The organism is Pseudomonas sp. 43A, assembly GCF_013363935.1.
Lineage (GTDB): Bacteria > Pseudomonadota > Gammaproteobacteria > Pseudomonadales > Pseudomonadaceae > Aquipseudomonas > Aquipseudomonas crudilactis.
On the sequence record NZ_CP054880.1, the window covers coordinates 5,157,102 to 5,271,719 of the forward strand.

108 protein-coding genes, 4 tRNA genes, 1 pseudogene and 1 riboswitch (2 of these 114 running past the window's edge) are annotated in these 114,618 nt (G+C 59.0%); of the genes and pseudogenes, 38 read left to right on the plus strand and 75 right to left on the minus strand.

The window, feature by feature from the left end; translation table 11 throughout:
* Positions 1-342 carry the end of a carboxy terminal-processing peptidase gene (locus HUW52_RS22480; RefSeq protein ID WP_175554945.1) on the plus strand. It extends 1,743 nt beyond the left edge of the window, so the window shows 342 of its 2,085 coding nt (coding positions 1,744-2,085); its start codon lies beyond the left edge, outside the window; its stop codon occupies positions 340-342.
* A gap of 134 nt (positions 343-476) precedes the next feature.
* The gene (locus tag HUW52_RS22485; protein WP_175554946.1) at positions 477-2,267 is read left to right on the plus strand and encodes a bifunctional diguanylate cyclase/phosphodiesterase; all 1,791 of its coding nucleotides are present in this window, start codon (positions 477-479) and stop codon (positions 2,265-2,267) included.
* Between the two features lie 37 nt (positions 2,268-2,304).
* On the opposite strand, the gene HUW52_RS22490 is transcribed toward HUW52_RS22485, so the two are convergent.
* The 7 genes from HUW52_RS22490 to HUW52_RS22520 form a co-directional block, all read right to left on the minus strand.
* Complete coding sequence (locus tag HUW52_RS22490) at positions 2,305-2,721, minus strand: hypothetical protein (RefSeq protein ID WP_175554947.1); 417 nt, start codon at positions 2,719-2,721, stop codon at positions 2,305-2,307.
* An 8-nt stretch (positions 2,722-2,729) separates the two neighbouring features.
* On the minus strand, positions 2,730-7,490 hold the full coding sequence (locus HUW52_RS30840; RefSeq protein WP_175554948.1) for an RHS repeat-associated core domain-containing protein: 4,761 nt from the start codon (positions 7,488-7,490) through the stop codon (positions 2,730-2,732).
* Between the two features lie 239 nt (positions 7,491-7,729).
* Positions 7,730-8,137: an SEL1-like repeat protein gene (locus HUW52_RS22500; protein WP_175554949.1), complete on the minus strand. Its 408-nt coding sequence runs from the start codon at positions 8,135-8,137 to the stop codon at positions 7,730-7,732.
* Entirely contained in the window at positions 8,138-8,509 is a 372-nt protein-coding gene (locus HUW52_RS22505; RefSeq protein ID WP_003223109.1) for a hypothetical protein, read from the minus strand.
* A complete protein-coding gene (locus tag HUW52_RS22510; protein ID WP_016987827.1) occupies positions 8,506-8,847 on the minus strand; it encodes a helix-turn-helix domain-containing protein in 342 nt (113 codons plus the stop codon). The genes HUW52_RS22505 and HUW52_RS22510 overlap by 4 nt, the downstream gene beginning before the upstream one ends.
* 112 nt (positions 8,848-8,959) lie before the next feature.
* On the minus strand, positions 8,960-9,415 hold the full coding sequence (locus tag HUW52_RS22515; protein WP_016987828.1) for a YkvA family protein: 456 nt from the start codon (positions 9,413-9,415) through the stop codon (positions 8,960-8,962).
* A gap of 294 nt (positions 9,416-9,709) precedes the next feature.
* Positions 9,710-10,426 carry an FKBP-type peptidyl-prolyl cis-trans isomerase gene (locus HUW52_RS22520; protein WP_007919751.1) on the minus strand — a complete coding sequence of 239 codons (717 nt, stop codon included), beginning with the start codon at positions 10,424-10,426 and terminating at the stop codon, positions 9,710-9,712.
* 269 nt (positions 10,427-10,695) lie between these two features.
* On the opposite strand from HUW52_RS22520, the gene HUW52_RS22525 reads away from it, so the two are divergent.
* Both HUW52_RS22525 and HUW52_RS22530 read left to right on the plus strand, forming a co-directional pair.
* On the plus strand, positions 10,696-12,504 hold the full coding sequence (locus HUW52_RS22525) for a di-heme-cytochrome C peroxidase (RefSeq protein WP_175554950.1): 1,809 nt from the start codon (positions 10,696-10,698) through the stop codon (positions 12,502-12,504).
* Positions 12,501-13,664, plus strand: coding sequence for a catalase family protein (locus tag HUW52_RS22530; protein WP_175554951.1), 1,164 nt, complete (start codon positions 12,501-12,503; stop codon positions 13,662-13,664). Before HUW52_RS22525 ends, HUW52_RS22530 begins: the two co-directional genes overlap by 4 nt.
* On the opposite strand, the gene HUW52_RS22535 is transcribed toward HUW52_RS22530, so the two are convergent.
* From HUW52_RS22535 to HUW52_RS22555, 5 genes are all read right to left on the minus strand, one after another.
* Complete coding sequence (locus HUW52_RS22535; RefSeq protein ID WP_175554952.1) at positions 13,646-15,028, minus strand: hypothetical protein; 1,383 nt, start codon at positions 15,026-15,028, stop codon at positions 13,646-13,648. The two genes, HUW52_RS22530 and HUW52_RS22535, sit on opposite strands and share 19 nt — an antisense overlap.
* Before the next feature lie 205 nt (positions 15,029-15,233).
* Positions 15,234-15,310: transfer RNA gene (locus tag HUW52_RS22540), tRNA-Asp, on the minus strand.
* Positions 15,311-15,329: 19 nt separating this feature from the next.
* Positions 15,330-15,405: transfer RNA gene (locus HUW52_RS22545), tRNA-Val, on the minus strand.
* A gap of 200 nt (positions 15,406-15,605) precedes the next feature.
* Positions 15,606-15,682 (minus strand) — tRNA-Asp (locus tag HUW52_RS22550).
* A 19-nt stretch (positions 15,683-15,701) separates the two neighbouring features.
* A tRNA-Val gene (locus HUW52_RS22555) sits at positions 15,702-15,777 on the minus strand.
* A 159-nt stretch (positions 15,778-15,936) separates the two neighbouring features.
* Here HUW52_RS22555 and rdgC point away from each other — a divergent pair.
* From rdgC to sugE, 3 genes are all read left to right on the plus strand, one after another.
* Entirely contained in the window at positions 15,937-16,857 is a 921-nt protein-coding gene (gene rdgC / locus HUW52_RS22560) for a recombination-associated protein RdgC (protein ID WP_007919763.1), read from the plus strand.
* A gap of 148 nt (positions 16,858-17,005) precedes the next feature.
* Complete coding sequence (locus HUW52_RS22565; RefSeq protein WP_095119977.1) at positions 17,006-17,971, plus strand: bile acid:sodium symporter family protein; 966 nt, start codon at positions 17,006-17,008, stop codon at positions 17,969-17,971.
* Between the two features lie 119 nt (positions 17,972-18,090).
* Positions 18,091-18,405: a quaternary ammonium compound efflux SMR transporter SugE gene (gene sugE / locus HUW52_RS22570; protein WP_003223093.1), complete on the plus strand. Its 315-nt coding sequence runs from the start codon at positions 18,091-18,093 to the stop codon at positions 18,403-18,405.
* A 97-nt stretch (positions 18,406-18,502) separates the two neighbouring features.
* On the opposite strand, the gene HUW52_RS22575 is transcribed toward sugE, so the two are convergent.
* The 4 genes from HUW52_RS22575 to HUW52_RS22590 all read right to left on the minus strand — a co-directional run bounded on the left by HUW52_RS22575 (position 18,503) and on the right by HUW52_RS22590 (position 23,284).
* Positions 18,503-20,377, minus strand: coding sequence for an MFS transporter (locus HUW52_RS22575; RefSeq protein WP_175554953.1), 1,875 nt, complete (start codon positions 20,375-20,377; stop codon positions 18,503-18,505).
* A gap of 99 nt (positions 20,378-20,476) precedes the next feature.
* Positions 20,477-21,628, minus strand: a complete 1,152-nt coding sequence (locus tag HUW52_RS22580; protein ID WP_175555723.1) for a TDT family transporter — start codon at positions 21,626-21,628, stop codon at positions 20,477-20,479.
* A gap of 105 nt (positions 21,629-21,733) precedes the next feature.
* Entirely contained in the window at positions 21,734-22,045 is a 312-nt protein-coding gene (locus tag HUW52_RS22585; protein WP_175554954.1) for a cupin domain-containing protein, read from the minus strand.
* A gap of 51 nt (positions 22,046-22,096) precedes the next feature.
* Entirely contained in the window at positions 22,097-23,284 is a 1,188-nt protein-coding gene (locus tag HUW52_RS22590; protein ID WP_175554955.1) for an MFS transporter, read from the minus strand.
* 91 nt (positions 23,285-23,375) lie between these two features.
* On the opposite strand from HUW52_RS22590, the gene HUW52_RS22595 reads away from it, so the two are divergent.
* Complete coding sequence (locus HUW52_RS22595; protein WP_175554956.1) at positions 23,376-23,918, plus strand: TetR/AcrR family transcriptional regulator; 543 nt, start codon at positions 23,376-23,378, stop codon at positions 23,916-23,918.
* Positions 23,919-24,074: 156 nt separating this feature from the next.
* Positions 24,075-27,545: a PAS domain-containing hybrid sensor histidine kinase/response regulator gene (locus tag HUW52_RS22600; protein ID WP_175554957.1), complete on the plus strand. Its 3,471-nt coding sequence runs from the start codon at positions 24,075-24,077 to the stop codon at positions 27,543-27,545.
* Positions 27,546-27,633: 88 nt separating this feature from the next.
* Here HUW52_RS22600 and rmuC read toward each other — a convergent pair whose 3' ends face one another.
* Positions 27,634-28,998 (minus strand): DNA recombination protein RmuC, encoded by a 1,365-nt coding sequence (rmuC, locus tag HUW52_RS22605; RefSeq protein WP_175555724.1) that lies wholly within the window; start codon positions 28,996-28,998, stop codon positions 27,634-27,636.
* A gap of 175 nt (positions 28,999-29,173) precedes the next feature.
* Positions 29,174-29,497 carry a hypothetical protein gene (locus tag HUW52_RS22610; RefSeq protein WP_016987839.1) on the minus strand — a complete coding sequence of 108 codons (324 nt, stop codon included), beginning with the start codon at positions 29,495-29,497 and terminating at the stop codon, positions 29,174-29,176.
* 960 nt (positions 29,498-30,457) lie between these two features.
* On the opposite strand from HUW52_RS22610, the gene HUW52_RS22615 reads away from it, so the two are divergent.
* From HUW52_RS22615 to HUW52_RS22625, 3 genes are all read left to right on the plus strand, one after another.
* A complete protein-coding gene (locus tag HUW52_RS22615) occupies positions 30,458-30,682 on the plus strand; it encodes a hypothetical protein (protein WP_003214941.1) in 225 nt (74 codons plus the stop codon).
* A gap of 273 nt (positions 30,683-30,955) precedes the next feature.
* The gene (locus HUW52_RS22620; protein ID WP_016987840.1) at positions 30,956-31,438 is read left to right on the plus strand and encodes a hypothetical protein; all 483 of its coding nucleotides are present in this window, start codon (positions 30,956-30,958) and stop codon (positions 31,436-31,438) included.
* 146 nt (positions 31,439-31,584) lie between these two features.
* The gene (locus HUW52_RS22625; RefSeq protein WP_016987841.1) at positions 31,585-32,856 is read left to right on the plus strand and encodes an OmpP1/FadL family transporter; all 1,272 of its coding nucleotides are present in this window, start codon (positions 31,585-31,587) and stop codon (positions 32,854-32,856) included.
* 150 nt (positions 32,857-33,006) lie between these two features.
* On the opposite strand, the gene HUW52_RS22630 is transcribed toward HUW52_RS22625, so the two are convergent.
* From HUW52_RS22630 to cobO, 14 genes are all read right to left on the minus strand, one after another.
* Entirely contained in the window at positions 33,007-33,567 is a 561-nt protein-coding gene (locus tag HUW52_RS22630; protein ID WP_016987842.1) for a glutathione peroxidase, read from the minus strand.
* A gap of 54 nt (positions 33,568-33,621) precedes the next feature.
* Positions 33,622-33,744, minus strand: a complete 123-nt coding sequence (locus HUW52_RS30480; protein WP_016987843.1) for a hypothetical protein — start codon at positions 33,742-33,744, stop codon at positions 33,622-33,624.
* Positions 33,741-34,949 carry an MFS transporter gene (locus HUW52_RS22635; protein WP_016987844.1) on the minus strand — a complete coding sequence of 403 codons (1,209 nt, stop codon included), beginning with the start codon at positions 34,947-34,949 and terminating at the stop codon, positions 33,741-33,743. Before HUW52_RS22635 ends, HUW52_RS30480 begins: the two co-directional genes overlap by 4 nt.
* A 53-nt stretch (positions 34,950-35,002) precedes the next feature.
* Positions 35,003-35,407, minus strand: coding sequence for a MarR family winged helix-turn-helix transcriptional regulator (locus HUW52_RS22640; RefSeq protein ID WP_016987845.1), 405 nt, complete (start codon positions 35,405-35,407; stop codon positions 35,003-35,005).
* Between the two features lie 176 nt (positions 35,408-35,583).
* Complete coding sequence (locus tag HUW52_RS22645) at positions 35,584-36,315, minus strand: adenosylcobinamide-GDP ribazoletransferase (protein ID WP_175554958.1); 732 nt, start codon at positions 36,313-36,315, stop codon at positions 35,584-35,586.
* Between the two features lies 1 nt (position 36,316).
* Complete coding sequence (gene cobC, locus HUW52_RS22650; protein WP_175554959.1) at positions 36,317-36,892, minus strand: alpha-ribazole phosphatase family protein; 576 nt, start codon at positions 36,890-36,892, stop codon at positions 36,317-36,319.
* Positions 36,889-37,944, minus strand: coding sequence for a nicotinate-nucleotide--dimethylbenzimidazole phosphoribosyltransferase (gene cobT / locus HUW52_RS22655; RefSeq protein WP_016987848.1), 1,056 nt, complete (start codon positions 37,942-37,944; stop codon positions 36,889-36,891). The genes cobC and cobT overlap by 4 nt, the downstream gene beginning before the upstream one ends.
* Positions 37,941-38,462, minus strand: a complete 522-nt coding sequence (gene cobU / locus HUW52_RS22660; protein ID WP_175554960.1) for a bifunctional adenosylcobinamide kinase/adenosylcobinamide-phosphate guanylyltransferase — start codon at positions 38,460-38,462, stop codon at positions 37,941-37,943. The genes cobT and cobU overlap by 4 nt, the downstream gene beginning before the upstream one ends.
* 148 nt (positions 38,463-38,610) lie before the next feature.
* The gene (locus HUW52_RS22665) at positions 38,611-40,062 is read right to left on the minus strand and encodes a cobyric acid synthase (protein WP_175554961.1); all 1,452 of its coding nucleotides are present in this window, start codon (positions 40,060-40,062) and stop codon (positions 38,611-38,613) included.
* A complete protein-coding gene (cobD, locus tag HUW52_RS22670) occupies positions 40,059-41,051 on the minus strand; it encodes a threonine-phosphate decarboxylase CobD (protein ID WP_175554962.1) in 993 nt (330 codons plus the stop codon). The genes HUW52_RS22665 and cobD overlap by 4 nt, the downstream gene beginning before the upstream one ends.
* Positions 41,044-41,952, minus strand: coding sequence for an adenosylcobinamide-phosphate synthase CbiB (gene cbiB, locus HUW52_RS22675; protein ID WP_175554963.1), 909 nt, complete (start codon positions 41,950-41,952; stop codon positions 41,044-41,046). Before cbiB ends, cobD begins: the two co-directional genes overlap by 8 nt.
* Positions 41,949-42,599 carry a 5,6-dimethylbenzimidazole synthase gene (gene bluB / locus HUW52_RS22680; protein ID WP_016987853.1) on the minus strand — a complete coding sequence of 217 codons (651 nt, stop codon included), beginning with the start codon at positions 42,597-42,599 and terminating at the stop codon, positions 41,949-41,951. The genes cbiB and bluB overlap by 4 nt, the downstream gene beginning before the upstream one ends.
* 47 nt (positions 42,600-42,646) lie before the next feature.
* A complete protein-coding gene (locus tag HUW52_RS22685; RefSeq protein WP_175554964.1) occupies positions 42,647-43,996 on the minus strand; it encodes a cobyrinate a,c-diamide synthase in 1,350 nt (449 codons plus the stop codon).
* Complete coding sequence (cobO, locus tag HUW52_RS22690) at positions 43,993-44,604, minus strand: cob(I)yrinic acid a,c-diamide adenosyltransferase (protein WP_003223053.1); 612 nt, start codon at positions 44,602-44,604, stop codon at positions 43,993-43,995. Before cobO ends, HUW52_RS22685 begins: the two co-directional genes overlap by 4 nt.
* Before the next feature lie 80 nt (positions 44,605-44,684).
* Positions 44,685-44,916: riboswitch (cobalamin riboswitch) on the minus strand.
* A gap of 163 nt (positions 44,917-45,079) precedes the next feature.
* Here cobO and HUW52_RS22695 point away from each other — a divergent pair.
* Positions 45,080-45,664: a hypothetical protein gene (locus HUW52_RS22695; protein WP_077571724.1), complete on the plus strand. Its 585-nt coding sequence runs from the start codon at positions 45,080-45,082 to the stop codon at positions 45,662-45,664.
* A gap of 66 nt (positions 45,665-45,730) precedes the next feature.
* Complete coding sequence (locus HUW52_RS22700) at positions 45,731-47,044, plus strand: sorbosone dehydrogenase family protein (RefSeq protein ID WP_175554965.1); 1,314 nt, start codon at positions 45,731-45,733, stop codon at positions 47,042-47,044.
* Positions 47,045-47,178: 134 nt separating this feature from the next.
* Here the strand turns inward: HUW52_RS22700 and HUW52_RS22705 are convergent, their stop codons facing one another.
* The 5 genes from HUW52_RS22705 to HUW52_RS22725 form a co-directional block, all read right to left on the minus strand.
* Positions 47,179-47,715 carry a C40 family peptidase gene (locus HUW52_RS22705; protein ID WP_016987857.1) on the minus strand — a complete coding sequence of 179 codons (537 nt, stop codon included), beginning with the start codon at positions 47,713-47,715 and terminating at the stop codon, positions 47,179-47,181.
* A 218-nt stretch (positions 47,716-47,933) separates the two neighbouring features.
* Complete coding sequence (locus tag HUW52_RS22710) at positions 47,934-48,551, minus strand: C40 family peptidase (protein ID WP_007919826.1); 618 nt, start codon at positions 48,549-48,551, stop codon at positions 47,934-47,936.
* Positions 48,552-48,765: 214 nt separating this feature from the next.
* Positions 48,766-49,470 (minus strand): DnaA regulatory inactivator Hda, encoded by a 705-nt coding sequence (gene hda / locus HUW52_RS22715; protein ID WP_007919828.1) that lies wholly within the window; start codon positions 49,468-49,470, stop codon positions 48,766-48,768.
* 206 nt (positions 49,471-49,676) lie between these two features.
* Positions 49,677-50,750, minus strand: a complete 1,074-nt coding sequence (locus HUW52_RS22720; protein WP_016987858.1) for an AI-2E family transporter — start codon at positions 50,748-50,750, stop codon at positions 49,677-49,679.
* Positions 50,751-50,784: 34 nt separating this feature from the next.
* Entirely contained in the window at positions 50,785-51,843 is a 1,059-nt protein-coding gene (locus HUW52_RS22725; RefSeq protein ID WP_175554966.1) for a DUF2066 domain-containing protein, read from the minus strand.
* Between the two features lie 373 nt (positions 51,844-52,216).
* Here HUW52_RS22725 and purM point away from each other — a divergent pair, with 373 nt between their 5' ends.
* Genes purM through HUW52_RS22740 form a run of 3 tightly spaced genes read left to right on the plus strand, consistent with a single transcriptional unit; the run spans position 52,217 to position 54,647 of the window.
* Positions 52,217-53,275 carry a phosphoribosylformylglycinamidine cyclo-ligase gene (gene purM / locus HUW52_RS22730; protein ID WP_016987861.1) on the plus strand — a complete coding sequence of 353 codons (1,059 nt, stop codon included), beginning with the start codon at positions 52,217-52,219 and terminating at the stop codon, positions 53,273-53,275.
* A complete protein-coding gene (gene purN / locus HUW52_RS22735; RefSeq protein ID WP_016987862.1) occupies positions 53,275-53,925 on the plus strand; it encodes a phosphoribosylglycinamide formyltransferase in 651 nt (216 codons plus the stop codon). Before purM ends, purN begins: the two co-directional genes overlap by 1 nt.
* Positions 53,926-53,933: 8 nt before the next feature.
* On the plus strand, positions 53,934-54,647 hold the full coding sequence (locus tag HUW52_RS22740; protein ID WP_034156239.1) for a DUF3108 domain-containing protein: 714 nt from the start codon (positions 53,934-53,936) through the stop codon (positions 54,645-54,647).
* Positions 54,648-55,311: 664 nt separating this feature from the next.
* Here the strand turns inward: HUW52_RS22740 and HUW52_RS22745 are convergent.
* Together HUW52_RS22745 and HUW52_RS22750 are read right to left on the minus strand one after the other, a co-directional pair.
* Positions 55,312-56,937: a methyl-accepting chemotaxis protein gene (locus tag HUW52_RS22745; RefSeq protein WP_016986399.1), complete on the minus strand. Its 1,626-nt coding sequence runs from the start codon at positions 56,935-56,937 to the stop codon at positions 55,312-55,314.
* Between the two features lie 130 nt (positions 56,938-57,067).
* The gene (locus HUW52_RS22750) at positions 57,068-58,123 is read right to left on the minus strand and encodes an amidohydrolase family protein (protein ID WP_256667862.1); all 1,056 of its coding nucleotides are present in this window, start codon (positions 58,121-58,123) and stop codon (positions 57,068-57,070) included.
* 128 nt (positions 58,124-58,251) lie between these two features.
* Here HUW52_RS22750 and HUW52_RS22755 point away from each other — a divergent pair, with 128 nt between their 5' ends.
* Positions 58,252-58,668, plus strand: a complete 417-nt coding sequence (locus HUW52_RS22755) for an OsmC family protein (protein WP_008082948.1) — start codon at positions 58,252-58,254, stop codon at positions 58,666-58,668.
* A 61-nt stretch (positions 58,669-58,729) separates the two neighbouring features.
* Positions 58,730-59,596, plus strand: a complete 867-nt coding sequence (locus tag HUW52_RS22760) for a pirin family protein (RefSeq protein WP_175554968.1) — start codon at positions 58,730-58,732, stop codon at positions 59,594-59,596.
* Positions 59,597-59,792: 196 nt separating this feature from the next.
* Here HUW52_RS22760 and HUW52_RS22765 read toward each other — a convergent pair whose 3' ends face one another.
* From HUW52_RS22765 to HUW52_RS22780, 4 genes are all read right to left on the minus strand, one after another.
* Positions 59,793-60,521 (minus strand): dienelactone hydrolase family protein, encoded by a 729-nt coding sequence (locus HUW52_RS22765; RefSeq protein WP_175554969.1) that lies wholly within the window; start codon positions 60,519-60,521, stop codon positions 59,793-59,795.
* Positions 60,522-60,589: 68 nt separating this feature from the next.
* Complete coding sequence (htpG, locus tag HUW52_RS22770; protein ID WP_175554970.1) at positions 60,590-62,494, minus strand: molecular chaperone HtpG; 1,905 nt, start codon at positions 62,492-62,494, stop codon at positions 60,590-60,592.
* A gap of 82 nt (positions 62,495-62,576) precedes the next feature.
* A complete protein-coding gene (locus tag HUW52_RS22775) occupies positions 62,577-63,029 on the minus strand; it encodes a PaaI family thioesterase (protein WP_175554971.1) in 453 nt (150 codons plus the stop codon).
* Entirely contained in the window at positions 63,026-63,502 is a 477-nt protein-coding gene (locus HUW52_RS22780; protein ID WP_016987870.1) for a PaaI family thioesterase, read from the minus strand. Before HUW52_RS22780 ends, HUW52_RS22775 begins: the two co-directional genes overlap by 4 nt.
* A gap of 158 nt (positions 63,503-63,660) precedes the next feature.
* Here HUW52_RS22780 and HUW52_RS22785 point away from each other — a divergent pair, with 158 nt between their 5' ends.
* Positions 63,661-63,897, plus strand: a complete 237-nt coding sequence (locus tag HUW52_RS22785; protein ID WP_007919867.1) for a hypothetical protein — start codon at positions 63,661-63,663, stop codon at positions 63,895-63,897.
* A 78-nt stretch (positions 63,898-63,975) separates the two neighbouring features.
* Here HUW52_RS22785 and HUW52_RS22790 read toward each other — a convergent pair whose 3' ends face one another.
* From HUW52_RS22790 to sdhC, 12 genes are all read right to left on the minus strand, one after another.
* Positions 63,976-64,377: an MAPEG family protein gene (locus HUW52_RS22790; protein WP_007919869.1), complete on the minus strand. Its 402-nt coding sequence runs from the start codon at positions 64,375-64,377 to the stop codon at positions 63,976-63,978.
* Positions 64,377-65,114 carry a DUF599 domain-containing protein gene (locus HUW52_RS22795; protein WP_016987869.1) on the minus strand — a complete coding sequence of 246 codons (738 nt, stop codon included), beginning with the start codon at positions 65,112-65,114 and terminating at the stop codon, positions 64,377-64,379. Before HUW52_RS22795 ends, HUW52_RS22790 begins: the two co-directional genes overlap by 1 nt.
* 259 nt (positions 65,115-65,373) lie before the next feature.
* Positions 65,374-66,687 carry a branched-chain amino acid transport system II carrier protein gene (gene brnQ, locus HUW52_RS22800; RefSeq protein ID WP_016987868.1) on the minus strand — a complete coding sequence of 438 codons (1,314 nt, stop codon included), beginning with the start codon at positions 66,685-66,687 and terminating at the stop codon, positions 65,374-65,376.
* 319 nt (positions 66,688-67,006) lie between these two features.
* On the minus strand, positions 67,007-67,888 hold the full coding sequence (gene sucD / locus HUW52_RS22805) for a succinate--CoA ligase subunit alpha (protein ID WP_008082972.1): 882 nt from the start codon (positions 67,886-67,888) through the stop codon (positions 67,007-67,009).
* On the minus strand, positions 67,888-69,054 hold the full coding sequence (gene sucC / locus HUW52_RS22810) for an ADP-forming succinate--CoA ligase subunit beta (protein ID WP_007919879.1): 1,167 nt from the start codon (positions 69,052-69,054) through the stop codon (positions 67,888-67,890). The genes sucD and sucC overlap by 1 nt, the downstream gene beginning before the upstream one ends.
* Before the next feature lie 182 nt (positions 69,055-69,236).
* The gene (lpdA, locus tag HUW52_RS22815; protein WP_034156249.1) at positions 69,237-70,673 is read right to left on the minus strand and encodes a dihydrolipoyl dehydrogenase; all 1,437 of its coding nucleotides are present in this window, start codon (positions 70,671-70,673) and stop codon (positions 69,237-69,239) included.
* 97 nt (positions 70,674-70,770) lie between these two features.
* On the minus strand, positions 70,771-71,994 hold the full coding sequence (odhB, locus tag HUW52_RS22820; protein WP_103307282.1) for a 2-oxoglutarate dehydrogenase complex dihydrolipoyllysine-residue succinyltransferase: 1,224 nt from the start codon (positions 71,992-71,994) through the stop codon (positions 70,771-70,773).
* Positions 71,995-72,036: 42 nt separating this feature from the next.
* On the minus strand, positions 72,037-74,868 hold the full coding sequence (locus HUW52_RS22825) for a 2-oxoglutarate dehydrogenase E1 component (protein WP_016987865.1): 2,832 nt from the start codon (positions 74,866-74,868) through the stop codon (positions 72,037-72,039).
* Between the two features lie 251 nt (positions 74,869-75,119).
* Positions 75,120-75,824: a succinate dehydrogenase iron-sulfur subunit gene (locus HUW52_RS22830; RefSeq protein WP_008077942.1), complete on the minus strand. Its 705-nt coding sequence runs from the start codon at positions 75,822-75,824 to the stop codon at positions 75,120-75,122.
* 11 nt (positions 75,825-75,835) lie between these two features.
* The gene (gene sdhA, locus HUW52_RS22835) at positions 75,836-77,608 is read right to left on the minus strand and encodes a succinate dehydrogenase flavoprotein subunit (RefSeq protein ID WP_008077944.1); all 1,773 of its coding nucleotides are present in this window, start codon (positions 77,606-77,608) and stop codon (positions 75,836-75,838) included.
* A gap of 3 nt (positions 77,609-77,611) precedes the next feature.
* Positions 77,612-77,980 (minus strand): succinate dehydrogenase, hydrophobic membrane anchor protein, encoded by a 369-nt coding sequence (gene sdhD / locus HUW52_RS22840; RefSeq protein WP_016987864.1) that lies wholly within the window; start codon positions 77,978-77,980, stop codon positions 77,612-77,614.
* Positions 77,974-78,348 carry a succinate dehydrogenase, cytochrome b556 subunit gene (sdhC, locus tag HUW52_RS22845; RefSeq protein WP_016773673.1) on the minus strand — a complete coding sequence of 125 codons (375 nt, stop codon included), beginning with the start codon at positions 78,346-78,348 and terminating at the stop codon, positions 77,974-77,976. Before sdhC ends, sdhD begins: the two co-directional genes overlap by 7 nt.
* Positions 78,349-78,711: 363 nt before the next feature.
* Between sdhC and gltA the strand changes: the two genes are divergently transcribed.
* Positions 78,712-80,001, plus strand: coding sequence for a citrate synthase (gene gltA / locus HUW52_RS22850; RefSeq protein WP_007919904.1), 1,290 nt, complete (start codon positions 78,712-78,714; stop codon positions 79,999-80,001).
* A gap of 1,050 nt (positions 80,002-81,051) precedes the next feature.
* On the opposite strand, the gene HUW52_RS22855 is transcribed toward gltA, so the two are convergent.
* From HUW52_RS22855 to HUW52_RS22865, 3 genes are all read right to left on the minus strand, one after another.
* The gene (locus HUW52_RS22855) at positions 81,052-82,710 is read right to left on the minus strand and encodes a cation acetate symporter (protein ID WP_122600285.1); all 1,659 of its coding nucleotides are present in this window, start codon (positions 82,708-82,710) and stop codon (positions 81,052-81,054) included.
* The gene (locus HUW52_RS22860) at positions 82,707-83,018 is read right to left on the minus strand and encodes a DUF485 domain-containing protein (RefSeq protein ID WP_016987516.1); all 312 of its coding nucleotides are present in this window, start codon (positions 83,016-83,018) and stop codon (positions 82,707-82,709) included. The genes HUW52_RS22855 and HUW52_RS22860 overlap by 4 nt, the downstream gene beginning before the upstream one ends.
* Positions 83,019-83,258: 240 nt before the next feature.
* A complete protein-coding gene (locus HUW52_RS22865; RefSeq protein WP_034151546.1) occupies positions 83,259-84,110 on the minus strand; it encodes a glycine betaine ABC transporter substrate-binding protein in 852 nt (283 codons plus the stop codon).
* Between the two features lie 286 nt (positions 84,111-84,396).
* Here HUW52_RS22865 and HUW52_RS22870 point away from each other — a divergent pair, with 286 nt between their 5' ends.
* Entirely contained in the window at positions 84,397-85,992 is a 1,596-nt protein-coding gene (locus HUW52_RS22870) for a beta (1-6) glucans synthase (protein WP_175554972.1), read from the plus strand.
* A gap of 97 nt (positions 85,993-86,089) precedes the next feature.
* On the opposite strand, the gene HUW52_RS22875 is transcribed toward HUW52_RS22870, so the two are convergent.
* Complete coding sequence (locus HUW52_RS22875; protein WP_175554973.1) at positions 86,090-86,458, minus strand: hypothetical protein; 369 nt, start codon at positions 86,456-86,458, stop codon at positions 86,090-86,092.
* A gap of 224 nt (positions 86,459-86,682) precedes the next feature.
* On the opposite strand from HUW52_RS22875, the gene HUW52_RS22880 reads away from it, so the two are divergent.
* Together HUW52_RS22880 and HUW52_RS22885 are read left to right on the plus strand one after the other, a co-directional pair.
* Positions 86,683-87,981, plus strand: coding sequence for a serine protein kinase PrkA (locus HUW52_RS22880; protein ID WP_016987510.1), 1,299 nt, complete (start codon positions 86,683-86,685; stop codon positions 87,979-87,981).
* Complete coding sequence (locus tag HUW52_RS22885; protein WP_175554974.1) at positions 87,974-88,762, plus strand: VacJ family lipoprotein; 789 nt, start codon at positions 87,974-87,976, stop codon at positions 88,760-88,762. Before HUW52_RS22880 ends, HUW52_RS22885 begins: the two co-directional genes overlap by 8 nt.
* A gap of 128 nt (positions 88,763-88,890) precedes the next feature.
* Here HUW52_RS22885 and HUW52_RS22890 read toward each other — a convergent pair whose 3' ends face one another.
* The gene (locus HUW52_RS22890; RefSeq protein WP_016987508.1) at positions 88,891-89,805 is read right to left on the minus strand and encodes a DUF808 domain-containing protein; all 915 of its coding nucleotides are present in this window, start codon (positions 89,803-89,805) and stop codon (positions 88,891-88,893) included.
* Between the two features lie 135 nt (positions 89,806-89,940).
* Between HUW52_RS22890 and HUW52_RS22895 the strand changes: the two genes are divergently transcribed.
* Positions 89,941-90,549: a TetR/AcrR family transcriptional regulator gene (locus HUW52_RS22895; RefSeq protein ID WP_008083515.1), complete on the plus strand. Its 609-nt coding sequence runs from the start codon at positions 89,941-89,943 to the stop codon at positions 90,547-90,549.
* A gap of 110 nt (positions 90,550-90,659) precedes the next feature.
* Here HUW52_RS22895 and HUW52_RS22900 read toward each other — a convergent pair whose 3' ends face one another.
* Complete coding sequence (locus tag HUW52_RS22900; RefSeq protein WP_093439884.1) at positions 90,660-91,118, minus strand: transposase; 459 nt, start codon at positions 91,116-91,118, stop codon at positions 90,660-90,662.
* A 209-nt stretch (positions 91,119-91,327) separates the two neighbouring features.
* Complete coding sequence (locus tag HUW52_RS22905) at positions 91,328-91,768, minus strand: heme-binding protein (protein WP_175554975.1); 441 nt, start codon at positions 91,766-91,768, stop codon at positions 91,328-91,330.
* 268 nt (positions 91,769-92,036) lie between these two features.
* Between HUW52_RS22905 and gcl the strand changes: the two genes are divergently transcribed.
* The 8 genes from gcl to HUW52_RS22945 all read left to right on the plus strand — a co-directional run bounded on the left by gcl (position 92,037) and on the right by HUW52_RS22945 (position 101,685).
* On the plus strand, positions 92,037-93,812 hold the full coding sequence (gene gcl / locus HUW52_RS22910) for a glyoxylate carboligase (RefSeq protein ID WP_007919935.1): 1,776 nt from the start codon (positions 92,037-92,039) through the stop codon (positions 93,810-93,812).
* Between the two features lie 119 nt (positions 93,813-93,931).
* Positions 93,932-94,714, plus strand: coding sequence for a hydroxypyruvate isomerase (hyi, locus tag HUW52_RS22915; RefSeq protein ID WP_077571696.1), 783 nt, complete (start codon positions 93,932-93,934; stop codon positions 94,712-94,714).
* 160 nt (positions 94,715-94,874) lie between these two features.
* Positions 94,875-95,768: a 2-hydroxy-3-oxopropionate reductase gene (locus HUW52_RS22920; RefSeq protein WP_007919937.1), complete on the plus strand. Its 894-nt coding sequence runs from the start codon at positions 94,875-94,877 to the stop codon at positions 95,766-95,768.
* Positions 95,769-95,920: 152 nt separating this feature from the next.
* Positions 95,921-97,195 (plus strand): glycerate kinase, encoded by a 1,275-nt coding sequence (locus tag HUW52_RS22925; RefSeq protein ID WP_175554976.1) that lies wholly within the window; start codon positions 95,921-95,923, stop codon positions 97,193-97,195.
* A complete protein-coding gene (gene pyk / locus HUW52_RS22930; RefSeq protein WP_116032412.1) occupies positions 97,192-98,607 on the plus strand; it encodes a pyruvate kinase in 1,416 nt (471 codons plus the stop codon). Before HUW52_RS22925 ends, pyk begins: the two co-directional genes overlap by 4 nt.
* A gap of 214 nt (positions 98,608-98,821) precedes the next feature.
* Positions 98,822-99,736: an urea transporter gene (locus tag HUW52_RS22935; protein WP_175554977.1), complete on the plus strand. Its 915-nt coding sequence runs from the start codon at positions 98,822-98,824 to the stop codon at positions 99,734-99,736.
* Positions 99,737-99,757: 21 nt separating this feature from the next.
* The gene (locus HUW52_RS22940) at positions 99,758-100,582 is read left to right on the plus strand and encodes an ion transporter (RefSeq protein ID WP_038363916.1); all 825 of its coding nucleotides are present in this window, start codon (positions 99,758-99,760) and stop codon (positions 100,580-100,582) included.
* Between the two features lie 104 nt (positions 100,583-100,686).
* Complete coding sequence (locus tag HUW52_RS22945; protein WP_016987500.1) at positions 100,687-101,685, plus strand: sulfate ABC transporter substrate-binding protein; 999 nt, start codon at positions 100,687-100,689, stop codon at positions 101,683-101,685.
* A gap of 242 nt (positions 101,686-101,927) precedes the next feature.
* Here HUW52_RS22945 and HUW52_RS22950 read toward each other — a convergent pair whose 3' ends face one another.
* Positions 101,928-102,548, minus strand: a complete 621-nt coding sequence (locus tag HUW52_RS22950) for a DUF5666 domain-containing protein (RefSeq protein WP_175554978.1) — start codon at positions 102,546-102,548, stop codon at positions 101,928-101,930.
* 243 nt (positions 102,549-102,791) lie between these two features.
* Between HUW52_RS22950 and HUW52_RS22955 the strand changes: the two genes are divergently transcribed.
* Positions 102,792-103,979 (plus strand): MFS transporter, encoded by a 1,188-nt coding sequence (locus HUW52_RS22955; protein WP_016987498.1) that lies wholly within the window; start codon positions 102,792-102,794, stop codon positions 103,977-103,979.
* A 66-nt stretch (positions 103,980-104,045) separates the two neighbouring features.
* Here HUW52_RS22955 and HUW52_RS22960 read toward each other — a convergent pair whose 3' ends face one another.
* Positions 104,046-104,450 (minus strand): type II toxin-antitoxin system HicB family antitoxin, encoded by a 405-nt coding sequence (locus HUW52_RS22960; RefSeq protein ID WP_016987497.1) that lies wholly within the window; start codon positions 104,448-104,450, stop codon positions 104,046-104,048.
* The gene (locus tag HUW52_RS22965) at positions 104,450-104,662 is read right to left on the minus strand and encodes a type II toxin-antitoxin system HicA family toxin (protein ID WP_016987496.1); all 213 of its coding nucleotides are present in this window, start codon (positions 104,660-104,662) and stop codon (positions 104,450-104,452) included. Before HUW52_RS22965 ends, HUW52_RS22960 begins: the two co-directional genes overlap by 1 nt.
* Before the next feature lie 313 nt (positions 104,663-104,975).
* On the opposite strand from HUW52_RS22965, the pseudogene HUW52_RS30490 reads away from it, so the two are divergent.
* From HUW52_RS30490 to HUW52_RS22975, 3 genes and pseudogenes are all read left to right on the plus strand, one after another.
* Positions 104,976-105,086: pseudogene (locus HUW52_RS30490) on the plus strand (LysR family transcriptional regulator); the annotation flags it as partial.
* Between the two features lie 83 nt (positions 105,087-105,169).
* Positions 105,170-105,637 (plus strand): helix-turn-helix domain-containing protein, encoded by a 468-nt coding sequence (locus HUW52_RS22970; protein ID WP_175554979.1) that lies wholly within the window; start codon positions 105,170-105,172, stop codon positions 105,635-105,637.
* Between the two features lie 81 nt (positions 105,638-105,718).
* The gene (locus HUW52_RS22975; protein ID WP_026000781.1) at positions 105,719-106,222 is read left to right on the plus strand and encodes a PIN domain-containing protein; all 504 of its coding nucleotides are present in this window, start codon (positions 105,719-105,721) and stop codon (positions 106,220-106,222) included.
* A 56-nt stretch (positions 106,223-106,278) separates the two neighbouring features.
* Here the strand turns inward: HUW52_RS22975 and HUW52_RS22980 are convergent, their stop codons facing one another.
* The 10 genes from HUW52_RS22980 to ccmA all read right to left on the minus strand — a co-directional run bounded on the left by HUW52_RS22980 (position 106,279) and on the right by ccmA (position 113,659).
* A complete protein-coding gene (locus tag HUW52_RS22980; RefSeq protein WP_016987493.1) occupies positions 106,279-106,683 on the minus strand; it encodes a hypothetical protein in 405 nt (134 codons plus the stop codon).
* A gap of 25 nt (positions 106,684-106,708) precedes the next feature.
* Positions 106,709-107,911 (minus strand): c-type cytochrome biogenesis protein CcmI, encoded by a 1,203-nt coding sequence (ccmI, locus tag HUW52_RS22985; protein ID WP_175554980.1) that lies wholly within the window; start codon positions 107,909-107,911, stop codon positions 106,709-106,711.
* On the minus strand, positions 107,908-108,378 hold the full coding sequence (locus HUW52_RS22990; RefSeq protein ID WP_175554981.1) for a cytochrome c-type biogenesis protein: 471 nt from the start codon (positions 108,376-108,378) through the stop codon (positions 107,908-107,910). The genes ccmI and HUW52_RS22990 overlap by 4 nt, the downstream gene beginning before the upstream one ends.
* A complete protein-coding gene (locus HUW52_RS22995; RefSeq protein WP_007919961.1) occupies positions 108,375-108,911 on the minus strand; it encodes a DsbE family thiol:disulfide interchange protein in 537 nt (178 codons plus the stop codon). Before HUW52_RS22995 ends, HUW52_RS22990 begins: the two co-directional genes overlap by 4 nt.
* A complete protein-coding gene (locus HUW52_RS23000) occupies positions 108,908-110,896 on the minus strand; it encodes a heme lyase CcmF/NrfE family subunit (RefSeq protein ID WP_175554982.1) in 1,989 nt (662 codons plus the stop codon). Before HUW52_RS23000 ends, HUW52_RS22995 begins: the two co-directional genes overlap by 4 nt.
* 3 nt (positions 110,897-110,899) lie before the next feature.
* Positions 110,900-111,355, minus strand: coding sequence for a cytochrome c maturation protein CcmE (gene ccmE, locus HUW52_RS23005; protein ID WP_016987488.1), 456 nt, complete (start codon positions 111,353-111,355; stop codon positions 110,900-110,902).
* Positions 111,352-111,528, minus strand: a complete 177-nt coding sequence (gene ccmD / locus HUW52_RS23010) for a heme exporter protein CcmD (RefSeq protein ID WP_003222944.1) — start codon at positions 111,526-111,528, stop codon at positions 111,352-111,354. The genes ccmE and ccmD overlap by 4 nt, the downstream gene beginning before the upstream one ends.
* Positions 111,525-112,280 (minus strand): heme ABC transporter permease, encoded by a 756-nt coding sequence (locus HUW52_RS23015; protein WP_016987487.1) that lies wholly within the window; start codon positions 112,278-112,280, stop codon positions 111,525-111,527. The genes ccmD and HUW52_RS23015 overlap by 4 nt, the downstream gene beginning before the upstream one ends.
* A 78-nt stretch (positions 112,281-112,358) precedes the next feature.
* On the minus strand, positions 112,359-113,027 hold the full coding sequence (gene ccmB, locus HUW52_RS23020) for a heme exporter protein CcmB (protein ID WP_007919970.1): 669 nt from the start codon (positions 113,025-113,027) through the stop codon (positions 112,359-112,361).
* Positions 113,024-113,659 (minus strand): cytochrome c biogenesis heme-transporting ATPase CcmA, encoded by a 636-nt coding sequence (ccmA, locus tag HUW52_RS23025; protein ID WP_016987486.1) that lies wholly within the window; start codon positions 113,657-113,659, stop codon positions 113,024-113,026. Before ccmA ends, ccmB begins: the two co-directional genes overlap by 4 nt.
* A 197-nt stretch (positions 113,660-113,856) precedes the next feature.
* Here ccmA and HUW52_RS23030 point away from each other — a divergent pair, with 197 nt between their 5' ends.
* Positions 113,857-114,618 carry the 5' portion of a flagellar hook-length control protein FliK gene (locus HUW52_RS23030; RefSeq protein ID WP_175554983.1) on the plus strand. Its footprint extends 813 nt past the window's final position, so only the first 762 of its 1,575 coding nucleotides appear in the window; it begins with the start codon at positions 113,857-113,859; its stop codon lies beyond the right edge, outside the window.

The following is a 114,618-nucleotide window of genomic DNA, read 5'->3' on the forward strand; positions in this document are numbered from 1 at the left end:
TCTGAACATGACACCCGCACCGCCAAGGATGCCGAGTTCGTGTTCATCCGTGACAAGCTGGCCCTGGCGCAGAAACTGATGGAAGAAAAAACCGTCAGCCTCAACGAAGCCGAGCGCCGTGCCCAGCACAACGACATCGACGCCAAGCAACTGGCGATGGAAAACATCCGTCGCAAAGCCAAAGGCGAAGAGCCGCTCAAAGAGCTGAAGAAAGAAGACGAAGACGCCCTCGCGGCCGCCGACCCGGACAAGGTCAAACCAGAAGACGATGCCTACCTGAGTGAAACCGGGCGCGTCCTGCTGGATTACCTGAAGCTGAGCAATCAGGTGGCCAAGAAGTAAGGTGATGGCAATTTAGTGCTGACGATCCCCAGATCGTCATCAAACAGTCATCATTCTGTCGTGCAATAAAGGACTGGGAGCCACTCTCTTCATCGAGAGCGCTCCCAGTCCTTTTTTTATCGCCAGAGATTGCCATGACCACGACCGAACAGCTGAGTGCCTTGAGCTCGATCCTGACTCAAAGCGGTTTACACAGCCTGTTCCAACCGATCATCAGTCTCTCGGAACGGCGCATTCTCGGCTACGAAGCGCTCACGCGCGGCCCTTCCAACAGCCCTCTTCACTCGCCGATCGCACTGTTCGCCGTGGCCCGTCAGGCCGGGCGTTTGAGCGAACTGGAAATCGCCTGCCGCCAGAGCGCTTGCCGACGCTTCAACGAGCAGCAACTGCCGGGCAAACTGTTTCTCAACGTCTCGCCGGAATCCTTGCTTGAAGCCGCCCATCAACCGGGGCGCACGTTGCAGTTGCTGCAGGATTTCGGCATTCCGCCCAGTCAGGTCGTCATCGAGCTGACTGAACAAACACCGATCGATGATTTCCAGTTACTGCAAACGGCCTTGCATCACTATCGAGCCATGGGTTTTTCGATTGCACTGGATGATCTCGGTGCCGGCTACTCAAGCCTGCGTTTGTGGTCGGAACTGCGCCCGGACTACGTGAAGATCGATCGCCACTTCATCGATGGCATTCACCAGGACGCGTTGAAGCGCGAGTTCGTCGGCTCCATCCTGCAAATCGCCAAAGCCTCGCGCGCGCAAGTCATCGCCGAAGGCATCGAGTTGCCGGAAGAACTCGCGGTGCTAACTGAAATGGGCGTCGATCTGGTGCAGGGCTACCTGCTCGGCCGCCCTCAGGAACATCCGCCGCGCGATGCCCGCGCCTTGATGCCCAAACACGACAGCAGCAGCGTTGCGCTGAACGACGAAGGCAGCGACCTCAGCGCCCTGCTCAACGACCAGCCAGCCGTACATCGCGACACACCCACCGCCAACGTACTGGAAGCCTTCCGCCGCCAGGCCAACCTCAACTCACTGGCAGTACTCGACGAACAAGGCCAACCCTGCGGCATCGTCCACCGCCATTCCTTGTCGGATGCGCTGCTCAAACCGTTCGCCACCGACCTGTTCGCGCGCAAACCGATCAGCCGCCTGATGAACGACGACTTCCTCGCCGTGGAAATGAGCCAGTCGTTGCAACAGGTCAGCCGCCTGATCACCAGCCGCGCCCGCCAGCGCATCGAAGAAGACTTCATCATTACCCTCAACGGCGGGTATCTCGGCCTTGGCAGAGTGATCGACGTGCTCAAACTGATTACCGAACTGAAGATTCAACAGGCTCGTTATGCCAACCCGCTGACTCTGCTGCCCGGCAATGTGCCGATCCAGCAGTGCCTGACTCGCCTGCTGCAACAGGGACGAGAATCCGTCATTTGCTACGTCGACATCGACAGTTTCAAACCCTTTAACGATATCTACGGCTACGGACGGGGTGATGAAGTTCTGCTGTGCCTGGCGCAATGCCTCAACGAGCGGGTAGACCCCTCCCGCGACTTCGTCGGCCATATTGGCGGCGACGACTTCCTCCTCGTTCTCGGCCCGGAAGAGTGGCGTAAACGTCTTAATCAACTGCTTGATGATTTCCAGAGCCAATGCCGACGCTTCTACCGCCCCGAACACCTTGAGGCGGGTTGCTTCATCGCACCGAATCGCCAAGGGGTGCGGCAGGAGTTTCCGCTGTTGTCGCTGTCCATTGGCGTCGTGCATCTACATCCCGAAGCCTGCGCACAACTTGATGCCAGTCAGCTTGCGGAGATGGCCTCGCAGGCAAAGCATCATGCGAAGAATGTTCCGGGGTATAGCGTGCATGTGATTGATAGTCTTACCGCTCCAGACCTCCATCCATCGCAACTAGTCGGCCAACGTTGATTTCTTCAATTTCGCGAATTAGCTAGATCAATCAAAATCACCATTTTGTTTGATCTTCAAGACTCGCCCGAAGTAAATCATCCTTCCATGACTCACTTACGACTTCGTATATATGTTCAAAAAAACCACGAGCGTCTATTATTTGTGTTTCGTCCCACGCGAGCACTCTCGGATCTTCATAGTCGCTTTCAAACTCTCCAGAAAAATCAAAGCAAGCATCCTGCAAATGGCTTTCAATGAGATTGTAAATCAAATATCTATGACGATAGGTTAAATAATCAAACTCAGGAACAATGAAGTTTTTAATTATTTCTTGTCGATCATCATAATTATTTGGATCGTAGTTCCACAATGCCTGACCAAGCGTCTCTTCCCGATCATAAATCGATATTCCACTCAGAACGTTAGAGAGCCGGGGCTCATATGGCAACTTTGTAAATGGTAGCATCAACATAAGTTCACCTATCTTGGAAAGCCAGTAAATGGTCGCGTAACATCTCGCTTATCAAACTTCACTTCTGCCCCATCCAAGCTATCTATATAACGAGGATTGCTTAGATCTGTTGTATTGGGCTTGTAGCCACGGCCTGCCCCTGGCAATTTCATCCTAACAATAGGGTTTTGGTCAGCATCATATCCTGTCGGCTCAGGATTTTTTTTATGCATTCTAGATAAAGCAAAATGCAATGCTCGAAACTGCATCATCCAACTACTGAATTGAGAGCTCGGGCCCACCATCCCTCTAACGCCTTTTTTTGTTGGATGCGAGCCGTCTATTGACCTCTGCTTTAAAGCTGCATCATCAATCTCTGGCCCATGTTTTTCTACTGAGTGCATTCTGTATTTTCTGTTCCAAGCTAATACCTGACGCTTAGCTTCAGCTTCATTTTGCGGCCCATCTTTGCCAACAGCCGGAACGACAGGCAACCCTTGATTTACATTAGGCTTGTTAGCCTGAGGTGGTACTGAGCACTTCTGGTTCTTATTTTTTTTGGGTGGCGGGCAGTTGGAGCTCAACCCCAACGGATCCACCCACCCCGTCGGATTCGGCACGTACTGGTACTGATTCAATCCACCAGCCAACTTGATCGGATCCGGTGTCAGATACCGCCCCAGCCGCGGGTCGTAGTACCGGTGCCGGTTGTAATGCAGGCCGCTTTCCGCATCGAAGTACTGCCCCTGAAAGCGCAGCGGCTGGTTCAGGTAGTCGTCGCCAGCCAGGGTCAGCGCGGCGACTTTGCCGTAGGCGTCGTATTGCGCGGACCAGACGATGTCGCCGCTGTAGTCGGTGAGTTCCTGCGGGGTGCCGAGGTGGTCGAGTTGGTAGTAGAAGGGGCAGGCTTTTTTCGGGCCTTTGCCGTCGAGCAGCGCCAGCGGGCGGAAGGTGCCGGGTTCGTAGACGTAGCTGCGGTATTCGCTTTCGCTGCTTTCTGCGACGAGGTGGTCGCCTTGCCAGAAGAACTCGGTGGTCTCGCCGTTGACGGTTTTTCGGATGCGCCGGCCGAAAGCGTCGTATTGGTAAGTCGCGGTCTGGCCGTCGGGACGGGTCAGGCCGATCAGGCGGTGCTGGCTGTCGTAGCGGTATTCGGTGACGAGAGTCTGCGCGCGGCCGCGACGTTCGCGGATCAGGTTGCCGAAGGCGTCGTAGTCGTAGTGGCGGTCGCCCTGCATCAGCAGGCGGTTGCCCTTGATCTGGCTCGGGCCGGGGCGGTCCTGCATCAGCAGGTTGCCGGCCGGGTCGTGGGCGAAGCTTTCCGGCAGTTCGTCGCGTGAGTGGCGTACGCGGATGAGGCGGTCGAGCGCGTCGTAGCCGTAGGTGCGTTGGCCGTGGCGGCTGTCGGCGATGTGCGCGAGATTGCCGTTGGCGCTGTAGGCATAATCGCGGCGGTACAGCGAATCGTGCTGATGGCCTACAGCGTGGGCGAGTAATCGTCCCTGATCGTCGTAGGCATATTCGCTGTGCAGCAGCCCCTGCTGGCGTTGTTGTTCGCGGCCCGACTGGTAGACATGCCGGGTCAGCGATGCGCCATTGAGGTCGATGGCGGCCAGTGCACCGCCCTTGGCGTAGTGATAGTCGAGTTTGCTGTTGTCCGGCAGGCGCATGCGCTGGAGCTGGCCGCAGGCGTCGTAGCGGTAACGCAGGGTGCCCCAGCCCTGATGCTCGGTGATCAAGCGGTCCTGCCGGTCATACTCGAAGGCCAGGGGGTGTTGCTGACCGTCGTCGACACTGATCAGTCGGCCGAGGCGATCGTATTGATAAAAAACCTTGAGGCCGTCGGGCAGGGTTTTGACCAGAAGACGCCCGGTAGCATCGCGCTCATAAGCGGTGAGCAAACAAGAGCCGTCATCCCCGAACTCGGTCTTTTCCAGCAGATGCCCGTTGAGGTCGTAGGCGTACGCCGTGCGGCGGCCGTCAAAAGCGCTTTCCTGACGAATCAGCCCGGTCGGCGTGTAATCCAGCCGATACTTTTCCCCGGATTCGTTTTCGATCTCGGTGAGCAGCAGTTGCGCATGGTCATAGCGGTACTGCACCTGCGTGCCGTCGGGGTTGATCCGCCGCGAGACCAGGTGCAGGTCATCGTCGTATTCGTAGCGGGTGATGCGCCCCAGTTCATCGCGCTCGGCGGTGACCTGACCGTAGGCGCCGTAGCTGTAGGCGCGGGTGCTACCGGTAGGAAATGTCGTCTGAATCAGTCGGCCAACGGCGTCCCAGTGCTGACGGGTGACTGCACCGTGTTCGTCCGCGGTCGTGGTCCGCCGCCCCAGTGCGTCGTAGGAAAAGCGTCGTACGCCACCGTCCGGCAAGGTCTCTTCGGTCAACTGGCCGAGGCTATTCCAGACCAGCCGATGCCGGCTGCTGTCCGGGTAGCGGATCGACAGCAACTGACCCCGGGTGTCGTAGTAGTAATGGGTGACCTGACCATCGGGGTCGACCGCTTCGGTGACATCGCCTTCGGCATTGCGCCGATAGATCCACACCGCATCGCCGCGTGAACGCCGGTACAGGAAACCGTTGCGATACTCGTAGGACGTGGGCGCCTCATCCGGTGGAATCAGCGCGATCAGCCGTCCGACCTCGTCGTAGCGGTATTCGGTGACGGCGCCCAAAGCATCCTGCTCGGCGATCAACCGCACCGAAGAGTCATAGGCCTTGAGCTGTTCGCCACCGTCCGCCGAGACTTTACGCACCAGCCGCGCACGCTCGTCGTGGACGTACGTCTCTTCGGTGCCATCGACGTAATGCACCGCGACACTGCCGTCGTCGTTCCAGACGTAGCGCGTGTCCATCTGCGAGAACGACGCCCAGTGACGCACGCAGCGGGCAGCTTTCCCTGACCGTTCCCACTCCCAGAAGAAACTCGCCCCGCCAGCCAGTTGCCGCTGCAGGATTACGTGGGCGTCGTCGTAGTCGTAACGCTCACTGTCGCCGACCGCATTGGTCGCTTTGATCAGGTGCTGATAAGCGTCGTAGCGGTAACTGACCAGCGCTTGTTCAGTTACCCACTCCGCGTTCTGAAAAACCTGGTAATCCACACCCAGCAACTGCGCCCGGTCATAGCGCAACAGCAGCGAACGCCCGGCACCGTTGTCCAGTCGCTGCACCCGGTCAGACCGATCGCGCTGCACCGTCAGACGATTGCCATAGGCATCGCTGATCGCCGTCAGCCGTCCTGCACGAAAGTGATAAAACCGCGCCGTATCCCCGGCCAGCGCGAGGATCAGCTCCTCCGGTTCATCGCCAAGAAAAATCGCCGCCCGCGACAGACTGTTGTGAATCGCCGGTCGTTCAACGCTCGGCAACGGAAACCGTGTTCGCCGGTTTTCGTGATCGACCCAGACAACAAACTCGCCTTCAAACGCCAACCGATGCGCCAGCGAATGGCTCCAGCCAAACCCCAACCCAACATCGATTTCGGCGGCACTAGAGCGATACAACCGCGTGAACTCAAACGGCAACACGCCATCGAGCACGGCATCGCTCAGGGTCAGCAGCTCTTCGCCGGTGACCATCGACACCGGACAACCGTTGGTGCAGGTGAAGGGCACGCAATCGGCGCTGTCACCGTTGGGATTTTTCGCCTGATCCGGTGAGTCGTCGTGATGCTCGTCTTTCTTCAGCAAGGTGTTGCGCTGCGCATCCCAGCGCAACTGCATCCGGCCCTTTTTCACACCTGCCGCGATGCCTCGGGCAGCAACGGCTTTGTATTGATCGACGTATTTGATGAAGCCCTCAACGATGCCGAACATCGCCTGCACCAAACGCTTCACCGCCGACAGCAATTGCACGGCGCGATCCGCCAGACGCAGCGTCAGATAAGCGATGCCTGCACCACCACTGACGAACGTCAAGACGACGCTGATCAGCACATCGATGAGCACCTGCACCATGATCATCGATGCTGCTTCTGCGGTTTTGCCGGCGATTTCACTGGGCGGCAGCATCTCCAGCCAAAGGCTGGCAGTGCGCAGCAATAAACACAGTGCAGCTTCGTCACTGACCAGCAATTGAAGCTTTTCCATGACGCCAGGGGCTGTCGCTGCCAGCTCCATCAACTGCGTGGCGCCCTCGCCCAATCGCTCGGCGAACGCTCCGGGATCCTTGAGAATGTCCGAGAGCAAACCAATGCTGTCCCACACCCCCTCGATCGCCGCCCAACTCCCGGCGAGCATGCCGTTGCCCGCCGCCGTCGCCACCGACTGCGACCACTGCGGTTTGAAAACCTGCCACTCGCTGCGCAACCAGCCATCCAGCTCAGCGGTCAGGCCGTCATAGGCGTTGAACAGGTTCTCGACCTGACCCTCAGTGACCTCGCTGTGCACCTGCACCCGGTAGAACTTTCCCGCTGTTCCCGTGAACGAGCCCTTGCCTTGCGCGTCGAGGGTCACGGGGGTGGTTTCGCCACCATCCATGGCGATCACATCGACCACGATGTTGCCGAGCGGGATGTCGTACACCGACTCGAATTTGCTCTCGATCTCCATCACCCTGCCCTTCGGGCACTGGACGACACCTGAGAAAAATTCGTTGTCAGTGCTGCTGACGGCAGTGCTGTCGGCACCGAAGCGGATGATCCGCTCCATGCCCATCAGCGACGGAAAATCCGTCGCGTGACTGACTTTTTCCGCCGCTCGACTGGCCCAATGCTTGAGCTGCTCGCGGTAAATACTGAGGGTGGCGGGAAAGCTGTCGAGTCCTTGCTCGATGCGGGTGACGGCTTCCATCAGCGCACGCGGGTGTGCGAAGTGGACTGAATAACCGGGTCAAACATGAGCGTTCCCTCGCGCAAAAATTAGGCGCGGGAACTGTGCGGGGGATCAATCAGGAAAGAAGTCAGGCGAGTAGGCGATGACTGTAGGACTTGTCTGTAATAAATCGCTCATAGATAAACAATCGCGCAAAAACGCAAACGCGGCGTGAGGAAAACCTCACGCCGCGTTTATTTGAGCAGACACAAATGGATTTACAGTGTTGAGTCGCGAGCACTCAGCTCTTTCAATTTGAGTTCAGCCAACGGGTGCTCAGCCTTGGCAGCCATGCGCCACCAACGGGCGGCTTCGACAGGATCCGGCGGCTTGCTCGGTGTCCCGGCCAAGCTGATCACACCGACCTGATAAGCCGCTTTGCCATCACCCGCAAGTGCCGCCAACCGCAACAGGCGCACACCTTCTTCACGCGCGCCCAGGCCGACACCACGAAAGGTCAGGATGTGCCCATAGAAGCTTTGCGCACCGACATCGCCAAGGTTGGCCATGCGCGCAAACTGACCTTCAAGCCAGCGCCAGCCACGCGGTTGCCGTACGAACCACGACCAGTGAAACAGCCTGCGAGCCAGCCAATAGCTCGCCCGCGCCTTGAGCCGTAAAAACACTCAGGCCTCCGCCGATTCCGGGTACTCGTATTCAAAAACGCGGACCACTTCCGAGGCGTGCCAAGAGGCGGCGGCAACGCCATCGGACGGCCCGGAAAAACGCCCCAGACGTTCAACGCACTCAAAGAAACCGGTGCGTGGCAGGCGACTGGCACCTTGGCTGATCACCAGTGAGCTGCGCAACGGTTGCTCGGCCTTGGCATCCAGCGCGGCCAGATGCTCAAGCGCGGCGGTCAAGGTTTGCATGGCCGGTGTCGGCAATTGCAACCGCTCGAGCAAGGCGCGATAAGTCAGCAGATGGCGCTGACGGCGCGCCTGATCCAGCTCTCCGAGCAATCCGTCCCAATGTTGACGACTGATGCGTACGCTCACGATTCATCCCTCCACCCTGGCACCGTCAGTTCCCAGGCCAAACTGCGGCGAATCGCGGCGTCGGGCTGACGCTCACCACTTTCGATCATGGCCAGATAAGACGGGCTGATGCCTACCGTGCGGGCCAGCGCCTCAATGGCGATGCCCTTCCCTTCGCGCAAACTGCGTAGTTGATCCAGACCTGGAAGAATCTGGTCTGGTGTGGCCGCGAGCGGCGTGACTGCCGGACGCGACGGTGTTTCGTTGATACCTGCTGCTTTTAGTAGAGCCTGATACTGAGCCCACGGCAGAACCGCGTATTCGGGTTCGCCATCGCGTGCAATTATCTGAATATCCATGACTACCCCGTAGGACAACAACACTTAGCGAGTCGGCACTTTTCCCTAGAAGTGTAATCCTAACAGCGGCCAAGGTCGCGGGGGGTATCTATCTGTACGAGGGTGTTGAGAATCAGGTTTTTTTCGGCCCCTGAAGTTGCAGTTGTTCGGGGGTATCCGGCAGGCGTTCGACGACTGCCAGTTTTTCCGGCTGCTGACGGTTGCGCCAAAGACGAAAAGCATTGAGTTCATCGTCGAGGGTTTTCATCAGCCAGGCGAGGACGGCAATGTCGTCGAGCATGCCGAACACGGGAATGAAATCCGGAATCGCATCGACCGGACTGAGGAAGTACATCAACCCCGCCACGACCGAAATCAATGCTTTGCCACTGATGGCCCGATACTCGCCGCGCCAATAGGCCAGGCACAACGCCTGGAGTAAACGTAAGTCGTCCTTGAGTTTACCGAGACGATTGCCTTGCGCGGCGCCTTTGCTGGCAACCGCAAACAATAAGGTCGGCAAGCGGCCTCGTGCCAGCAGGCGACCGGCCAGGGGCAGGAATCGAGCGAAATTCCACGGAGCTTTCATCTATTCCTCCCGTTGAAATGTTATCCACACAAATTGTGGATAACCTTGTGAACAGAGCTGCATTTCAGCGCTGGAAGCCCCGTTTCATAAGGGCTGCGCTCAGATCGGGCGTTTTTTACTCACATAAAAAACCCCAATATTTCATTGACTTGGCTGCTCAGGGCGGCTAGCGATGGCAGTCTCATTGGCTATGACTCTCCCGACTGCCATCGGTTCGCTCTGTTTACCCTTGCCAGAGTCCAGATGCAACAACGCCCCGCATAAGCGAGGCGTTGTTGTTGAAGCCTTTACCAATTACTTGGCAGCAGCGGCTTCTTTGGCTGGATCCTTGATGGCCAGCAGTTCCAGGTCGAAGACCAGAACCGAGTTGGCCGGGATTGCCGGGCTTGGCGACTGAGCGCCGTAAGCCAGATCGCTAGGGATGTACAGTTTGTACTTCTCGCCAACGTGCATCAGTTGCAGACCTTCAACCCAACCCGGAATCACACCGCTCACCGGCAGATCGATCGGGCTGCCGCGCTCGACGGAGCTGTCGAAGACGGTGCCGTTGGTCAGCTTGCCGGTGTAGTGAACGGTCACTACGTCAGTCGGCTTAGGCTGTGGGCCATCGGCTTTCTTGACCACTTCGTACTGCAGGCCGGAAGCGGTGGTTGTTACACCAGCCTTCTTGCCGTTTTCTTCGAGGAATTTCTTGCCAGCGGCTGCCGACTCTTCGCTCATCTTGGCCATACGCTCTTCAGCACGCTTTTGCAGCGCGGCGAAGGCTTCGACCAGTTCTTCGTCTTTCAGCTTCTGTTCTTTCTTGCCAACGGCATCTTCGATGCCCTGGGCTACCGCTTTGGAGTCCAGATCATCCATGCCTTCCTGAGCCAGGCTCTTGCCCATGTTCAGGCCGATACCGTAGGAAGCTTTTTGCGCCGGGGTTTTCAGCTCTACGCTGGTCTGCGAATCACAACCCGCGAGGACCAGGCTAACCAGGGCAACCGCCGCCGCCAACCGATGCTGTTTCATGCTATTTCCTTGTTCATGCGCCGAAAGGGCAATCGAGTAAAGCCGCGAGCTTATCAGGCCGCCACGACCAATGGCTACCGGCATGAGAGCAGGAAACTTCCGATAAGTTCAGGGATTAAAACGCATTGGCGCGAAGCGACGATGAAGCTTCTGTCATCTTGTCCCGACAATCAGCGTCGTTTCTTCTTGCATCATCTGGCGTAATGGCCACTTGCCGCATAGTGCAGGCTCAGGCATAACAGCGGAACAATTCGACAAGGATGTTTATCTTGCGCCTTTTATTCCGTGTGCTGACTCTGATCGTCGTGCTGCTGGGAGTCGTCCTCGCAGTGATGCTGTACTACGTCGCCAACCCGAAATTGCCCTTCTACTCCCCCGCCGAGCAGGTGCATTACCTCGATCAGTGGAATGACGAAGACCGGCAAACCTACTATTTCACGCCTCAGGGCACGCAGGTCAAAGGCCTGCGCTATGAGTGGTTCCAGGCGTTGGAGCTGCCCTTCTCGGAGCGACGTTTCGCCTCACCCGATTACCTCGCGCGTTTCGGTTTTCTGATTGATCCGCAGCAGAAAGCCACGGCGAACAATCCGGGTAACCTCCCCGTCGGTTTTGCCCGGCACCAGAATCCCGGAAACTCCGAGCAATATCTGGACATCACTTGCGCCGCTTGCCACACCGGCGAATTGCGCTTTAACGGCCAAGCCGTGCGGATCGACGGTGGTACCGCGCAACATGTGCTGCCTTCCAGCGTTCCTACTTTGCGCGGCGGCAGTTTCGGACAGGCGTTGGTGGCAAGTCTGACCGCGATTTACTACAACCCATGGAAATTCGAACGTTTTGCCAGAACCGTGCTGGGCGACGAATACGACACGCGCCACGAGCAATTGCGCAAAGACGTCAAAACCTCTCTGAATACATTCATCAAGGTCGCCTGGAACGATACCCATCGCGGCCTCTATCCGACCGAAGAAGGTCCTGGCCGCGCCGATGCCTTTGGACGCATTGCCAATGCGACGTTTGGCGATGCGATTTCCCCCGCCAACTATCGCGTGGCCAATGCCCCGGTGGATTACCCGCAGCTGTGGGACATGTGGACATTCGATTGGGTGCAGTGGAACGGCTCGGCGCAGCAGCCGATGGCGCGCAACATCGGTGAAGCGTTAGGCGTCGGCGCCACCCTGAATTTTTTCGATGGCAACGGCCAGCCGCTGCAAGGCGAAGCACGCTATGCCTCCAGTGTGCGTGTGCGTGATCTGCACAAGATCGAAGAAACCCTGCAAAAGCTCAAGCCGCCCACCTGGCCTGAGGAGCTGCTTGGCGCCATCGACAAACCACAGGCAGTGAAGGGGCGCATGCTGTTTGCCGAGAATTGCGCCGGTTGTCACGTCCCGCGCCAGACTCAGGAAGGTCAGCGCTGGGTGCAGCATTTGCACATGCTGCCGGTCGACGTCATCGGCACCGACCCGACCGCCGCCAACAATATCGCCACCCACCGTTTCGACCTGACCGCCCTGCAATGGGATCTGAAGGAACTCGAAACCCTGGACGTCAAACTGCACCCGACGCCCAAGCAACCCCTGGATCTGAGCCAACTGTCGGTGGCCAGGGGCCTGGCTTACGTCACTGCCTTCGTCGAAGACCGCGCCTACCGCGACGCCAACGTCACACCACAGGAAAAGCCCCGGCTGGACGGCTTCGGCCTGCCAATCGGCGTGCGCGAAAAAGTCGCCTACAAGGCCCGGCCGCTAGCCGGTGTCTGGGCTACTGCGCCATTTCTGCACAACGGCTCGGTGCCGAGCCTTTATCAGTTGCTGTCGCCGCAAGATGAGCGCGCCACGACCTTTTTCAAAGGCACATTCGAATACGATCCGCGACATCTGGGTTATCGCACCGAAGCCTTTACCAATGGTTTCCTGTTCGACACGCGCATCACTGGCAACCACAACAGCGGCCATGAATTCCGCGCTGGCGAACGCGGCAACGGCGTGATTGGCCGGCTGCTGCAGCCCGAAGAACGCTGGGCGCTGCTTGAATACCTGAAAGTCCTCGGCGGCCCACTGGAGGCGCAACTGCCATGATCTCGGCCTTCAAGAAAGAACTGCCGCTGTTGGCCAGAGTCTGGTTGTGGCTTGGACGTCTGCTTGGCAAAGTCCTGCTGATAACGGTCATCATCGGCCTCCTCGGCTGGGCCACTGCCACGGCATGGTTTGCCTGGCAGCACCGCGGCCCGGTTTCGGCGCAGGAGCAGATTCCGCCCGGCGAAGCCGCGATGACTCAGGACGTGATTCAGACTGCCGTGCGCGTCGTCGATCAACATCGCGAAAGCACACGCTATCTGCGCGACGCACATGCCAAGGCCCATGGCTGCGTCAAGGCTCAGGTGCAGGTTCTACCGGAACTGGCGCAGTCGCTGCGACAGGGCGTATTCAGTGAGCCAGGCAAAACCTGGCAGGCAATGATTCGCCTGTCCAACGGCAATGCCTACCCACAGTTCGACAGCATCCGCGACGCCAGGGGCATGGCGATCAAACTGCTGGACGTTTCGGGAAAACAGTTGCTCGACAACCGCCAGGCAGTGCATGAACAGGATTTCGTGATGTTCAGCCATCCGAATTTCTTTGTCAGCGATGTCGCCGAGTATCGTCAGAATGTGGCAGCGCAGGCTGACGGCAAGAAGGTCATGGCGTTTTTCCCCGGGTGGGACCCGCGCAGCTGGCAGATCCGTCACTTGTTTATTGCCTTGGCAACATTGTCGCCGCCGCCGGACAGCCCGACGGCGACTACATACTTTTCGGTTTCGCCCTACAAGTTCGGCGACGCGAATGCAAAGTTTCGCGTAGCACCAGACCCAGACAATTGCCCCGCTTACACATTGCCCAAACAGAACCACGACCTGCCAAACTTCCTGCGCAGCGCGTTGAATCAGCAGTTGTCTGCAGATCGGGTACCGGCCTGTTTTATGCTGCAAATCCAGCGCCAGGATGCCAATAAATACATGCCGATCGAAGACACCAGCATCGAATGGCGCGAGCACGATGCGCCTTTCGAAACCGTAGCGCGAATCACGCTGCCGCCGCAGGATTTCGATAAGCCGGCGCTGAATCTGCAATGCGACAACCTGTCGTTCAATCCTTGGTTTGGCGTTGAGGCGCATCGCCCGATCGGCGGCATCAACCGGTTACGCAAAGCGGTGTACGAAGCAATTAGCGACTATCGCCATCAACGCAACAGCGAATGATCCGTATGGCGCCTGCTGGCAACAACGCTGGTCGATGCCGTAATCCTTCCGACAGTGGGCCAGGTCTTGCTCGGGAACAGAACACTGAGGATCCCGGCGTCGGCAACTTTGTCGACAAACATCGTTGGCGTGATCTCGCCAGTGATTAACTTCTGCTCAAGGCCTTGAGCCAGTTCGACAAGCAGCGCGCGGACCTTCGGCATGAGCGGCTTGGCAAAACGTAGCACCGCCCCATCGCGGGTGACGGCAAAAACACGCTGATGAGGTGCCATGATTACACGGTCCAGACTGACCTTGAGGTCCGCTGCAGAGAAGAAATTCTGCTGAAGCTCCACTTCGCTCGGAGCCAGACGTGCCGTTGGTAATGGCTGAATCGAATGGTAAATGCCATGCACACGAAATTCGCGGGGGATCAACGGATTGCCGTGCTGATCCTTGGGAAACAGTTGTGCCCGGTCGAAGCTGGCGTAAGGGCTGGAAACCGGTTCGGTCAGAATAAAAAAATCACTGACGTTATGTTTGAGAATGAAGCCGACATTGGGCTGCGCTGCTGTCGACTCAGGTGATTTGGTATGCAGATAAAGCGCAACATCCTTGGCATCCTGAAAGATCGGACCAAAGATCGGCATTGCTGAGTGTGCCGGCTGTACTTGCAGGATATCCGTCCTCCAACTGGCGTTGAGGTGGCCGCGGTGCCGCCAGAGATCACCGGTTACGACGACCGTTGTTGTTCCGGCGGCCAACGTCAGCAAGATCCACAGGCTGCTTGGAATCGAACCATATTCATACAACTCCTCGAAACGTCGAGGCTGGCCGCTACTTTTCCTGGTAAGGCGCGGCGAAAGCTCCTGCTCAAACGGCGAGTCTTTCGACGTGTATGACAGAAGCCCCCCATTACGCGCGGATAGATAACATTTCGCGAATTTTCGGTGCGTATTCATCACTTCCGACAAATCTGAAATTGCGAAGAAACGATTACGCTGAATCCATTCGGTTGTGGCCTCATCGGTACCTTGCGCTTTCACCGGACGGGCGTGAAAACTCGCCTCAAGGGTGAGGCCGCTCGGGACAATCAGCTCCCCCGCCGCGCTGACGACTACAGCGGGTATGCCAGGTTGCCTGGTGGTTGCATCGCCCTGATGATTCTTGTCGTCGGCCACCGGCGCATCTATGCGCTCTGCGCAAATGAATCGTGCATCAACGGTTTTCAGAATGAACCCGTTGAATTCGCCGTTTCGCGGGGCCTTCAACAGGCCGTGCAGGCATGCAGCGGCGTCATCGCTGGAAAGAAAGGCTGGACTGGATGACAGGAACGACAGCGCTTGGCCGTCATCGGCGGCAGAAATTTCAGCGGGATTTGGCATTGGATTGGCTCTCGTCGGGCAATTGGCTGGCTCTATGACGTAGAAGCGTCATGAAGAACATTGCTCATTGTCCGAAAGCGACGGAACCGGCAGGCACTACATAGTTATGGGTCGCGAAAAATACCCAAATCCCAGACAGCAAAAAGCCCGCACAAGGCGGGCTTTCTGTGGTGATCTGGCGTTCAGTGTTCCAGATTACCGAATATGGCGCAGCGGACGGGACTCGAACCCGCGACCCCCGGCGTGACAGGCCGGTATTCTAACCGACTGAACTACCGCTGCGCGAAACGCTTGAAACGAATGGTGGGTGATGACGGGATCGAACCGCCGACATTCTGCTTGTAAGGCAGACGCTCTCCCAGCTGAGCTAATCACCCTTCGCTTCGTTACGGGACGCATTATGCCACAAGTTTTCGTAAAGTGTTGATTTAATTGAAGTTTTTTTCAAATAAATCCGAAAACCGGTAAAGCGACACATCCCGCGGGTACAACTGTACAAACCTTGAGGCAGAAAAAAACCCGCTTTGGCGGGTTTTTCCGTGGTGACCTGGCGTTCAGTGGTCCAGGTTACCGAATATGGCGCAGCGGACGGGACTCGAACCCGCGACCCCCGGCGTGACAGGCCGGTATTCTAACCGACTGAACTACCGCTGCGCTAAACACTTGAAACGAATGGTGGGTGATGACGGGATCGAACCGCCGACATTCTGCTTGTAAGGCAGACGCTCTCCCAGCTGAGCTAATCACCCTTCGCTTCGGTGTGGCGCGCATTCTACGGAGCGACCCAACCTCTGGCAAGCACTTTTTTAAATAATTTTCTCAGGCCTTCCAAAGGCTTAGAGAAGGGTTGGCCTATGGGACGGCGAAGACAATAATGCCCCCCTTTGTATAAAGGAGAGACTCACCCCATGTGGTTCAAAAACCTGCTTATCTATCGCCTGACCCAAGACCTGCCTGTCGATGCCGAGGCGCTGGAAACTGCACTGGCCACCAAACTGGCGCGTCCATGTGCAAGCCAGGAGTTGACCACCTACGGTTTCGTCGCGCCGTTCGGCAAAGGCGAAGATGCTCCACTGGTGCACGTCAGCGGTGACTTCCTGCTGATTTCCGCGCGTAAAGAAGAACGCATTCTGCCGGGCAGCGTTGTGCGTGACGCGGTCAAGGAAAAGGTCGAAGAGATCGAAGCCGAGCAGATGCGCAAGGTCTATAAGAAGGAACGCGATCAGATCAAGGATGAAATCATCCAGGCGTTTTTGCCGCGCGCGTTTATCCGTCGCTCGTCGACCTTCGCCGCCATCGCGCCGAAACAGGGCCTGATCCTGGTCAACTCGGCCAGCCCGAAACGTGCCGAAGACCTCCTGTCGACCCTGCGTGAAGTGATCGGCACCCTGCCCGTCCGCCCGCTGACCGTAAAAATGTCGCCTACCGCGACCATGACCGAATGGGTCACCACGCAAAAAGCCGCCGACGACTTCTATGTACTGGATGAGTGCGAACTGCGCGACACCCACGAAGACGGCGGTATCGTCCGTTGCAAGCGTCAGGACCTGACCAGCGAAGAAATCCAGCTGCACCTGAGCACCGGCAAAGTCGTGACTCAACTGTCGCTGGCCTGGCAGGACAAGCTGTCGTTCATGCTCGATGACAAGATGACCGTCAAACGTCTGAAGTTCGAAGATCTGTTGCAGGATCAGGCGGAACAGGACGGCGGTGATGAAGCGTTGGGGCAACTGGATGCCAGCTTCACGCTGATGATGCTGACCTTCGGCGACTTCCTGCCGGCGCTGGTGGAAGCGTTGGGTGGGGAAGAGACTCCTCAAGGCATCTAAAGCCGTGTGATGTCCAAACTGTAGGAGTGAGCCTGCTCGCGATGAGGGACTGACATTCAACTTATGTGTTGATTGAAAGATCGCTATCGCGAGCAGGCTCACTCCTACATTTGTTTTGTGGTGTTCATTTAATAATAAGGATCAAGCCATGCGCGCACTGGCTGCACTCAGCCGCTTTGTCGGCAATACCTTCGCTTACTGGGTTCTGATTTTCGCGGTGATTGCGTTCCTGCAACCGGCGTGGTTCCTCGGCCTGAAAAGCGCGATCGTGCCGTTGCTCGGGCTGGTGATGTTCGGCATGGGCCTGACCCTCAAACTCGACGACTTCGCTGCCGTTGCCCGCCATCCATGGCGTGTGGCGCTGGGCGTGGTTGCACATTTCGTGATCATGCCCGGCGTAGCGTGGTTGCTCTGCCAGGTGTTTCACCTGCCGCCGGAAATCGCCGTCGGGGTGATCCTGGTCGGCTGCTGCCCAAGCGGCACGTCGTCCAACGTGATGACCTGGCTGGCTCGCGGCGATCTGGCGTTGTCGGTCGCGATCGCTGCCGTCACCACCCTCCTCGCCCCACTGCTGACCCCGGCGTTGATCTGGCTGCTGGCCTCGGCATGGTTGCCGGTATCGTTCATGGAGCTGTTCTGGTCAATCCTGCAAGTGGTGCTGCTGCCGATCATTCTCGGCGTAGTTGCCCAGCGGTTGCTCGGCGACAAGGTTCGTCACGCCGTAGACGTGTTGCCGCTGGTGTCGGTGGTCAGCATCGTGATCATCGTCACCGCCGTCGTGGCCGCCAGTCAGGCGAAAATCGCCGAGTCCGGCCTGTTGATCATGGCCGTGGTCATGCTGCACAACAGCTTCGGTTATTTGCTGGGCTACTTCACCGGGCGCCTGTTCAAGTTGCCGCTGGCCCAGCGCAAATCGCTGGCGCTGGAAGTGGGCATGCAGAATTCGGGATTGGGCGCGGCGTTGGCCAGTGCGCATTTTTCGCCATTGGCGGCAGTGCCGAGCGCGCTGTTCAGCGTTTGGCACAATATTTCCGGGGCACTGCTGTCGACGTACTTCCGGCGCATGAGTGAGAAGGAAGATCGCGATTCGCTGGCGCAACAAGCGGCCGACTGAGGCGCAAACTTGATCCCCGGGTTAATGCTCGTCAAACTATCGCGCAACGCGGGGACGACCCTGCGGCTCGATCGAGTCATTAATCTGGGGACGACCCCGTCAATCGATGGAGGTCTCTCATGTCCTGGATCATTCTGTTTTTCGCCGGCCTGTTCGAAGTCGGCTGGGCCGTCGGCCTGAAATACACCGACGGCTTCACCCGCCCACTCCCCACCGTTCTGACCGTTGCGGCCATGGCCATCAGCCTTGGGCTGTTGGGCCTTGCGATGAAGGAATTGCCGCTGGGCACGGCCTATGCGATCTGGACCGGTGTCGGTGCAGTGGGCACGGTGATTGCCGGGATCATCCTGTTTGGCGAGTCAATGGCATTGATCCGGCTGGCCAGCGTGGCGTTGATCATTACCGGGTTGATCGGGCTTAAGGTCAGCGCCTAGGCCTCGACCGCTATCGCGAGCAGGCTCACTCCTACAGGGGAACGCGTTTCAAATGTAGGAGTGAGCCTGCTCGCGATGAGGCCCACACAGTCACCGACTATCTAACTGCCCCGCGCAACTCCCCGACCAACCCCTGCAACTTCGCCGGCTCAGCCGCATCAACGCCCACCGGCGCACCCGCCACCAACGTCACCCGCGACCACAACCGGTGAAAAAAGCCCTTGTTCGGATCGCGACTGAAGAAACTCCCCCACAGCCCTTGCAACGCCAGCGGAATCACCGGCACTGGCGTCTCCTCCAGAATCCGCGTCAGCCCGCCCCGGAACTCGTTCATCTCGCCATCCGCCGTCAGCTTGCCTTCCGGGAAGATGCACACCAGCTCACCATCCTTCAGATATTGAGCAATCCGCGTGAAGGCCTTTTCGTAGATCTGGATGTCTTCGTTACGCCCGGCAATCGGAATTGTCCCCGCCGTGCGGAAGATAAAGTTCAGCACCGGCAAGTTGTAAATTTTGTAGTACATGACAAAGCGAATCGGCCGACGCACCGCGCCGCCAATCAGCAAAGCATCAACAAACGACACGTGATTGCACACCAACAGCGCGGCGCCCTCATCGGGGATCGCCTCGAGGTTGCGGTGCTCGACGCGGTACATGGAATGGCTGAGCAGCCAGATCATGAAACGCATGCTGAACTCGGGGACGATCTTGAAGATGTAGGCGTTGACGCCGATATTCAGCAGCGACACCACGAGGAACAGCTGCGGGATCGACAGCTTGGCCACGCTCAGCAGCACGATCGAGACGATGGCCGACACCACCATAAACAGCGCGTTGAGAATGTTGTTGGCGGCAATCACCCGCGCGCGCTCGTTTTCAGCGGTACGTGACTGGATCAAGGCATACAGCGGCACGATGTAGAAACCACCGAAGATGCCGAGGCCGAGGATGTCGATCAACACTGCCCATGTGTGCACGAAACCGAGCACTTCAATCCAGCTGTGGCCGGTGACGCTGTCGGGAATTCCGCCGGAATGCCACCACAACAGCAGACCGAACACGGTCAGACCGAACGAGCCAAACGGCACCAGACCGATCTCGACCTTGCGCCCGGACAGCTTCTCGCAAAGCATCGAACCCAGCGCGATGCCAACCGAGAACACAGTGAGAATAAGCGTTACAACAGTTTCATCGCCGTGCATCCACTCTTTTGCGTAGGCCGGAATCTGCGTCAGGTAAATCGCCCCGACAAACCAGAACCACGAGTTGCCGACGATCGAGCGCGACACCGCCGGGGTCTGGCCCAGGCCAAGTTTCAAGGTGGCCCAGGATTGGCTGAAGATGTTCCAGTTCAGGCGCATTTCCGGGGATGACGCAGCCGCGCGAGGGATGCTGCGGCTGGCCAGATAACCCAGCACGGCAATGCCGACAATGGCAGTCGAGACCAGCGGCGCGTAATGGGTCGATGACATGATGACCCCGGCACCAATCGTCCCGGCGAGAATCGCCAGAAACGTGCCCATCTCCACCAGGCCGTTACCACCCACCAGCTCATCCTCACGCAGCGCCTGCGGCAGGATCGAATATTTCACCGGTCCGAACAGCGCCGAGTGCGTGCCCATGGCGAACAGTGCCACCAGCATCAGCGACAAGTGATCAAAGAGGAAACCGACCGATCCTACGGCCATGATCGCAATTTCCGCGAGCTTGATCAGACGGATCAGCGCGTCCTTGGCGAACTTCTCCCCGAACTGCCCGGCCAATGCCGAGAACAGAAAGAACGGCAGAATAAACAGCAGCGCACACAGGTTGACCCAGATCGAGCGGTCACCCTCGATGGTCAAGCGATAGAGAATGGCGAGGATCAGCGACTGCTTGAACACGTTGTCGTTGAACGCGCCGAGCGACTGCGTGATGAAAAACGGCAAGAAGCGCCGCGTGCGCAGCAGGTTGAACTGTGAGGGGTGACTCATCTTCCGTGTTTCCCTGATGTTTAAGGTAGAGAGGCCTGGATACTGCTTATTGGATTCTCGAACCGCGATCCAGGCCACACCTTACCTAAACTTTTCAGGTTATTTCTTCAAACCTGCGATGCACGGCGAGACAAACAGCTCGCCTCGCCAGGCGCCTTGCACGGTGCGTTTGCCGACAATCAGCCACATTACCGCCAGCAACAGCACCAGCGCGGTACCGAAGACGCTGAAAAACGTCAGGTTCAGAGTGCTCGCCAGTTTCAGGGTTGCCAGCGAATACACGCCCAACGGGAAGGTGAATCCCCACCAGCCGAGGTTGAACGGAATGCCGTCACGCAAGTAACGCACGGTGATCAGCAGCGCCATCAGCATCCACCACAGACCAAAGCCCCACAGCGTAATCCCTGCAATAAGTCCAAGACCCGAAGCGATTTCGCCGATGCCCGGCAGACCGTTTGCCGCGAAGATCGCTGGCGCATCACCGCCCAGCAGCAACATGCCCAGCGCACCGGTGCCGATCGGGCCGAGGGCCAGCCAGCTCGAAGCGGCCATGTTTTCGTGGGGCAGTTTATGCAGAGCCATGCGCAGCAGCAGAATCGTCAGAATGCTGAACGCTACCGGTAGGGAAAAGGCCCAGAGCACGTAGCTCGTTGTCAGTACCACCAGTTGCGAATGGGCGTCGGTCAGGTGCGGAGCGAGCAAACCACCGCTGGCCGCTGCCACTTCTGCCGCCACTACCGGCAACAGCCAAACGGCGGTCATCTGGTCGATGCTGTGTTCCTGACGGGTAAACATCATGTACGGAATCAGCACGCCGCAAGCCAGCGACATGGCCACATCAATCCACCACAGCACTTCGGCGAGATGAATCACGCCGTCGCCCCAGCGCGGCAGACCAAACAACAGAAAGCCGTTGATGATCGTCGCCAGGCCCATCGGAATCGTGCCGAAGAACATCGATACCGTGGAGTGGCCGAAAATCCGCCGCGCCTCATCGAAGAACAAGATCCAGCGCGCAGCGTACGCAGCGGTAAACAGGGTGAACAACAGAATGTTGAACAACCACAAACCTTCAGCGAAAGCGTGCAGGCCTGGAATGGCCACCGGCAGTTGCGCCAGCGCCAACGCCAACACGCCGGTGCCCATGGTCGCGGCGAACCAGTTCGGGGTGAACTGGCGGATCACTTCGCGTGGATGCTGAAGCTGGCTGAACGGCTTGATGCCGGGTTTGGCGCTGTTGGGGCAAGTCATCATGGAGTCCTCTCCTCTGGTGAGGTTGAACCCATGGTAGAACCGAATCGAATATCTATATAACGGGTAATTTCTCTAACTGTTATCTGTTTTACCAATATGCAGTCAGACGCTGCCTTCGCTCTCGATCACCAGAATCCGCGCTGCGCCTTGTGGATGGGCGACGTGCTCGGTGCCGACGCTCGCATAGAAGATGTCGCCGACATCCAGCTGCACCTGTTTTTCTTCGCCCTGCTCGCGGTAATGCATCAGCACTTGGCCATCGAGCACCACAAACACTTCCTCGCCATCGTTGACGTGCCATTTGTACGGCTGATCCGTCCAGTGCAGGCGCGTGGTGATGCCGTTCATGTTGGCGATGTCCAGCGCGCCCCAGGCGCGCTCGGCGGTGAAGGCCTTGCTGCGAATAATCTTCATGAGTCGATCCGTGAGAAGAAGGCTGGGCAAGGCTAACCGAAAGCGCGCCGTTTATGGAACGCGGCACACTTTGGATGGCGCTGGACGCAGGCTCAGCAACAGGGCGCCGACAGCCAAGACGATCAAAATCGCCCCATAACCATCGGTGGTCGCCAGCAAACCGTAGTTGCGCGACAAGTGCCCGGCGAGCAATGCCGGCAGGCAGAACGCCAGATAACTGAGCACGTAATACGCGGCCATCAACCCGGCGCGCTCATGGGGCAAAGCCAGCGGCACGAGGCTGCGCACGGCACCGAGAAATCCCGAACCAAAGCCGCAACCGGCGACCAGCGTGCCGAGGAAAAACACCGACAGACTGGCACTGTGCACGCCCAGCAGAATCAACACCAGACCGATCGGCAGCAGGCTCGCGCCCAACTGCAATGCTCGCGCGGCAGAACGATTGCGCAGCGTGAAAATCATCAATGCACCGGTCACCGTCAGGGCAGCCACGGTTGCGCCGCCGATCAGATTGGAAGTCGAACCGGTGGCGGTGCGCACCAGCGATGGCGCGAGGGAGGCGTAGAAACCGCCGAGCGCCCAGGTTGCGGTGTTCAGCGGCAACACTCGCCACAACGTTGAACGTGCCTGCACCGGCACATGCAAAGTCGGCCGCAACGATGCCCACGCTCCGGCTTGCGGCGTAACGCTTTCCGGCAGACGCCAGACATAAATGCCCTGTAATACAAACAGTGCGAGCAGCAGCCAATAGGTCAGTTGCAACGGCGCCGGCGCAAATTCGGCCAACAAACCGCAGCCCATGCCGCCCAAGGCCATGCCGAGCAACGGCGCCACACTGTTGATCAACGGCCCCTGCTGGCGATCCGTGTCGAGCAGGGTCGCGCTTAAAACAGCGGTGGCCATGCCGGTGGCAAATCCTTGCAGAACACGCGCGCTGATCAGCCACGCCACGCTGTCGGCATAGATAAACAGCAGCATCGCCAACGCGTTGAGCAACACGGCGGTGAAGATCACCGGTTTGCGTCCCAGGTGATCGGACAGCGAGCCGACAGTTAATAGCGCCGCCAACAGGCTGAGGGCGTAGACGCCGAAAATCAGGGTCAGAACAGCTGCCGAGAAATGCAGTTGATCCTGATACAAGTGATACAGCGGCGTCGGCGCCGTGGAAGCAGCGAGAAAACTGAGTAAGGTGATCGCCAGAAACCACAGGCTGGATCGATTGGAAGCAAGGCTGATCATGGGCACACTCCGCAAAAGCTAATTTTTTGCTTTTGCGGAGTGTGCTACTGCCTCGCGCTTAAAGCAAATTCTTTGTGTTAAGGTCTGCGGCATGGCTATTAAAGAAGGTTTACGCCCCGGCGGCCGCAGTGCCCGGGTGCAAGATGCAATTCATTCGGCAGTCCGCGCGCTCCTGCAGGAGCAGGAGCGTTCGAGCGTGACCGTCCCGCAAATCGCCGCGCGCGCGGGCGTTACACCGTCGACGATTTACCGGCGCTGGGGTGATCTGGCGGCGCTGCTCGCCGACGTCGCCCTCGCCCGCATGCGCCCGGACAGCGAACCGGCGCAAACCGGCAGCTTGCGCAGCGATATCCGCGCGTGGGCCGAGCAATATCTCGATGAGATGAGTTCGGAGCCTGGGCGCAATATGATGCGCGACGTGCAGGCGAGCGCTACGCCGGGGTATTGCGTGACGATCATTGGCGCGCAGTTGCAGACGATCATCGAACGGCATCCGGATGAGGTGGCGCCGAGCGTTGATCGGTTGATCAATCTGGTGGTGGCGCCGGTGGTGTTCCGGATTCTGTTTTCGGCGGCGGCGCTGGAGGTAGATGAGCTGCATCGGCTGATCGATATTGCGCTGCGTCAGGACTGACGCCATCGCTGGCCAGTCACGGCAGAAACCACCCGCTTCCCCACCTGCGACACCCCGCCGCGCCACGACCTTGGTCGACACTGACTAACCGCCCCGCGCATGCGAGACTGTCCGCCCGGGCAGGAGTGCCGGGGAGTCTTTTGTCGGGAGTGTTGCATGTCGCTGTCCACCGGGCTGATCGCCGCCGTCGCCCTAGCCTATATGGCCATCATGTTCGCCATCGCCTTTTACGGCGACCGACGCAGCGCGCCCTTGCCGCCGCGCATGCGTGCCTGGGTGTACAGCCTGTCGCTGGCAGTTTATTGCACCAGCTGGACGTTCTTCGGCGCAGTCGGTCAAGCCGCCGAGCAATTGTGGTCATTCCTGCCGATTTACCTCGGGCCGATCCTGCTGTTAGTGGGCGCGCCATGGGTCCTGCAAAAAATGGTGATGATCAGCAAACAGGAGAACATCACCTCCATCGCTGACTTTATCGCCGCGCGCTACGGCAAATCGCAATCGCTGGCGGTGGTCGTAGCGCTGATCTGTCTGGTCGGCGTCCTGCCCTACATTGCCCTGCAACTCAAAGGCATCGTTCTCGGCGTGAATCTGTTGATCGGCGCCGGTGCCGACGCCATGGGCACCCGTGCCCAGGACACCGCGCTGATCGTGTCGCTGGTGCTGGCGCTGTTCACCATCGTCTTCGGCACGCGCAACCTCGATGCCACCGAACACCACCGGGGCATGGTGCTGGCGATTGCTTTCGAATCGCTGGTCAAACTGTTCGCTTTTCTCGCCGTCGGCGCCTTCGTCACTTATGGCCTGTATGACGGTTTCGATGATCTGTTCAACCAGGCCATGCTCGCCCCGCGTCTCGAGGAATACTGGAAAGAAACCATCAACTGGCCGTCGATGGTGGTGCAGACCGGTGTGGCGATGATGGCGATCATCTGCCTGCCCCGGCAGTTCCACGTCACGGTGGTGGAGAACATCGATCCGCAGGATCTGCGTCTGGCCAAATGGGTGTTTCCCGCCTATCTCGCCTTGGCCGCGCTGTTTGTAGTGCCGATCGCCTTGGCCGGTCAGATGCTGCTGCCCAGCGACGTACTGCCCGACTCCTTCGTGATCAGCCTGCCCTTGGCGCAGGCGCATCCGGCGCTGGCAATGCTGGCGTTTATCGGTGGCGCGTCAGCGGCAACCGGCATGGTGATTGTCGCCAGCGTGGCGCTGTCGACCATGGTCTCCAACGACATGCTGTTACCGTGGCTGCTGCGGCGCAATAACGCGGAGCGCCCATTCGAAGTATTCCGCCAATGGATGCTCTCGGTACGGCGCGTGAGCATCGTGGTGATTCTGTTGCTGGCGTACGTCAGCTATCGCTTGCTCGGTTCCACCGCCAGTCTGGCGACCATCGGCCAGATCGCCTTCGCTGCGGTGACCCAACTGGCGCCAGCGATGCTTGGCGCGCTGTACTGGAAGCAGGCCAACCGCCGCGGGGTTTTCGCCGGTTTGGCCGCGGGTACATTCCTGTGGTTCTACACGTTGATTCTGCCGATTGCCGCGCACAGTCTCGGTTGGTCGCTGAGCAGTTTTCCGGGGCTGGCGTGGCTGCACAGTAATCCGCTGAATTTGCCGATCACCCCGCTGACCCAAGGCGTGGTGCTGTCGCTGGCCGGTAACTTCACCCTGTTCGCCTGGGTTTCGGTGCTGTCGCGCACGCGCGTGTCGGAGCACTGGCAGGCCGGGCGTTTCATCGGTCAAGAGATCAGCGCACGGCCGAGTGCACGCTCGATGCTGGCGGTGCAGATTGACGATTTGCTGCAATTGGCCGCGCGTTTTGTCGGCGAGGAACGTGCGCGCCAGAGCTTCATTCGCTTCGCCTATCGCCAAGGCAAAGGCTTCAACCCGAACCAGAATGCCGACGGCGAATGGATCGCCCATACCGAGCGCTTGCTGGCCGGTGTCCTCGGCGCTTCTTCGACGCGCGCGGTGGTAAAAGCCGCCATCGAAGGTCGGGAAATGCAACTGGAGGACGTCGTCCGCATCGCCGACGAAGCCTCCGAGGTGCTGCAGTTCAACCGCGCCTTGCTGCAAGGTGCGATCGAGAACATTACCCAAGGCATCAGCGTGGTCGACCAGTCGCTGAAACTGGTGGCCTGGAACCGGCGTTATCTGGAGTTGTTCAATTACCCGGACGGTCTGATCAGCGTCGGCCGGCCGATTGCCGACATCATTCGCTACAACGCCGAGCGCGGCCTGTGCGGCCCCGGCGAAGCGGAAGTCCACGTTGCCCGCCGCTTGCACTGGATGCGCCAGGGCCGCGCGCATACGTCTGAGCGGCTGTTCCCCAACGGCCGGGTGATCGAGCTGATCGGCAACCCGATGCCGGGTGGCGGTTTCGTCATGAGTTTCACTGACATCACCGCGTTCCGCGAAGCCGAGCAGGCGCTGACCGAAGCCAACGAAGGGCTGGAGCAGCGAGTCAGCGAACGCACCCAGGAACTGTCGCAACTCAACGTCGCGCTGACCGAAGCCAAGGGCACCGCCGAGGCGGCCAACCAGTCGAAAACCCGCTTCCTCGCGGCGGTCAGCCATGACTTGATGCAACCGCTGAACGCCGCCCGCCTGTTCTCCGCCGCCCTCTCCCATCAGGATGACGGCTTGAGCAGCGAGGCGCAGACACTGGTGCAACATCTCGACAGTTCCTTGCGCTCGGCCGAGGATCTGATCAGTGATCTGCTGGATATTTCCCGCCTGGAAAACGGCAAGATCAATCCGGATCGCAAGCCGTTCGCGGTCAATGAGCTGTTCGACATTCTCGGTGCCGAGTTCAAGGCGCTGGCCCAGGAACAAGGTTTGACCTTCCGTGTACGCGGCAGTCATCTACGCATCGACAGCGACATCAAATTGCTCAGACGTATTCTGCAGAACTTCCTCACCAACGCATTTCGTTACGCCAAAGGCCCGGTGTTGCTGGGCGTGCGTCGACGTGGCGGCGAGTTGTGCCTGGAAGTGTGGGATCGCGGGCCAGGGATTCCGGAAGACAAACAGCAGGTGATTTTCGAGGAATTCAAACGCCTCGACAGCCATCAGACCCGCGCTGAAAAAGGCCTCGGACTGGGTTTGGCAATTGCCGATGGTTTGTGCCGCGTGCTCGGCCACACTTTGCGAGTGCGCTCGTGGCCCGGCCGCGGCAGCGTATTCAGCGTCAGCGTGCCGCTGGCTCGCTCACAAACCGTGCCGGCGAGCGCCGCGGTTGAATTGAATGGCAAATTGCTGAGCGGCGCACAGGTGCTGTGCATCGACAATGAAGACAGCATTCTGATCGGCATGAACAGCCTGCTGAGCCGCTGGGGCTGTCAGGTGTGGACGGCACGTAATCGTGAGGAGTGCGCGGCGTTGTTGAGCGAGGGGATGCGACCGCAAGTGGCGCTGGTTGACTATCACCTCGATCACGGGGATACCGGCACCGAGTTGATGGCGTGGTTGCGCACGCATCTGGGTGAGCCGGTGCCAGGGGTGGTGATCAGTGCTGACGGGCGACCGGAGATGGTCGCGCAGGTGCATGCGGCGGGGCTGGATTATCTGGCCAAACCGGTGAAGCCGGCGGCGTTGCGGGCGTTGTTGAGTCGGTATTTGCCGCTATAGAAGCAAAAAGATCGCAGCCTCCGGCAGCTCCTACAGGATGTACGCCGTACCAATGTAGGAGCTGCCGGAGGCTGCGATCTTTTGATCTTTATTCAGGGAGTTCGACGAGACCATCGACATCGGTCATCGCCCGCTCCAGCAAATCCGCCGGCAAACTCTTGCTTGCCCGCGCACCCAGCAACTTGAGCTGCTCACTGCGACTGACCAGGTTGCCACGCCCCTCGGTCAGCTTGTTGCGCGCTGAACTGTAGGCTTTATCCAGTTGTTGCAGACGATTGCCAACCTCGTCCAGATCCTGAATAAACAGCACGAACTTGTCGTAGAGCCAACCGGCGCGCTCGGCGATTTCCCGGGCGTTCTGGCTCTGGCGCTCCTGCTTCCAGAGGCTATCGATTACGCGCAAAGTCGCCAGCAAGGTGGTCGGGCTGACGATGACGATGTTGCGGTCGAAGGCGTCCTGAAACAGTGATGGCTCAGCCTGCAACGCCGCCGAAAATGCGGCCTCGATCGGCACGAACAGCAAAACGAAATCGAGGCTGTGCAGGCCTTCCAGACGCTTGTAGTCCTTGCCGGCCAGACCTTTGACGTGATTACGCAACGACAGCACGTGCTGCTTGATCGCGATCTGCCCAAGGGTGTCGTCGTCGGCAGCCACGTATTGCTGGTACGCGGTGAGGCTCACCTTGGAGTCCACCACCACTTGCTTGTCGCCCGGCAAGTAAATGATCACGTCAGGCTGGAAGCGCTCGCCGTCCGGACCTTTGAGGTTGACCTGCGTCTGGTACTCGCGGCCCTTCTCCAGACCGGCGTGTTCAAGCACACGTTCGAGAATCAGCTCGCCCCAGTTGCCTTGGGTTTTCTGGCCTTTGAGGGCACGGGTCAGATTGGTGGCTTCGTCGCTCAGACGCAGATTGAGCGCCTGCAAGCGCTCCAGTTCCTTGGCTAGCGAGAAACGCTCGCGGGCCTCGGCCTGATAACTTTCTTCCACGCGTTTTTCGAAGGATTGAATGCGTTCCTTGAGCGGATCGAGCAACTGGCCGAGCCGTTGCTGGCTGGTCTCGGCAAAGCGCTGCTCGCGCTCATCGAAGATCTTCCCGGCGAGTTCGGCAAACTGCGCACGCAGTTCATCGCGCGAGCCTTGCAGGTCGTTGAGGCGTTGCTGGTGGCTTTCCTGTTGCTCGCGCAGTTCAGCGTTCAGCGAAGCGGCCTGTGCGTCGAGGCGGCGCAGCTCAGCTTCTTTATTGGCGCGTTCGAGGTTCCAGGCGTGAGAAGCATCGCGGGCGTCGTCACGCTCGATCTGCAGCAGTTCGACTTCCCGGCGCAGAGCCGCTAGATCAGCCTGCTTGGCGGCATTGGCATGGCCGAGATCGGCGACTTCATCGCGGCTGGCGTCGAGCTGCGCGTTGAGTCCGTCCTGGGCCAGCTGTGCCATGGCCAGCCGCTCTTCGAGCAAGGCGACCTCGGCCTGGCCATTGCTCGCCCGGCGCTGCAGTTGCCAGGCGAGTGCCAACAATGGCAGCCCTGCCCCTGCGAGACCGAGCAACACGCTGGTCAAGTCCATAGCCATAGCGACTCCTGCCGATTCGATAAAGCCTGAAGGTTAACCAAGGTGTAAGGTCTTGGACAGCTCAGTCTTCGAGCAGACCAAGTTCCCGCTGCGCGCGACGATCACCGGCACGGGCGGCCTGGCGGAGCAGATCCTGACCGATACGCCGATCCCGTGCGTTACCGCACTCGCGGCACATCAATTGACCGAGGCGGCTTTGCGCAGCCACCACGCCATCACGCGCCGGTTGTTTGAGCAGGCGGCCAGCGAGGTGTTTGGCATTGTGGCTGGCGCTCAGGCGCGGGCTGTCGAGCAGCCATTCGGCAACGCGAACGGTAAAGCGCTTGGGCGGAGTAACACGGGGAGGTTCTGGGGTAACAGAGTCTGATACTGAGCGAAACTTCATAAAGCACTGTGGGACGAATCGGAAGGCGCGCCACTCTACTCTCTTTTTCTTACAGGTAAAGTCGAAAAACAACCCGGCACGCCCGTCCTAGAGCAAGCGCTCGGGACAATCCACAGAAGCTGTGGATAACTCAGTGGACAACCGCCCTCCAACCGTCGCAAAGCCTTATGGAATGGGGCCCGCAGTCAAACTGACGATTTTTTCACCAACAAAAAAAAGCGATGTTTTTCATTGACTTAAACTTTCGTTACAGGCAGCCATCGGGGTCAGGATTGATGTGACAGTGCCGTTACAGGTCGCGCAACTAATGTGCACAAGTACCTGTTACCGGGTTCTATCGATGCACTTTTTCCGGTCGCTTTCACCATGACTCTGGGGTTAAGCGGCTAAAACACACAGTTTTGTGATTGGCACTCCACCGACCGACGGTAGCAATCTGCACCATTTGGGCTGATTCTGCAGATTAGCGGGGCTGAAGCAGCGGTCGAATTGAGTCTTTTTCGAGTCAGGGTTTGCTTTAAGCATTTCGATCCGTTAGTATCCGCGGCGTTAGTACCAAGCTGAAAGTCAATTCCGGTCGAACACATCTCCACGGTCAGCCTTCTTTCAAGAAGCCCTACCGAAAAGCGGGAACGACCCCTCGATGGTTTCCAGGTAAACCTTGCGACGACACTGCCTTCGAATGATGCGAAGGGTGTTGCGAAGATCATTTACTCTGACCGAACCAACCTGCAAATTGATCAGGATCTTCACCCCGGGCCCAGAACCTCTGCCCTTGATGTGTTGCCTGCCCTCCTAAGTACCTACCTGCCAGCCCAAGCGCGCCAACTTAATTGCGCTTCAAACTGGCTGCTTTGTTCCAGTCGGGTTCTTCGTTCGACCAATGGTGGTCGACGTTACTGGAACGTTTTAACGTTGCACGGTTCTTATCCGTGTCATTTGTAGGAACACCTAATAACTATGTCTACTCAAATCCACACTCAGGATGCCATTCGCACCCTAACCAACGCTTTTGCACCGATGAACTGCCTGATCATGGCCGCTCGCAAAGGCTGCTTCAGTTTCACACTGGTCAACGAACACGGTATCGCCCGCCACAGCGAGCGTCTGTACCCCGATCAATACTCCAGCGCCGAACCGCTGCAGGCCGTGATCGACCGTACCCGTCAGGCACTGGTTGCCTGAAAGCCGAAAAGGCTGCAAAAGCAAAAGCCCCGCACAAAATGCGGGGCTTTTTATTGCCCGATGTTTCAGTTTTCACCCCTGGCGCCTAAGCACTATCCGATATAACGGTTATAACTCGAAGCCGGAAATATTTTAAAAACAGGCCTTTACGTCGCGAATATGACACTACACTTCAACTCAAGCGGCGTGACCCGCTTGCGGCGAGCCTGAACCGATCCACTGCTGCCAAGCCCCCTTCAGGACTCGCCATTCATAACAAGATCCGAGGGTTTTATGGGTATCGCTGCCAGCGAACTGTGCCGCTACGTGATCCGTCCTACGCTGATCTACCTGGGACGTCACAGCGCGACTGCCGAATCCCTGCTGCTGGGCATCGCCGCCAGCCAGTCAGCCCTTGGTTCCGCCCTGCATGACCGCCGCGGCCACGGGCTTTACCGCATCGCCGAGCACCGCCATCAAGCCCTGTGGGATGATTACCTGGCACTCGACCCGGAACGCGCCAGCCTGGTTCGCGGCCTCGCCAGTCAGCATGCATTCCTGACCGGCCCACATCTGGAATTGACGGTAAATCTGCGTTACGCCACCGCCATCGCCTGGCTGCTGGTCGAAGAGCAAAACCCCATCCTCCCCGATTCCAACGATTTGCTGGGAATGGCGCGTATCTGGCGCCAGACCTTTCAACCCCAAGGTCGCCTGCGCGACTTCACTTACGCCTGGCACACCTGTGTTTCAACGGTGAATCAGGTCGCCTGCTGACCGACTGGTTTCAGAAGATCGTACAACAGGTCGCGATTTTGGTCGGATTGTCCTACAAAACCGCTCTAACTCAAGGCATACGGACTATAGCGCTGAGACGAAAATGTTGGTAATTTTCGCCCCGGTGATCACCAGGAGTTCTAATAATGAAAAAAGTCATGCTCAAAACCACCCTTAGCCTCGCCGTTACCATGGCATCCACCCAGATCTTCGCAGCTGGCTTTGCCATCAACGAACACAGTATCAGCGGGATGGGCACTGGTTACGCTGGGCGATCTTCTTCTGCCGACGACGCAAGCACTGTTTATGGCAACCCTGCCGGCATGTCGCGCATCAAGCGCGAACAAGTCACCGGCGGTGTGGCATTCCTCGATGCAAAAACCGATATCAGCGATGCCAGCTCCAGCCCTAACGGCGGCAGCAACAAAGGCGACATGGTGCCCTTCACCTCCGTACCTATGGGCTTCTACGTCAAACCAATCGATGATCATTGGGCATTCGGTCTCGGCGTCTACGTGCCGTTCGGCCTGATTACCGATTACGAAAAAGGCTTTGCCGGCCGTTACTTCGGCAGCAAGTCCGAAGTACAAGTGATCACCTTCCAGCCAACCGTCAGCTACGCCTTCAACGACAAGGTGTCGATCGGTTTCGGTCCGACCATCAACCGCATTGACGGCACGCTGGAATCCAACCTGTCGATCACCCAGGCCCTGCCGGACGGCAAGGTCAAGATCAAGGGTGACGACACTGCACTGGGCTACAACGTCGGCCTGCTGGTACAAGCCACCGACACCACTCGCGTTGGTCTGACGTACCACTCGAAAGTCGACTACAAGCTCGAAGGCGACACCAAGGTCAACTACGGCGCGCTCGCCGCAGTCGGCCTGGGCGCCAACCAGAAGTACGACGCTTCGCTGAAGATCACCACGCCTGAATCGGTCGACCTCTCGGTTACCCAGGCAATCAACGATCGCTGGAACGTGTATGCCGGTACCACGTGGACCCGCTGGAGCCAGCTGGAAAAAATCACCGTCAAGAACTCCGGCGTACAGCCGCTGCTGGCCGGTCAGTTCGGCGAGATCACCGAAGACCAGAACTGGCACGACTCCTGGGCTTATGCCTTGGGTACTTCGTACCAGTTGAACAAGGAATGGGTGCTGCGTACCGGTCTGACCTTCGACCAGTCGCCAACCAACAACGTCGACCGTTCGCCACGCATTCCTACCGGCGACCGGACCATTTTCAGTATCGGTGCCGGCTGGAGCCCGACCGAAGACCTGACCATCGACGTCGCTTACTCGTACCTGAAAGAAGAGTCGGTGAAGATCCGCAACGAAAACAATCGTGGCCAGAGCTACGATGCCAAGTATGAAAACTCGGCAAATGGTTTCGGTGTCGGCGCGACCTATCGCTTCTGATGCTGTACGGCGAGGCTGACCCCTCGCCCACAAAAAAGCCCCGTTCTCTTTGCAGAGACGGGGCTTTTTATTGCCTTGAGTTTGCTTCCCGCCACGACACACTTCCAATGTGGGAGCGAGCAAGCCCACTCCCACAAAAAGCTCAGCGCATCAGGGCTTCAGTGGTTTCGAGGCGATAGCCTTCTCGATCGCAGCAATAAATTCCGGATCATCAGGCTTGGTCAGGCTGGAGAAATTGGCGATGACCTTACCCTGGCGATCGACCACATACTTGTAGAAATTCCACTTCGGCGCGCTACTTTGTGCCGCCAGCACCTGGAACATATGCGTAGCGTCGTCACCACGCACCTTCTGCGGCTCGGTCATGTTGAACGTCACGCCGTAGTTGGCGTAGCAGACCTTGGCGGTCTCGGCGCTGTCCTTGGACTCCTGCTTGAAGTCGTTGGAAGGGACGCCAAGCATTTCCAGCCCCTGCCCTTCGTAGCGTTTATGCAGCGCTTCGAGGCCTTCGAACTGCGGCGCGAAACCGCAGAAGCTGGCGGTGTTGACCACCACCAACGGTTTGTCGGCGTACTGCTTGCAAAGATCGATGGATTCCTTGGCTCGCAACTTGGGCAGCGAGCCCTGCAGCAATTCGGGACAGTCAGCCGCGTGAGCCAAACCAGTCAACGCCATCAGCAACGCGGGAACAGCACACCAGCGCATCAGCATGTCGAGCATCCTTGAGCAGTCGTCAGACTTCGACGTTACTCGCCACGCCACGTTCTAGCAAATGCTCATGCCCAGCTGCATCAGCGCCAGACCGCCCTGATGCCAGCCCCACCACACCAGCGCCAGCAATGCGGCGCCGAGTGCGCTGATGACGATACGCGGCCAGAGTCGACTCATACGGCGCTCGCAGCGGCTTGCAGGCGTGCGACCGGCCGCTCGCGCACCGGCCAGTTCAGCGCGGCCGCCAGCAGGCTCAGAAGAATCGCCACTTGCCAGATCAAGTCATAACTCCCGGTTCGGTCATACACCACTCCGCCCAGCCAGCCGCCAAGGAACGATCCCAACTGATGGAAGAGGAACACGATGCCGCCGAGCATGGACAGGTTTCGTACGCCAAACAAGGTCGCCACCGTACCGTTGGTCAACGGCACCGTCGACAGCCACAGGAACCCCATGGCCATACCGAACAGGTAGGCCGACGTGGTCGTCACCGGCAGCCACAGAAACAGCGCAATCACCACCGCCCGCAACAGGTACAACGCCGTCAGCAATCGCGGTTTGGACATGCGCCCGCCGAGCCAGCCAGCGGTGTAGGTGCCGAAGATATTGAACAGGCCGATCAACGCCAGCACCGTGGTGCCAACGCTGGCTGGCAGATGCTGATCGACCAGATACGCAGGCAGGTGCACGCCGATGAACACCACCTGAAAACCGCAGACGAAAAAGCCGAATGCCAGCAACCAGAAACCCGAATGCGAGCAGGCTTCGCGCAAGGCTTCGGACAGCGTTTGCTCATGGCCAAGCACCGGTAGCGGCTTATCCTTGAGCATGCTCACCAACGGCACGATCAGCGCCACCAGCAGGCCCAGCACCAGCAACGCGGCCGACCAGCCAAGCCAGCCGATCAGACCCAGCGTGCCCGGCAACATGGCGAACTGACCGAACGAACCGGCGGCACTGGCAATACCCATGCCCATGCTGCGTTTCTCTGGCGGCACGGCACGTCCTACGACACCGAGGATCACCGAGAACGAAGTACCGGAAAGGCCAATACCGATCAGCAGACCGGCACTCAGTGACAGCGTCACTGCCGAGTCGGACAGGCCCATGCACACCAGACCCGCCGCATAGAGAACGCCACCGACAAGTACCACTTTTGCCGCGCCGAAACGGTCAGCCAGTGCGCCAGTAAACGGTTGTGCCAGACCCCAGATCAGGTTCTGCAAGGCAATGGCGAAGGCAAACACTTCTCGCCCCCAGCCGAATTGCGCACTCATCGGTGACAGGAACAAGCCGAAACCGTGCCGCACGCCCAATGACAATGCCAAAATCAGCGCACTTCCGACCAACACCCAACCGCACGTACGCCACATCGATGTCATTGTTGTTCTCCGCTTGCGGGTATATACCCGCTTGAGTTTGGAAAAAACCGGCCTCAGGCCAGTTCATCCAGCAATCTGAGCAAGGTTTCACGCTTCTCGGCACCCAGTCGGTCAATCAACCGCTGCTGCGCCGCTTCCCAGGCCGGCAGTGCCGCTGCCAGGCGTTGCACGCCGGTCTCGGTGAGCTTGACGATGCGGTTACGCATGTCCTCGCCCTCTGCCAACGCCACCAGTCCCTCGCCTTCCAGCACGCGCAAATTGCGCCCGAGGGTGCTGCGATCCAGCCCCATGGCTTCGGCCAGTGCCGAGATGCTCGGTTGATCCAGACGCTGCAGATTGCACAGCAAAGAATACTGCGCAACGTTGATCCCGAAGCCATCGAGAGCGCCGTCGTAATGCCTGCTGACGCCACGAGCGGCGCGACGCAGGTTGGTGCACAAACACTGAGAAGGAAGCATGATGCGTGTATATACCCGCGACTGTGTTAAATCAAGTTACAGATGAGTTTACCCATAACATTTGTGGTGCCTGACAAACCGCTATCGCGAGCAGGCTCACTCCTACAGGAAAATGCATTTCAAATTGTAGGAGTGAGCCTGCTCGCGATGAGGCCGGCATGACCAGTAGAAATCCATCAGACCAAAACCAATCCAACCAACACCATCATCTCCAGCAATTCCAGTAACGCACCCGCCGTATCGCCCGTCGCCCCGCCCAACCGCCGCATCATCACCTGCCGCAACCAGACAAACACACCGACCGAAATCATCAGCGCAACGACAGCGCCAAACCCGGCGATCAACACGCAGCCCAGAGCACTCAAGCCCAGCACCCACCAACCGGCCTTGCGCGGCAAATGATCGGCCAACGCCTGCCCCAACCCGCCCGCACGCACATATGGTGTAGCCAGAAACAACCCAAGCAACGCCGCTCGCCCGAGCAACGGTACGATCACCAATGCAAGACCTTGCTGCTGCTCGATCAACGCCAACAACGCAGCAAATTTGAGCAACAACACCAACACCAGCGTCACTACCGCAATCGGCCCGCTGCGCGGGTCCTTCATGATCGTCAGCGTCCGCTCGCGATCACCAAAACCGCCGAGCCAGGCATCGGCGCTGTCGGCCAGACCATCAAGGTGCAAGGCACCGCTGAGCAACACCCACACTGTCAGCAACAGTGCCGCATGCAGCAATAACGGCGCGCCGCTCAAGGCGAGATTCAATGCCCACAGGATCACTCCGAACAGCAGGCCCACCAACGGATAAAACAGCAGTGACCGCCCCAGCTGTTCCGGCTCGGGCATCCCCGGCAAACGAATCGGCAGACTGCTGAGAAATTGCAGGGCGATCCACAGCGGCAACATGTCAGTAACCTTCCTTGAGCGAACCATCCGCCTCGACCGTCAGCGCAAACACCGCGCCGTGAGCGACTTCAACATTAAGCAGTTGTTCGCGCGGCAGCCCGCGCGCTTGCGCCAGCAACAGGCGCATCACGCCGCCGTGGCTGATCAGCAACACCCGATCACCAGCGTAGGTATTGTGCAAGCGCGCAACGGCCGCCAGTACTCGAGAAGAAAACTCGCTGACCGGTTCACCCTGCGGCGGCGTAAACGAATACGGATCGGCCCAGAACAGCCCCAGTGCTTCGGCATCAGTCTCCATCAAAGCCGCCGCGCTCTGACCTTCCCACGCGCCGAAATGCAGCTCCTGCAGATCCTTGTCCAGATGCACGGACAAACTTAGCTGCTCACCCAGTTCGGCGGCAAACCGCGCACAACGTTGCAACGGCGAACTGACGATCCGATCCCACGGCCCGCCCTCGACCACCGCCGCACGCATTTGCGTCCAGCCCTTTTCGGTCAGTGCATCGTCGAGGCTGCCACGCAGACCACCGCCCAGTTCCGTCTCACCGTGGCGCAGCAGATCCAGATGCAAGGTCATGCCGGACGATCCGCCACCGCCGCTTCGGCGAATGTCGCCATCTGCCCGTGCAGATCGCAAGCCAAGCGCAACAGAGGCACCGCCAGTGCCGCGCCACTGCCCTCGCCCAGACGTAAACCGAGTTCCAGCAACGGCTCGGCATTCAGGGTTTCCAGCACATGGCGATGGCCCGGCTCGGCACCGCGATGACCGAACAACAACCACTCGCGGCAAGCCGGATTCAAACGCACCGCAACCAGCGCCGCGACCGTGCAGATAAAGCCGTCGACCAGCACCGCAACGCCTTCTTGAGCCGCCGCCAGATACGCACCGACCAGCGCGGCGATTTCAAAACCGCCGAGATTGAATAGCGTCTGCAACGCATCGCCACGCTGCGCGGCATGCAACGCCAGCGCTCGCTCGATCACTTGCGCCTTATGACTGACACCTTCGGCATTCAGCCCGGTGCCGGGGCCGGTCAGATGCGCCACCGGGCAATCGAGCAAGGCACAGGCCAATGCGCTCGCCGCCGTGGTGTTGCCAATGCCCATTTCGCCACCGATGAACAGCTGCGCGCCCGCCGCTTTCGCCCGCAGCAGACTGTCGCGACCGCCCAGCAACGCCAGTTCGCCCTGGGCCTGAGTCATCGCCGCGCCGAGCACGAAGTTCGCCGTGCCTGCGGCGATGTTCAAGTGGCGCACACCCGGCAGGTTCAGCGCGGGATTCACCGTGCCCAGATCGACCACTTCCAGCTGCGCATCAAGCTGCCGCGCCAGCACGCTGATCGCCGCGCCGCCGCTGACGAAGTTAAGCAACATCTGCCCGGTGACTTCCTGCGGGAACGCCGAAACGCCTTCAGCGACCACGCCGTGATCACCGGCAAAAATCGCGATCCACACTTGCGAGAGCGTCGGTTTGACCTGGCCTTGCAGGCCGGCCAGTTGCACCGCGACCGATTCCAGACGCCCCAGCGAACCGGCGGGTTTGGTCAGTTGCTGCTGCCGCGCCGCCGCTTGTTCAACGACGTTGAGATCGACCGGTTTGCACGGGTTCAGCCACCAGGTTTGAGTCATAACGCAGGTCCTTTCAGAGTCAGGGGCAGGCCGGCGACGGTCAGGACAACACGCTGACAGCGCTCGGCCAGAGCTTGATGCAGCCAACCGGCTTCATCGACGTAGCGGCGAGTCAATTCGCCCAGCGGCACGACACCCATTCCGGTCTCGTTGCTGACAAAAATGATTTCACCCGGCAAGGACGCCAGGCAGTCGAGCAAGGCTTCGCGCTCGGCGGCGAGGCGTTCAGCGTCGTCGAGCATCAACAGGTTGGTCAGCCACAACGTCAGGCAATCGACCAGCAGGCAATGCTCGGCGCTGGCGGATTCGCGCAGAACGCGGGCCAGTTCCAAGGGTTCTTCAATGAGTGCCCATTCGGCAGGACGGCGAGCACGGTGATGGGCGACGCGGTCGCTCATCTCGCCATCGAGGGGTTGGCTGGTGGCAATGTAGGTCACGGCCAGGCCGCTATCGCTGGCGAGCTTTTCGGCCAGACGACTTTTGCCGGAGCGGGCGCCGCCGAGGATCAGTTGGAGCATGGGTTTATCCACAGAGTTATGTGTTGAGGCAATTGGCCTCTTCGCGAGCAAGCTCGCTCCCACAGGGTTATGGGGTGCAAACAGAATTCATGACCAACCGGGCCATTGTGGGAGCGAGCTTGCTCGCGATGAGGCCATTAAGTTCACCTCAAATCCCGCAGAGCTGACGCAACAGCTCGGTATCCAGATGCTTTTCCACCAGATCCGCCAGCCGCTCGATATCGCGCTCGCGCAAGCCGTGATAATCCACCTCCTGCACATCGCTCAATCCGGCCCAGCGCAGCAACGCGGCACTCGCCGCCGGCCCTTCGAACAGGCCATGCAGATAGGTGCCGAACACTTGTCCGTCAGCACTCTGTGCACCGTCGCAACGACCGTCATCCAGGTACACCGCCGCATTCTCCAGCGCCGGGCCGCTGGTCACGCCAGCATGAATTTCATAACCACTGACTTCAGCATTCTCAAGCGCCAACCGCCCACGCACATTGCGCAACTGCTTGTCGGCCTCAAGCATGGTTTCGAACGCCAGCAAGCCCAAACCGGCACTCGTGCCCGGCGCACCTTCAAGACCGAGCGGGTCATGCACCTGCTCACCGAGCATCTGCAGACCGCCACAAATCCCCAACACTTTGCCGCCATAACGCAGATGCCGGTTGATCGCCGAATCCCAACCATTGGCACGCAAATACGCCAGATCGCTGCACACGCTTTTCGAGCCCGGCAGAATGATCAGGTCAGCAGCAGGAATCGCCTGCCCCGGCCCGACAAATTGCAGATCGACCTGAGGATGCAAGCGCAGCGGATCGAAGTCGGTGTGGTTGCTGATGCGCGGCAATACCGGCACTACCACTTTCAAGACTTGTTCGGCCTTGTCGGTCTGGCGCTGATCGATGCCGTCCTCGGCCTCCAGATGCAGATCCATCACGTACGGCAACACGCCCACCACCGGTTTTCCGGTGCGTTGTTCCAGCCAGTCGAGGCCCGGTTGCAGCAAGGCGATGTCACCGCGAAAACGGTTGATGATGAATCCTTTGACCCGCGCCTGTTCGCTCGGCGACAGCAACTCCAGGGTGCCGACCAGATGCGCGAAAACCCCGCCACGATTGATGTCGGCAATCAGCAACACCGGGCAATCCACCGCTTCGGCAAAGCCCATGTTGGCGATGTCGCCCGCGCGCAGATTGATCTCGGCCGGCGAGCCCGCGCCTTCGACCATCACCAGCGGATAGGCGGCGCTGAGTCGCTCGTGAGAAGCCAAAACAGATTTCATCGCGATGGCTTTGTAGTCGTGGTACGCCACGGCATTCATCGACGTCACCGCGCGACCATGAATGATCACTTGCGCGCCGGTGTCGCTGTTCGGCTTGAGCAGCACCGGGTTCATATCGGTGTGCGGCTCAAGAAACGCCGCTTGCGCCTGCACCGCTTGTGCACGGCCGATCTCACCACCATCCGCCGTTACTGCACTGTTCAGCGCCATGTTCTGCGGCTTGAACGGGACGACTGCCACGCCCTGCCGGGTCGCCCAGCGGCACAGCGCCGTCACCAGTGTGCTTTTGCCGGCGTCGGAAGTGGTGCCCTGCACCATCAGCGTGGTCATGGCTTGTCCTTGGTAAACGCGATTAAAGCGTGTTCGAGACGCGCCTCTTCAGCCGCATTGGCGGGCAAGCCAAAACGCAAACTGCTGTTGTGGGTAAAGATGCGCAGGAGAATGCCGCGACGGGCCATGAAGGCGTGCAACACCTCGGCGTGTTCGGTGATCAGCCACTGGAACAGCGCGCAACCGCCCTGCGGCTTGAAGCCATAGCGTTCAAGCAGCGCTGCCAGTCGTTCGCTGGCTTCATCACTGCGAATCCGTTGCCGTGTGTGCCCTTCAGTGTCTTGCAGACACACTTGGCCAAGCACTCGGGTTGGCCCGCTCACGGCCCATGGCCCGACCTGTTCGGCGAGCAGTTTGAGCAACTTGCGCTCGGCCAGGACAAAGCCCAGACGCACCCCGGCCAGACCGAAAAACTTGCCGAACGAACGCAACACGATCAGCCCGACCTGATGCGCATGCGGTGCCAGACTCAGTTGCGGCGTGTTGTCCATGAACGCTTCATCGACCACCAGCCAGCCACCGCGTCGGGCGAGCCGCGCATGCCAGTCGAGCAACCGTGCCGGGGTCAGGCTCAGGCCGGTCGGATTGTTCGGATTGACTACCACCAGCACGTCGAGACTGTCGAGAAAGAACTCGACTTCCTGCTCCAGCACCTCGCGCACGATATAACCACTGCGCCGCCACGCTTCGGCATGTTCGGCATAACACGGCGACAACACACCAACCTTGCCGGCGCGGCGCAAACGCGGCAGCAACTGGATAGCCATCTGCGAACCGGCCACCGGCAACACCTGCGCGGCGCCGTAGTAATCACACGCGGCTTGCTCCAGACCGTCATCGGTTTCCGGCAAGCGCGCCCAGGCGCGCAGCGGGATTTCCGGGATCGGAAATGGCCATGGCGCGAGGCCGCTGGACAGGTCGAGCCAGTCCGCCTCGGCAATGCCGTAATCGTGTGCAGCCTTGCGCAGCCGGCCACCGTGCTCAAGCATAGAATTCAGCCCCCACGCAGAGAATCAGCAGCCATAACCATACGCCGCGCTGGACCAATTGCCAGCCACGGTCGATGGAATCTGCGTCAGCCGCTGCGCCCTCGCCAAGCTGAGGACGGTCGTGAAGTTCACCGTGATAAATCGCCGGACCGCCCAATTCCACGCCCAGCGCACCAGCGCCCGCCGCCATCACCGGACCGGCGTTGGGGCTGTCCCATTTCGGCGCCTGTGTGCGCCAGCATTTCAATGCGAGTCGGGTTTTGCCGAGCAGTGCGTAGGTCAACGCCACCAGACGCGCAGGAATGTAGTTGAGCACGTCGTCGATTTTCGCTGCGGCCCAACCGAAACGCTCGAAGCGTTCGTTGCGGTAGCCCCACATCGCATCGAGCGTGTTGCTCAAGCGATAGAGCACAACGCCCGGCGCACCCGCCACGACAAACCAGAACAGCGCGGCAAACACCGCGTCACTGCCGTTTTCCAGCACTGACTCAGTGGCAGCGCGAGCGACGGCAGTGCTGTCGAGTTCATCGGTCTGACGACTGACCAGATAGCCGACTCGCTTGCGCGCCTCATCCAGATCATCCGCACGTAAAGCAGCAGCCACCGGCGCGACATGCTCACCGAGGCTGCGCATGCCGAGGGCGCAATACAACGCGAGAATCTCAACGACCCAACCCACGTACGGCGCCCAGGAAAACGCCGTGGCGAGCAAGGTCAGCGGCAGCACCGCGATCACCCACGCGGTGACGCCATGGCTGCGCCAGCCCCGGCCAGCGGCGTTGAAACGTTGCTCGATGCGCCCGGCAAAATTGCCGAACGCCACCAGCGGATGCCAGCGTTTCGGTTCACCGAACAGCGCATCCAGCGCCACTGCGGCGACACTCAACAACGCCACACTCATTGACTCACTCCCCAATAATTTTCATACAGCAACTCATTGAGCGGACGCGCCTGCGCCCACCCTTCGAGTACCAGCATCGGCGCCGGATAGAATTCCTTGACCGGGCCCAGACACAAAACCGCCAGCGGCTTGGCGCCTTCAGGCAGTTTAAGCAGATCGGCCAGCGCCTGCGGTTCGAACAGCGAAACCCAGCCCATGCCCAGACCTTCGGCGCGCGAGGCCAGCCACAGATTCTGGATCGCGCAGGACAGCGAGGCCATGTCCATTTCCGGCAGCGTGCGGCGACCGAAGATGTGTTTTTCGCGATCGTCCATCAGCGCCGCGACCAGCACTTCGGCGCAATCGTGGATGCCTTCGACCTTGAGCTTCATAAACTCGTCGCTGCGCTCGCCGAGCGCTTCAGCGGTGCGGACGCGCTCTTCTTCGACGAGATTCTGGATCTGGCCGCGTAAAGTTCGGTCGCTGATGCGAATGAAGCGCCAAGGCTGCATCAGGCCGACGCTTGGCGCCTGGTGGGCGGCTTCCAAGAGTCGGCGCAACAGCTCCGGCTCGACGCTGCCACCGGTGAAGTGGCGCATGTCGCGGCGTTCGGCGATGGCTCTGTAAACCGCTTCGCGCTCGGCTTCGGAGAATGCGTTGTCGGTCATGGCCTCTTCGCGAGCAAGCTCGCTCCCACATTGGACGGGGTGCTTGCTCAAGAAACACGATCCCCTGTGGGAGCGAGCTTGCTCGCGAAGGCGGCCTCACGGTCTGGCACAAACAATGCGGCAATCGCAGTCGGATTCGACGGGAAATAGAAGTGCACATAAGAAGCCGTCATCCGCCCATCCCGATAAACCGCCTCGGCACCGCGCCCGCCATTCGGGCTCAAGCCACGGGCAATCGGCGTCAGCTCGGTGGTGGTCAGCGAATGATGATAAGTGTGCCCGCGCAACGAGCCTTCCGGCAGATCCACAGCTTGCAGCGCCAGTGCCGCCAGACGCTTTTGCATCACCGCGTCGCCCTTGAGCAACCCGACCAGTTCAGCACGCGTACCTTCAACATCGGTCAGCGAGTCGAGCAAATAAAGCATCCCGCCACATTCAGCGAGCAACGGTTTCCCCGCCGCATGATGCGCACGGATCGCCTCAACCATCGCGGTGTTTTGCGACAACGCAACGTGATGCAGTTCCGGATAACCACCGGGCAGATACAAGCTGTCCGCTTCAGGTAATTGCGTATCGCGAATCGGCGAGAAGAAACTCAGCTCGGCGCCCATCGCGCGCAACAGATCGAGACTCGCTCCATAGGTGAAGGCAAACGCCTCATCACGCGCAACGGCAATGCGCACACCCTTCAGCAGCGGCTCGACAGCGATGACGTCAGGCGCGGCGAACTCCACGGCCGGTGGCAGCGCTACCTCGCAACTGCTGGCCAGTGCGTCGGCAGCGGCGTCGAGACGCACATCCAGGTCATTCAGTTCGCTGGCCTGCACCAGACCGAGATGGCGGCTCGGCAGTTCGATGCCAGTCTCGCGGGACAACGCGCCGTACCAACGCAGACCTTCCGTGAGACTGCCTTCGAGCAATTGCGCATGGCGCAAGGTGCCGACACGATTGGCCAACACGCCGGCAAATGGCAAATCCGGTTGATACTTCGCCAGGCCCAGCGCCAGCGCACCAAAGGTCTGCGCCATCGCCGTGCCGTCGATCACACCGAGCACCGGCACACCGAAGTGCCGCGCCAGATCGGCGCTGGAAGGCGTGCCGTCGAACAGGCCCATCACGCCTTCGATCAGAATCAGATCCGCCTCATTGGCGGCTTCCCACAACAGGCGACGACTTTCCTGCTCGCCGACCATCCACATGTCCAGTTGATACACCGGCGCACCGCTGGCGCGCTCGAGAATCATCGGGTCGAGAAAGTCCGGACCGCATTTGAACACGCGCACCTTGCGCCCCTGATTGCGATGCAAACGGGCGAGCGCGGCGGTGACGGTGGTCTTGCCCTGACCGGAGGCCGGCGCGGCGATGAGGACCGCCGGGCAGTGACGTGGTTGATTCAAAGTTCGACGCCTTTCTGCGCTTTGATGCCGGCCTGGAAGGCGTGTTTGAGCATGCCCATTTCAGTCACGGTGTCGCCCATTTCGATCATTTCCGGCTTGGCCGCGCGACCGGTGACGATTACGTGCTGCATCGGCGGACGCGCCTGCAGATCGCTGAGCACCTGATCGAGATCGAGATAACCGTGCTTGAGGGCGATGTTGAGTTCGTCGAGCACCACCAGACCGATCGACGGATCGCGCAGCAGTTCGCGGGAAACGGCCCACGCGGCTTCGGCGGCGGCGATGTCGCGCTGACGATCCTGGGTTTCCCAGGTGAAACCTTCGCCCATCACGTGGAAACGCACCTGCTCTGGGAAGCGGCGGAAGAACAACTCCTCACCGGTGCTGTTACGGCCCTTGATGAACTGCACCACACCGCACTGCATGCCGTGGCCCATGGCGCGGGCGAGCATGCCGAAGGCCGAGCTGCTTTTACCTTTGCCGTTGCCGGTCAGCACCAGCACCAGGCCGCACTCATCGGGCGAGTTGGCGATGCGTTCATCGATCACGGCTTTTTTGCGCTGCATACGCGCCAGGTGGCGTTCGTCGCGCTCGGGGGAATCAGTCATGGGGGAGCTCTCCGTTGGGGCTGGATAACGGCGGGCAGGCACAAGAATAGACGGCAAAAAGCCTGGCATCGCCCACCGTGATGCCGCTGGATGGATCAGGCCGGTCTCCGGGCTCATGAGCGGCGTTTCGCCTGACTGCGCGCCTTCCCGCTTCTTTCGAGGCAGTGGCTCAAGGCGCAGTTTTCACTCATTTACCGTTGCGGGGGCAGCGCCGGGATCGTGGTGGCTCTTCGCTTGAAGACAACCCTCACCGGCTTCCCTGTTTCACTCTGTCGACACTGGTCACAGAGCACCTGAAACAAGCCGCGAAGGTTAGAGGGTTGGGGGTGGAGCGTCAATTAAAGAGGCGGTCAGCGGGCGAATAACTGCCGTCGATCAATTATCTGACGCCAATCTTGTGCCACACTGATACAAATGATATCAAAGAGCCATGCTTTTCCCGAAAAGCCCACTACAACAATAAAGGATGATGACGATGCAAGGCATGATCATCAGCAACCCGCGCCTGGAATTCCTGCGCCCGGTGCTTGAACGCTGGTTTGACTGTATCGACCGTTACAACGCCGTGCGCGGCGACAGCGACACGCCTTACTGGCATGACGAGAAAGCCAATCTCGGATTGCTCTCGGCCGCAGCCTGGATGGCTGAGCTGGTCACTTTGAATGACACTGCCACGCGCAAACAGAATGAAGAAGGCGAGCGCAATGCCCGCGCCGATCTGTTTCTCGCCGGTGCCGAAGACCGCGCCTTTATCCAGGCCACTCAGCGCTGGCCAAAGGTCACCAACCTGAATCTGACTCAAGCTCTGCTGGACATCACCAACGACGCCAAGCGCATCAGTTATGCCAGCGACCTCAAGCTCGGCTGCCTGTTTGTCGCGCCGCAAAAAGCCCAGCACAGCGCCAGCCCCGAAGAGCTGCAAGACATGGTCGACGACCTGCAAAAGGAACACACCTGCGCGGTCGCCTGGTATTTCCCCTACGCCTACCGCAAATTGCGCAGCGAAGCCGGCAACTATCACCCGGGCATTGCCGTGCTGTTCAAGGAAGCCCGCGGCTGAGCAGTTGAACCATCGGGCTTGCGCCCTCCTCTATGATTAGGAATGCATTCATAGGGAAGATCAGCAATGCGCAAGCCCCAGCTCGTTTTTGTCATCGCCTTCGCCGGAGGTCTCGCCGCCTGCGGTGAAACCTCCAGCCTGCAAGTCTCCGACGGCACCGGCCCGTCACCGAAATTACCTGAACCAAACAAGACCCTGATTCCGACGGTGAACATCGCCCCGGCGATCGGCTGGCCCGCGGGCGGCAAACCGACCGCAGCGGCCGGTACTCAGGTGGCAGCCTTCGCTGAAGGCCTCGATCATCCGCGCTGGCTCTATGTGCTACCCAATGGCGATGTGCTGGTGGCGGAAACCAACGCCCCGCCGAAGCCTGATGACAGCAGCGGCATTCGTGGCTGGGTGATGAAAAAGGTCATGGGCAAGGCTGGCGCTGGCGTACCGAGTCCGAACCGCATCACCCTGCTGCGTGACGCCGATCATGATGGCGTCGCGGAAACACGCACGGTGTTTCTGCAGAACCTCAACTCGCCGTTCGGCATGACCCTGGTCGGCAATGATCTGTACGTCGCCGATACCGATCGCCTGCTGCGCTTCAACTACGAACCCGGCGCGACCGAGATCAAATCGCAGCCAATCAAGGTAGTCGATCTGCCGGGCGGTACGCTGAATCACCACTGGACCAAAAACGTCATTGCCAGCAAGGACGGCAGCAAGCTGTACGTCACTGTCGGATCGAACAGCAACGTCGGCGAAAATGGTCTGGATAAAGAAGAAGGCCGCGCAGCGATCTGGGAAGTCGATCGGGCGACCGGCAATCACCGCATCTTCGCCTCGGGCATCCGCAACCCCAATGGCCTGGCCTGGGAACCCACCAGTGGGGCGCTGTGGACAGCCGTCAACGAGCGTGACGAGATCGGCAGTGATCTGGTGCCGGACTACATCACTTCAGTGAAGGACGGTGGTTTCTATGGCTGGCCGTTCAGTTACTACGGTCAGCATGTCGATGTCCGCGTTACGCCGCAAAACCCCGATCTGGTGGCCAAAGCCATCGCCCCGGATTACGCGATCGGGCCGCACACTGCCTCGTTGGGCCTGAGTTTTGCCGACGGCAACAAATTGCCAGCGCAGTTCAAGGAAGGCGCATTCATCGGTCAGCACGGCTCGTGGAACCGCAAGCCGCACAGTGGCTACAAGGTGATTTTCGTGCCGTTTACCGGTGGCAAGCCAAGCGGCAAACCGGTGGATGTCCTGACCGGGTTCCTCGACAAGGACGAGAATGCTTTGGGTCGGCCGGTGGGCGTGGTGATCGACCAGCAAGGTGGCTTGCTGGTAGCGGATGATGTTGGCAACAAGGTGTGGCGAGTGTCGGCCAGCAAATAGTTTTCGCCATGCACAAACAACTGTAGGAGTGAGCCTGCTCGCGATAGCGGTCGATCATTCAACATTGATGTTGAATGTGACACCGTCATCGCGAGCAGGCTCACTCCTACACATTAGATTTTGGGCAACTTGAATTACGGGTTATGCGCCAGATGCTCCGGCTGCAGCACCCGCTTGGCACTCAGATAAGCCTTCTGCCAATACGCCTTCGACAGGCTGTCCAGCTTCACCGTGCCGCCCGTGGCTGGCGCGTGCACAAAGCGCCCTTCGCCGACGTAAATCCCCGCGTGACTGACCTGCGAACCGCCATTGGTGGCGAAGAAGATCAGGTCGCCAGTCTGCAAGCCTTCCTTGCCGACGTTCGGCGCCTGCATGACGATCATTTCGCGCGTGGAACGTGGCAACGAAATCCCCGCCGCATCGCGGTAGACAAAACCGATCAGGCCACTGCAATCAAACCCCGAATCCGGCGTGTTACCGCCCCAGCGATAAGGCGTGCCGACCAGGCCAAGCGCGCGAAACAGCACGTCTTCAGCAGCCGGTGAAAAAGCTTGGGAGGGGCCGAATACGACCGGGGCGCGAACCACCGGCGCAGGTGGCGGCGTGCGACTGGCGCAGGCGCTGAGCAGCGCTATGCAGAGCATCAATGTGAGGCGGGCCGACATCGTCATAAGCAGAACATCCTGATCTGGCTGCGGCTTTTTCTGCCGATGGACAGAAAACAAAACCGCCTGCGTGAGCACGCAGGCGGTTTGCCATCAATATAGATACAGGATTCTAGCGGCTACGCGGCAAACTTCAAGTAAGACTTTAACTTCACCTTGTAAAGTCTAGGTCTACTCCGTTGCCGGGAGCCTGATTGTCGCCGCGAACGCAGCGACAACGGGGATTACTTGCGAGCGGTAACGACCGTCGGAGCGTTGGCCAATGCGCGTTTCGCTTCGATGAAAGTCTTGCTCCAGTAGCTGTCACCCAGGCTGTCGATGCGAACACCGCCGCTGCGACGACTGCTGGAGTGGATGAACTGGTTGTCACCCAGGTAGATCCCGGCGTGGCTGACACGACCGCGACGACCATTGGTGGCGAAAAACAGCAGATCGCCCGGCTCAAGGTTGCTGCGCGAGACCAGCGGAGCATCAACGTTGATCATTTCGCGGGTCGAGCGTGGCAGGTTCATGCCGGCTTCTTCGCGGAACAGGTAGCCGATAAAACCGCTGCAATCGAAGCCGGCTTCAGAGGTACCGCCAAAACGGTAACGGGTACCGATCAGGGACATGCCGCGCTCAAGGATGCTGTCGGCCAGAACAGGAAGCTGATAAGGCTTCTTGCCATTGAATTCGTTGAGTTCTTTTTCGGTGTCCAGTTCTTCCTGGTAAATAACGGAAGACTGGGCCGTGGCAGAATTTTTAACCTGTTGAGGCTGCTCTTGAACTGGAGAATGAGCAGCGCAACCGTACAACAGGGTGACGAGTGCGAGAGGCACGAGGGGTGCGAAGCGCTTTAGCATGGGCACGACCGTGGCTGATAGTTGTAAAGAAGCCGAGACTATGCCCGCTATCAACCTCATTTGCAAATTCAATCGATCTTTTTGTGACTTCTCGGTTTCTCGTTTACATCTAAGCGCTTAAGCCCATTTGAACCGATACGCGGCCTGCACACCGTGCAGGAAAGCGGATTTTGTGGCGCCTGAAATATGCCGAAACACGCTGAAAGCCGCGCCGTTACCAGCCTAGCGTTTCTTTCAGGAAGGGGATGGTCAGCTTGCGTTGAGCCTGCAACGAGGCCTGATCGAGCTGTTCAAGCAAGTCAAACAACGCACTCATGCTGCGGGTGCCGCGAGTCAAAATAAAATGCCCGACTTCATCGGTCAGGTGCAGACCGCGACGCGACGCGCGCAATTGCAAGGCGCGCAATTTGTCTTCATCGGAAAGCGGACGCATCTGGAAAATCAGCGCCAGGGTCAGGCGCGATTTCAAGTCAGCCAGTTTGACCGGCAGTTCACGCGGAGAGGTCGAGGCGGCGATCAGCAAGCGCCGACCACTGTCACGCAGACGGTTGAACAGATGAAACATCGCCTCTTCCCAGTCAGCCTTGCCGGCGATCACCTGCAAGTCATCCAGGCAAACCAGTTCGTACTGTTCAAGGTTATCGAGGATTTCGACGCCGCGATCCATCAACTCGGCCAACGGCAAGTACACCGCCGGCTCCCCCATCTGCTCGAATCGCAGACACGCCGCCTGCAACAGATGCGTACGCCCTACGCCGTGTTTGCCCCACAGGTAGATCAGGCTTTCTGTCCAGCCGGCGTCGGCTTCGCATAGACGCTCGACATAGCCGAGTGCAGCGGCATTGGCGCCTGGGTAGTAGTTGATGAAGGTGGCGTCGTCACGCAGACGCACACCTAGGGGCAGCTGAATCGGTTTCATGCTGACTGAACAGTTCTCAAGGAACCGTTAGTGGCCTCTGTGTAAAGTTTGCGAAGTTTATACCCGTGAAGCTGAGCGCACAATGCGACAGAGTCCAAGCAAAATCAAAGGTTTGCGTTAACACGCTGGTTTTATGACAGATTCTTTGGCGCCAGCGCCTGCAGGACACGGGCCAACCCGGCGATTCGCCGGGTTGGCCCGCACCATTACAACTGCGGATCGTCAACGCCACTATAGATGTCGGAATCCTTGTACAAGTCGTGCACATGGCGCACCAGCACCATGATCACCGCCGCCACCGGCAATGCCAGCAGCACACCGGTGAAACCGAACAGCTCACCGCCAGCCAGAATCGCGAAGATCACCGCCACCGGATGCAGACCGATGCGGTCGCCGACTAGCAACGGCGTCAGCACCATGCCTTCCAGCGCCTGACCGACCATGAACACCGCGACGATCCCGACCATCGGGTACAGATCGCCACCGAACTGGAACAACCCGGCAATCAGTGCCGCGCCAATACCGATCACGAAGCCCATGTACGGCACGATCGCCGCCAGACCCGCGATCAGACCGATCAACAGCCCCAGCTCCAGCCCGACAATCATCAGGCCTGCCGCGTAGATCACGCCCAGCGCCAGCATCACCAGCAACTGACCGCGAACGAATGCGCCCAACACCTCATGACATTCGCCGGCCAGCGCGACCACACGTTCTTCGCGATCACGCGGCAGCAGGCTGCGGATCTTGGCCATCATCACGTCCCAATCGCGCAGCAGGTAGAAACTCACCACCGGGATCAGCACCAGATTCGCCAGCCAGCCAATCAGCGCCAGACTCGAAGCGGTCGCCTGACTCAGCACCACACTGACAATGTCGGTGGTCTGGCCCATGTGTTCGCTGATCGCCGCTTTGACCTTGTCGAACTTCCAGAAACCGTCCGAAAGCCCCAGCTTGGCCTGTGCCCACGGCAACGCCGTGTGTTGCAACCAGTCGAGCATTTGCGGCGCCAACTCGTACAGACGCAGCAACTGCTTAGCGAGCATCGGCACCAGCACCAGCAGCAGCGCGGTGACGATCAAGGTGAACAGAGCAAACACCGCGATCACGCCCCAAGTACGCGACAAACCGAGCCGCTCCAGGCGATCCACCAGCGGATCGAACAGATAAGCCAGCAGCAGCGCCACCAGAAACGGCGTGAGGATCGGGTGCAGCAACCAGACAAATGCGCAAAGCAGGACTACCCCACCGAGCCAGAACCAACGCCGCGTATCGGCCATGTACCACTCCTGTTGCTTCTATATAAGGAAAGACTTACCAGCGAAACCGCAACGATGGTGCTGCCGGTGTCGGGGCCGGAGCCGCGACCGGGGCTGCACCTGCAACCGCGGGCTGTGGCGCTGAAACCTGCGCCGGCGCCTCGGCCGGCAGTTCCTGCAACTTCGCCAGCGACAACTGCGCACGCATCTGATCGGCACTGCCATTGACCCGATAGACGATGCGATCGCCGTCAACACTTTGCAGACGCACGCCAAACGGTTCGAGTAACCGCAACAGCGCCGCGTAATGCTCCAGATTCATACCTTGCACTTCCAGAGTCTGCTGTCCCGAAGCGCCGGGCTTGGCCACAAAACGTGGCGCCAGGCGCTCAGCCACCGCCAGCATCACCGCGTCCGCGACAGCAGCCTGATCGGCGCCCTGCACACTGCCCGCCTCTTTCTGATCGCCCAGCCACAAGTGCCACTTGGCTTGCCACTGCCCGCCTTCTTCACGGGCATGCACTGCCAGCAAAGCGTCAGCGTTGTAGCGTTCGGAGGCACCGCGCAACGGCGCCGGATCCGTGCCTTCCAGCGCCGGTGCCGTGGCTACCAGTTGCTCACTCAGGTCTGCCAACGGCAAACGCAATGGCAAGCCGCGATGCTGCGCAGCTGTACGCAACGGCGCAGCAGCGGCCTGACCGTCGCCAACCAGACTCGAACCCTCAGCCGAGTCGTTCAGCCACCAACTCAGGATCGACGGGCGACTGGCGCCCCACACCGCCAATCCGGCGCGTCGCAGCGCCTGCTCGGTGGTCGACGGATCGAAATCGACCTTCAGCACCTCCGGGGGGCCAGCATCAAAACCGAACTGACTGATGATCTGCTGCGGATCCTTGCGAATCGCCGCCAGCCCCGGGTTTTGCGCAGCTTTCGGATCGCCCGTCAAACGCAGCACCAAGGTATCCAGCGCTGCTTGGGTGGCGCGATCACGCTCCTCCGGTGCCTGGCCGTTGACCGGCTCACGCACTTGATAAAGGCCTTTGAGGTTTTCGGCGTGACTCGCCAGGCTGATCAGAGACAAACAACCCACAAACAACAATTTACAAAAACGCATGGAAAATTCCCGTCGACAGGAGCGGCTGGAACAGGCCGCGTGAATCGGTTGAGCAAGGCTGTGACAATCTGCCAGCACCAAACATTCACACGACAGCGGTAAGTTTTTGCACAGTGATAACGATAGACGGTTAATTGCCCCACCTTATACAGGCGTTCATTCGCCTCAATTGCAAAAAATTTCCGTGGATATGGCCCTGCCCGTCGGTGCGAGGATGGCCGCTGCCCCTCAAGCCTGATAAAATCGCGCGCCTTCGCAGACCGGCAACAGCCGGGCACCTCGAAACTCGCGTGAGGCCATCGCCCCGTCGATTTCGAAGTTCCCGCTGAACTCGGTCGTTACCCCTGAATCCCCTCCCCTAAAGGCCTGGATCATGAGCAAGCAACCCTCCCTGAGCTACAAGGACGCCGGTGTAGACATCGACGCCGGTGAAGCATTGGTCGAACGCATCAAGAGCGTCGCCAAGCGCACTGCGCGCCCGGAAGTCATGGGCGGCCTGGGCGGTTTCGGCGCCCTCTGCGAAATCCCGGCCGGCTACAAGCAGCCAGTGCTGGTTTCCGGCACCGACGGCGTCGGCACCAAGCTGCGTCTGGCGCTGAACCTGAACAAGCACGACAGCATCGGCATCGACCTGGTTGCCATGTGCGTGAACGACCTCGTGGTGTGCGGCGCAGAGCCACTGTTCTTCCTCGACTACTACGCCACCGGCAAACTGAACGTCGAGACCGCGACCCAAGTCGTGACCGGCATCGGCGCTGGCTGCGAACTGTCGGGTTGCTCGCTGGTTGGCGGCGAAACCGCTGAAATGCCTGGCATGTACGAAGGCGAAGACTACGACCTGGCCGGTTTCTGCGTCGGCGTCGTGGAAAAGTCGGAGATCATCGACGGCTCGAAAGTCGCCACCGGTGACGCGCTGATCGCGCTGCCATCGTCCGGCCCGCACTCCAACGGCTACTCGCTGATCCGCAAGATCATCGAAGTCTCCGGTGCCGACATCGAAAACATCCAGCTCGACGGCAAACCGCTGACCGACCTGCTGATGGCCCCGACCCGCATCTACGTGAAGCCGCTGCTCAAGCTGATCAAAGACACCGGCGCCGTCAAAGCCATGGCCCACATCACCGGTGGCGGCCTGCTCGACAACATCCCGCGCGTTCTGCCAAAAGGCGCTCAGGCGGTGGTTGACGTGGCTAGCTGGACTCGCCCGGCCGTATTCGATTGGCTGCAAGAGAAAGGCAACGTTGACGAGACCGAGATGCACCGCGTGCTGAACTGCGGCGTTGGCATGGTCATCTGCGTGGCTCAGGAGCACGTTGAAGTGGCGCTGAACACCCTGCGTGACGCCGGCGAACAGCCTTGGGTGATCGGTCAGATCGCTGCTGCCGCCGAAGGCGCAGCTCAGGTTGATCTGCAGAACCTTAAGGCTCATTAATGTCCGCAACCTGTGATGTCGTGGTGCTGTTGTCCGGCACCGGCAGTAACTTGCAGGCTCTGATCGACAGCACGCGGGCCGGCGACAACCCGGTCCGCATCGCTGCAGTGATTTCCAATCGCGCCGACGCCTACGGCCTGCAACGCGCCAGTGATGCGGGTATCGCCACCCGCTCGCTGGATCACAAGGCATTCGAAGGTCGCGAGGCCTTCGATGCTGCTCTGATCGAACTGATCGACGAATTCAATCCGAAACTCGTGGTACTGGCCGGCTTCATGCGCATTCTCAGCGCTGACTTCGTTCGCCACTACCAGGGTCGCCTGCTCAACATCCACCCGTCGCTGCTACCCAAATACAAAGGGTTACACACTCATCAGCGCGCGCTGGAGGCCGGCGACACTGAGCATGGCTGCTCCGTGCACTTCGTCACCGAGGAACTCGATGGCGGACCACTGGTCGTACAAGCAGTATTACCGGTAGAGTTGCACGACACGCCGCAGAGTCTTGCGCAGCGAGTCCACGTTCAGGAACACCTGATCTACCCGATGGCTGTTCGCTGGTTTGCCGAAGGCAGGCTGGCACTCGGTGAACACGGTGCTTTACTGGATGGCCAGTTACTCGCGGCCAGCGGCCACTTGATTCGACACTAGGAGATATTATGCGTCGCGCCCTGCTCTTCGCTTGCGCTCTGCTCGCCCTGCCCTTCGCGCAGGCAGCCGAACTTCAACCGTTCTCCGCCAGCTACACCGCCGACTGGAAGCAACTGCCCATGAGCGGCACCGCCGAGCGCAGTCTGGTCAAGGAAGCCAACGGCGTCTGGAAGCTCAGCTTCAAGGCCTCGATGATGATCGCCAGCCTGACTGAAGAAAGCACCCTGACCCTGGACAAGGACACTTTGCTGCCGCAGTCCTACCATTTTGAACGTGGTGGCCTGGGCAAAGCGAAAAAGGCTGATCTGGATTTCGACTGGAACAGCAAAATGGTCACCGGTACCGACCGTGGCGACGCGGTGAAAATCCCGCTGAACCGTGGCATGGTCGACAAGTCCACCTATCAGTTGGCACTGCAACATGACGTCGCTGCCGGCAAGAAGACCATGAGCTATCAAGTGGTCGATGACGGCGAAGTCGATACCTATGACTTCCGTGTACTGGGTTCGGAAAAAGTCGAAACCAAGGCCGGCAAGATCGATGCGATCAAGGTCGAGCGCGTGCGCGACCCGACGCAAAGCAAGCGCACCACCGTGCTGTGGTTCGCCAAGGACTGGGATTACTTGCTGGTTCGCCTGCAACAAGTCGAAACTGACGGCAAGGAGTACAACATCATGCTCCAGGACGGCACGGTCAACGGTAAAACCGTTAAAGGCAGTTGATCCGCCGCAAGAACAAAGAGCCCCGCGAAATGCGGGGCTTTTTTTGTCTGCGCTTTAGCCCGATTTTATGTGTCACCTTCACCCCTCACCCCAGCCCTCTCCCGAAGGAGAGGGAGCCGACCGAGATGTCTGGCGCTATGCATCGACCTGTAAGATCGAGTCGATTATGGATTCACCAAAGCAAGATCAGGTCGGTGTAACTCGCCAATCTCCCACGGTCAGTCCCCTTTCCCAATGGGAGAAGGAGCCGACCGAGATGTCTGGCGCCATACATCGACCTAAAAATCGAGTCGATTATGGATTCACCAAAGCAACATCAGGTCGGTGTAACTCGCCAATCTCCCACGGTCAGTCCCCTTTCCCAATGGGAGAAGGAGCCGACCGAGATGTCTGGCGCCATACATCGACCTAAAAATCGAGTCGATTATGGATTCACCAAAGCAACATCAGGTCGGTGTAACTCGCCAATCTCCCACGGTCAGTCCCCTTTCCCAATGGGAGAAGGAGCCGACCGAGATGTCTGGCGCCATACATCGACCTGAAAATCGAGTCGATTATGGATTCACCAAAGCAAGATCAGGTCGGTGTAACTCGCCAATCTCCCACGGTCAGTCCCCTCTCCCTCCGGGAGAGGGCTAGGGTGAGGGGCTTTTGAAGGCAAAACTCAAACCGAGAATTTGGCCACCATGCTGTTCAAATCCACCGCCAACCGCGACAACTCCTGACTCGCCGCACTGGTCTGATTGGCTCCCGCCGAGGTCTGCATCGCCAGATCACGAATATTCATCAGATTGCGATCCACCTCCCGAGCCACCGCTGCCTGCTCCTCCGAGGCACTGGCGATCACCAGGTTGCGCTCGTTGATCAGCGTGAACGCCGAGGCGATCTCTTCCAGTGCAGTCCCGGCCGCCTTGGCCAACTCCAGCGTCGAACGCGCCCGCACATTACTCTGCTGCATCGAACTGACCGCCGAATCGGTACCCTGCTGAATCCCACCGATCATCTGCTCGATTTCCTGGGTCGACTGCTGCGTGCGGTGAGCCAACGCCCGCACCTCATCCGCCACCACCGCAAACCCGCGCCCGGCATCACCGGCCCGCGCTGCCTCGATCGCAGCATTCAAAGCGAGCAGATTGGTCTGCTCGGCAATCGAACGAATCACATCCAGCACTTTGCTGATGCTGTAGACCTTCTGCGCCAGATCTTCCACCTGACTCGCATTGGCCGTCACATCATCGGCAAGCGATTCGATAGACAACACCGTTTGATGCACCTGCTCGCGGCCATGCTGGGCTATGCGATCGGATTCACGAGAAGCCTCGGAGGTGGCCACCGCATTGCTCGCCACCTCCTCCACCGCAGCCGTCATCTGATTGACCGCCGTGGCCGCCTGTTCGATCTCCAGGCTCTGCTGATGCAACCCGCGCGTAGCGTCTTCCGTGACGCAACTCAGCTCCTCCGACGCCGAGGCCAACTGGCTGGAGGACTCGGAGATTTGCCTAATCGTGTCGCGCAGGTTGTGTTGCATGCTCTTGAGCGCCTGCAGCAGTCGCGCCGGCTCGTCCTTGCCGCTGATGCTGATATCGCCGGTCAGATCACCACCGGCCACCACCTCGGCGACACCCAGCGATTGCGCCAGCGGCAGCACGATGCTGCGCGTCAGTAGCAGGGCCAGACCGATGGTGATCAGCGCAGTAACGCCGATCATCACCCCAACCCACACTCGCGAATTGATAAACACCAACCGCGCGGCTTCAGTGGCGAGATTGGCATTGTGTTTATTCAGCTCAACCAGTTCGCGTAAAAGCACTGCGATTTCATCGGCCAAAGGACTCATCTGCCCGTTGAGAATGGTCGCGGCCTCCTCGACCCGATTCTGTGCAGAGAGCTGCATGACCTGCGCCTGAAACTCCAGATACTGGTGCTCGGCGACCTTGAAACGGTCGAACAGCTTGCGCTCCTCGGGCAACACGATCAGCACGTCATAACGCTGCTGGGCTTCACTGAGTACATCGCGCAATTCATTAAGCTTGGCAACGTTTTGCTCGAGCGCCTGCGGATCACGATTGAGCAGCAGCCGCATGGTCAGCGCCCTCAGGCGCAGCATGTCCTGACTCATCTCACCGACCGCCATCACGCTCGGCAGCCAGTTGTTATCAACCTCGTCGGACTGCGCGCGCATGTTCGACATTTGCAATAAAGCGAACGCCCCAAGGGCAAATACCATCAGCGCCAACACGCCAAAACCGAGGCCGGCGCGCGGGGCGATATTGAGACTACGGATACTCATTGCTCTGGTTCCTTCCAAAAGCGCTGCATCAACCCTGCAGCTGGTTGCTTTAGAAGGTATCGGCCCGGCGAAAAAATGCGTAAGACCAAAATGTGATATCAAAAGGCCTTAATACTTCGAACCGAAGGCATTAACGATTCAGCGCGGTTTTGCCGGACTTGAACACCGTTCGCGGCAAGATAGCCAGGAAGTTATCTCTTGCGACCTTCTGCGCAATATTCTCCGGCAGCGCATCAAGGAAAGGCTTGAAGCTATGCATTTCCTGACCGAGCTTATTGAAACGCCCTACTACGTCGGAGCCGAGCATGAAGCGTTCCGGGTATTTTTCCACCAGCGCCAGCCACTCAGGACGCGGTTTGCCCTGCTCATCCAGCAGATACGGCGTGAGCATGCTCCAGGACAGGTCGATAAACAGGTTGGGATACGCCTCAAGCATGCGCGTCAGCGTGGGCAGCAAGAAACTCAGTTGCGTCTGATGTCGATGGATTTCAGCGCTGGTGCCGGCGTGAGCCCAAATGAATCGCGTGTGTGGGTGATTACGCAGCGGCTCTTCGATTTCCTTCAGGTACAGCGGATTTTTCTCAAGCTTGGAGGTGATGTTGGAATGCAGCATCACCGGCAGATCGTTCTCGGCGGCCAGATGATAGATCTTGGTCATGGCTTCGTTGTTGGCGCGCGGCGTATCGCCGGACGTCAGCGCCGTGAGGTCATCATGACGAGTGAACACCTCGCCAATGCCCTGCCACAGCCCCGGATACAGATCGAGCATGCGCTGGATGTGCGCGGCTGAATTCTTGTCGTTCGGGTTGAAGCCCGAGAGGAACGGATGAAAGTACGGGCGCTGCTCGGGTGACAGCTTCTGCACCGCATCGGCAACGATCACGTCGGTCGCACTGTACCAATAGGCATCGGCGTCATCGCCCGCGTAATAGCGCGGACGCTTGGGTTCGTCCTCATGCCATTTCTTCGCCACCGGAATCCCGGAAATCATCACATGCTCGACGGAACTGTCCTTCATGGCCGTCAGCAATTTCTCCATGCCCGCGCTTTCCTGGAAAAAATCCACGTAATGCAGGTGTGCATCGCTGTAGGTGTATTCGCGGGCGCTGACATTGCCGGCAAGCAGCAGAAGGCAGACAAGAATCAAACGATACAGGGACACAAGTAATCTCCAGGAAGTAGGCATAGCCTAGACCCCGCCCTGACGACAAGGGTTCATCCCGCAGGAAAGTGGAACGCGTACCGGTGGGAATGCTCTATAACTGCAAGGTCTTTTTTGATCGAACGACTTTTCCTACTGCCAGTGAGGTTCCCATGACCGTTACCGTCAATACCGTCTCCGCTGAAGGTTTCCGCCACACCGTACAGATTGATGATCACGAACTGTTTGCCGACGTGCCGAAATCGGCAGGCGGCGAAGGCTCGGCACCTGAGCCGCACGACTATTTCGATGCGGCCCTCGGCGCCTGCAAGGCACTGACCCTGAAGATGTACGCGAAGAAGAAAGACATCCCGCTGACCGGTGTCGGTGTCGACGTCAAACGCGACAACAGTGAGGAGCAGAAAGGCAAATACGTCCTGCACGTCACCCTCACTCTGAAAGGCGTGCTCACCGACGCCCAGCGCGAGGAACTGCTGCGCGTAGCCGATCGCTGCCCGATTCACAAGCTGATGACCACCAGCGAAGTGACGATCGAAACCCACGCCCCGCAAGGCTTTGATAGCCAGTAATCCTCCTGATGCCAGCGGCGGGTTATGCTTCTGGCATCACCCGCTCAGCCTGGAATGCACCATGGACACGCAACCTCTGATCATCCGCCCGCGCGCCGAGGACGTCGAAGGCCAGCCGATTCTGCGCCCGCTGCCGTCAGCCAAATGCCGCAGCGTCGGGCCTTTCGTGTTTTTCGACCACATGCTCGAGACGGTTTATCCGACGGGCAAGGGCATGAATATCCGACAGCACCCGCACATCGGTCTGTCGACCCTCACGTATTTGTTTGAAGGGCAGCTCCAGCACAAGGACAGCCTTGGCTCCGATCAGGTGGTCGGCGCTGGCGACGTCAGCTGGATGACTGCCGGCAGCGCGATTGCGCACGTTGAGCGCACGCCAGAGCCGCTGTGGGAGCAAAGCTTCACCATGCACGGTTTGCAAATCTGGCTGGCCTCGCCCAAGGAGCACGAGCAAGGTGCTGGGCATTACAGCCATCACCCTGCGGCGACCTTGCCGGTCAGCGATAACCTCGGCGTGCAGATTCGCATGATTGCCGGGTCAGGCTTTTGCCTGGAATCGCCGGTTCCGGTGCTCTCTCCTACGTTGTATGCGGAAGTGAAGATGCAAACGGCGACCACCCTGCTGATTCCGACAGAGCATGAAGAGCGAGCGGTTTATGTGCTGAGTGGGTATGCGCAACTGAACGGTGAAGCGCTTGAACCGCATGCGCTGGCGGTATTGCCGGCCGGGGAAGAGATGAGTCTGTTTGCCGAAAGTGATGTGCACGCGGTGGTGTTCGGCGGCGCGCCGTTGGACGGGCCTCGGCGGATCAACTGGAATTTTGTTGCAAGCGATCCGGCGGCGATCGATGAGGCACGGCGCAAATGGGCGGCCGGGGACTGGCCGACTGTGCCGGGGGAAGTTGAGCGGATCGAGTTGCCGCGTTAAGCCTTTACCCTCACCCCAGCCCTCTCCCGGAGGGAGAGGGAGCCGACCGAGGTGTCTGGCGTCATACATCGACCTGAAAAGTCTTGGTGATTATGGATTCACCCCGGGCACTTTCAGGTCGGCGTAATCCCTGAGCATCCCCCAATCAGTCCCCTCTCCCTCTGGGAGAGGGTTAGGGTGAGGGGCTCTTCGCTTTTCAGCCCTTGAACACTTCATCCAGCAAATCATGCATCGACTTGAACGCGCGCTTCGCCGTCTTCGCGTCGTACATCATCTTGCCCGGCACATTGGCATGCGGATCAGTAAACGAGTGCACCGCACCGCCGTAGCTCAACAACTGCCAATCCACGTTCGCCGCGTTCATCTCGTCTTCAAACGCCGGCAACTGCTCCTTCGGCACCAACGGGTCGGAAGCACCATGCAACACCAACACCGAGCCCTTGATGTTCTGCGCATCCGCCGGGTTCGGCGAATCCAGCGTACCGTGGAACGACACCGCCGCCTTCACCGGCGCCCCCGTGCGAGCCAGATCCAGCGCACAGCAACCACCAAAGCAGAAACCGAACACCGCCAGTTTCGACGTATCAACCGCCGCTTCGCCTTGCTTCTGCAGTTGATCGAACGCCGCCTGCATACGCTTGCGCAGCAACGCACGGTCATCCTTCAACGGCATCATTGCCGCGCCAGCCTGGTCAGCATTCTGCGGACGTACAGCCTGACCGTAGACGTCAGCGATCAACACCACGTAGCCCTCGGCCGCGACCGACTTGGCGATCTCTTCAGCGCCAGCGCTGACACCCATCCAGTTCGGCGCCATCAACAAACCCGGCAGCGCCCCCTTGTGCTCGGCGTCGAACGCCAGACGACCTTCATAAGGCTGGCCGTCAATCTGATAGACCACGGAACGTACAGTGACTTGGCTCATTTCTGACTCCAGATTGGTTAAACACCAGAATGAAAAAACCCGCCGAAGCGGGTTTTTCTACGACTTGGTTAAACCGACAGTTCAACCAGCAGCTTGTTCAGACGGCGCACATACGCGGCCGGATCCTTCAAGCTGTCGCCAGCAGCCAGGGCTGCCTGATCGAAGAGAATGTGCGACAGATCGCCAAAACGCTCTTCGCTCTGCTCGCCATCGAGTTTCTCGATCAGCGGGTGGCTCGGGTTGAATTCGAAGATCGGCTTGGAATCCGGAACCTTCTGCCCGCTGGCTTCGAGGATCTGGCGCATTTGCAGACCCAGGTCCTGCTCGCCGATGGCCAGAATCGCCGGCGAATCGGTCAGACGATGCGATACGCGAACTTCAGCCACGGAATCGCCCAGCGCGGTTTTCAGACGCTCAACCAGACCTTCTTTGGACTTGGCGACTTCTTCCGCGGCTTTCTTGTCCTCTTCCGAGTCCAGGTTGCCCAGATCGAGGTCACCACGTGCCACGTCGACAAAGGTCTTGCCGTCGAACTCGCTGAGGTAGCTCATCAGCCACTCGTCGATGCGGTCGGTCAGCAGCAGCACTTCGATGCCTTTCTTGCGGAAGACTTCCAGGTGCGGGCTGTTCTTGACCTGCGCGTAGGTTTCGCCGGTGAGGTAGTAGATCTTGTCCTGACCTTCCTTGGCGCGCGCCAGGTAGTCGGCCAGACCGACGATCTGCTCGCCGTCGTCGCCGTTGGTCGATGCGAACCGCAACAGACCGGCAATTTTCTCTTTGTTGGCGAAGTCTTCTGCCGGGCCTTCTTTCATGACCTGACCGAAGTTCTTCCAGAAGCCCTTGTATTGCTCAGGCTCGTTTTTCGCCAGTTTTTCCAGCATGTCGAGCACGCGCTTGGTCAGCGCGGTCTTCATCGAATCGATGATCGGGTCTTTCTGCAGGATCTCGCGCGACACGTTCAGCGACAGGTCGTTGGAGTCGACCACACCTTTGATGAAGCGCAGGTACAGCGGCAGGAACGACTCGGCCTGATCCATCACGAACACACGCTGCACGTAAAGCTTCAGGCCCTTCGGCGCTTCACGCTGGTACAGGTCGAACGGTGCGCGGGCCGGCACGTACAGCAGCGAGCTGTATTCGAGCTTGCCTTCGACTTTGTTGTGGCTCCAGGCCAGCGGGTTTTCAAAGTCGTGAGCGATGTGTTTGTAGAACTCCTGGTATTCCTCGTCCTTCACTTCAGTGCGAGGGCGAGTCCACAGGGCGCTGGCGCGGTTGACGGTTTCCCATTCAGCGGCAGGAGCCTCTTCGCCTTCGGCAGCAGCCGCTTCTTTCGGCAACTCGATCGGCAGCGCGATGTGGTCGGAGTACTTCTTGATGATGTTGCGCAGACGCCAGCCATCAGCAAACTCGTCTTCCGCGGCTTTCAGGTGCAGGACGATGCGGGTGCCGCGTTCTGGTTTTTCGATGGTGGCGACTTCGAACTCGCCCTCGCCTTTCGACGACCAGTGCACGCCTTCGCTGGCCGGAGTGCCGGCGCGGCGGGAGTACACATCAACCTGGTCGGCAACGATGAAGGCAGAGTAGAAGCCGACACCGAACTGGCCGATCAGGTGTGAATCCTTTTTCTGATCGCCCGAAAGATTCTTCATGAAATCCGCGGTGCCGGATTTGGCGATGGTCCCCAGGTGGGTGATCACATCGTCACGGTTCATGCCGATACCGTTGTCTTCGAGGGTGACGGTTTTGGCGTCCTTGTCGAAGCTCACACGGATTTTCAGATCAGCGCCACCCTCGAGCAACTCTGGCTTGGCCAGGGCTTCGAAGCGCAGCTTGTCGACAGCGTCAGAGGCGTTCGAGATCAATTCGCGAAGGAAGATTTCCTTGTTGGAATACAGCGAATGGATCATGAGGTGCAGCAGCTGCTTTACCTCGGTCTGGAAGCCCAGGGTTTCCTTTTGAGTTTCCACACTCATGGTCATCAAACTCCAATCAGATGGCAGTGGCCGCGACCCGAAATGGTCGGCGGCGGGTTGTCTTGTGAGTTTGGGGCGCTGTTCAGGATTTCAAGGGCTCATCGATTTTGAAGTGCGCACGGGCGGTGGCAATCGGTTCGCTTTCGGTGCTTTGCCAGGCGGTGATGGCGACGTTGGCGACGCGGCGGCCCTGGCGGCAGACCTGACACTTGGCCCAGGTATCGCGGAATTGCCCGGCGCGCAGGTAATCGAGGGAAAAATCGATAATCTTCGGCACACCGGGCGCACCGGTGAAAATCAACAGATGCAGGGCGGCGGCCAGTTCCATGAATCCGGCGATCACCCCGCCATGGATCGCCGGCAATAAAGGGTTACCAATGTTGTCCTTGTTCGCCGGCAGCTTGAACAGCAGTTCATCACCGACTCGCGAGCATTCAATGCCGATCAGCCCGGCGTAGGGAATCAACTGCAACAGCGGCGCGTAGTCGCCGTGAATGTGAGCCTGCTGCAACTGCTGCTTCAAGTCATCGCTCATTGCCCTTCTCCCTTGATCGCGCCGCCAAAGCCCTTAGTGCCTTTGAGGCCCTTGCCCATGCGCATGAACGTACCGACCACATGGGCGATGGGCTGCTCGGGGTCATCTTGGTAAGCGAAGCCACGGGCAAAGATCACATCGGTGGTTACGCGGTAGCACTGGGCGAATCCGTACACCGCTTTGTTCGGCTCGGCGGCGTGCATGTAATCGATGCGCAGGTCGAGGGTCGGGCAGACCTCGAACTCCGGCAGCACGCACAACGTCGACATGCCACAGGCGGTGTCCATCAACGCCGTAATCGCGCCGCCATGGATCACGCCGGTTTCCGGGTTACCGACTATTTGCGGGCTGTACGGCAAGATTACGGTGAGCCCTTCACTTGAGGCGCTATGCACCTGCAAACCCAGTACCTGACAGTGACGCAACGCCGATAAAAATCGCGTTGCACGCTCAAAAACGCTGTTCTCGGCCATTTGATAATTACTCTCGTTAGAGCCTTTTGCCAGTAGCAAGCAAAACAGCAAAAGTTCCGTGTAAAAACAAACTTATATATCTGAAAGAAATGAGGAACTTAACCTGTAGCGCCGAGTTCTTAAGGCCAGTAGTTATTTTCCATAAGGAGAAACACCCCATGCGTAAGACTTTTGCTATTGCCTTGATGTTGACCGCTTCCCTCGGTCTCGCTGCCTGCGATAAAAAATCCGAGGACAAAGCTCAAGATGCCAACCAACATGCTGAACAAGCTCAGCAAGACATGAACAAAGCTCAGGATAAAGTGAACGACGCTGCGAAAGAAAACGCCGAAGCTGCCAAAGCTCAGGCTGAATCGAACGCCGCTGCTCAAGAAGAAGCTGCCAAGAAGCAATAATTCGCTTTTTGCTGCAGAAAAAAGAAAACCCGCCAAGTGCGGGTTTTCTTTTGCCTGTCATTTAGCGCCAGGCTCTCCTTAGAGCAAGACAGTTCTAAAAGTCGGACTAATCATCAGTAACAGCGAGCACAGTACGCCAACTACCCAAACCAGGCTGCGCAGCTTGGGCTGGTCGGCCAGATAGAGCCACAAGTAGAGGATCCGCGCGATAACAAAAACGATTGCCAATGTATCGATCAGCCATCCTGCCGTTTGAGTGGTGTGCGCCATCAACACACCGACCGCAAACAACATGAACGCTTCAATCGTATTCTGATGCGCCGCCAGCGCTCGCGCGCCGTAACCGGTCAGTTGCGCTTGTTGCTGGCGCGGCAAGTGGTTGTTGTAACCGCCCTGTTCTTTCATCGCCTTGCCCACCGGCATACGCGCGATATAAATCAACAGCGCAGTGATAAACACACACCAGAACGGAATACTCATCAAGCGACCTCTTTGTTTGTTTCGGGAAGGGGGGCTTCTGTAGGGGTATAGACCATGACATCGAGAACGTCGGAATGAAACTCGCGGCGGTACAAGACCAATACCACACCGGCGCTCATCAGCATGAACAGCCACGGGCTGACGAACCACGCCAGCATGGTCATGCCGAAGTAGTAAGAGCGCAGCCCGAAGTTAAACTGGTTGGCCGCCATCGAAATCACCCGCGCCGCCCGCGCAGCGAACGCCTTGCGCTCCTGTTCGGAAACATGTCGCTCACCGATCATTGGCGCCGAGCCAACCAACACGGCCGCGAAGTTGTACTGACGCATGCACCAACTGAAGGTGAAGAAGGCATAGACGAACACCATCGCCAGACACAGCAACTTGATTTCCGACATGCCCTGCGACGCCTGCTGCACCATCGGGATGTCTGCCAGCAACGACACCGCCCGCTCGGATGCACCGAGCACGGTAAGAATACCGGCGAGGATGATCAGCGTGCTGGAAGCGAAGAAGGAGGCATTGCGTTCCAGATTGCCGATCACACTGGCATCGGCAATGCGGTTGTCGCGCAGCAGCATGCGGCGCATCCAGTCTTCACGGTACAAGTGCAGCACGCTGGCCAGGCACGCTGTATCGCGCCCCTTCCAGGAGGCATAACGGGTATAACCGCCCCAGCAGATGACAAACCAGATGGCGGCGAGCAAGTGAATCAGGTTGGCTTGGATGAACGACATGCAATTCCTTGTGAGATGCGGATGTTGTACCTGTAGGAGTGAGCCTGCTCGCGATAGCGGTGTGTCAGCCGTCATCAATGTTGCGCGATACGCCGCTTTCGCGAGCAGGCTCGCTCCCACATTGAGATTTCGGCAATCCTTCGACGTTAGCCTAGGGAAAAAGACACTGCCTGACGCACATAAAAAATGCCCCGTATCGATTGATACGGGGCATTTCTGTTTAAACGTTGAAGACCCGCTTTTGGCGGGTCAGACAACGTCAGGCAACGGCTTCGCTGCGCTTGCCCAGCAGGCGATCGCAAACCACCGCGACAACCAGGGTCATCACGCACGGCACCAGCCATGCCAGGCCCTGCTCGCTCAGCGGCAGGTGCGACAGTTGCGATGGCATCCAGCCGGCCAGACCAGCGCCTTTCAGCGCGTCGATGGTGCCGAACACGAACGACACCAGCATCACCGGGCCGAGAATCCGGCCGTGCTCATGCCAGAAGTCTTTGCAGAAGCTCAGCGCCACCAGCACGATGCACGGCGGATAGATCGCGGTCAGCACCGGGATCGAGAAAGCAATCAGCTTGGTCAGGCCCAGGTTGGACACCAGCAGCGAGAACGCCGCCAGAATGATCACCAGAGTCTTGTAGGACAGTGGCAACACACGGCTGAAGTATTCGGCACAGGCACAAGTCAGACCGACCGCCGTCACCAGACACGCCAGCGAGATCAGCACCGCGAGGAAACCGCTGCCCAGCGAACCGAAGGTGTGTTGCACATACGCATGCAATACCGCCGCGCCGTTGGTCGCGCCTGCTGCCACTTCGTGACTGCCGGAACCGAGGCGGAACAGGCTGACGTAAACCAGCGCCAGACCGACACCGGCAATCAGGCCGGCGATGATCGCGTAACGGGTGATCAGCGCCGGCGACTCGACGCCACGGGAGCGGATCGCGTTAACGATGACGATGCCGAACACCAGTGCACCCAGGGTATCCATGGTCAGGTAACCATTGATGAACCCTTGAGAGAACGGTGCCGCCACGTATTCCGGCGTGCCGTGGCCGATGTCACCCGCCGGCAAGGCGAATGCAGCGATACCCAGCACTGCCAGCGCGATGATTTTCAACGGCGCGAGGAAGCGGCCAACAGTGTCCAGCAAACGCCCTGGGTAGAGCGAGATGAAGAACACCAGCAGGAAGTACACCGAACTGTAGAGGAACAGCGCCAGCGGGCTTTCGCCGGTCAGCGGCGCCAGACCCACTTCAAACGATACGGTCGCGGTACGCGGGGTGGCGAACAACGGGCCGACCGCCAGATAGCACGCCGCCGCCAGAATGCCGCCAGCGATCTTGCCGATCGGGCTGCTCAGCGCATCCATTGCCCCACCGACCTTGGCCAGTGCAACGACGGTGATCACCGGCAGACCGACCGCAGTGATCAGGAAGCCCAGCGCGGCCATCCAGACGTGAGGTCCGGCCTGCAAGCCAACGATCGGCGGGAAAATGATGTTTCCAGCCCCAACGAACAGGGCAAATGTCATAAAGCCAAGTGCCAGGATGTCCTGACCTTTCAAAACTTTCATTAAGGTAATACCACACTACTGAATCGGAATTTAGAGGGGGATTGCCCTGTGTAATTAGGGAAATGCTGTCGATCCGTATGGGACTGACCCTTAAAGCGCGTTGCATGCCTTGTGGGCGGCAGACGCAAAAATGGCTGCTAGCCTAACGAATTTGACTTACAAACGCACTGTTAGAGGGCGAACTATCCGATACGCGACGTTTCCGTGTCGCGTTTTTGCATGTAATTGGGGGCAAGCCTATAAATCAGCGAATGCCAGAAACGACAAAGGCCACCCGAAGGTGGCCTTTGTTTGGTGAAGCGTCAGCTAAGCGCGAGGCTTACTTGACAGCCCAACCGGTCAGCTCGGCCAGGGCCTTGCCGATGTCTGCCAGCGAACGCACGGTTTTAACGCCTGCGTCTTGCAGCGCAGCGAATTTCTCGTCTGCAGTGCCTTTGCCGCCAGAGATGATTGCGCCAGCATGGCCCATGCGCTTGCCCGGAGGAGCAGTCACACCAGCGATGTAGGAAACAACCGGCTTGGTCACGTGTGCCTTGATGTAGGCAGCCGCTTCTTCTTCAGCCGAACCGCCGATCTCACCGATCATCACGATCGCTTCGGTCTTCGGGTCTTCCTGGAACAGCTTCAGGATGTCGATGAAGTTCGAACCCGGGATCGGGTCACCACCGATGCCGACGCAAGTCGACTGACCGAAACCGGCGTCAGTAGTCTGCTTCACAGCTTCGTAGGTCAGGGTGCCGGAACGCGAAACGATACCGACCTTGCCTGGCAAGTGAATGTGACCTGGCATGATGCCGATCTTGCACTCGCCCGGAGTGATAACGCCTGGGCAGTTAGGGCCGATCAGGACTACGCCCAGCTCGTCGCACTTAACTTTAGCGTCCAGCATGTCCAGGGTAGGAATGCCTTCGGTGATGCAAACGATCAGCTTGATGCCGCCGAATGCCGCTTCCAGGATCGAATCTTTGCAGAAAGGAGCCGGAACGTAGATAACGGAGGCGGTAGCGCCAGTGGCTTCTACTGCATCTTTGACGGTGTTGAACACTGGCAGACCCAGGTGCTCGGTGCCGCCTTTGCCAGGCGTTACGCCACCAACCATCTTGGTGCCGTATTCGATGGCTTGCTGGGTGTGGAAACTACCTTGCGAACCGGTAATACCCTGGCAGATAACTTTGGTGTCTTTATTGATCAGGACGCTCATTATTTGCCCTCCGCAGCTTTGACAACTTGTTGAGCAGCGTCGGTCAGGCTGGTAGCAGCGATGATGTTCAAACCGCTTTCTGCCAGTACTTTAGCGCCCAGCTCAGCGTTGTTGCCTTCAAGGCGAACAACAACCGGGATTTTCACGCCGACTTCTTTCACAGCGCCGATGATGCCTTCGGCAATCATGTCGCAGCGAACGATGCCGCCGAAGATGTTGACCAGTACTGCAGCGACGTTGGTGTCGGACAGAATGATCTTGAACGCTTCAGTTACGCGTTCTTTGGTAGCGCCACCACCTACGTCGAGGAAGTTTGCTGGCTTGCCGCCATGCAGGTTGACGATGTCCATGGTACCCATGGCCAGGCCAGCACCGTTGACCATGCAGCCGATGTTGCCTTCCAGTGCTACGTAGTTCAGTTCGAACTTGGCAGCGTGCGCTTCGCGCGGATCGTCTTGCGACGGATCGTGGAAAGTCTTCAGCTTAGGCTGACGGTACATGGCGTTGGCGTCGATGTTGATCTTGGCGTCCAGGCAGTGCAGATCGCCGTCAGCCTTGATCACCAGCGGGTTCACTTCCAGCAGAGCCAGGTCGTGATCCTTGAACAGCTTGGCCAGACCTACGAAGATCTTGGCGAACTGAGCAACCTGCTTGCCTTCCAGACCCAGCTGGAATGCCAGCTCGCGACCCTGGAATGGCTGAGCGCCAACCAGTGGATCGATAGTGGCCTTGAGAATTTTTTCTGGAGTGTCGTGAGCGATTTTCTCGATGTCCACGCCACCTTCGGTGGAAGCCATGAACACGATGCGACGGCTCGAACGGTCAACGACAGCGCCCAGGTACAGCTCTTTAGCGATATCAGTGCACGATTCAACCAGGATCTTGGTGACTGGCTGGCCATTGGCGTCAGTCTGGTAAGTCACCAGACGCTTGCCCAGCCACTGCTGTGCGAAGGCTTTGGCGTCTTCTTTGCTGCGAACCAGCTTGACGCCGCCCGCTTTACCGCGACCACCGGCGTGGACCTGGGCTTTGACAACCCACTCGCTGCCGCCGATTTTGTCGCAAGCTTCTGCTGCTGCTTCCGGGGTGTCTACTGCGTAACCAGTGGAAACTGGCAGGCCGTATTCAGCGAACAGCTGCTTACCCTGATACTCGTGAAGATTCATGCTTTTTACCGTCTTCGTTAGGTACTGCGCATTCGGCGCTGCGCTCGTTTGAGTGCCGCGCCACCTGTGACTGCTGCTTGCGTAGCTGAGCTACGCAAGACTGCGTCCAGCGGACATTCCGCGGTGAGACTTGCTCGCAAGGCTCACGACGGGCCGTTACCGCCGTGGTTTCTTATTGTCTGTTAACGCTTTTTGCGGTTGGCAATGTGGATGGCGCCGCCATTCACAGCCAGAGCAGCTTCGTGCAAGGCTTCAGACAGGGTCGGATGGGAGAAAACCATCATGCCCAGGTCTTCAGCGCTGGTGCCGAATTCCATACCGATCGCGCCCTGCTGAACCAGTTCTGCAGCGCTCGGGCCAATCACGTGCACGCCCAATACGCGGTCAGTCTTGGCATCAGCGATGACCTTGACGAAACCACCGGTATCGTTGGCGGCCATGGCACGGCCGGAAGCGGCGAACGGGAAGGTACCGACGTTAACTTCAACGCCTTCAGCTTTCAAGGCCTGCTCGGTTTTGCCAACCCACGCGATTTCCGGGTGAGTATAAATAACCGAAGGGATCAGGTCATAGTTCATCTGGGCTTTGTGGCCCTTGATGCGCTCGACAACCATGATGCCTTCTTCCGAAGCTTTGTGAGCCAGCATCATGCCGCGAACCACGTCACCGATGGCGAAAACGCCCGGTACGGTGGTCGCGCAGTGATCGTCAACGTGCACGAAACCGCGCTCGTCGAGGGTCACGCCGCTGTCGGAAGCCAGCAGATCAGTGGTCACCGGACGGCGACCAACGGCTACGATCAGCTTGTCGAAAGTGATGGTCTGTTCGCCGTTGGCATCGGTGTAGTTCACAACGACTTCGTCGCCGTTGACTTTCGAGCCGGTTACGCGAGCGCCCAGTTTGATGTCCAGACCTTGTTTGGTCAGGGTTTTCAGCGCTTCCTTGGAAACAGCGGTGTCCGCTGCCATCAGGAAAGTGTCCAGTGCTTCCAGGACAACCACTTCAGAACCCAGACGCGACCACACCGAACCCAGTTCCAGACCGATCACGCCAGCGCCGATCACGCCCAGACGCTTAGGTACGGTCTGGAATTCCAGTGCGCCAGTCGAATCGACGATGACTTTCTGATCAACCGGAGCCGGTGGAATGTCGATCGGGCGCGAACCTGGAGCCAGGATCACGTTTTCAGCTTCGATGACTTCAACCGAGCCGTCTGGCTTGGTGACTTCGACTTTCTTGCCAGCCAGCAGTTTGCCGTGGCCCTGGATCGAAGTAACGCCGTTGGCCTTGAACAGGGTAGCAACGCCGCCGGTCAGGTTCTTGACGATGCCAGCCTTGCGGCCAACCATCGCAGCGACGTCCATTTTGACTTCGCCAGTCGAGATACCGTGAACGTTGAAGCTTTCTTTCGCTTCCTTGTATTTCCAGGAGCTGTCGAGCAGTGCCTTGGAAGGAATGCAGCCCACGTTCAGGCAGGTGCCGCCCAGGGCTTGCTTGCCTTCAGCGTCGGTGTACTTCTCGATGCAGGCAGTGGTCAGACCCAACTGCGCCGCCTTGATGGCAGCCACGTAGCCACCAGGGCCAGCACCGATCACTACTACGTCAAATTTCTGCGACATTCAAAAAATCCTCTTTAGCGAAAAGCTTCAAGCCGCGCGCTCCAAGCCAAGCTGCCCTTTCCTGCAACTTGAAACCTGAAGCCCGCGACTGCTTCTATCAGATATCCAGCAACAGACGAGCCGGATCTTCCAGCAGGTTCTTGATGGTCACCAGGAAAGTCACAGCTTCTTTGCCATCGATCAGACGGTGATCGTAGGACAGTGCCAAGTACATCATCGGACGGATAACGACCTGACCGTTGATGGCCATAGGACGCTGGATGATGTTGTGCATGCCCAGAATCGCTGCCTGCGGCGGGTTGACGATCGGGGTCGACATCATCGAACCGAAGGTACCACCGTTGGTGATGGTGAAGGTACCACCGGTCATCTCGTCCATCGACAGTTTGCCGTCACGGGCTTTTTTGCCGAATGTTGCGATGCCGCCTTCGATTTCAGCCAGGCTCATCAGTTCGGCGTTACGCAGAACCGGAACAACCAGGCCACGGTCGCTGGAAACGGCAACGCCGATGTCCGCGTAGCCGTGGTAAACGATGTCGCCGCCGTCGATCGACGCGTTGACAGCCGGGAAGCGTTTCAGCGCTTCGGTAGCAGCCTTGACGAAGAACGACATGAAGCCCAGGCGTACGCCATTGTGGGACTTCTCGAACAGGTCCTTGTACTTCGAACGCAGGGCCATGACTTCAGTCATGTCGACTTCGTTGAAAGTGGTCAGCATCGCCATGTTCGACTGAGCTTCAACCAGACGCTTGGCCACGGTGGCGCGAACGCGGGTCATCGGTACGCGCTTCTCGATGCGGTCGCCAGCGGCGAATACAGGAGCGGCGGCCGAAGGAGCAGCAGCCTTGGCAGGCGCGGCAGCCGGAGCGGCTTTCTTGGCAGCAACAGCAGCAACCACGTCTTCCTTGGTCACACGACCGCCTTTGCCGGTGCCGGCAACGGAAGCGATGTTGATGCCGTTTTCTTCAGCCAGCTTGCGCGCAGCAGGAGCAGCAACAGGATCGTCTTCGCCTTCAGCAGCAGCCGGGGCAGCGGCAGCAGCGGCCGGAGCAGCAGCGGCGGCTGGAGCTGCGGCAGCAGCGCCGCCCGCTTCGATGGAGCCCAGCACTTCGTCGGACAGAACGGTGTCGCCTTCGTTCTTGACGATTGCGCCCAGCACGCCATCAGCGGTAGCCAGAACTTCCAGTACGACTTTGTCAGTTTCGATGTCGACGATCAGGTCGTCGCGCTTGACAGCGTCGCCCGGTTTTTTGTGCCAGGTGGCAACGGTGCCATCGGCAACCGATTCCGGGAAAGTGGGGGCTTTGATCTCGATAGCCATTATCTGTGGTTCCTTAAATTCGGTTTCAGGTGCGCGAAGGCGTTAAATGGTAAACGCGTCTTGCAGGAGTTTTTCCTGCTGCTCGGCGTGCATCGATGCGTAACCACAAGCAGGTGCAGCAGAAGCCTCACGGCCCGCGTACTCAAGTACGAGAGACTTGTCGAGGTTCCCGATGCTGCGACGCAAGTGGTGCTGGCTGCAGTACCAGGCGCCCTGGTTCATCGGCTCTTCCTGACACCAAACGGCATTTTTGACGTTGGTGTATGGAGCCAGGACTTCTTTCAAGTCGTCCTCAGGGAATGGGTACAGCTGCTCGATACGCACGATGGCGATATCTTCACGGCCTTCGGCACGGCGTTTTTCCAGCAGGTCGTAGTAGACCTTGCCGCTACACAGAACAACGCGCTCGACCTTTTTCGGGTCCAGTGCATCGATTTCCGGGATCACGGTCTGGAACGAACCTTCGGCCAGATCTTCCAGGGTCGAGATGGCCAGCTTGTGGCGCAGCAGCGACTTCGGCGTCAGCACGATCAGCGGCTTGCGCAGCGGACGAATTACCTGACGACGCAGCAAGTGGTAGATCTGTGCTGGCGTAGTCGGGACGGCGACCTGAATGTTGTGCTCGGCGCACAGTTGCAGGTAACGCTCAAGACGTGCCGAGCTGTGCTCAGGGCCCTGACCTTCGTAACCGTGTGGCAGCAACATGGTCAGACCGCAGAGACGGCCCCACTTGTGCTCGCCGCTGGTGATGAACTGGTCGATTACAACCTGTGCACCGTTGGCGAAGTCGCCGAACTGGGCTTCCCAGATCACCAGCGCATCCGGCGTGGTGGTCGAGTAACCGTATTCGAATGCCAGTACCGCTTCTTCCGACAGGAACGAGTCGTACAGGTCAAAACGCGGCTGACCGTCGTACAGGTGCTGCAGCGGAATGTAGGTGCCTGCGTCTTTCTGGTTGTGCAACACAGCGTGACGGTGCGAGAACGTACCGCGGCCGATGTCCTGACCAGTCATGCGGATCGGGTGACCTTCGAACGCCAGGGTCGCGTACGCCATGGTTTCGGCGTAACCCCAGTTGATCGGCAGGCCGCCGGCTTGCATTTTCTGACGGTCTTCGTAGATCTTCGCGACCTGACGCTGAACCACGAAGCCTTCCGGAATTTCCAGCAGCTTGGCGGACAGTTCTTGCAGGGTCTTCAGATCAAAGCGAGTGTCGTGACGCGCAGTCCAGGCGTGGCCCAGATACGGACGCCAGTCCACGAACAGCTCTTTGTTCGGCTCTTTGACCAGCGATTTCACTACGTGCAGACCGTTGTCCAGCGCGTTGCGGTATTCGTCGACCTTGGCCTGAACACGCTCAGCGTCCAGCACACCGCCCTGGGTCAGACGATCAGCGTACAGCTCACGAGTGGTGCGCTGTTTGGTGATCTGCTGATACATCAGAGGCTGGGTGCCGCTTGGCTCGTCGGCCTCGTTGTGGCCGCGACGACGGTAGCAGACCAGATCGATCACCACGTCACGCTTGAACTGCATGCGGTAGTCGATGGCCAACTGGGTCACGAACAACACGGCTTCCGGATCATCACCATTCACATGGAGGATCGGCGCCTGGATCATCTTGGCAACGTCGGTGGCGTACTCGGTGGAACGCGAGTCCAGCGGGTTGCTGATGGTGAAACCGACCTGGTTGTTGATCACGATGTGCACGGTACCGCCGGTCTTGAAACCGCGGGTCTGCGACATCTGGAAGGTTTCCATGACCACGCCCTGACCTGCGAATGCAGCGTCACCGTGGATGGAGATCGGCAGAACCTTCTCACCAGTCGGGTCGTTACGACGATCCTGACGGGCGCGAACCGAACCTTCGACCACCGGGGAAACGATTTCCAGGTGGGACGGGTTGAACGCCATGGCCAGGTGAACTTCACCGCCGGCGGTCATCACGTTGGACGAGAAGCCCTGGTGGTATTTAACGTCACCGGAACCCAGCTCGACCTTCTTCTTGCCTTCGAACTCGTCGAACAGCTCGCGCGGGTTCTTGCCGAAGGTGTTGACCAGCACGTTCAGACGGCCACGGTGGGCCATGCCGATGACGACTTCCTTGGTGCCGTAGGAACCGGAACGCTGGATCAGTTCGTCGAGCATCGGAATCAGGCTTTCGCCGCCTTCCAGACCGAAACGCTTGGTGCCCGGGTATTTGGTGCCCAGGTATTTTTCCAGGCCTTCACCGGCGGTCACGCGCTCAAGCAGGTGGCTCTTGATGTCGGCGGAGTACGTCGGACGACCACGCACGCTTTCCAGACGCTGCTGGAACCACTGGCGCTGCTCGGAATCGGTGATGTGCGTAAATTCAGCGCCGATGGTGCGGCAATATGTCTGCTGCAACGCTTCGTGAATTTCGCGTAGGCTCGCTTCCTCTTTGCCGATGAACAGGTCGCCGGCACGGAAGGTCGTATCAAGATCGGCATTGGTCAAGCCGTAATGATTGATCGACAGGTCTGCAGGTGCAGGACGCTGCCACAGCCCCAGCGGGTCAAGCTGGGCTGCCTGGTGGCCACGCATACGGTAGGCCTGGATCAATCGCAGCACTTCAACTTGCTTCTTCTCGTGCTCACTGCTCACGCTGCCGGCGGAAACCGGTTGAGCGCGGCGCTGGTTCTTTGCCAGCAGCACGAAATGATCGCGAATTGTCGAGTGCGAAACATCAGTGGCAGAGTTGCCGTCGGCAGGCAACTTCTGAAAGTAGGTGCGCCACTCTTCTGGCACAGCGTTAGGGTCGTGCAGGTAGAGCTCATAAAGCTCTTCCACATAGGCAGCGTTTCCACCTGAAAGGTAGGCGCTGTTCCACATGCGCTGCATCACGCTTTCTTGCATGCTTGGTCACCCTCGGTTAGGGGAACACCATCGATGTCGACACCGAGCAAACTTGCAGAAGTCCGAATGCAGCGACTAAAACAAGCCACTTAGGATCACACTGATAGTCCGGGTACCAGCCCGGATGCCCCTGCTTGTCTCATTTCTTCAAAATAAGAGCCGCAGCTTATGGCTACTGCTCTGGTTATAGCCATGACGCGGGTTGAAGCCCGCGCCACAGCCTCTACGGTGCAGCGGTTACAGCAGCTGAATCACACGCCGCTCGAAAGCAGCATGTTACGGATGTGACCGATGGCCTTAGTCGGGTTCAGGCCTTTCGGACATACGTTGACGCAGTTCATGATGCCCCGGCAGCGGAAGACGCTGAACGGGTCATCGAGCGAAGCCAGACGCTCGTTGGTCTTGGTGTCACGGCTGTCTGCGAGGAAGCGATAAGCTTGCAGCAGTGCAGCTGGACCCAGGAACTTGTCCGGATTCCACCAGAAGGACGGGCAAGAGGTCGAGCAGCAAGCGCACAGGATGCACTCGTACAGACCGTCGAGCTTTTCGCGCTCTTCCGGCGACTGCAGACGCTCGATGGCCGGAGCCGGCGTGTCGTTCTGCAGGTAAGGCTTCACCTTCTCGTATTGCTTGTAGAAGATGCTCATATCGACGACCAGGTCACGGATAACCGGCAAACCTGGCAGTGGACGAACAACCAACTTGTTACCTTTTACAACCGCAGACAGCGGCGTGATGCACGCCAGACCGTTCTTGCCGTTGATGTTCATGCCGTCGGAACCACAAACGCCTTCACGGCAAGAGCGACGATAGGAGAAACCTTCGTCCTGCTCTTTGATCAGGGCCAGTACGTCCAGCACCATCAGATCTTTACCACCGGTATCGATCTGGAATTCCTGCATGAACGGCGCGGCGTCCTGATCAGGGTTGTAACGATAAACGCTGACTTGCAACATGGCGGCCACCCTTAATAAGTCCGAATCTTAGGTTCAAAAGTCGGAACAGTCTTCGGCGAGAAGTTCACGGCACGCTTGGTGACGCGCTTGTCACCCGGGAAGTACAGGGTGTGGCACAGCCAGTTTTCGTCGTCACGGTCTTCGAAGTCTTCGCGGGCGTGAGCACCGCGCGACTCTTTGCGGACTTCAGCGGCGATGGCGGTAGCTTCAGCCACTTCCAGCAGGTTTTGCAGTTCCAGCGCTTCGATACGAGCAGTGTTGAACGCCTGCGACTTATCGTTGATTTTCACGTTGGCGATGCGGGTACGCAGGTCAGCAAGCTGAGCGATACCTTTCTGCATGTATTCGCCGGTACGGAATACACCGAAGTAGTTCTGCATGCAGTTTTGCAGTTCGCGACGCAGGGTAGCCACGTCTTCGCCATCAGTACGGCTGTTCAGCGCGTTCAAACGCGACAAGGCAGCTTCGATGTCGGCTTCGGTAGCGTCGTCGTATTCGATGCCGTCGGTCAGAGCTTTTTCCAGGTGCAGGCCGGCAGCGCGGCCGAAGACCACCAGGTCGAGCAGCGAGTTGCCGCCCAGTCGGTTGGCACCGTGAACCGATACGCAAGCCACTTCGCCCACAGCGAACAGACCAGGGATGATCTTGTCGACGCCTTCAGCGTCCTGGGTGATCGCCTGGCCATGAATATTGGTGGCAACGCCGCCCATCATATAGTGGCAAGTCGGAACAACCGGAACCGGAGCAACAACCGGGTCAACGTGTGCGAAAGTCTTCGACAGTTCGCAGATGCCTGGCAGACGGCTGTGCAGCACTTCCTCGCCCAGGTGGTCGAGTTTGAGCAGTACGTGGTCGCCATTCGGACCGCAACCGTTGCCGGCGATGATTTCTTTAACCATCGAGCGAGCAACCACGTCACGACCGGCAAGGTCTTTGGCGTTCGGAGCATAACGCTCCATGAAACGCTCGCCGTGCTTGTTGATCAGGTAACCACCTTCACCACGGCAACCTTCTGTAACCAGTACACCGGCGCCGGCGATGCCGGTCGGGTGGAACTGCCACATTTCGATGTCTTGTACCGGCACGCCAGCACGCAGAGCCATGCCGACGCCGTCACCGGTGTTGATCAGGGCGTTGGTGGTGGAAGCGTAGATACGACCTGCACCGCCGGTAGCCAGTACGGTGGCCTTGGCGCGGATGTAGGTGGTTTCGCCGGTTTCAATGCAGATCGCGATCACACCGACGAAGTCGCCTTCCTGGTTTTTCACCAGGTCGACAGCGTAGTACTCGTTCAGGAACGTGGTACCGGCTTTCAGGTTGCCCTGATAAAGGGTGTGCAGCAGCGCGTGACCGGTACGGTCGGAAGCGGCGCACGTACGGGCAGCCTGCCCGCCTTTGCCGTAGTCCTTGGACTGACCACCGAACGGACGCTGGTAGATACGGCCCTGTTCGGTACGCGAGAACGGCATGCCCATGTGGTCCAGCTCATAAACAGCAGCCGGGCCTTCCTGACACATGTATTCGATAGCGTCCTGGTCACCGATGTAGTCGGAACCCTTGACGGTATCGTACATGTGCCAGCGCCAGTCATCGTTCGGGTCAGCGGACGCGATTGCGCACGTGATGCCGCCCTGAGCCGATACAGTGTGCGAACGGGTCGGGAAAACCTTGGTGATCACGGCAGTCTTGTGACCGCCCTGTGCCAGTTGCAGCGCAGCGCGCATGCCGGCACCGCCACCACCAATAATGATGGCGTCGAAAGAAATCGTTGGAATGTTAGCCATGACTCAGATACCCCAGAGAATCTGCACACCCCAGACGAAGTAAGCGAACATCGCAACGCCGCATACTGCCTGGAAAAGGAAACGTATAGCCGTCGCGGACTTGCCGAACGCCATTGGCGTCAGGTAGTCAGTCGCGATGGTCCACATGCCGACCCAGGCGTGAGCGCCGAGAGCAACAAGGGCCAGGAGGCTGAAAATACGCATCCCGTTGTGGGCGAACAGGTCATGCCACTGGGCATACTCGAGGCCAGGGTGGGCCACGACGTATCCGATCAGAAAGATGAAGTAAGCCGCGAGAACGACCGCAGACACACGTTGCGCCATCCAGTCATAGAGGCCCGAACGCGACAGGTTCGTGACGTTAGTTACCATATCCAAACTCCTGCCAGAACGATTACCACCACGGAAACGGCGATAACGATTTTCGAGCCCAGTTTGCCGCCTTCCAGCGTCTCACCGATGCCCATGTCCATGATCAAATGGCGCACACCGGCTACCAGGTGATACAGCAGAGCGGACAGGATGCCCCAAATCACTAGCTTGGCTAGCGGACTGGTCAGACACGCTTTCACCTGACCGAAGCCTTCCTCGGAGCTCAGCGACTTGTCCAATGCATAAAGCATGATGGCAAGGCACACGAAGAGGATGACACCGGAGATACGGTGAAGAATGGACGTGTAAGCAGTGACTGGGAGTTTGATGGTCCTTAGGTCTAGGTTTACAGGTCGTTGGCTTTTCACGGCTTTTTTTTCACACTGAAGAGCCCCTAACAATCAGGGCAAAGTTGTTGGGGAGTGCACTGGTCAGGTAACCACCACCCAGGGATGCGACCCCCAATGAAAGCAAGCCCAAAAGCCCTTGGCGGTCGGTGGCCGAGTATAGACAGTTAGGCTACTAATGACAACGCAATCACCTACCCCAAATAGCTGATTGCACAAGTCGTATAAAAGGCGTAAATGGCAGTCAATTTCGAGGAAAAAGTGCGCTTAAAGCCTTCTGGAGCAAGACTTTAGGCAAATTGACATTCGAATTTATCTCACTATAGTGGTGCGGGCCCTGCGTGGGGGGTCTGTCTGATGGTTCAAGCATAAATAGGAGGCCACATGGCTGACAAAAAAGCGCAGTTGATCATCGAGGGCGCAGCCCCCGTCGAGCTGCCCATTTTAACCGGCACCGTTGGTCCCGATGTAATCGATGTTCGGGGCCTGACGGCCACGGGCCGCTTCACTTTCGACCCGGGTTTCATGTCGACCGCCTCGTGCGAATCGAAGATCACCTATATCGACGGCGACAACGGCATTCTGTTGCACCGCGGCTACCCGATCGAACAGCTGGCTGAAAAATCGGACTACCTGGAAACCTGCTACCTGCTGCTCAACGGCGAACTGCCGACCGCAGAACAGAAGGCCCAGTTCGTCAGCACCGTGAAAAACCACACCATGGTTCACGAGCAGCTGAAAACCTTCTTCAACGGTTTCCGTCGCGACGCCCATCCAATGGCCGTCATGTGCGGTGTAGTCGGCGCCCTCTCGGCCTTCTACCACGACTCCCTCGACATCAATAACCCGCAGCATCGCGAAATCTCCGCGATCCGTCTGGTTGCCAAGATGCCGACCCTGGCAGCGATGGTTTACAAGTACTCCATGGGCCAACCCATGATGTACCCGCGCAACGACCTGACGTACGCGGAAAACTTCCTGCACATGATGTTCAACACCCCGTGCGAGATCAAACCGATCAGCCCGGTGCTCGCCAAGGCCATGGACCGGATCTTCATCCTCCATGCCGACCACGAGCAGAACGCTTCGACCTCCACCGTGCGACTGGCCGGTTCTTCGGGTGCCAACCCGTTCGCCTGTATCGCCGCCGGTATCGCCGCACTGTGGGGCCCTGCCCACGGCGGCGCGAACGAAGCCGTTTTGACCATGCTTGACGAAATTGGCGATGTTTCGAACATCGACAAGTTCATCGCCAAGGCCAAGGACAAGAACGATCCGTTCAAACTGATGGGCTTCGGTCACCGCGTTTACAAGAACCGCGACCCTCGCGCGACTGTCATGAAGCAGACCTGCGACGAAGTACTGAAGGAACTGGGCATCAACAACGATCCGCAACTCGAACTGGCCATGCGCCTGGAAGAGATCGCGCTGACCGACCCGTACTTCATCGAACGCTCGCTGTACCCGAACGTCGACTTCTACTCGGGGATCATCCTCAAGGCGATCGGCATTCCGACCAGCATGTTCACGGTGATTTTCGCGCTGGCACGTACTGTTGGCTGGATCTCCCACTGGAAAGAAATGCTCTCCAGCCCGTACAAGATTGGCCGTCCGCGCCAGTTGTACACTGGTTACGAGTCGCGTGATATTTCCAAGCTGGAAGACCGCAAATAAGACCTGTCTTGCGATGAAGTCTTAGTTTTACCGGGAACGGCCTCTATTTATATAGGGGCCGTTTTTGTTTGTGTGGTCTCAGCGGCCTGTGGGCCGACTGGTTTTGGGTATTGGGTTTATATCCGTTTCTTCGGGTCCTGCCGCTGGCGGTTTCGCTCTTACAGCGACTCACTTTTCCAAACGCCGAAAAGTAAGCAAAAGGCTTTGCCCCTGGCGTACGGCACTTCGCTGAGGCTCAGTGTTCCCTCGCTACGGTGTCCATCCGGGGGCATCGCCTACGGTTTGCTTCGCTGCACCTCCTCTCGATGTATGCGGCTTCGCCGCACGGCGCTGCGCGCCTCCCCCCGGATGAACACCTACGCTCGGCCTGCCGATGGGGCAAAAGATCAAAAGCCGAAGCCAAAGCCAGATCAAGATCACAAGCCAGATCAAGAGCCCCTCACCCTAGCCCTCTCCCGGAGGGAGAGGGGACTGATTGAGGTGTTTGGGAGAGCTACGCCGACGTGCGATACCGCGTTGAACTCAGGTTTTGAAAAGCCCACAAATCGGCTCCCTCTCCCTCGGGAGAGGGCTGGGGTGAGGGGCAAATCCACCACAAATCCAAAGCCGACCACCCGCTCTTCACCACTCAATAGGCCGAGTGGCAGCTCGCCTGCTCTTGATCTTGATCCACCAGCGACGTCGGAAGGCTGAGTGGAGGGATTGATCCGGGCGTGGGAGCGCAGCGACCGTTTGGCGAAGCCAAACACAGCGAGAGGAGGTGCAGCGAAGCAAACCGTAGGCGCTGCGCCCGGATCGATCCCGCAACGAAGGAACCCCGAGCCCCAGCGAGCGGGCCGCACGTAGGAGCAAGCGTTTTTTGATTACTTTTTTTGGCGTTTGAAAAAAAGTGAGTCGCCGTCAGGGCGAAACCCTAAGCCGCCGCTACCGCAGCAACGGATATGTACACGATCCACACAAAAAACACAGCCCGCCCGATAACCGCCCACAAAAAATGCCCCGATCTCTCAACCGGGGCATTCGGCACAACATTACAAAACCATCAAACAATCAATGCGAAACCGCCCCACTCGCCCCCAACCCAGTCTGCGAACGCACAAACTGCGGGAAGAACAGCGCACGTTCTTTGTCAGCCGCCGCCGACTTGTCAGTAATCGAGAAGAACCAGATCCCCACAAAAGCAATGATCATCGAAAACAGCGCCGGATACTCGTAAGGGAAGATCGCCTTCTCATGATGCAGAATCTGCACCCAGATGGTCGGCCCAAGCACCATCAAACCAACGGCACTGACCAGCCCCAACCAGCCGCCAATCATCGCACCACGAGTGGTCAGCTTCTTCCAGTACATCGAAAGCAGCAGTACCGGGAAGTTACAGCTCGCCGCGATCGAGAACGCCAGGCCCACCATGAACGCAATGTTCTGGCTTTCGAACAGGATGCCCAAGCCAATCGCCAGCACTGCCAAGGCAATGGTGGTGATCTTCGAGACACGAATCTCGTCCTTCTCGTTCGCCTTGCCCTTCTTGATCACACTGGCATACAGGTCGTGAGAAACCGCCGAAGCACCGGCCAGCGTCAGGCCTGCCACAACCGCCAGAATGGTCGCGAACGCCACCGCCGAGATAAAGCCGAGGAAGATACTGCCACCGACCGCGTTGGCCAGGTGCACCGCCGCCATGTTGTTGCCGCCCAACAGCGCGCCAGCAGCATCTTTGAAGGCCGGGTTGGTGCTGACCAGCAGGATCGCGCCGAAGCCGATGATGAAGGTCAGGATGTAGAAGTAGCCGATGAAGCCAGTGGCGTAGAGCACGCTCTTACGTGCTTCTTTTGCGTCACTTACGGTGAAGAAGCGCATCAGAATGTGTGGCAGGCCAGCGGTACCGAACATCAGCGCCAGACCCAGCGAGAAGGCCGAAATCGGATCCTTGACCAGACCGCCCGGGCTCATGATCGCTTCGCCTTTGGCGTGAACCTTGATCGCCTCGGAGAACAGCGTGTTGAAGTCGAAGCCTACGTGCTTCATCACCATCAACGCCATGAACGAGGCACCGGACAGCAACAGCACGGCCTTGATGATCTGCACCCAAGTGGTCGCCAGCATGCCGCCGAACAACACGTACATGCACATCAGCACACCGACCAGAATCACCGCGACGTGGTAGTCCAGACCGAACAACAGCTGGATCAACTTGCCGGCACCGACCATTTGCGCGATCAGGTAGAACGCCACCACCACCAGCGAACCGCAGGCCGACAGCGTGCGGATCTGGGTTTGCCCGAGGCGGTAGGACGCCACGTCGGCAAAGGTGTATTTACCCAGGTTACGCAGACGCTCGGCGATCAGGAACAGGATGATCGGCCAGCCCACCAGGAAGCCGATCGAGTAGATCAGGCCATCGTAGCCGGAGGTGAACACCAGCGCGGAAATCCCCAAGAAGGACGCTGCCGACATGTAGTCACCGGCAATCGCCAGACCGTTCTGGAAACCGGTGATCTTGCCGCCGGCCGCATAGTAGTCGGCCGCCGAGTTGTTTTTCTTCGAGGCCCAGTAGGTGATGTACAACGTCGCGCCAACGAAGGCGACGAACATCAGGATCGCTGGAATGTTCAGTGGCTGTTTGGCCACTTCACCCGTCAACGCGTCAGCCGCCCAGACACTCGGCGCGAAAGCGGCAACACTCAATAAAGCCAGTAGACGCCGGATCATTGCTGAGCCTCCTTGAGAATCGCATTGTTCAGGTCGTCAAACTCGCCATTGGCGCGGCGCACGTAGATACCGGTGAGGATGAATGCCGAAAGAATCAGCCCGACACCGATCGGGATGCCCCAGGTAATGGATGATTCAGGACTGATCTTCGCGCCCAGAATATGCGGCCCGTATGCGATCAGCAGAATGAATGCGGAGTAAAGCCCGAGCATGATTGCCGAGAGAATCCAGGCGAATCGTTCCCTTTTCTGAACCAGCTCCTTGAATCGGGGACTGTTTTGAATCGAGAGGTAAATGCTGTCGTTCATTGTTTTTATCCTCGCAGCACAGATTATTGTTGGAACATAGCTAATGTATGCGGCTGCGGGAGCGGTAACAGACGACCTTAGTAGTAGAACGCCATGACACTTTTGCCAATTTCCGGTACACACAAAACAACTGTGGGAGCGAGCTTGCTCGCGAAAGCGTCGGATCAGTCGATATTTGCATCAACTGACAGATCGCATTCGCGAGCAAGCTCGCTCCCACAGGTTCAGGCGGTGAAGCGGTTATTTGGTCCAGTCAGCCACGCGATCCGGGTGCTTGGCGACCCAATCTTTCGCCGCTGCTTCAGGTTTGGCACCGTCCTGAATCGCCAGCATCACTTCGCCGATCTCGTCTTTCGACGCCCACTGGAAGTTCTTCAGGAACTTGGCCACTTCCGGTGCTTTGGTCGCCAGCTCTTTGCTGCCTATGCTGTTTACGGTTTCAGCCGCGCCATACACGCCTTTCGGGTCGTCGAGGAAGCGCAGTTTCCACTTGGCGAACATCCAGTGCGGCACCCAACCGGTGACGGCGATGGATTCGTTTTTCTTCTCGGCACGGGTCAGCTCGGCAATCATGCCAGCGCCGGAACTGGCCTTGAGCGAGTACTTGTCGAGGCCATAATCCTTGATCGCCTGGTCGGTCTTGAGCATCACGCCTGAACCGGCGTCGATGCCGACGATGCGGTTTTTGAAGGTGTCATCGGTTTTCAGGTCTTCGATCGACTTGGCTTTCACATACTCCGGCACGATCAGGCCGATTTTCGCATCCTTGAAGTTCGGGCCGTAATCGACGACCAGATCCTTGTTCTTCGTCCAGTATTCGCCGTGGGTCACGGGCAGCCAGGCCGAGAGCATGGCGTCGAGTTTGCCGGTGGCCACGCCCTGCCACATGATCCCGGTGGCGACGGCTTGCAGTTTCACGTCGTAGCCGAGTTTCTGCTTGATCACTTCGGCGGCCACGTGGGTGGTCGCGACGCTGTCGGACCAGCCGTCAACGTAACCGATGTTCAGGGTCTGTTTTTCTGCACTGGCGAACGTGGAACTCATCGCAAGCACCAGAGCAGCACTTGCGCCTAAAAGTCGTCGCATCTTCATCGTTACTTCCCCGAAATGCTGCGCCCGACGGATGACGGGCGGCGTCAACGTATTGTTATGGTGCACGGCGCCCCCATCACGCCTGACCGCAAACTCGTTAGAACATCAGCGGAGTACTGACACTTCGATCATCGACCTGACGACAATAGCGACCTGCTCTGCCAGCGACCTCAAGACAGCGAGAAACGACATCACAAGGCCATTAATGGCGTCTGAATATTTGACGCCAGACAATCCGCCCGAACTTTGCATGGGCAAATCATGCGAGCCACCAACCCCTCTATAAATGCAGGTAACATGCGTCGCTTTGCAGCCACTCGGCCTGACCATGTCCGCGACTTCCCGCTTTCCCTTTCTGCCGTATCTTTTCGCCTGCCTGCTTGGGCTGTTTGCCCTCGGGGGCTTCTGGTACGGCCTCGGCCAACCGGTGATCCTGCCGGACGCTGCGACCCCGACGCATAAATTGCAGTGCGCCTCCTATACCCCATTCGATAAAGATCAGTCGCCGTTCGACGTGCCGTTCAAGCTGCGCCCGGAACGCATGGACGCCGACCTCGCATTGCTGGCGACTCGCTTTGAGTGCATTCGTACCTATTCGATGACGGGCCTGGAGGCGTTGCCGGATCTGGCGCGCAAACATGGCCTGAAATTGATGATCGGCGCTTGGGTCAACAGCAACCCGGTGGACACCGAGAAAGAAGTCGATCTGCTGATCAAATCGGCCAATGCCAACCCGGACGTGGTCAGCGCGGTGATCGTCGGCAACGAAGCCTTGCTGCGCAAGGAAGTCACCGGCGCGCAACTGGCGAAGCTGATCAATAAGGTCAAAAGCCAGGTCAAGCAACCGGTGACGTACGCCGATGTCTGGGAGTTCTGGCTCAAGCATCCGGAAGTCGCGCCAGCGGTGGATTTCCTGACCATCCATTTGCTGCCGTACTGGGAAGATGATCCGTCGAACATCGACGTCGCCCTGCAACACGTCGCGGATGTGCGCCAAGTGTTCGGCAATAAATTTGCGCCGAAAGACGTGATGATCGGCGAAACCGGCTGGCCGAGCGAAGGCCGCCAGCGTGAGACCGCCCTGCCGAGCCGGGTCAACGAGGCCAAGTTCATTCGTGGTTTTGTCGCAATGGCCGAGAAGGAAGGCTGGCATTACAACCTGATCGAAGCGTTTGACCAGCCGTGGAAGCGCGGCAGTGAAGGTGCGGTTGGCGGGTATTGGGGCTTGTTCGACGCCGATCGTCAGGACAAAGGTGTGCTGGCCGGGCCGGTGACCAACGTGCCGTTCTGGAAGGAATGGCTGGCGGTCGGCGGGTTGATTTTCCTTGGTACACTGATCCTTGGCGGTCGCGCTCGTACGACACGCTCGGCGCTGGTGTTGCCGCTACTTGGCGCCCTCGCCGCTTGTTCGATTGGCGCTTGGGGTGATCTGACGCGGGTGACCACGCGGTTTGCCAGTGAGTGGCTGTGGGTCGGTTTGCTGACCGCGTTGAACCTGTTGGTGTTGGCGCATGCGGCGCTGACGCTGAGTGCTCGCACTGGCTGGCGTCAACGGGCGTTCAATCTGCTGGAACGTCGCGCTGGCTGGCTGGTCGCGGCGGCAGGTTTTGCCGCTGCGGTGATGATGCTCGAGATGGTCTTCGATCCGCGTTATCGCAGCTTTGCGAGCATGGCATTTGTGCTGCCGGCGCTGGTTTATCTGTGCCGCCCGGTGAGCGTGCCGCGTCGCGAGATTGCGTTGCTGACGTTTATTGTCGGTGCGGGGATTGCACCGCAGTTGTATCAGGAAGGGTTGCAGAATCAGCAGGCGTGGGGGTGGGCGTTGGTGAGTGGCTTGATGGTGGCTGCGTTGTGGCGCTGCCTGCGCGTTCGCAAGGGCTGATTTTCAGCGAGGCTAAAGACCTCTTCGCGAGCAAGCTCGCTCCCACAGGAGAATGCATTCCAAATGTGGGAGCGAGCTTGCTCGCGAAGACTGATTGTCAGGCGCTGGGAGTCGCTCTGACCAAACGCAACCCGGCAATCACCAACGCAAACACCGCCAGCGTGGTGTTGTACAACGCCAGTGCCGGCGCCCCAAACACCAGCGCCAACACCGCCAGCCACCACCCTGCCCGCCCGGGCACGACAAAACCGATCAGCGCCGCGCCGAGCGCCGTCCAGCCCAATACCTTGAAGTGAATCATCAACCCAAGGTTCGAACGCACCTGGCATTCCCAGCGACTGGCCTCATCCACGCAGATACCGACCCACTGCCCGTCCTCCATAAAGCCATAACGCGCGCCATAACTGGCAGCCAGCCACAACGGCAACAGAACAAGCAGCACAATCACGGGCAAGCGGCGGGACATGAAGCACTCCAATCATGAGAAATCGGCGGCCAGCTTAATCTGCCGTCATGCATACGCAAGCGCTAACAACACTTAACTGTTCATTCAGACCGTGCAAAGTGTATCGTCCAGCTACTATTACTCCGAATTCTGCCTGTTTGGTGCCGCAGCATGGCACTTTGGCGCAAACCCGGTGGTCATAGCCTGCGAACTTCATTCGGCACCTTCCTCTAAGGGATCTAGTCATGCTCCGTTCCTTGCGCTTCGCCGCGCTGTTCAGCGGCCTTATTTCGAGTGCGTCCGCACTGGCGGTGGATATCGACGCCGCCAGTTATGGCTATCCCCTGACCAATCCGTTCGAGGCGACCATTGCCACGACCCCGCCGGACTTGCGCCCGGAATTGCCGCTGGACGATGACATCAATCAGTCAGACCGCAGCGTCACTCTGCGTCCGGAGCGCGAATTCATCCTGCCGGACAATTTCTGGCCGGTGAAAAAGCTGACCTACCGCATCGCCGAACAGGACAAACCGGCGCCGCTGATATTCCTGATCGCCGGTACGGGTGCGCGCTACGACAGCACGCTCAACGAATACCTGAAAAAGCTCTACTACAAGGCTGGCTACCACGTCGTGCAATTGTCCTCGCCGACCAGCTTCGACTTCATCAGCGCCGCTTCACGCTTCGCCACACCAGGGGTGACCAAGGAAGACGCTGAAGACATGTATCGGGTAATGCAGGCAGTACGTGCGCAAAACCCGAAGGTGCCAGTCACTGAGTACTACCTCACCGGCTATAGCCTCGGCGCCCTCGACGCCGCGTTCGTCGCGCACCTGGATGAAACCCGTCGCAGCTTCAACTTCAAGAAAGTCCTGCTGCTCAACCCACCGGTCAACCTCTATACCTCGATCACCAACCTCGACAAGCTGGTCCAGACCGAAGTCAAAGGCATCAACAACAGCACCACGTTCTATGAGCTGGTGCTGGCCAAGTTGACCCGCTACTTCCAGCAAAAAGGTTACATCGACCTGAACGACGCGCTGCTCTACGACTTCCAGCAGTCCAAGCAGCACTTGAGCAACGAGCAGATGGCGATGCTGATCGGCACTTCGTTCCGCTTCTCGGCAGCCGACATTGCCTTTACCTCGGACCTGATCAACCGTCGCGGCCTGATCACCCCGCCGAAATTTCCGATCACCGAAGGCACCAGCCTCACGCCGTTCCTCAAGCGTGCGCTGCAATGCGACTTCGACTGCTACCTGACCGAGCAGGTTATCCCGATGTGGCGCGCGCGCACCGATGGCGGCAGCCTGCTGCAACTGATCGATCAGGTGAGCCTGTATGCGCTCAAGGATTACCTGCATGACAGCCCGAAAATCGCCGTGATGCACAACGCCGACGACGTGATCCTTGGTCCGGGCGACCTCGGTTTCCTGCGCAAGACCTTCGGTGATCGCCTGACTGTTTATCCACTGGGCGGCCATTGCGGCAACCTTAACTACCGCGTCAACAGCGACGCCATGCTGGAGTTCTTCCGTGGCTAAATATCTCCTGCTGATTGCAGCGCTACTCTGCGCAGGCGTGGCCCAGGCCGACAACAGTAAAGCCAACGCGCCCGTGGTGGTCGACAGCGACGGCTTCAAAGAGCCGCTATCCAAACTCAAGTTCAACCCGGGACTGGATCAACGCGAGTTCGAGCGCTCGACGCTCAACGCGCTGAACGTCTACGACCCGCTGGAATCGTGGAACCGCCGGGTCTACCACTTCAACTATCGCTTCGACCAATGGGTGTTTCTGCCGGTGGTCGACGGCTACCGTTACATCACGCCAAGCTTCGTCCGTACGGGGGTGAGCAACTTCTTCAACAACCTCGGTGACGTGCCGAACCTGGTCAACAGCCTGCTGCAGTTCAAGGGCCAGCGCTCGATGGAAACCACCGCGCGGCTGCTGCTCAACACCACCATCGGCATTGCCGGTTTGTGGGACCCAGCCACCGCCATGGGCCTGCCGCGTCAGAGCGAAGATTTCGGTCAGACGCTGGGCTTCTATGGGGTGCCGGGGGGTGCCTATTTCGTGCTGCCGATCTTCGGCCCGTCGAACATCCGCGATACCGCAGGCCTGGCAGTGGATTACACCACCGAATCGGCGATCAACTTCCTCAACGTCTCGGAAGTCAGCTCCAACCACCCGGAGATCTGGGCCCTGCGTGCGGTCGACAAACGCTACCAGACCAGTTTCCGCTACGGTCAACTGAACTCACCGTTTGAGTACGAGAAAGTACGTTACGTCTACACCGAGTCACGCAAACTGCAGATCGCCGAGTAAAAACGGTTGCCACAAAACACTGTGGGAGCGAGCTTGCTCGCGAATGCGGTAGTCCAGTCAATATTTAAGTCGACTGATACTCCGCTTTCGCGAGCAAGCTCGCTCCCACATTTGCTTTGTGTCGCTGGTTAGCCCTTCACGGTTTTCCAGATTTTGCCGACGACAGAAACCACCGCCAGCACCACCGCGCCAGCGATGATCCCCGCGACACCATTGAGCAACATCGGCACCGCAAACCCGGCACTGCCAGCCGCCGCGCCAACACCCTCAATCCAGTGATGCAGCACTGGCACGCCATGGGTGAGGATGCCGCCGCCGACCAGGAACATCGCCGCCGTACCGACCACCGACAAGGTCTTCATCATGTACGGTGCGGCGCTGAGAATGGCGCTGCCGATTTTCTTCGCGAACTGCCCAGGCTTCTGGGTCAGCCACAAACCGAGATCGTCGAGCTTGACGATGCCCGCCACCAAGCCGTAAACGCCAACCGTCATGACGATGGCGATACCAGACATCACGATCACTTGTTGCGTCAACGAAGCATCAGCCACGGTGCCCAAGGTGATCGCAATGATTTCTGCAGACAGGATGAAGTCAGTGCGAATCGCACCTTTGATCTTGTCCTTTTCATAGGCCACCAGATCGGTCGCTGGATCAGCAACGGCCTCAGTCAGCTGCGCGTGCCCTGCTTCATCTTCAGCTTCGCTGTGCAAAAACTTGTGCGCGAGCTTCTCGAAACCTTCGAAACACAAGTAAGCACCGCCGACCATTAGCAGCGGTGTCACCAGCCACGGCACGAACGCACTGATCGCCAGCGCCGAGGGCACCAGAATCAGTTTATTGACGAACGAGCCCTTGGCCACGGCCCAGACCACGGGAATTTCCCGCTCGGCACGCACGCCGGAGACCTGCTGGGCATTGAGCGCCAGGTCGTCGCCGAGCACGCCGGCGGTCTTCTTGGCGGCCATTTTGCTCATCAACGCCACGTCGTCCAGCACGGTGGCAATATCGTCGACCAGCACCAGCAAACTGCTTCCTGCCATGAATCCTGTTTCCTTTTATGTGTGAATGTTGCGAAGCATAACGCGACCACAGACCACACGGGGCATTCTTGAGCGCTGCGCGAGGCCGGTGCTACCATGCGCAACCGCCAGAACAGGCAAGGAACCACCGGGTTTATGAGCACAATCCGCGAGCGCAACAAAGAACTGATCCTGCGTGCCGCCAGCGAGGAGTTTGCCGACAAGGGCTTCGCTGCGACCAAAACCAGCGACATCGCCGCCAAGGCGGGATTGCCCAAGCCCAACGTCTACTACTACTTCAAGTCCAAGGAAAACCTCTACCGCGAGGTATTGGAAAGCATCATCGTGCCGATTTTGCAGGCTTCGACCCCGTTCAATCCGGACGGCGTACCGAGCGAAGTGCTGAGCGGCTACATCCGCTCGAAGATCCGCATCTCCCGCGACCTGCCCTTCGCCTCGAAAGTATTCGCCAGCGAAATCATGCACGGCGCGCCGCACCTGAGCGCCGACCTGGTCGAGCAGCTCAACGGCCAGGCCAAGCACAACATCGACTGCATCCAGAGCTGGATCGACCGCGGCCAGATCGCCCCGATCGACCCCAACCACCTGATGTTCAGCATCTGGGCCGCAACCCAGACCTACGCCGACTTCGACTGGCAGATTTCTGCAGTCACGGGGAAGGACAAGCTGGACGAGGCGGATTATGAAGCGGCGGCACAGACGATTATCCGCTTGGTGCTGAAAGGGTGTGAGCCGGATCAGTAAGACTGCGGTGACCGCTTCGCGAGCAAGCTCGCTCCCACAGGGATTCGTGAACGCCACAGATCCAATGTGGGAGCGAGCTTGCTCGCGAATGGAGCGACTCGGTTAGCCTGTCAGACCCACATCGCATCCCACAGGGGATAGTCGCCAAACTTCTGCACTAAACCTGCCCGCAATGGGTTGGCCACGACATATCGCGCCATTTTCACCAAATCGTCTTCCCGCCTCAGCGCACGGTCATGAAATCCCTGCTGCCACAAACTGCCTTTTCTATCCGCAGCCATATTCACAGCCCGCGCGCTCAAGGATTTTGTCCGTTGCATCAGGTCACTCAAGGAACCTCGCTTCAAATCGATCAACCAATGAAAGTGGTCAGGCATAACCACCCACGCCAAAGAGTCGGCAAAGCCCTGCTCTTGGGCGCGTCGAAATTGGTCAACGACCAACCTGCCCAACGCAAAATCGTGGAAAACAGGTTCGCGATATAGGGTATTGGCAGTCAGCAGATAAATTCGGTTGGGCTCGTCGTAACGACCAAAGCGCAAGCGATGTGAAGCGGACAGTTTCGGCATTCCTTTGCCCCTTTCAAGAGATGACTTGAAAGGTTAGATCTGTACACGGGAAGGAAGCGTCAAGACTGTTAGCCAGATGTGTCCGTTGAATCGCCTTCGCGAGCAAGCTCGCTCCCACAGGGGATTTGAGGTGTTCACACTTTATGTGTCAGAACACAAACCTGTGGGAGCGAGCTTGCTCGCGAAGACTTCAGTTCAGACGCTACAGATCAAGCCGCCACCCCCGCATCCGCCCGCAACTCCAACGCCTCCACCGCCCTGATCGCCACCTGCTCATCAATATCCGACAAATCCCCGCTGATCCCGATCGCTCCCAGCACATTCCCCGCCTGATCCCGAATCAACACACCACCCGGTGCCGGCACGACGCTGCCCTGGCCCATGCTGTTGAGTGCGGCAATAAAGGCCGGGCGTTGTTGCGCGTCGAGTGCGAGCAGGCGCGAGCCTTTGCCCAGCGCGATGGCGCCCCAGGCTTTGCCGATGGCGATGTTCGGGCGCAGAAGGCTGGCGCCGTCTTCGCGTTGCAGGGTGATCAGGTGACCGCCGGTGTCGAGTACCGCGATGGTCAGCGGCGCGGCGTTGATGCCGCGCCCTGCGTTGATGGCTTCGTTGACCAGTTTGACTGCGACTTTCAAGGTTAAAGCGCTCATGGTGCCGTCCTCATTTTGTTATAGGGAAAGTCGTGGGCCTGCGGTTTTCTGCCGCAGGCCGATGCAACAAATAGAACACAATGAGTTATTTTTTTGTATACAATAATTCTCGAAAAGCGCCGCATGCGACGAAAAGCCACAGTCAGACAGGCTTCCGACGAATGAAACAGGCGCTTGAGAAAATGGATTGACCTGCGCCGTCCGCCGTGAATACACTCTGCGCAAAGCCACTTGTATACAATTACAAAACGTAAAGAGGCACAAAACCATGAGCAAAATGAGAGCAATCGAAGCCGCCGTTCTGGTGATGCGCCGTGAAGGGGTTGATACCGCTTTTGGCATCCCGGGCGCTGCCATCAACCCGCTGTACTCCGCCTTGCAGAAAGTCGGTGGCATCGATCACGTCCTTGCTCGCCACGTGGAAGGCGCCTCGCACATGGCCGAGGGCTACACCCGCACCAAGGCCGGCAACATCGGCGTGTGCATCGGTACTTCCGGCCCTGCCGGTACCGACATGGTCACCGGGCTCTACAGCGCTTCGGCCGACTCGATTCCAATCCTCTGCATTACCGGCCAGGCACCCCGCGCCCGTATGCACAAGGAAGACTTCCAGGCTGTCGACATCACCAGCATCGTCAAGCCAGTCACCAAGTGGGCGACCACTGTTCTGGAACCGGGCCAAGTGCCTTACGCGTTCCAGAAAGCGTTCTTTGAAATGCGCTCCGGCCGTCCAGGTCCAGTACTGATCGACTTGCCGTTCGACGTGCAGATGGCCGAAATCGAATTCGACATCGACGCCTACCAGCCGCTGCCATTGGCCAAACCGACCGCTACCCGCGTTCAGGTTGAAAAGGCTCTGGCGCTGCTTGATCAGGCTGAACGTCCACTGCTGGTGGCCGGCGGCGGCATCATCAACGCCGACGCCAGCGATCTGCTGGTCGAATTCGCTGAGCTGACCGGTATTCCGGTGATCCCGACCCTGATGGGCTGGGGCACCATCCCGGACGATCACCCGTTGATGGTCGGTATGGTCGGTCTGCAGACTTCGCACCGTTACGGCAACGCCACCATGCTGAAATCCGACGTGGTTTTGGGGATCGGCAACCGTTGGGCTAACCGTCACACCGGTTCGGTTGACGTTTACACCGAAGGTCGCAAGTTCATTCACGTCGACATCGAAGGCACGCAGATCGGTCGTGTGTTCACGCCGGATCTGGGCATCGTTTCCGACGCCGCTGCAGCACTGACCGTGTTCATCGAAGTCGCCCGTGAATGGCAAGCCGCCGGCAAGCTGAAAAACCGCAGTGCCTGGCTGCAAGATTGCCAGCAGCGCAAAGCCAGCCTGCATCGCAAGACTCACTTCGACAACGTGCCGGTGAAACCACAGCGCGTTTACGAAGAAATGAACCAGGTGTTCGGCAAGGACACTTGCTACGTCAGCACCATTGGTCTGTCGCAGATTGCCGGCGCGCAGTTCCTGCACGTTTACAAGCCGCGTCACTGGATCAACTGCGGCCAGGCCGGCCCGTTGGGCTGGACCATTCCGGCTGCGCTGGGCGTGGTGAAGGCCGATCCGAGCCGTAAAGTCGTGGCCCTGTCGGGGGACTATGACTTCCAGTTCATGATCGAAGAACTGGCGGTCGGCGCTCAGTTCAAACTGCCGTACATCCACGTCGTGGTGAACAACTCGTACCTGGGTCTGATCCGTCAGGCCCAGCGCGGGTTCGAAATGGACTACTGCGTGCAGCTGTCCTTCGATAACCTGAACGCGCCGGAACTCAACGGTTACGGTGTTGACCACGTCGCAGTGGCTGAAGGCCTCGGCTGTAAAGCGCTGCGTGTGTTCGAGCCATCGGAAATCGCCCCTGCCCTGCGCAAGGCCGAACAGATGATCGAAGAGTTCAAGGTGCCGGTGATCGTCGAGATCATTCTGGAGCGTGTGACCAACATCTCCATGGGTACCGAGATCAACGCTGTCAACGAATTCGAAGACCTGGCGCTGGTCGGCAACGATGCGCCAACGGCGATTTCGCTGCTTGATTGATCGTAATTAGCTCCCTCTCCCTCCGGGAGAGGGTGGCTACATTTCCCTCTCCCCCAGGAGAGGGGACTGATCGCGTTCAGTCTGACCAACCGTGTCACATCCGTTTTTAGGAGACCACCATGCCGCGTTTCGCCGCCAACCTGTCCATGCTGTTCACCGAGCAGGATTTCCTTGCCCGTTTCGACGCCGCCGCCAAGGCTGGCTTCAGCGGGGTCGAGTACCTGTTCCCGTACGACTTCAGCTCCGCTGAAATCAAGGCCAAGCTCGATGCCAACGGTCTGACCCAAGTGCTGTTCAACCTGCCGGCCGGTGACTGGGCCAAGGGCGAGCGCGGTATCGCGTGCCTGCCGGATCGGGTTGAAGAGTTCCGCGCCGGTGTCGATCTGGCGATTGCCTACGCGCAAGTGCTGGGCAACACCCAGATCAACTGCCTGGCCGGTATTCGTCCACAAGGCGTTGATGATGCCACCGTGGAAAAGACCTTCGTTGCCAACCTCAAATACGCGGCTGACAAGCTGCAAGCGGCGGGCATCAAACTGGTGATGGAAGCGATCAACACCCGCGACATCCCGGGTTTCTACCTGAACAACACGGCGCAAGCCCTGTCGATTCGCGAGCAGGTCGGCAGCGCCAATCTGTTCCTGCAATACGACATCTATCACATGCAAATCATGGAAGGCGATCTGGCCCGCACCCTGCAATCGCATCTGGGCGAGATCAACCATGTGCAGCTCGCGGACAACCCGGGGCGCAACGAACCAGGCACCGGTGAGATCAACTACCGTTTCCTGTTCGAACACCTCGACCGCATCGGTTATCAGGGTTGGGTCGGCTGTGAATACAAGCCGCTGACCACCACCGAAGCAGGCCTCGGCTGGCTGAAAACCCACAACGCAATCTAAGAACACTGCAAAACCCTGTGGGAGCGAGCCTGCTCGCGAATGCGGTGGTTCAGTCAACACGGATATTGAATGTTCCACCGCATTCGCGAGCAGGCTCGCTCCCACATAAAAGCAGCTCCCTTTTTGCTTGAAGCAGCAATAAAAACAAGAGGATTTTCTCATGGCTAAAATCGGATTTATCGGCACCGGCATCATGGGCCACCCAATGGCTTCGAACCTGCAGAAAGCCGGTCACAGCCTGTTCCTGTCGGCGCACCACGACGCCGCCCCGGCCGACCTGGTTGCCGCTGGCGCCGTCGCCCTGGCCAACCCGCGCGAAGTCGCGCAGGAAGCTGAATTCATCATCGTCATGGTCCCGGATACCCCACAGGTAGACGACGTACTGTTCCGCGCTGACGGCGTTGCCGCGGGCCTGAGCAAAGGCAAAATCGTCATCGACATGAGCTCGATCTCGCCGACTGCGACCAAAGCTTTCGCCGCGAAGATCAACGAAAAAGGCGCGCAATACCTCGACGCACCGGTATCCGGTGGTGAAGTCGGCGCCAAGGCCGCGACCCTGAGCATCATGATCGGTGGCGACGCCGATGCCTTCGAACGCGCGCTGCCGCTGTTCCAGGCCATGGGCAAGAACATCACCCTGGTCGGTGGCAATGGCGACGGTCAAACCGCCAAAGTCGCGAATCAGATCATCGTCGCCCTGAACATTCAGGCCGTCGCTGAAGCCCTGCTGTTCGCTTCGAAAAACGGTGCTGACCCAGCCAAAGTGCGTGAAGCACTGATGGGCGGTTTCGCGTCCTCGAAGATCCTAGAAGTGCACGGCGAGCGCATGATCAAAGGCACTTTCGATCCAGGCTTCCGCATCAGCCTGCACCAGAAGGATCTGAACCTGGCCCTGCAAGGCGCCAAGGAGCTGAACATCAACCTGCCGAACACCGCCAACGCCCAGCAAGTGTTCAGCACCTGCGCGGCCATCGGTGGCAGCAACTGGGACCACTCGGCGCTGATCAAAGGTCTGGAACACATGGCCAACTTCTCGATTCGCGACAACAAATAAGCCTCCGCAAACCCTGTGGGAGCGAGCCTGCTCGCGAAAGCGGTTGCACATTCAACATCCATGTTGGCTGACACACCGCCTTCGCGAGCAGGCTCGCTCCCACAAGGGATCTGAGTTGCCCTTTCGAATAACAAGAATTCCGGGAGCCCGCCATGTCGGTCGATCCGCAACAACTGCTGCGCGAGCTGTTTGCCACAGCCATCGACGCGGCCCATCCGAACCAGGTCCTCGAAGCCCATTTGCCTGCCGATCGTACCGGCCGGGTGATCGTCATCGGTGCCGGCAAAGCCGCTGCCGCCATGGCGCAAGTGGTCGAGCGCAGCTGGGAAGGTGAAGTGTCTGGCCTGGTTGTGACCCGTTACGGTCACGGCGCCCCGTGCGAAAAAATCGAAGTGGTCGAAGCCGCGCATCCGGTGCCGGACGCTGCCGGTCTGGCCGTGGCCAAACGCGTGCTCGAGCTGGTCAGTAACCTGACTGAAGAAGACCGCGTGATCTTCCTGCTCTCCGGTGGCGGCTCTGCCCTGCTGGCCCTGCCGGCCGCAGGCATCACCCTCGCCGACAAGCAATCGATCAACAAAGCCCTGCTCAAATCCGGCGCGACCATCGGCGAGATGAACTGCGTGCGCAAGCACCTCTCGGCGATCAAGGGCGGCCGTCTCGGCAAGGCCTGCTGGCCTGCGACTGTCTACACCTACGCAATTTCCGATGTACCGGGCGACCTCGCCACGGTCATCGCGTCCGGCCCGACCGTGGCCGACCCAAGCACCTCCGCTGAAGCGCTGGCGATCATCAAACGCTACGGCATCGAAATCCCCGCTTCCGTGCGTAACTGGCTGCAAAGCCCCGAGTCGGAAACCGTCAAACCCGGCGACCCGAGCCTGGCGCGCAGTCACTTCCAGTTGATCGCCCGCCCGCAGCAATCGCTGGATGCCGCTGCGGTGAAATGCCGTCAGGCCGGTTTCAGCACGCTGATCCTTGGCGATCTCGAAGGTGAGTCGCGCGAAGTGGCGAAAGTCCACGCCGGCATCGCCCGCCAGATCATCAACCATGGCCAGCCATTGGCAGCGCCGTGCGTGATTCTCTCCGGCGGCGAAACCACCGTGACCGTGCGCGGCAACGGCCGTGGCGGACGCAACGCCGAATTCCTTCTGAGCCTCACCGACAGCCTCAAGGGCCAGCCCGGCGTCTACGCCCTGGCCGGTGACACCGACGGCATCGACGGCTCGGAAGACAACGCCGGCGCGATCATGACCCCGGACAGCTACGCCCGCGCCGCCGCCCTCGGTTTGAGCGCCAGCGACGAGCTGGATAACAACAACGGCTACGGCTATTTCGCGGCGCTCGATGCGCTGATCGTCACCGAGCCGACCCGCACCAACGTCAACGACTTCCGCGCCATTCTGATCCTTGAGAGCTGCAAATCATGACGCCTGATAAAAAGGTCAAAATCCTCGCCACCCTCGGGCCTGCTGTCGATGGCATCGAAGACATCCGCGAACTGGTCGAGGCCGGGGTGAATATCTTTCGCCTGAACTTCAGCCACGGCGATCACGCCGACCACGCCAAGCGCTATCAGTGGATCCGCGAAGTCGAGCGCCAGCTCAACTATCCGCTGGGCATTCTGATGGACTTGCAGGGGCCGAAACTGCGCGTCGGCAAGTTCGCTGACGGCAAGGTGCAGCTGCATCGCGGTCAGGCCTTCCGTCTGGATCTGGACGCGACGCCGGGCGACGAGCGCCGGGTCAATCTGCCGCATCCGGAGATCATTGCCGCGCTGGAAGCGGGCATGGATCTGTTGCTCGACGACGGCAAACTGCGTCTGCGCGTGGTCACCAAGTACGACGATGCGATCGATACCACCGTGCTCAACGGCGGCGAACTGTCGGATCGCAAAGGCGTCAACGTACCGCAAGCGGTGCTCGACCTCAGCCCGCTGACCGCCAAGGATCGCCGCGACCTGAGCTTCGGTCTGGAGCTGGGCGTGGACTGGGTCGCGCTGTCGTTTGTGCAGCGCCCGCAAGACATCATCGAAGCCCGCGCGCTGATCGGCGACAAAGCCTTTTTGATGGCGAAAATCGAGAAGCCTTCCGCCGTTGAACAACTGCGCGAAATCGCGGAACTGAGTGACGCGATCATGGTGGCTCGCGGTGACCTCGGCGTTGAAGTACCTGCCGAAAGCGTGCCGCAGATTCAGAAAAACATCATCACCACCTGCCGTGAACTCGGCAAACCGGTGGTAGTAGCGACACAGATGCTTGAGTCGATGCGCTTCTCCCCTGCCCCGACCCGCGCTGAGGTAACGGACGTTGCCAACGCCGTGGCCGAAGGCGCTGACGCGGTGATGTTGTCGGCAGAAACCGCGTCCGGCGAATACCCGCTGGAAGCTGTGCAGATGATGAGCAAGATCATTCGTCAGGTTGAGAACGGCCCGGATTATCAGACCCAGCTCGACGTCAGCCGGCCGAAGGCTGAAGCGACCGTTTCCGATGCGATCAGCTGTGCGATCCGGCGTATCAGCAACGTGCTGCCGGTGGCGGTGCTGGTCAACTACAGCGAGTCGGGTGCATCGAGTTTGCGTGCGGCGCGGGAACGGCCGAAAGCGCCGATCCTCAACCTCACGCCGAACCTGCAAACCGCACGGCGTTTGAGCGTGGCGTGGGGCATTCATTCGGTGGTCAACGATCGTCTGCGTCAGGTCGATGAGGTTTGCTCAACCGCGCTGGAAATCGCCCAGGCACAAGGCATGGCCGAGCGTGGTGACACGCTGCTGATCACTGCCGGCGTGCCGTTCGGGCAGCCGGGATCGACTAACTCGCTGCGGATCGAAACATTGATTTAAGCCACACCGTTTCAAGCTCAAAAAGCACTTGGGGGAATAGCGGTAATTCCTTCAATCAAAATGCTTGAGCGCTACAACTGGCCTCATCGCCAGCAGGCTGGCTCCCACATGGGTTTTGTGTCGTTCACAAGATCAAGACTGAACAGAGATTCAGTGTGGGAGCCAGCCTGCTGGCGATGCAGGCGCCTCGGTTTCACTGACTTTCAGAACTGCCATGCCTGCCAATCATTTCAACACCCACTGCCCCGACTGGGCCGAGGCTTTGCTCAACGGTTTCAGTCAGATATTCCTCCAGCGCCATCCGCTGTGCGGCCTCCTGTGCCTGTTGGCGATCCTGCTCACTGCGCCAGTGCTGTTCGCCGGTGCGCTGCTCGGTGCCGTCGCCGGTTTGCTCACCGCGCAACGGCGCAACTACGCCAAGGCTGATCGCCAGGCCGGGTTGTTCAGCTACAACGGCATTTTGCTTGGCCTGCTGCTGAGCCTGTATTTCCCATGGTCACCGCTGCTGCCACCGCTGATTCTCGCAGCCGGCGGACTGAGCGCGATGGCCACGCAGCAATGGCTCAAACATGTGTACCGCAGCCGCTCGATTCCGGCCTACACCTCGCCGTTTGTGGCGCTGAGCTGGATCCTGCTGTTGTTCGCCGAACCGTCGGCGCCGATGGCGCACATCGAGATGAACACGCTGAACCTGCTCGCCGCTGAACTGCGCGGTTTGGGCCAAGTGATGTTCCTCGGTCACCCACTGGCCGGCGCATTGATCGCCATCGGTTTGCTGATCGCTGATCGCCGGGCGTTTTGCTGGGCGCTGCTGGCGTCGGCGATCGGCCTCGGCTCCAGTCTGCTGCACCACGAAACCAGCGCTGCACTGTTAGGCCTCGGCAGCTACAACGCCGTGCTCGCCGCCCTCGCTTTTTCCGCCCAACGCCAACAACCGTGGCTGCCGCTGCTCGGTATCGTCCTCGCGCTGCTGGTCACGCCGCTGTTTGCGGCGGTCGGCCTCGCGACGTTGACCGCGCCGTTTATCCTCGCCGGCTGGCTGATCCGTGCCGGGATTCAGACGCTCGGCAAAAACCCGGTCGAGCGTGCGCCTTGCGCTCATGGGGAGAATCAACCTAGGCTGCGCTGATCTTCGATTCAGGCGTTTTCCATGGACAGCAGCAACAGTTGGCGCGAACGGCTTTACGTGATGATTTTCCAGAGCGACACCCGCGCCGGGCGTCGCTTCGATGGCATCCTGCTGTTGATCATCCTCGCCAGTCTGGTGATCGTGATGCTCGACAGCATCGACAGCATTCACCAGAACTATGCGAACGTGCTGGCCTACATCGAGTGGGGCTTCACGATCATCTTTCTCGGCGAGTACATCTTGCGTCTGTACTGCTCACCGAAGCCGTTGCGCTACGCCTTCAGCTTTTACGGGCTGGTGGATTTGCTGGCGATCGTGCCGGGCATCCTCGCCCTGTATTACAGCGACGCGCAGTACCTGCTGATTATCCGGATCATTCGGATGCTGCGGATTTTCCGTGTGCTCAAGCTCAGCCCGTACCTCAAGCAAGCCAACTACTTGATGTCGGCGCTGCGTGGCAGCAAGCAGAAAATCGTCGTGTTTCTGGTCAGCGTCTGCACGCTGGTGACGGTGTTCGGCACGCTGATGTATGTGATCGAAGGCCCCGAGCATGGCTTCACCAGCATTCCCAAAGGCATCTATTGGGCTATCGTCACGCTGACCACCGTGGGCTTCGGCGACATTGTGCCGAAGACCCCGCTGGGTCAGGTGATTTCGTCGCTGGTGATGATCACCGGTTACTCGATCATCGCCGTGCCGACGGGGATTTTCACCGCCGAACTGGCCAACGCCATGCGCGGCGAACAGCTGCAACACGACTGCCCGGTGTGCAAGAAAAACAGCCATGAACACGGCGCCGCGTTCTGCTCGCGATGTGGCAATGCACTCTTCAAGAAACTGGAATAAGCACAGAGCTTTTTAATCTTTAAACGACTATGCGCGCCCCGTTATAGTCAGTGGCAATTGAACATCACCCCCTGCTTCTACACCGATAAAACAAGGAATGCGCAGTGAAAAAACTCTTTGGCGCCTCACTTCTCGCCGCCGGCCTGGCCTTGGCCAACCTCGCCCAGGCAGCCCCGACGCTGCTCAACGTTTCCTACGACGTGATGCGCGATTTCTACAAGGACTACAACACTGCGTTCCAGAAACACTGGCAAGCCGAGCACAACGAAAACATCACCGTGCAGATGTCATTCGGCGGTTCGAGCAAGCAAGCGCGCTCGGTCATCGATGGCCTGCCGGCTGACGTCATCACCATGAACATGGCCACCGACATCAACGCCCTCGCCGACAACGGCAAACTGGTGCCGGAGAACTGGGTCACCCGACTGCCGAACAACAGCGCGCCGTTCACCTCGGCCACTGTGTTCATCGTCCGCAAAGGCAACCCGAAAGCGCTGAAAGACTGGCCGGATCTGCTCAAGGACGGCGTGCAAGTGATCGTGCCAAACCCGAAAACCTCGGGTAACGGCCGCTATACCTACTTGTCCGCGTGGGGTTATGTGCTGAAAAATGGTGGCGACGAGAACAAGGCCAAAGACTTCGTCGGCAAACTGTTCAAGCAAGCGCCGGTACTGGATACCGGTGGCCGCGCGGCGACTACGACGTTCATGACCAACCAGATCGGCGACGTGCTGGTGACCTTCGAAAACGAAGCGGAAATGATTGCTCGCGAGTTTGGCCGTGATCAGTTTGAAGTGATCTACCCGAGCGTTTCTGCTGAAGCAGAGCCGCCGGTGTCCGTGGTCGATAAAGTGGTCGACAAGAAAGGTTCGCGTGCGGCGGCGGATGAGTACCTGAAGTACCTGTGGTCGCCGGAAGGCCAGGAGATTGCGGCGGCGAACTACCTGCGTCCGCGTGATCCGGCGGTGTTGGCGAAGTACACCGATCGCTTCCCGAAAGTTGATTTCCTTTCGGTGGAGAAGACCTTTGGTGACTGGCGTACAGTGCAGAAGACTCACTTCAATGATGGTGGGGTTTTCGATCAGATTTACAGTGGGCAGTAAGGTTTAAGCTGACATGGAAAAGGCGATCCACTGAGGTCGCCTTTTTTGTGGCCGCTTTACCCTCACCCCAGCCCTCTCCCAGAGGGAGAGGGGGCCAACCGAGGTGTCTGGCGAGTTACATCGACCTGAAAGACCTTATCGATTATGGATTCGGCACCGCAGTTTCATGTCGGCGTATTCCTTCAGCATCCCCCAATCAGTCCCCTCTCCCTCCGGGAGAGGGCTAGGGTGAGGGTCTGCTTTCACATCGGCGGCGTCACCCCATCCTTACCTGCAGAAATAGACTGCGCCGTCAGCGTGCCATCCGCACTCTGCGTGACGAACGTAACGATCTTCACCCCAACCTTCAGCAAGCTCCGATCCCCCGGCACCAAATTCACAATCGGCACATCCTCCGGCACCAGAATCTTCTGCTGCCCGCCCTTGTAGTTCACCGTCAGCACCCGCCCATTGCTCACCACCAGATCGCCGACGCTGCCATTGGTCATGCTGCTGCCCTTGGCCAGATCGAACGGCCGATGCCCGTCGCCGCTACCCGCCAGCTCCGGCGGAAACACATGCACTTCCAGCGCCTTGAGCGTGCCATCCTCCTGCGGTATCGCCGCCGAACCGATGTAGCTGCCGGGTTTGATGTCTTCGATATTGGCCAGGGTGACCGCGCGGACCTTGGTGTCGCCGGTCAACTGGATCACCACGTTCTCGCCGCTGTTGACGTGGACTTTCAGGCTGTCGGTATTGACCCCGGTGATCTCTCCGCGCACACCGATGCGCATCCCCGGAGCATCGGCGGCCTGCACGCTCGTCGCGCCGAGCAGGGTGATCAAGACAATCGTTGCGGTGTGGCGAAGCGTCTGACGAAACATTGCAATCCTCCGGTCATCAAGGTTGAACAAGCCCGATGCAAACATAAGCACGCTATCGAACGGGATGTAAGTGAATGTATCATCGACCCCCTACGGTCGGACGCAAGGTCCGCCGATGAATGACACGCCGCTAGCATCCTGTCATTGCGCAACGGAATAACTGATATCAACCGCCGGCGTCTTCTGCCCTTGCGGATTAATCCTTAGCCTCACCGCATCCCTTTCGCTGGATCGAGAAACGATATGACCGCCACAACCCACACAATGACCCGAGGCATGGTGCTGCTGTTCGCCTTCTGCTGCGGCGCCATCGTTGCCAACATCTACTACGCACAGCCAATCATCGGCCTGATCGCGCCGGACATCGGCCTCTCCGACACCATGGCCAGCTTCATCGTCTCGCTGACGCAGATTGGTTATGCGCTGGGCCTGTTTTTCCTCGTGCCGCTGGGTGATCTGCTGGAGAACCGCCGGTTGATGATCATCACCACCGTGGTGGCGATTGCCAGCCTGCTGGCGGCGGCGTTTACCGATCAGCCGAACGTGTTCCTGCTGATCTCGTTGCTGGTGGGCTTCAGTTCGGTGTCGGTGCAGATCCTGATTCCACTGGCCGCGCATCTGGCCCCGGAAGAATCCCGTGGCCGGGTGGTCGGCGGGATCATGGGCGGTTTGTTGCTGGGTATCCTGCTGGCGCGGCCGGTGTCGAGCGTGGTCGCCGATCATTTGGGCTGGCGGGCGATGTTCATGATTGCCGCAGCGCTGATGGCAGCGATCAGCGTGGTGCTCGCGTTGACCGTGCCCAAGCGCAAACCGGATCACAGCGCCACGTATGGTCAGTTGATCGGTTCGCTGTGGACGTTGCTGCGCCAGCAACCAGTACTGCGCCAACGGGCGTTTTACCAAGGCTGCATGTTCGCCACGTTCAGCCTGTTCTGGACCGCAGTGCCGCTGGAACTGGCGCGCAACCATGGCCTGTCGCAAAGCGAAATTGCGATCTTCGCCCTGGTCGGTGCCATCGGTGCCATCGCCGCGCCGATCAGCGGACGCCTGGCTGACGCTGGCCATACTCGCATCGCTTCGCTGCTGGCGATGATATTTGCCAGCCTGAGCTTCCTGCCGGCGTTCATTCACCCCGCCTACAGCGTGATCGGCCTGGCGGTGACCGGCGTGGTGCTCGACTTCTGCGTGCAGATGAACATGGTCCTCGGCCAGCGCGCGGTGTATTCGCTGGACGCGAAAAGCCGTGGCCGGCTGAATGCGCTGTACATGACCAGCATCTTCATAGGCGGCGCCTTCGGCTCGTCGGTGGCCAGTGCGGTGTATGAGCATGGCGGCTGGTTGTGGATCGTGATTGTCGGCAGTGTGTTTCCGCTGTTGGCGTTGTTGCGGTTTTTGAGTGTTGCGCAGCGTGGTTCATTGGCGACGGCGTAAGGCAAAAGCTTCGCGAGCAGGCTCACTCCCACAGGCTATTCACTGAGCCTGGGGGAGCGATGAAGCTTAATAACGAACCAGTTTCTCCATCGCCGCATCCGCCAGAAAGGAGGAGCGGCTTTTGACATTGTGTTCGCGCACATAACGATCGATTCGCTGAATCACGTAACCGGGCAGCGTTACGTTGACCTTCTCGGTCTTGCCGAGATAGGGCGAAATGTCCAGCTCGAGCATGCCCCATCCCATATTGGCAAAGTCCGGATTACTGCGATGAGCGGATGCCGAAGTCGGCATAGGAATCGACTCCCCGTCCGCCGCAATCTCCTGCAGCATGATGTGGGCGACTTCAACCGCCGCCTTGTAGGCATCTTCAAAGCTATCCCCTGCTGTAACGGCGCCGGGAATATCGGGGATCTGAATACCGATGGCGGTATTTTCATCACCCCATTCGATGCAGATTGGATATTGCATTACGGATCTCCTTCATAACTGGCTGGCGGGTTGTACAACCCGGCACGCCTCCTGATGCTTTTGACCGTCCCCAGTGGCAAATCCTTTTTCGGGTGAGGAACGGGAATCGTGTACGGGTTGTATCGGTGCCTGAAGATGTGATGACTGCCAGTGACCCGATCCAGCACCCAGCCAGCCTCCTCCAGCTCCTTGATCAATTGCCTGCTTTGCACCAATCGCCTCCTTGGCTCGGCCCTTTAAAAATAACCCTAGAGTTACCTTTACTCAAGCACAGAAATCCAGAGAGCGACGTCCGGTTGTTTTACAGAGTATGATTGATTGCATCGCAACCGGACCCGATCACACTCAGCGGCTCACATCCAAAGCCCTGAACAATAGAAGACCAGAAGAGATTGCTATGGCAATGGCGGTTTCTACCTTCAGAACAGAGTGGCTTCATCACCGGGCAGACATTGTTCGTCGTGGCGGCGCCTCGGTCGGTAAAGCCTCGTTTTAATCAACAACACGACTCCCCTGTAGGGGCGGACGCTGCCGGATCAGGATTTGTGGGCGGTGTTTCCGACGGGGCGGATGGAGAGTGCCAAGGCAAGGGCGATTGTTGAGTGTGTCCACGGGCTTCTAGTGAGCAACCATTGACGCCTAACGTTTCGTTTATTGCGATTTTCGTTTAATTCGAATAACGTCCCGACATTGTCTTTTCAGAAAGCTGGAAAACCATCATGTCGATTGTTATTCATCCGCCGGTCACCCTCCCCGTAGAGCGCGAGATCAAAGCCGCCATCGAGGGCCAGCGTGCCTTGGCCGCTTACCTCGCTACCCAATTCGAAACCCAGCACATACAGATCTTCGATGAGCAGAACGAAGCTCATCGTGTCGAGTTGCCAACGTCGGCCTTGCGCCTGCTTGCTGACATTCTTGCAGCGCTGGCAGAGGGCAACGCCGTTAAAGTCGTGCCAGTACACGCCGAACTGACCACCCAGGAAGCCGCTGATCTGCTCAATGTCTCACGCCCGCACATGATTAAGCTGCTGGAAAGCGGCGAGATTTCCTACCATAAAACCGGCAAGCACCGACGTGTGCGCTTTGCCGATCTGATGGATTATAAGACCCGGCGTGACAGCGCCAGCGAGCAGGCAATGGCGCTGCTCGCGGAGCAGGCACAAGCATTAAGGACAGGATACGAGTGAGGCATTCCTCTTTCACGGCTGCCTCGCCAATAAAGAGCCGATGCATGTGTTTTGTACCCTACGCCGCTAAGAGACTTCCTGATGTGGCTTGCCCTCTCGGGGCGGTTCCGGGCGCGATGGAGCAAGGAGATTCACAGCGAATGGAAACGCAATCTATTGAAGAACCGCACTGACCTGACCATGGAACAACTGGATCGTACGTCTGAATTGATGGACCGCGCGATCCCCGAAGCTTGCGTCTGCGACTACGAAGAACTGGTCAACGGATTGTCATTGCCCGATCAGGATGACCGTCATGTACTGGCGGCAGCCATTCGCTGTGGTGCAGGCGTCATCGTGACGTTCAACTTGAAAGACTTTCCCGATACGCAGCTCGCCCCTTTTGGTTTCGAAGCACAGCATCCCGATGAGTTCGTCGAAAACCTGTTCCATCTTAATTCGGCAGCAGTTGTCGCTGCCGCCCAAAAGCAGCGAAAACAACTGAAAACGCCAGCGATGGATGTCGAGTCGTTTTTGCGATTACTGCAACGACAAGGATTGACCCAGTCGGTCCAAGCGCTTGAAGGTTATCGCGCCATTCTCTGAAGCATTCAGCACAAACGACAGACAAAAAAACGGCGATCCAAAGATCGCCGTTTCATTCACTGCCCGAACTGCTTGCCCAACCCCGGTGGCACGCCGTGGATGTTGGTGTCTTCCCACGGGCCGTTGGGGCTGACCGAGCGGCTCCAGCCGTTGTTCCAACGGTAGTAGGTGCGCTGGCGGTAGAAGGTGTTGGTCTGGTCGTCGAGGACGTAGACGCCGAGTTTTTGGTCCCAGTGGCTGTTGCCGCCCGGTGGCGGGGCGAAGCTGGCCGAGGTGCGCGGGACGGGTTTTGCCGGTTTCGCCGGGATGCTTTTGCCAGGTGTTGGCGAGGTCGATGGGGTCGGGCTTGGCTGCGACGGCGGGATTGGCGGCAGGTTGGTGGTCGGTTCCGGTCGTTGCACCGCACATGCACTCAAGCCCAGGGCCAGTGTGAGGACTGTGATTCGGGCGATGGTGTGCATGGCGGTGCTTTCCTGTTGTGTCCGGCTATTTGTCCGGGCTGTCGATGGTCAGTTTTTGTAGCGCAGTGGTGCTGCTGGCCAGAGGGCCGCTGCGACCGACCCATTCGCCGGCAGTCGGCTGGCCGGCACGGGAGATGCGCGCAACCAGTTGGACTTCAGGGAAGTTCGACAGTTTCAACTGCGGCATCATTGCGTCAGCATCGCCCAGTTCGACGGTCACCGGCAGATCGGCCACGGTCAGGCGTTTGGCCGCCAGCGGTGCCGGTGGACCGGAGGTGGCGCGGGCGAAAATGAACACGCTATCGCCCGGTTGCACTTTGCTTCTGAGTTCGCTGGAAAGATCGACGCTGACTTTCAACAGCGCAGCTTTCGCGGCTTGCGGTGCCTGAGCGACTTTGCCGCCGCTGGCCTCCAGACGCTCGGCGGCACGTTTGATCCCGCCTTGCAGCGCCGCGCGGGAATTGTCCTCCGGCGGCAATTGCGCGAGCAAGCGGTTCCAGTAATCGATGGCTTCCTGATAACGCTCGCCTTCAAACGCAGCGATACCGAGCAAACCAAGGCTGGTGACTTCTTTCGGATCGGCCTTCAGTGCTTCGTCAGTCAGCGCCTGAATTTTCGTCGACCACTTCTTGCCGTCAGCAAAATACTGCGCCTGCGCCCACTGACCGAGCAGCTCCGGCTGACGACCGGCCAGGTTGGCGGCGCGTTCGAACATCTTCGCCGCGTCCGCCGGACGCTCTTGCGCCATGTAGGTACGACCGAGGAAATACAGGCCTTCGGCAGAATCCGGTTGCGCCGCAACAGCACGTTCCAGACGCTGGGTCATCTCTTCCATCGACTGCGGTGCCTGAGCAAATTCGCGCGTCAGTTCGACCTTGTCGGCAGCACCGAAATGCATGTAAAGACCCAGGCCCAACACCGGCACCAGCACCGCTGCCAACAGCGGCAACGGCTTGCCCAATCGGGAAACGCGCGGTGCGGCAACGCCTTCGGTATCGGCCAGCAACTCACGTACAGCCTCGGCACGACCGCTGTCCATTTGCGCCGCGTCGAGCACGCCTTCAGCCTGTTGCGATTGCAACTCGGCGACACGCTCCTGATACAACGCGACGTTCAGGGCCGTCCGATCCTCTTCACGCTGGGCGCGACGTTCACGTAACACCGGGATCAGCAGAAAACTCAGGGCGACCAGAAGCAACAGCCCTGCGGCAAGCCAGAAATCAATCATTCTTGGTTTTTATCCAACAGTTGGTCGAGGCGCTGACGCTCATCGGCGCTAAGCGATTGCGGAGTTTCGGCGCGCTGACCGCGACGACGGCGGACGATCACCGCAATCACCACCAAACCACCGAGCAGCAGCCCGGCCGGGCCGAACCACAACAGTGCGGTTTTGGCATTGAGCGCCGGTTTGTAGCGGACGAAATCACCGTAGCGATCGACCATGAAGTCGATGATCTGCTGGTTGTCCTTGCCCTCGCCGAGCATGCGGAAAATCTCTTTGCGCAGGTCAGCGGCAATCGGTGCGTTGGAGTCGGCGATGTCCTGGTTCTGGCACTTGGGGCAGCGCAGTTCCTTGGTCAGTTCGCGGAAACGCTCACGATCACCTTCTTTGGCGAACTCGTAGGTGTCGATGGCGGCATGGGCCACGCCGACCAGACTCAGGCCCAAAACCACGGCGGCTAAGAAACGCTTCATGGCTTGGCCTCATCGACCAGCGCCTGATATTTCGCGGCGAGTTTTTCGCGCCAGACCTGCTCATCGATCACGCCGACATACTTGTCGCGGATGATGCCCTTGGCGTCGATGAAGAAGGTTTCCGGCGCGCCGTAGACACCGAGGTTCAGGCCCAGCGAGCCTTCGTCATCACGGATGTCCAGCGCGTACGGATTATGGAATTCGGCCAGCCACTTCAAGGCATCGGCGTTGGTGTCCTTGTAGTTGATGCCGTAAATCACCACGCCGCGCTCGGCGAGTTTGTTCAGCACCGGATGCTCGACCCGGCAGGAAATGCACCAGGTGCCCCAGACGTTGACCAGCGCCGGTTTGCCGAGGATGTCAGCCTTGGTCAGGCTCTTGTCGCCCTGCACGTTGGGCAGGGAAAACTCCGGGAACGGCTTGTTGATCATCGCCGACGGCAGCTCCGCCGGATCGAGGTACAGACCGCGATAAAGAAACACCGCCACCAGCAGGAAAATCGCCAGTGGCACCAGCATCAACCAACGTCTCATGCAGCCGCTCCCGTCATGCCCAGGGCTTCACGCACCTTGGCTTTCACCTTGACCCGATAACGTCGATCCAGCGCCGCCAGCAAACCACCGAAGCCGGTGAGCAGCCCGCCGAACCAGATCCAGCGCACGAACGGTTTGACGTGCACGCGCACGGCCCACGCGCCATTTTCCAGCGGTTCACCGAGGGCAACGTAAAGGTCACGGGTGAAACCGGCGTCGATGCCGGCTTCGGTCATCATCGAACTTTGCACGGTGTACAGACGTTTTTCCGGGTGCAGTACGCTGATTTCCTTGCCGTCGCGGATCACGCGAATGGTGCCTTTGTCCGAGGTGAAGTTCGGCCCTTCGAAGTGCTTGGCGCCTTCGAAAATAAAGTGATAACCGGCCAGGTCCATCGACTCGCCCGGCGCCAGACGCAGGTCGCGTTCGGCACTGTTCTGGCTCGACAACACTACGCCCAAGGCGCACACGGCGATGCCCAGGTGGGCGATCTGCATGCCCCAATAGCTGCGGGTCAGGGTTGGCAGGCCTTTGATCAAGCCCTTGTGGCGAGTCTTGTCGACAATGTCGCGCACACCGGCGAGCAACACCCATGCAGCGAGCAGGAAAGTCGCGATCACTGCCCAATTGAAATCGCCATAAGCGACACCAGCCACCACCGCCAGCGCGACGCTGCCGAGCAGCACTGGCGTGAGCATGCCGGCCAGCCACTTCACCGGTGTGTCTTTCCAACGGACGATTACACCGACCGCCATGACCATCATCAGCAACGCCATCAACGGAATGAACAGCGCGTTAAAGTAAGGCGGGCCGACCGACATTTTCGCGCCGCTGAGGGCATCGAGAATCAGCGGGTACAGCGTGCCGAGCAGAATCATCGACGCGGCCACCACCAGCACCAGGTTGTTGCCCAGCAGCAGGGTTTCCCGCGACCACAGGTTGAAACCGACCTGACTCTTCACCACTGGAGCACGCAGGGCGAACAGCGTCAGTGAACCGCCAACCACGAACAGCAGGAAGATCAGGATGAACACGCCGCGCTCAGGATCGGAAGCAAACGCGTGCACCGAGGTCAGTACGCCGGAACGCACGAGGAACGTCCCGAGCAGGCTCAGCGAAAACGCGGCAATCGCCAGCAACACCGTCCAGCTCTTGAACACGCCACGTTTTTCCGTGACCGCCAGCGAGTGAATCAGCGCGGTGCCGACCAGCCAAGGCATGAAGGAGGCGTTTTCCACCGGATCCCAGAACCACCAGCCACCCCAGCCGAGTTCGTAATACGCCCACCACGAGCCGAGGGTGATGCCGATGCCGAGGAAGGCCCAGGCGACGATGGTCCATGGCCGCGACCAGCGCGCCCACGCGGCATCGAGTCGACCGCCCATCAAAGCGGCAATGGCAAAGGCGAACGCTACCGAAAAGCCTACGTAGCCCATGTACAACATTGGCGGGTGAACGATCAGGCCGATGTCTTGCAACAACGGATTCAAGTCGGCGCCATTGCTGGGCATTTGCGGCAGGATGCGTTTGAACGGGTTGGACGTGAGGATCAGAAACAGCAGGAAACCGGTGCTGATCATGCCCATCACCGCCAGTACACGAGCGAGCATGACTTGCGGCAACTGCCGCGAGAACACCGACACGGCGAAGGTCCAGCCACCGAGAATCAGGGCCCACAGCAGCAACGACCCTTCGTGGGCGCCCCACACCGCGCTGAATTTGTAGTACCACGGCAAAGCGGTGTTGGAGTTGTTCGCCACATACGCGACGGAGAAGTCATCGGTCATGAACGCGTAGGTCAAAATGCCGAACGCGAACAGCAGAAAAGCAAACTGCCCCCACGCCGCTGGCTGGGCCAGACTCATCCAGAAACGGTCACCGCGCCAGGCGCCAATCAATGGCACCACGGCCTGCACCAGCGCAAAACACAGCGCCAGAATCATCGCCAGATGGCCCAACTCAGGAATAAAAATCGCCGATGTCATCGATCAACCCTCCTTCGCAGGTGTTGGCGCAGATTGGCCGCTGTCTTTCAAGGCTTTGGTCACTTCCGGCGGCATGTACTTCTCGTCGTGCTTGGCCAGCACCTCATCGGCCACCACCACGCCGTCGGCGTTGATCTTGCCCAGCGCCACGATGCCCTGCCCTTCGCGGAACAGATCCGGAAGAATGCCGCGATAGGCGATGGTCACGGATTTATTAAAGTCGGTGACGACGAATTTGACGTCGAGGGAATCCGGCGAGCGTTGCAGCGAACCCTTCTCGACCATGCCACCGGCGCGGATGCGCGTGTCTTGCGGCGCTTCGCCGTTGGCGATCTGCGTCGGGGTGTAGAACAGATTGATGTTCTGCTGCAGGGCGCTGAGGGCCAGGCCGACGGCAGCGCCGACCCCGACCAGAATGGCCAGAATGATGATCAGACGTTTCTTGCGCAGCGGATTCACTTGCCGTTCTCCCGGCGCAGACGACGCGCCTCTTGTTGCAGATAGCGCTTGCGGGCCGCAATCGGCGCCACCACGTTGAGGATCAGCACCGCCAGACAGATGCCGTAGGCCGACCAGACATACAGGCCATGATGGCCCATGGCGAGGAAGTCGCCGAATGAAGCAAAACTCATCGAGCGGCCTCCAGACTGTGCTGCACTTCTTCTTTCACCCAACTGGCGCGGGCTTCGCGCTTGAGCACTTCAAGGCGCATGCGCAGCAACAGCACGGCGCCGAAGAAGCAGTAGAAACCCAGCACCGTCAGCAGCAGTGGCAGCCACATTTCCGCCGGCATCGCCGGTTTTTCGGTGAGGGTGAAGGTCGCGCCCTGGTGCAGGGTGTTCCACCATTCCACCGAGTATTTGATGATCGGGATGTTGATCACGCCGACGATGGCCAGCACGGCGCAGGCCTTGGCGGCGCTGTCGCGGTTGCTGATGGCATTGCCCAGCGCGATCACGCCGAAATACAGGAACAGCAGAATCAGCATCGAGGTCAGGCGCGCGTCCCAGACCCACCATGAACCCCAGGTCGGTTTGCCCCAGATCGCCCCGGTGACCAGCGCCACGGCGGTCATCCACGCGCCGATCGGTGCGGCGCATTGCAGAGCGACGTCGGCCAGTTTCATCTTCCACACCAGCCCGACCACACCGCACACCGCCAGCATCACGTAGATCGACTGAGCGAGCATCGCGGCAGGCACGTGGATATAGATGATGCGAAAGCTGTTGCCTTGCTGATAATCCGGCGGCGCGAAGGCCAGGCCCCAAACGACGCCGACGCCGATCAGCAGCAACGCTGCGATGCTCAACCACGGCAGGAACTTGCTGCTGATGCCGTAGAACCACTTGGGCGAGCCGAGCTTGTGAAACCAGGTCCAGTTCATACTGTTTCCATCACGGGTGCCGCTCATCGGTGTGAGCAGTCTCAGGGTCTTTGCTGGTTAAATTTTAACCAGACCTCATTATTCGCCGACGCTGATCTTCAGGCCAGCAGCTATTGCAAAAGGTGTCAGGGTGATCGCCAGGGCGGTCAGGCTACCCAGCCACAGCAGATACCCGGTCGCCGGCATGCCTTGGAGGGCTGCCTGCAAGGCGCCACTGCCGAGGATCAACACCGGGATGTACAACGGCAGAATCAGCAGCGCCAGCAACAGGCCGCCACGCTTCAAACCGACCGTCAGTGCCGCGCCCACCGCGCCGAGCAAGCTCAGTACCGGTGTGCCCAACAGCAACGAAAGCAACAAAACCGGCAGACAGGCGGCAGGCAAACCGAGCATCAACGCCAGCAGCGGTGAGAGCAGAACCAGTGCCAGACCGGAGAAGAGCCAGTGTGCCAGCACCTTGGCCAAGACCAGAAGTGGCAGCGGGTGCGACGAAAGGACCCACTGTTCCAGGGATCCGTCTTCGAAATCACTGCGGAACAGCCCGTCCAGCGAGAGCAGGACCGACAACAGCGCCGCCACCCAGACTAACCCGGGGGACAGGTTTTGCAACACTTGAGTTTCTGGGCCGACGGCCAGCGGGAACAAAGCGATGACGATGGCGAAGAAAATCAGTGGATTGGCCAGTTCCGCCGGGCGGCGAAACAGCAATCGGGATTCACGGGCAACCAGCAGGCCAAACACACTCATACTGCCCAGTTCCCCAGATCGATATCACGATAACCGGCCGGCATCCGGCTCAGCGTGTGGTGCGTGGTCAACACCACCAGACCGCCGCGTTCGCAGTGCCCGGCCAGATGTTCTTCGAGCTGCGCCACGCCCTGTTTGTCTAGTGCGGTGAACGGCTCATCGAGAATCCACAACGGCGGGCTGTCGAGATACAAGCGCGCCAGCGCCACGCGACGTTGTTGGCCGGCGGACAGGCTGTGGCAGGGAACATCTTCGAAACCGCGCAATCCTACAGCTGCCAGCGCTTGCCAGATGGCCTCGCGTTCGGCGGGATGATGCAGGGCGCAGAGCCACGACAGATTCTCTTCCGGGGTCAGCAAATCCTTGATCCCGGCGGCGTGACCGATCCACAGCAGGTTGCGTGCGAGTTCGCTGCGTTGTTCGGTCAGCGGCTGGCCATTGAGCAGGACTTGCCCGGCGGTCGGCTGCATCAGTCCCGAAAGCAGGCGCAAAAGGCTGGTCTTGCCGCTGCCGTTGGGTCCGCTGATCTGCACCATATCGCCACTGGCGAGTCTCAATTCGAGATTTTCGAAGAGCAGCCGCAGATCACGTTCACACGCGAGGGCAACGGTTTGCAGGACAGGACTGGTCAAGGGATCACGGGCCTTATACGGTTCAAGTCGGCTCTGGCGCGGCCGTTAAAGAGATGCAGCATAGATGCATTGACGGCTCGATCTAGAGAGCTGGGTCAAACAATTGCTATGTTTTTTATTCGAAGCGCAAGACGGGCGGCATTATACATGTCGTGCCTTACTCTCAAGAGTGCATTTTCCTCAGGTTGTGTCCGCGTATGACAGGCGAAATGAACATCCTCCCGCTCCCGCCCACGACCCCGGCGACCGTTCGCCCGCAGGTCGGTGAGCTGCTCAAGCTGCTGACCCCGGTCGAAGGCCTGATCGGCGCCGGGCAAAGCGCCAAGGCCGAGGTGTTGTCGCTCAAACAGGCGGATCAGACCTTTCAGTTATTGCTCAAGGTGACCGTCGACGGCGGACGCCAGACCACCGTGCAAGCGACCAGCAATCTGCCGTTGCCCCAAGGCACCAGCCTGGCGATCACCCAGCCATCGGCGGGCAACCTGGCGATTACCGTGCAGCAGGCGATTGCCAGCAGCGTCGCCACCCTCACCCGCATCGACACCGCGCAATTGCCGGTTGGCACACTGCTGCAAGGCAAAGTGCTGACCTCGCAGGCACTGCCGCAGACGCCGGGGCAGGCAGCGGTGTTCCGCTCGCTGGTCAGTTTGCTCAACACCGCGCAGAGCGGCAGCACACTGACCATCGACAGCCCACAGCCGCTGCGCATCGGTACTTTGCTTTCGGCGTTGGTCGAAGATGCACAAACCCTCAAGTTCCTGCCGATGAGCAGTCGCCAGGAACAACTGGCCGTCAGTCAGCAACTGCTCGGCCAGCAAAGTCGTCAGGCTTCCCTGACAGGGTTGCTGAATGCTTTGCAGAATCTGCCGAGCGATACCGATCAGACATCGCAGGATTTGCGCGCAGTGGTCGACAAACTCCTTGCCAGCCTGCCGGACGTGCAACAACTGAGCACTGCC

Bases quoted from the DNA above. Each gene is read 5' to 3' on its own strand.
- sdhA (WP_008077944.1), bottom strand. From the start codon at position 77,608: ATGGCTAACATTCCAACGATTTCTTTCGACGCCATCATTATTGGTGGT.
- HUW52_RS22600 (WP_175554957.1), top strand. From the start codon at position 24,075: ATGTCGCTGTCCACCGGGCTGATCGCCGCCGTCGCCCTAGCCTATATG.
- HUW52_RS22725 (WP_175554966.1), bottom strand. From the start codon at position 51,843: ATGCGTTTTTGTAAATTGTTGTTTGTGGGTTGTTTGTCTCTGATCAGC.
- cobO (WP_003223053.1), bottom strand. From the start codon at position 44,604: ATGACTGATTCCCCCGAGCGCGACGAACGCCACCTGGCGCGTATGCAG.
- cobT (WP_016987848.1), bottom strand. From the start codon at position 37,944: ATGACTCAAACCTGGTGGCTGAACCCGTGCAAACCGGTCGATCTCAAC.
- HUW52_RS22485 (WP_175554946.1), top strand. From the start codon at position 477: ATGACCACGACCGAACAGCTGAGTGCCTTGAGCTCGATCCTGACTCAA.
- HUW52_RS22635 (WP_016987844.1), bottom strand. From the start codon at position 34,949: ATGACATCGATGTGGCGTACGTGCGGTTGGGTGTTGGTCGGAAGTGCG.
- gcl (WP_007919935.1), top strand. From the start codon at position 92,037: ATGAGCAAAATGAGAGCAATCGAAGCCGCCGTTCTGGTGATGCGCCGT.
- HUW52_RS22695 (WP_077571724.1), top strand. From the start codon at position 45,080: ATGCAAGGCATGATCATCAGCAACCCGCGCCTGGAATTCCTGCGCCCG.
- purM (WP_016987861.1), top strand. From the start codon at position 52,217: ATGAGCAAGCAACCCTCCCTGAGCTACAAGGACGCCGGTGTAGACATC.
- HUW52_RS22645 (WP_175554958.1), bottom strand. From the start codon at position 36,315: ATGTTGCCGCTGTGGATCGCCCTGCAATTTCTCAGCAGTCTGCCGATT.
- HUW52_RS22565 (WP_095119977.1), top strand. From the start codon at position 17,006: ATGCGCGCACTGGCTGCACTCAGCCGCTTTGTCGGCAATACCTTCGCT.
- HUW52_RS22585 (WP_175554954.1), bottom strand. From the start codon at position 22,045: ATGAAGATTATTCGCAGCAAGGCCTTCACCGCCGAGCGCGCCTGGGGC.
- HUW52_RS22720 (WP_016987858.1), bottom strand. From the start codon at position 50,750: ATGGCCGATACGCGGCGTTGGTTCTGGCTCGGTGGGGTAGTCCTGCTT.
- HUW52_RS22860 (WP_016987516.1), bottom strand. From the start codon at position 83,018: ATGAACGACAGCATTTACCTCTCGATTCAAAACAGTCCCCGATTCAAG.
- lpdA (WP_034156249.1), bottom strand. From the start codon at position 70,673: ATGTCGCAGAAATTTGACGTAGTAGTGATCGGTGCTGGCCCTGGTGGC.
- HUW52_RS22630 (WP_016987842.1), bottom strand. From the start codon at position 33,567: ATGCTGATGCGCTGGTGTGCTGTTCCCGCGTTGCTGATGGCGTTGACT.
- sucD (WP_008082972.1), bottom strand. From the start codon at position 67,888: ATGAGCGTCCTGATCAATAAAGACACCAAAGTTATCTGCCAGGGTATT.
- HUW52_RS22710 (WP_007919826.1), bottom strand. From the start codon at position 48,551: ATGCTAAAGCGCTTCGCACCCCTCGTGCCTCTCGCACTCGTCACCCTG.
- HUW52_RS22755 (WP_008082948.1), top strand. From the start codon at position 58,252: ATGACCGTTACCGTCAATACCGTCTCCGCTGAAGGTTTCCGCCACACC.
- HUW52_RS22790 (WP_007919869.1), bottom strand. From the start codon at position 64,377: ATGAGTATTCCGTTCTGGTGTGTGTTTATCACTGCGCTGTTGATTTAT.
- HUW52_RS22895 (WP_008083515.1), top strand. From the start codon at position 89,941: ATGAGCACAATCCGCGAGCGCAACAAAGAACTGATCCTGCGTGCCGCC.
- HUW52_RS22740 (WP_034156239.1), top strand. From the start codon at position 53,934: ATGCGTCGCGCCCTGCTCTTCGCTTGCGCTCTGCTCGCCCTGCCCTTC.
- hyi (WP_077571696.1), top strand. From the start codon at position 93,932: ATGCCGCGTTTCGCCGCCAACCTGTCCATGCTGTTCACCGAGCAGGAT.
- HUW52_RS22795 (WP_016987869.1), bottom strand. From the start codon at position 65,114: ATGTCGTTCATCCAAGCCAACCTGATTCACTTGCTCGCCGCCATCTGG.
- cobC (WP_175554959.1), bottom strand. From the start codon at position 36,892: ATGACCTTGCATCTGGATCTGCTGCGCCACGGTGAGACGGAACTGGGC.
- HUW52_RS22620 (WP_016987840.1), top strand. From the start codon at position 30,956: ATGGGTATCGCTGCCAGCGAACTGTGCCGCTACGTGATCCGTCCTACG.
- HUW52_RS22855 (WP_122600285.1), bottom strand. From the start codon at position 82,710: ATGATCCGGCGTCTACTGGCTTTATTGAGTGTTGCCGCTTTCGCGCCG.
- HUW52_RS22595 (WP_175554956.1), top strand. From the start codon at position 23,376: ATGGCTATTAAAGAAGGTTTACGCCCCGGCGGCCGCAGTGCCCGGGTG.
- bluB (WP_016987853.1), bottom strand. From the start codon at position 42,599: ATGACCGACAACGCATTCTCCGAAGCCGAGCGCGAAGCGGTTTACAGA.
- rdgC (WP_007919763.1), top strand. From the start codon at position 15,937: ATGTGGTTCAAAAACCTGCTTATCTATCGCCTGACCCAAGACCTGCCT.
- htpG (WP_175554970.1), bottom strand. From the start codon at position 62,494: ATGAGTGTGGAAACTCAAAAGGAAACCCTGGGCTTCCAGACCGAGGTA.
- HUW52_RS22575 (WP_175554953.1), bottom strand. From the start codon at position 20,377: ATGAGTCACCCCTCACAGTTCAACCTGCTGCGCACGCGGCGCTTCTTG.
- HUW52_RS22875 (WP_175554973.1), bottom strand. From the start codon at position 86,458: ATGTCCCGCCGCTTGCCCGTGATTGTGCTGCTTGTTCTGTTGCCGTTG.
- cobD (WP_175554962.1), bottom strand. From the start codon at position 41,051: ATGCTTGAGCACGGTGGCCGGCTGCGCAAGGCTGCACACGATTACGGC.
- HUW52_RS30840 (WP_175554948.1), bottom strand. From the start codon at position 7,490: ATGGAAGCCGTCACCCGCATCGAGCAAGGACTCGACAGCTTTCCCGCC.
- odhB (WP_103307282.1), bottom strand. From the start codon at position 71,994: ATGGCTATCGAGATCAAAGCCCCCACTTTCCCGGAATCGGTTGCCGAT.
- ccmB (WP_007919970.1), bottom strand. From the start codon at position 113,027: ATGAGTGTGTTTGGCCTGCTGGTTGCCCGTGAATCCCGATTGCTGTTT.
- HUW52_RS22830 (WP_008077942.1), bottom strand. From the start codon at position 75,824: ATGTTGCAAGTCAGCGTTTATCGTTACAACCCTGATCAGGACGCCGCG.
- HUW52_RS22935 (WP_175554977.1), top strand. From the start codon at position 98,822: ATGCCTGCCAATCATTTCAACACCCACTGCCCCGACTGGGCCGAGGCT.
- HUW52_RS22990 (WP_175554981.1), bottom strand. From the start codon at position 108,378: ATGAAGCGTTTCTTAGCCGCCGTGGTTTTGGGCCTGAGTCTGGTCGGC.
- HUW52_RS22955 (WP_016987498.1), top strand. From the start codon at position 102,792: ATGACCGCCACAACCCACACAATGACCCGAGGCATGGTGCTGCTGTTC.
- HUW52_RS22785 (WP_007919867.1), top strand. From the start codon at position 63,661: ATGCGTAAGACTTTTGCTATTGCCTTGATGTTGACCGCTTCCCTCGGT.
- HUW52_RS22905 (WP_175554975.1), bottom strand. From the start codon at position 91,768: ATGAGCGCTTTAACCTTGAAAGTCGCAGTCAAACTGGTCAACGAAGCC.
- gltA (WP_007919904.1), top strand. From the start codon at position 78,712: ATGGCTGACAAAAAAGCGCAGTTGATCATCGAGGGCGCAGCCCCCGTC.
- HUW52_RS22580 (WP_175555723.1), bottom strand. From the start codon at position 21,628: ATGACTTGCCCCAACAGCGCCAAACCCGGCATCAAGCCGTTCAGCCAG.
- HUW52_RS23000 (WP_175554982.1), bottom strand. From the start codon at position 110,896: ATGACATCGGCGATTTTTATTCCTGAGTTGGGCCATCTGGCGATGATT.
- HUW52_RS22625 (WP_016987841.1), top strand. From the start codon at position 31,585: ATGAAAAAAGTCATGCTCAAAACCACCCTTAGCCTCGCCGTTACCATG.
- HUW52_RS22535 (WP_175554952.1), bottom strand. From the start codon at position 15,028: ATGCCAAATCCCGCTGAAATTTCTGCCGCCGATGACGGCCAAGCGCTG.
- HUW52_RS22900 (WP_093439884.1), bottom strand. From the start codon at position 91,118: ATGCCGAAACTGTCCGCTTCACATCGCTTGCGCTTTGGTCGTTACGAC.
- HUW52_RS22515 (WP_016987828.1), bottom strand. From the start codon at position 9,415: ATGAAAGCTCCGTGGAATTTCGCTCGATTCCTGCCCCTGGCCGGTCGC.
- HUW52_RS23015 (WP_016987487.1), bottom strand. From the start codon at position 112,280: ATGAACTGGACCTGGTTTCACAAGCTCGGCTCGCCCAAGTGGTTCTAC.
- HUW52_RS22520 (WP_007919751.1), bottom strand. From the start codon at position 10,426: ATGAAACAGCATCGGTTGGCGGCGGCGGTTGCCCTGGTTAGCCTGGTC.
- purN (WP_016987862.1), top strand. From the start codon at position 53,275: ATGTCCGCAACCTGTGATGTCGTGGTGCTGTTGTCCGGCACCGGCAGT.
- HUW52_RS22640 (WP_016987845.1), bottom strand. From the start codon at position 35,407: ATGCTTCCTTCTCAGTGTTTGTGCACCAACCTGCGTCGCGCCGCTCGT.
- ccmI (WP_175554980.1), bottom strand. From the start codon at position 107,911: ATGATTGATTTCTGGCTTGCCGCAGGGCTGTTGCTTCTGGTCGCCCTG.
- HUW52_RS22775 (WP_175554971.1), bottom strand. From the start codon at position 63,029: ATGAGCGATGACTTGAAGCAGCAGTTGCAGCAGGCTCACATTCACGGC.
- HUW52_RS22705 (WP_016987857.1), bottom strand. From the start codon at position 47,715: ATGACGATGTCGGCCCGCCTCACATTGATGCTCTGCATAGCGCTGCTC.
- pyk (WP_116032412.1), top strand. From the start codon at position 97,192: ATGACGCCTGATAAAAAGGTCAAAATCCTCGCCACCCTCGGGCCTGCT.
- HUW52_RS22970 (WP_175554979.1), top strand. From the start codon at position 105,170: ATGTCGATTGTTATTCATCCGCCGGTCACCCTCCCCGTAGAGCGCGAG.
- ccmD (WP_003222944.1), bottom strand. From the start codon at position 111,528: ATGAGTTTTGCTTCATTCGGCGACTTCCTCGCCATGGGCCATCATGGC.
- HUW52_RS22825 (WP_016987865.1), bottom strand. From the start codon at position 74,868: ATGCAAGAAAGCGTGATGCAGCGCATGTGGAACAGCGCCTACCTTTCA.
- HUW52_RS22960 (WP_016987497.1), bottom strand. From the start codon at position 104,450: ATGCAATATCCAATCTGCATCGAATGGGGTGATGAAAATACCGCCATC.
- HUW52_RS22890 (WP_016987508.1), bottom strand. From the start codon at position 89,805: ATGGCAGGAAGCAGTTTGCTGGTGCTGGTCGACGATATTGCCACCGTG.
- hda (WP_007919828.1), bottom strand. From the start codon at position 49,470: ATGAAACCGATTCAGCTGCCCCTAGGTGTGCGTCTGCGTGACGACGCC.
- HUW52_RS22765 (WP_175554969.1), bottom strand. From the start codon at position 60,521: ATGAGCCAAGTCACTGTACGTTCCGTGGTCTATCAGATTGACGGCCAG.
- HUW52_RS22590 (WP_175554955.1), bottom strand. From the start codon at position 23,284: ATGATCAGCCTTGCTTCCAATCGATCCAGCCTGTGGTTTCTGGCGATC.
- cbiB (WP_175554963.1), bottom strand. From the start codon at position 41,952: ATGAGTGTGGCGTTGTTGAGTGTCGCCGCAGTGGCGCTGGATGCGCTG.
- HUW52_RS22995 (WP_007919961.1), bottom strand. From the start codon at position 108,911: ATGAGACGTTGGTTGATGCTGGTGCCACTGGCGATTTTCCTGCTGGTG.
- HUW52_RS22780 (WP_016987870.1), bottom strand. From the start codon at position 63,502: ATGGCCGAGAACAGCGTTTTTGAGCGTGCAACGCGATTTTTATCGGCG.
- HUW52_RS22665 (WP_175554961.1), bottom strand. From the start codon at position 40,062: ATGACCACGCTGATGGTGCAGGGCACCACTTCCGACGCCGGCAAAAGC.
- sucC (WP_007919879.1), bottom strand. From the start codon at position 69,054: ATGAATCTTCACGAGTATCAGGGTAAGCAGCTGTTCGCTGAATACGGC.
- HUW52_RS22920 (WP_007919937.1), top strand. From the start codon at position 94,875: ATGGCTAAAATCGGATTTATCGGCACCGGCATCATGGGCCACCCAATG.
- HUW52_RS22975 (WP_026000781.1), top strand. From the start codon at position 105,719: ATGTGGCTTGCCCTCTCGGGGCGGTTCCGGGCGCGATGGAGCAAGGAG.
- HUW52_RS22980 (WP_016987493.1), bottom strand. From the start codon at position 106,683: ATGCACACCATCGCCCGAATCACAGTCCTCACACTGGCCCTGGGCTTG.
- HUW52_RS22700 (WP_175554965.1), top strand. From the start codon at position 45,731: ATGCGCAAGCCCCAGCTCGTTTTTGTCATCGCCTTCGCCGGAGGTCTC.
- HUW52_RS22750 (WP_256667862.1), bottom strand. From the start codon at position 58,123: ATGCCTACTTCCTGGAGATTACTTGTGTCCCTGTATCGTTTGATTCTT.
- HUW52_RS22610 (WP_016987839.1), bottom strand. From the start codon at position 29,497: ATGAAGTTTCGCTCAGTATCAGACTCTGTTACCCCAGAACCTCCCCGT.
- HUW52_RS22870 (WP_175554972.1), top strand. From the start codon at position 84,397: ATGCAGGTAACATGCGTCGCTTTGCAGCCACTCGGCCTGACCATGTCC.
- HUW52_RS30480 (WP_016987843.1), bottom strand. From the start codon at position 33,744: ATGAGTCGACTCTGGCCGCGTATCGTCATCAGCGCACTCGGCGCCGCA.
- HUW52_RS22490 (WP_175554947.1), bottom strand. From the start codon at position 2,721: ATGTTGATGCTACCATTTACAAAGTTGCCATATGAGCCCCGGCTCTCT.
- HUW52_RS22530 (WP_175554951.1), top strand. From the start codon at position 12,501: ATGATCTCGGCCTTCAAGAAAGAACTGCCGCTGTTGGCCAGAGTCTGG.
- cobU (WP_175554960.1), bottom strand. From the start codon at position 38,462: ATGCTCCAACTGATCCTCGGCGGCGCCCGCTCCGGCAAAAGTCGTCTG.
- sugE (WP_003223093.1), top strand. From the start codon at position 18,091: ATGTCCTGGATCATTCTGTTTTTCGCCGGCCTGTTCGAAGTCGGCTGG.
- HUW52_RS22950 (WP_175554978.1), bottom strand. From the start codon at position 102,548: ATGTTTCGTCAGACGCTTCGCCACACCGCAACGATTGTCTTGATCACC.
- HUW52_RS22925 (WP_175554976.1), top strand. From the start codon at position 95,921: ATGTCGGTCGATCCGCAACAACTGCTGCGCGAGCTGTTTGCCACAGCC.
- HUW52_RS22880 (WP_016987510.1), top strand. From the start codon at position 86,683: ATGCTCCGTTCCTTGCGCTTCGCCGCGCTGTTCAGCGGCCTTATTTCG.
- HUW52_RS22865 (WP_034151546.1), bottom strand. From the start codon at position 84,110: ATGAAGATGCGACGACTTTTAGGCGCAAGTGCTGCTCTGGTGCTTGCG.
- brnQ (WP_016987868.1), bottom strand. From the start codon at position 66,687: ATGAAAGTTTTGAAAGGTCAGGACATCCTGGCACTTGGCTTTATGACA.
- HUW52_RS22615 (WP_003214941.1), top strand. From the start codon at position 30,458: ATGTCTACTCAAATCCACACTCAGGATGCCATTCGCACCCTAACCAAC.
- sdhD (WP_016987864.1), bottom strand. From the start codon at position 77,980: ATGGTAACTAACGTCACGAACCTGTCGCGTTCGGGCCTCTATGACTGG.
- HUW52_RS22760 (WP_175554968.1), top strand. From the start codon at position 58,730: ATGGACACGCAACCTCTGATCATCCGCCCGCGCGCCGAGGACGTCGAA.
- HUW52_RS22510 (WP_016987827.1), bottom strand. From the start codon at position 8,847: ATGGATATTCAGATAATTGCACGCGATGGCGAACCCGAATACGCGGTT.
- HUW52_RS22940 (WP_038363916.1), top strand. From the start codon at position 99,758: ATGGACAGCAGCAACAGTTGGCGCGAACGGCTTTACGTGATGATTTTC.
- HUW52_RS22745 (WP_016986399.1), bottom strand. From the start codon at position 56,937: ATGAGTATCCGTAGTCTCAATATCGCCCCGCGCGCCGGCCTCGGTTTT.